This is a genomic window from Micromonospora sp. NPDC023888, assembly GCF_040639415.1.
In the GTDB taxonomy this organism is placed as follows: Bacteria; Actinomycetota; Actinomycetes; order Mycobacteriales; family Micromonosporaceae; genus Micromonospora.
On record NZ_JBEZZW010000002.1, the window covers coordinates 172,127 to 283,830 of the forward strand.

Annotated in this window: 112 protein-coding genes, 1 tRNA gene and 1 other RNA gene (2 of these 114 running past the window's edge); 68 read left to right on the top strand and 46 right to left on the bottom strand. The window is 71.7% G+C overall.

The window, feature by feature from the left end; genetic code table 11:
• Together AB0F61_RS02270 and raiA are read left to right on the top strand one after the other, a co-directional pair.
• Positions 1-541 carry the 3' portion of a ComF family protein gene (locus AB0F61_RS02270; RefSeq protein WP_357802466.1) on the top strand. The gene continues 164 nt to the left of window position 1, outside the view, so the window shows 541 of its 705 coding nt (coding positions 165-705); the start codon falls outside the window, past its left edge; its stop codon occupies positions 539-541.
• Positions 542-786: 245 nt separating this feature from the next.
• Entirely contained in the window at positions 787-1,422 is a 636-nt protein-coding gene (gene raiA, locus AB0F61_RS02275; protein WP_357802468.1) for a ribosome-associated translation inhibitor RaiA, read from the top strand.
• A gap of 79 nt (positions 1,423-1,501) precedes the next feature.
• On the opposite strand, the gene AB0F61_RS02280 is transcribed toward raiA, so the two are convergent.
• Both AB0F61_RS02280 and AB0F61_RS02285 read right to left on the bottom strand, forming a co-directional pair.
• The gene (locus tag AB0F61_RS02280) at positions 1,502-2,614 is read right to left on the bottom strand and encodes a GNAT family N-acetyltransferase (RefSeq protein WP_357802471.1); all 1,113 of its coding nucleotides are present in this window, start codon (positions 2,612-2,614) and stop codon (positions 1,502-1,504) included.
• Entirely contained in the window at positions 2,611-3,762 is a 1,152-nt protein-coding gene (locus AB0F61_RS02285; protein ID WP_357802473.1) for a GNAT family N-acetyltransferase, read from the bottom strand. The genes AB0F61_RS02280 and AB0F61_RS02285 overlap by 4 nt, the downstream gene beginning before the upstream one ends.
• A gap of 168 nt (positions 3,763-3,930) precedes the next feature.
• Here AB0F61_RS02285 and secA point away from each other — a divergent pair, with 168 nt between their 5' ends.
• Positions 3,931-6,858, top strand: coding sequence for a preprotein translocase subunit SecA (gene secA / locus AB0F61_RS02290; protein WP_357802476.1), 2,928 nt, complete (start codon positions 3,931-3,933; stop codon positions 6,856-6,858).
• Between the two features lie 76 nt (positions 6,859-6,934).
• Here the strand turns inward: secA and AB0F61_RS02295 are convergent, their stop codons facing one another.
• Both AB0F61_RS02295 and AB0F61_RS02300 read right to left on the bottom strand, forming a co-directional pair.
• Positions 6,935-7,555: an Rv3235 family protein gene (locus AB0F61_RS02295; protein WP_357802479.1), complete on the bottom strand. Its 621-nt coding sequence runs from the start codon at positions 7,553-7,555 to the stop codon at positions 6,935-6,937.
• Between the two features lie 257 nt (positions 7,556-7,812).
• Positions 7,813-8,040: a helix-turn-helix domain-containing protein gene (locus AB0F61_RS02300; protein ID WP_357802482.1), complete on the bottom strand. Its 228-nt coding sequence runs from the start codon at positions 8,038-8,040 to the stop codon at positions 7,813-7,815.
• A gap of 214 nt (positions 8,041-8,254) precedes the next feature.
• Between AB0F61_RS02300 and AB0F61_RS02305 the strand changes: the two genes are divergently transcribed.
• Positions 8,255-8,764 (top strand): hypothetical protein, encoded by a 510-nt coding sequence (locus tag AB0F61_RS02305; RefSeq protein WP_357802485.1) that lies wholly within the window; start codon positions 8,255-8,257, stop codon positions 8,762-8,764.
• Positions 8,765-8,826: 62 nt separating this feature from the next.
• Here AB0F61_RS02305 and AB0F61_RS02310 read toward each other — a convergent pair whose 3' ends face one another.
• The gene (locus AB0F61_RS02310) at positions 8,827-9,912 is read right to left on the bottom strand and encodes a hypothetical protein (protein WP_357802487.1); all 1,086 of its coding nucleotides are present in this window, start codon (positions 9,910-9,912) and stop codon (positions 8,827-8,829) included.
• Between the two features lie 520 nt (positions 9,913-10,432).
• Between AB0F61_RS02310 and pruA the strand changes: the two genes are divergently transcribed.
• From pruA to AB0F61_RS02360, 10 genes are all read left to right on the top strand, one after another.
• Positions 10,433-12,061, top strand: a complete 1,629-nt coding sequence (gene pruA / locus AB0F61_RS02315) for an L-glutamate gamma-semialdehyde dehydrogenase (protein WP_357802489.1) — start codon at positions 10,433-10,435, stop codon at positions 12,059-12,061.
• Positions 12,062-12,238: 177 nt separating this feature from the next.
• Entirely contained in the window at positions 12,239-12,754 is a 516-nt protein-coding gene (locus tag AB0F61_RS02320) for a PadR family transcriptional regulator (RefSeq protein WP_091393967.1), read from the top strand.
• Positions 12,755-12,875: 121 nt separating this feature from the next.
• The gene (gene prfB, locus AB0F61_RS02325) at positions 12,876-13,997 is read left to right on the top strand and encodes a peptide chain release factor 2 (RefSeq protein WP_357802493.1); all 1,122 of its coding nucleotides are present in this window, start codon (positions 12,876-12,878) and stop codon (positions 13,995-13,997) included.
• Positions 13,998-14,115: 118 nt separating this feature from the next.
• Positions 14,116-14,796 (top strand): cell division ATP-binding protein FtsE, encoded by a 681-nt coding sequence (gene ftsE / locus AB0F61_RS02330; RefSeq protein ID WP_030331491.1) that lies wholly within the window; start codon positions 14,116-14,118, stop codon positions 14,794-14,796.
• A gap of 67 nt (positions 14,797-14,863) precedes the next feature.
• The gene (ftsX, locus tag AB0F61_RS02335; protein WP_357802495.1) at positions 14,864-15,739 is read left to right on the top strand and encodes a permease-like cell division protein FtsX; all 876 of its coding nucleotides are present in this window, start codon (positions 14,864-14,866) and stop codon (positions 15,737-15,739) included.
• Between the two features lie 150 nt (positions 15,740-15,889).
• Positions 15,890-16,369, top strand: coding sequence for an SsrA-binding protein SmpB (smpB, locus tag AB0F61_RS02340; protein WP_355028000.1), 480 nt, complete (start codon positions 15,890-15,892; stop codon positions 16,367-16,369).
• A 105-nt stretch (positions 16,370-16,474) separates the two neighbouring features.
• Positions 16,475-16,850: a transfer-messenger RNA gene (gene ssrA, locus AB0F61_RS02345) on the top strand.
• Positions 16,851-16,926: 76 nt separating this feature from the next.
• On the top strand, positions 16,927-17,607 hold the full coding sequence (locus tag AB0F61_RS02350; RefSeq protein WP_357802498.1) for a hypothetical protein: 681 nt from the start codon (positions 16,927-16,929) through the stop codon (positions 17,605-17,607).
• 140 nt (positions 17,608-17,747) lie between these two features.
• On the top strand, positions 17,748-18,236 hold the full coding sequence (locus tag AB0F61_RS02355) for a hypothetical protein (RefSeq protein WP_357802501.1): 489 nt from the start codon (positions 17,748-17,750) through the stop codon (positions 18,234-18,236).
• Between the two features lie 45 nt (positions 18,237-18,281).
• Positions 18,282-19,235 carry a hypothetical protein gene (locus AB0F61_RS02360; protein ID WP_357802504.1) on the top strand — a complete coding sequence of 318 codons (954 nt, stop codon included), beginning with the start codon at positions 18,282-18,284 and terminating at the stop codon, positions 19,233-19,235.
• 30 nt (positions 19,236-19,265) lie between these two features.
• On the opposite strand, the gene mdlC is transcribed toward AB0F61_RS02360, so the two are convergent.
• Positions 19,266-20,861: a benzoylformate decarboxylase gene (gene mdlC, locus AB0F61_RS02365; protein ID WP_357802506.1), complete on the bottom strand. Its 1,596-nt coding sequence runs from the start codon at positions 20,859-20,861 to the stop codon at positions 19,266-19,268.
• Positions 20,862-21,181: 320 nt separating this feature from the next.
• Between mdlC and AB0F61_RS02370 the strand changes: the two genes are divergently transcribed.
• Both AB0F61_RS02370 and AB0F61_RS02375 read left to right on the top strand, forming a co-directional pair.
• Positions 21,182-21,772, top strand: coding sequence for a YqgE/AlgH family protein (locus AB0F61_RS02370; RefSeq protein ID WP_357098712.1), 591 nt, complete (start codon positions 21,182-21,184; stop codon positions 21,770-21,772).
• Positions 21,773-21,861: 89 nt separating this feature from the next.
• A tRNA-Ala gene (locus AB0F61_RS02375) sits at positions 21,862-21,934 on the top strand.
• An 81-nt stretch (positions 21,935-22,015) separates the two neighbouring features.
• Here AB0F61_RS02375 and AB0F61_RS02380 read toward each other — a convergent pair.
• Positions 22,016-22,276, bottom strand: a complete 261-nt coding sequence (locus AB0F61_RS02380; RefSeq protein ID WP_357802507.1) for a YciI family protein — start codon at positions 22,274-22,276, stop codon at positions 22,016-22,018.
• Positions 22,277-22,477: 201 nt separating this feature from the next.
• The gene (locus AB0F61_RS02385; protein WP_030490864.1) at positions 22,478-22,600 is read right to left on the bottom strand and encodes a 50S ribosomal protein L36; all 123 of its coding nucleotides are present in this window, start codon (positions 22,598-22,600) and stop codon (positions 22,478-22,480) included.
• A 144-nt stretch (positions 22,601-22,744) separates the two neighbouring features.
• Here AB0F61_RS02385 and AB0F61_RS02390 point away from each other — a divergent pair, with 144 nt between their 5' ends.
• Complete coding sequence (locus AB0F61_RS02390) at positions 22,745-23,665, top strand: lytic polysaccharide monooxygenase (RefSeq protein WP_357802508.1); 921 nt, start codon at positions 22,745-22,747, stop codon at positions 23,663-23,665.
• A gap of 19 nt (positions 23,666-23,684) precedes the next feature.
• On the opposite strand, the gene mgrA is transcribed toward AB0F61_RS02390, so the two are convergent.
• On the bottom strand, positions 23,685-24,680 hold the full coding sequence (gene mgrA, locus AB0F61_RS02395) for an L-glyceraldehyde 3-phosphate reductase (protein WP_357802509.1): 996 nt from the start codon (positions 24,678-24,680) through the stop codon (positions 23,685-23,687).
• Between the two features lie 70 nt (positions 24,681-24,750).
• On the opposite strand from mgrA, the gene AB0F61_RS02400 reads away from it, so the two are divergent.
• Genes AB0F61_RS02400 through AB0F61_RS02430 form a run of 7 tightly spaced genes read left to right on the top strand, consistent with a single transcriptional unit; the run spans position 24,751 to position 32,138 of the window.
• Complete coding sequence (locus AB0F61_RS02400) at positions 24,751-25,731, top strand: aldo/keto reductase (RefSeq protein ID WP_357802510.1); 981 nt, start codon at positions 24,751-24,753, stop codon at positions 25,729-25,731.
• Positions 25,728-26,234, top strand: coding sequence for a hemerythrin domain-containing protein (locus AB0F61_RS02405; protein WP_357802511.1), 507 nt, complete (start codon positions 25,728-25,730; stop codon positions 26,232-26,234). Before AB0F61_RS02400 ends, AB0F61_RS02405 begins: the two co-directional genes overlap by 4 nt.
• Before the next feature lie 55 nt (positions 26,235-26,289).
• Positions 26,290-27,534: a histidine kinase gene (locus AB0F61_RS02410; RefSeq protein ID WP_357802513.1), complete on the top strand. Its 1,245-nt coding sequence runs from the start codon at positions 26,290-26,292 to the stop codon at positions 27,532-27,534.
• The gene (locus AB0F61_RS02415) at positions 27,531-28,181 is read left to right on the top strand and encodes a response regulator transcription factor (protein ID WP_357802515.1); all 651 of its coding nucleotides are present in this window, start codon (positions 27,531-27,533) and stop codon (positions 28,179-28,181) included. The genes AB0F61_RS02410 and AB0F61_RS02415 overlap by 4 nt, the downstream gene beginning before the upstream one ends.
• 48 nt (positions 28,182-28,229) lie before the next feature.
• Positions 28,230-29,690, top strand: a complete 1,461-nt coding sequence (locus tag AB0F61_RS02420) for a sigma 54-interacting transcriptional regulator (protein WP_357802517.1) — start codon at positions 28,230-28,232, stop codon at positions 29,688-29,690.
• Between the two features lie 2 nt (positions 29,691-29,692).
• Positions 29,693-31,645 carry a VWA domain-containing protein gene (locus AB0F61_RS02425; RefSeq protein ID WP_357802518.1) on the top strand — a complete coding sequence of 651 codons (1,953 nt, stop codon included), beginning with the start codon at positions 29,693-29,695 and terminating at the stop codon, positions 31,643-31,645.
• A 28-nt stretch (positions 31,646-31,673) separates the two neighbouring features.
• Entirely contained in the window at positions 31,674-32,138 is a 465-nt protein-coding gene (locus AB0F61_RS02430; RefSeq protein WP_357802519.1) for a hypothetical protein, read from the top strand.
• A 108-nt stretch (positions 32,139-32,246) separates the two neighbouring features.
• On the opposite strand, the gene AB0F61_RS02435 is transcribed toward AB0F61_RS02430, so the two are convergent.
• A complete protein-coding gene (locus AB0F61_RS02435; RefSeq protein WP_357802520.1) occupies positions 32,247-33,320 on the bottom strand; it encodes a DJ-1/PfpI family protein in 1,074 nt (357 codons plus the stop codon).
• A 52-nt stretch (positions 33,321-33,372) separates the two neighbouring features.
• Between AB0F61_RS02435 and AB0F61_RS02440 the strand changes: the two genes are divergently transcribed.
• Positions 33,373-34,674, top strand: a complete 1,302-nt coding sequence (locus AB0F61_RS02440) for an MFS transporter (protein WP_357802522.1) — start codon at positions 33,373-33,375, stop codon at positions 34,672-34,674.
• Between the two features lie 19 nt (positions 34,675-34,693).
• Here the strand turns inward: AB0F61_RS02440 and AB0F61_RS02445 are convergent, their stop codons facing one another.
• A complete protein-coding gene (locus AB0F61_RS02445; protein ID WP_357802523.1) occupies positions 34,694-35,386 on the bottom strand; it encodes an RICIN domain-containing protein in 693 nt (230 codons plus the stop codon).
• 75 nt (positions 35,387-35,461) lie between these two features.
• The gene (locus AB0F61_RS02450; RefSeq protein ID WP_357802525.1) at positions 35,462-35,932 is read right to left on the bottom strand and encodes a YbaK/EbsC family protein; all 471 of its coding nucleotides are present in this window, start codon (positions 35,930-35,932) and stop codon (positions 35,462-35,464) included.
• Positions 35,933-36,025: 93 nt separating this feature from the next.
• Between AB0F61_RS02450 and AB0F61_RS02455 the strand changes: the two genes are divergently transcribed.
• From AB0F61_RS02455 to AB0F61_RS02490, 8 genes are all read left to right on the top strand, one after another.
• Complete coding sequence (locus AB0F61_RS02455) at positions 36,026-37,423, top strand: FAD-binding oxidoreductase (protein ID WP_357802526.1); 1,398 nt, start codon at positions 36,026-36,028, stop codon at positions 37,421-37,423.
• The gene (locus AB0F61_RS02460; protein WP_357802528.1) at positions 37,420-38,763 is read left to right on the top strand and encodes a class I SAM-dependent methyltransferase; all 1,344 of its coding nucleotides are present in this window, start codon (positions 37,420-37,422) and stop codon (positions 38,761-38,763) included. Before AB0F61_RS02455 ends, AB0F61_RS02460 begins: the two co-directional genes overlap by 4 nt.
• Before the next feature lie 100 nt (positions 38,764-38,863).
• Positions 38,864-39,421 (top strand): helix-turn-helix domain-containing protein, encoded by a 558-nt coding sequence (locus AB0F61_RS02465; protein ID WP_357802529.1) that lies wholly within the window; start codon positions 38,864-38,866, stop codon positions 39,419-39,421.
• Complete coding sequence (locus tag AB0F61_RS02470; RefSeq protein WP_357802531.1) at positions 39,414-40,283, top strand: SRPBCC family protein; 870 nt, start codon at positions 39,414-39,416, stop codon at positions 40,281-40,283. Before AB0F61_RS02465 ends, AB0F61_RS02470 begins: the two co-directional genes overlap by 8 nt.
• Positions 40,284-40,450: 167 nt before the next feature.
• Positions 40,451-40,684, top strand: a complete 234-nt coding sequence (locus tag AB0F61_RS02475; protein ID WP_357802532.1) for a zinc-ribbon domain-containing protein — start codon at positions 40,451-40,453, stop codon at positions 40,682-40,684.
• 348 nt (positions 40,685-41,032) lie between these two features.
• On the top strand, positions 41,033-43,285 hold the full coding sequence (locus AB0F61_RS02480) for an EAL domain-containing protein (protein ID WP_357802534.1): 2,253 nt from the start codon (positions 41,033-41,035) through the stop codon (positions 43,283-43,285).
• Positions 43,286-43,324: 39 nt separating this feature from the next.
• Entirely contained in the window at positions 43,325-44,083 is a 759-nt protein-coding gene (locus AB0F61_RS02485) for a MerR family transcriptional regulator (RefSeq protein WP_357802536.1), read from the top strand.
• 80 nt (positions 44,084-44,163) lie between these two features.
• Positions 44,164-44,937 carry a hypothetical protein gene (locus AB0F61_RS02490; RefSeq protein WP_357802538.1) on the top strand — a complete coding sequence of 258 codons (774 nt, stop codon included), beginning with the start codon at positions 44,164-44,166 and terminating at the stop codon, positions 44,935-44,937.
• A 7-nt stretch (positions 44,938-44,944) separates the two neighbouring features.
• Here AB0F61_RS02490 and AB0F61_RS02495 read toward each other — a convergent pair whose 3' ends face one another.
• Positions 44,945-46,306 (bottom strand): serine hydrolase, encoded by a 1,362-nt coding sequence (locus AB0F61_RS02495; RefSeq protein ID WP_357802540.1) that lies wholly within the window; start codon positions 46,304-46,306, stop codon positions 44,945-44,947.
• A gap of 156 nt (positions 46,307-46,462) precedes the next feature.
• On the opposite strand from AB0F61_RS02495, the gene AB0F61_RS02500 reads away from it, so the two are divergent.
• Positions 46,463-46,747 carry an antibiotic biosynthesis monooxygenase gene (locus tag AB0F61_RS02500; RefSeq protein ID WP_357802542.1) on the top strand — a complete coding sequence of 95 codons (285 nt, stop codon included), beginning with the start codon at positions 46,463-46,465 and terminating at the stop codon, positions 46,745-46,747.
• An 8-nt stretch (positions 46,748-46,755) separates the two neighbouring features.
• Here AB0F61_RS02500 and AB0F61_RS02505 read toward each other — a convergent pair whose 3' ends face one another.
• Entirely contained in the window at positions 46,756-48,282 is a 1,527-nt protein-coding gene (locus AB0F61_RS02505; protein WP_357802543.1) for an SLC13 family permease, read from the bottom strand.
• Positions 48,283-48,334: 52 nt separating this feature from the next.
• Positions 48,335-49,888 carry a gluconokinase gene (locus tag AB0F61_RS02510; RefSeq protein ID WP_357802545.1) on the bottom strand — a complete coding sequence of 518 codons (1,554 nt, stop codon included), beginning with the start codon at positions 49,886-49,888 and terminating at the stop codon, positions 48,335-48,337.
• Positions 49,889-50,137: 249 nt separating this feature from the next.
• Here AB0F61_RS02510 and AB0F61_RS02515 point away from each other — a divergent pair, with 249 nt between their 5' ends.
• The 9 genes from AB0F61_RS02515 (at position 50,138) to AB0F61_RS02555 (ending at position 56,975) form a co-directional block, all read left to right on the top strand.
• The gene (locus AB0F61_RS02515; protein WP_357802547.1) at positions 50,138-51,280 is read left to right on the top strand and encodes a hypothetical protein; all 1,143 of its coding nucleotides are present in this window, start codon (positions 50,138-50,140) and stop codon (positions 51,278-51,280) included.
• Between the two features lie 45 nt (positions 51,281-51,325).
• Positions 51,326-51,865, top strand: coding sequence for a hypothetical protein (locus tag AB0F61_RS02520; RefSeq protein ID WP_357802549.1), 540 nt, complete (start codon positions 51,326-51,328; stop codon positions 51,863-51,865).
• Between the two features lie 58 nt (positions 51,866-51,923).
• On the top strand, positions 51,924-53,198 hold the full coding sequence (locus tag AB0F61_RS02525) for an RNA polymerase sigma factor (RefSeq protein WP_357802550.1): 1,275 nt from the start codon (positions 51,924-51,926) through the stop codon (positions 53,196-53,198).
• Between the two features lie 108 nt (positions 53,199-53,306).
• On the top strand, positions 53,307-53,981 hold the full coding sequence (locus AB0F61_RS02530; protein WP_357802552.1) for a DUF998 domain-containing protein: 675 nt from the start codon (positions 53,307-53,309) through the stop codon (positions 53,979-53,981).
• A 33-nt stretch (positions 53,982-54,014) separates the two neighbouring features.
• Entirely contained in the window at positions 54,015-54,395 is a 381-nt protein-coding gene (locus AB0F61_RS02535; protein ID WP_357802554.1) for a YciI family protein, read from the top strand.
• 126 nt (positions 54,396-54,521) lie between these two features.
• Complete coding sequence (locus AB0F61_RS02540; protein ID WP_357802743.1) at positions 54,522-54,848, top strand: metalloregulator ArsR/SmtB family transcription factor; 327 nt, start codon at positions 54,522-54,524, stop codon at positions 54,846-54,848.
• A gap of 47 nt (positions 54,849-54,895) precedes the next feature.
• Positions 54,896-55,285: an arsenate reductase ArsC gene (locus AB0F61_RS02545; protein ID WP_357802555.1), complete on the top strand. Its 390-nt coding sequence runs from the start codon at positions 54,896-54,898 to the stop codon at positions 55,283-55,285.
• Entirely contained in the window at positions 55,266-55,658 is a 393-nt protein-coding gene (locus tag AB0F61_RS02550; protein ID WP_357802557.1) for a VOC family protein, read from the top strand. Before AB0F61_RS02545 ends, AB0F61_RS02550 begins: the two co-directional genes overlap by 20 nt.
• A 90-nt stretch (positions 55,659-55,748) precedes the next feature.
• A complete protein-coding gene (locus AB0F61_RS02555) occupies positions 55,749-56,975 on the top strand; it encodes a hypothetical protein (RefSeq protein ID WP_357802559.1) in 1,227 nt (408 codons plus the stop codon).
• A gap of 55 nt (positions 56,976-57,030) precedes the next feature.
• On the opposite strand, the gene AB0F61_RS02560 is transcribed toward AB0F61_RS02555, so the two are convergent.
• Positions 57,031-57,468 (bottom strand): VOC family protein, encoded by a 438-nt coding sequence (locus tag AB0F61_RS02560; RefSeq protein WP_357802560.1) that lies wholly within the window; start codon positions 57,466-57,468, stop codon positions 57,031-57,033.
• 219 nt (positions 57,469-57,687) lie between these two features.
• Here AB0F61_RS02560 and AB0F61_RS02565 point away from each other — a divergent pair, with 219 nt between their 5' ends.
• The 4 genes from AB0F61_RS02565 (at position 57,688) to AB0F61_RS02580 (ending at position 61,952) form a co-directional block, all read left to right on the top strand.
• Entirely contained in the window at positions 57,688-58,800 is a 1,113-nt protein-coding gene (locus tag AB0F61_RS02565; protein WP_357802562.1) for a ricin-type beta-trefoil lectin domain protein, read from the top strand.
• The gene (locus AB0F61_RS02570; protein WP_357802564.1) at positions 58,797-60,035 is read left to right on the top strand and encodes a cellulose binding domain-containing protein; all 1,239 of its coding nucleotides are present in this window, start codon (positions 58,797-58,799) and stop codon (positions 60,033-60,035) included. Before AB0F61_RS02565 ends, AB0F61_RS02570 begins: the two co-directional genes overlap by 4 nt.
• Positions 60,036-60,363: 328 nt before the next feature.
• Positions 60,364-61,137, top strand: a complete 774-nt coding sequence (locus AB0F61_RS02575) for an alpha/beta hydrolase (RefSeq protein WP_357802565.1) — start codon at positions 60,364-60,366, stop codon at positions 61,135-61,137.
• Between the two features lie 71 nt (positions 61,138-61,208).
• Positions 61,209-61,952, top strand: a complete 744-nt coding sequence (locus tag AB0F61_RS02580) for an LPXTG cell wall anchor domain-containing protein (RefSeq protein WP_357802567.1) — start codon at positions 61,209-61,211, stop codon at positions 61,950-61,952.
• Positions 61,953-62,046: 94 nt separating this feature from the next.
• Here AB0F61_RS02580 and AB0F61_RS02585 read toward each other — a convergent pair whose 3' ends face one another.
• The 4 genes from AB0F61_RS02585 to AB0F61_RS02600 form a co-directional block, all read right to left on the bottom strand.
• Entirely contained in the window at positions 62,047-62,235 is a 189-nt protein-coding gene (locus tag AB0F61_RS02585) for a hypothetical protein (RefSeq protein ID WP_357802568.1), read from the bottom strand.
• 4 nt (positions 62,236-62,239) lie between these two features.
• Positions 62,240-62,752: a macro domain-containing protein gene (locus AB0F61_RS02590; protein WP_357802569.1), complete on the bottom strand. Its 513-nt coding sequence runs from the start codon at positions 62,750-62,752 to the stop codon at positions 62,240-62,242.
• 102 nt (positions 62,753-62,854) lie between these two features.
• Positions 62,855-63,373 carry a flavoprotein gene (locus AB0F61_RS02595; protein ID WP_357802571.1) on the bottom strand — a complete coding sequence of 173 codons (519 nt, stop codon included), beginning with the start codon at positions 63,371-63,373 and terminating at the stop codon, positions 62,855-62,857.
• A gap of 289 nt (positions 63,374-63,662) precedes the next feature.
• Complete coding sequence (locus AB0F61_RS02600) at positions 63,663-64,550, bottom strand: cellulose binding domain-containing protein (RefSeq protein WP_357802573.1); 888 nt, start codon at positions 64,548-64,550, stop codon at positions 63,663-63,665.
• A 230-nt stretch (positions 64,551-64,780) separates the two neighbouring features.
• Between AB0F61_RS02600 and AB0F61_RS02605 the strand changes: the two genes are divergently transcribed.
• On the top strand, positions 64,781-65,224 hold the full coding sequence (locus AB0F61_RS02605) for a peptidase inhibitor family I36 protein (protein ID WP_357802575.1): 444 nt from the start codon (positions 64,781-64,783) through the stop codon (positions 65,222-65,224).
• Positions 65,225-65,226: 2 nt separating this feature from the next.
• Here the strand turns inward: AB0F61_RS02605 and AB0F61_RS02610 are convergent, their stop codons facing one another.
• The gene (locus AB0F61_RS02610; RefSeq protein WP_357802577.1) at positions 65,227-67,710 is read right to left on the bottom strand and encodes a hypothetical protein; all 2,484 of its coding nucleotides are present in this window, start codon (positions 67,708-67,710) and stop codon (positions 65,227-65,229) included.
• A 388-nt stretch (positions 67,711-68,098) separates the two neighbouring features.
• Here AB0F61_RS02610 and AB0F61_RS02615 point away from each other — a divergent pair, with 388 nt between their 5' ends.
• Entirely contained in the window at positions 68,099-68,989 is an 891-nt protein-coding gene (locus AB0F61_RS02615) for a hypothetical protein (protein ID WP_357802579.1), read from the top strand.
• A 376-nt stretch (positions 68,990-69,365) separates the two neighbouring features.
• On the opposite strand, the gene AB0F61_RS02620 is transcribed toward AB0F61_RS02615, so the two are convergent.
• Positions 69,366-70,202: a hypothetical protein gene (locus AB0F61_RS02620; protein ID WP_357802580.1), complete on the bottom strand. Its 837-nt coding sequence runs from the start codon at positions 70,200-70,202 to the stop codon at positions 69,366-69,368.
• 192 nt (positions 70,203-70,394) lie between these two features.
• On the opposite strand from AB0F61_RS02620, the gene AB0F61_RS02625 reads away from it, so the two are divergent.
• A complete protein-coding gene (locus tag AB0F61_RS02625) occupies positions 70,395-71,030 on the top strand; it encodes a hypothetical protein (RefSeq protein WP_357802581.1) in 636 nt (211 codons plus the stop codon).
• Between the two features lie 25 nt (positions 71,031-71,055).
• Here AB0F61_RS02625 and AB0F61_RS02630 read toward each other — a convergent pair whose 3' ends face one another.
• Genes AB0F61_RS02630 through AB0F61_RS02650 form a run of 5 tightly spaced genes read right to left on the bottom strand, consistent with a single transcriptional unit; the run spans position 71,056 to position 74,967 of the window.
• Positions 71,056-71,424, bottom strand: a complete 369-nt coding sequence (locus tag AB0F61_RS02630) for a DUF4180 domain-containing protein (RefSeq protein WP_357802583.1) — start codon at positions 71,422-71,424, stop codon at positions 71,056-71,058.
• Positions 71,417-71,863 carry a helix-turn-helix domain-containing protein gene (locus AB0F61_RS02635; protein ID WP_357802584.1) on the bottom strand — a complete coding sequence of 149 codons (447 nt, stop codon included), beginning with the start codon at positions 71,861-71,863 and terminating at the stop codon, positions 71,417-71,419. The genes AB0F61_RS02630 and AB0F61_RS02635 overlap by 8 nt, the downstream gene beginning before the upstream one ends.
• A gap of 44 nt (positions 71,864-71,907) precedes the next feature.
• Positions 71,908-73,707, bottom strand: a complete 1,800-nt coding sequence (locus AB0F61_RS02640) for an FtsX-like permease family protein (protein ID WP_357802586.1) — start codon at positions 73,705-73,707, stop codon at positions 71,908-71,910.
• 1 nt (position 73,708) lies between these two features.
• On the bottom strand, positions 73,709-74,431 hold the full coding sequence (locus AB0F61_RS02645) for an ABC transporter ATP-binding protein (RefSeq protein ID WP_357802587.1): 723 nt from the start codon (positions 74,429-74,431) through the stop codon (positions 73,709-73,711).
• Entirely contained in the window at positions 74,428-74,967 is a 540-nt protein-coding gene (locus AB0F61_RS02650; protein WP_357802589.1) for a PadR family transcriptional regulator, read from the bottom strand. Before AB0F61_RS02650 ends, AB0F61_RS02645 begins: the two co-directional genes overlap by 4 nt.
• A gap of 103 nt (positions 74,968-75,070) precedes the next feature.
• Here AB0F61_RS02650 and AB0F61_RS02655 point away from each other — a divergent pair, with 103 nt between their 5' ends.
• Positions 75,071-78,388 (top strand): AAA family ATPase, encoded by a 3,318-nt coding sequence (locus tag AB0F61_RS02655; RefSeq protein WP_357802591.1) that lies wholly within the window; start codon positions 75,071-75,073, stop codon positions 78,386-78,388.
• Positions 78,389-78,446: 58 nt separating this feature from the next.
• Here the strand turns inward: AB0F61_RS02655 and AB0F61_RS02660 are convergent, their stop codons facing one another.
• The 3 genes from AB0F61_RS02660 to AB0F61_RS02670 are packed head-to-tail and all read right to left on the bottom strand — an operon-like array spanning position 78,447 to position 80,901.
• Positions 78,447-79,304, bottom strand: a complete 858-nt coding sequence (locus tag AB0F61_RS02660) for an ABC transporter permease (protein ID WP_357802593.1) — start codon at positions 79,302-79,304, stop codon at positions 78,447-78,449.
• A complete protein-coding gene (locus AB0F61_RS02665) occupies positions 79,301-80,314 on the bottom strand; it encodes an ATP-binding cassette domain-containing protein (RefSeq protein WP_357802595.1) in 1,014 nt (337 codons plus the stop codon). Before AB0F61_RS02665 ends, AB0F61_RS02660 begins: the two co-directional genes overlap by 4 nt.
• A gap of 29 nt (positions 80,315-80,343) precedes the next feature.
• Positions 80,344-80,901, bottom strand: a complete 558-nt coding sequence (locus AB0F61_RS02670; RefSeq protein ID WP_357802597.1) for an NAD(P)H-dependent oxidoreductase — start codon at positions 80,899-80,901, stop codon at positions 80,344-80,346.
• Positions 80,902-81,033: 132 nt separating this feature from the next.
• On the opposite strand from AB0F61_RS02670, the gene AB0F61_RS02675 reads away from it, so the two are divergent.
• Positions 81,034-81,549 carry a GNAT family N-acetyltransferase gene (locus tag AB0F61_RS02675; protein WP_357802599.1) on the top strand — a complete coding sequence of 172 codons (516 nt, stop codon included), beginning with the start codon at positions 81,034-81,036 and terminating at the stop codon, positions 81,547-81,549.
• A 25-nt stretch (positions 81,550-81,574) separates the two neighbouring features.
• Here the strand turns inward: AB0F61_RS02675 and AB0F61_RS02680 are convergent, their stop codons facing one another.
• Both AB0F61_RS02680 and AB0F61_RS02685 read right to left on the bottom strand, forming a co-directional pair.
• Positions 81,575-82,561 (bottom strand): aldo/keto reductase, encoded by a 987-nt coding sequence (locus AB0F61_RS02680; protein WP_357802601.1) that lies wholly within the window; start codon positions 82,559-82,561, stop codon positions 81,575-81,577.
• Positions 82,562-82,643: 82 nt separating this feature from the next.
• Positions 82,644-83,396: an SDR family oxidoreductase gene (locus AB0F61_RS02685; RefSeq protein ID WP_357802603.1), complete on the bottom strand. Its 753-nt coding sequence runs from the start codon at positions 83,394-83,396 to the stop codon at positions 82,644-82,646.
• A 102-nt stretch (positions 83,397-83,498) separates the two neighbouring features.
• Between AB0F61_RS02685 and AB0F61_RS02690 the strand changes: the two genes are divergently transcribed.
• Positions 83,499-84,341 (top strand): helix-turn-helix transcriptional regulator, encoded by an 843-nt coding sequence (locus AB0F61_RS02690; protein WP_357802605.1) that lies wholly within the window; start codon positions 83,499-83,501, stop codon positions 84,339-84,341.
• A 78-nt stretch (positions 84,342-84,419) separates the two neighbouring features.
• Here AB0F61_RS02690 and AB0F61_RS02695 read toward each other — a convergent pair whose 3' ends face one another.
• From AB0F61_RS02695 to AB0F61_RS02705, 3 genes are all read right to left on the bottom strand, one after another.
• Positions 84,420-85,115, bottom strand: a complete 696-nt coding sequence (locus tag AB0F61_RS02695) for a hypothetical protein (RefSeq protein WP_357802607.1) — start codon at positions 85,113-85,115, stop codon at positions 84,420-84,422.
• Between the two features lie 80 nt (positions 85,116-85,195).
• Positions 85,196-86,047, bottom strand: a complete 852-nt coding sequence (locus tag AB0F61_RS02700; RefSeq protein ID WP_357802609.1) for an aldo/keto reductase — start codon at positions 86,045-86,047, stop codon at positions 85,196-85,198.
• A gap of 99 nt (positions 86,048-86,146) precedes the next feature.
• Entirely contained in the window at positions 86,147-87,112 is a 966-nt protein-coding gene (locus tag AB0F61_RS02705) for a LysR family transcriptional regulator (RefSeq protein WP_357802611.1), read from the bottom strand.
• A gap of 51 nt (positions 87,113-87,163) precedes the next feature.
• Here AB0F61_RS02705 and AB0F61_RS02710 point away from each other — a divergent pair, with 51 nt between their 5' ends.
• A complete protein-coding gene (locus AB0F61_RS02710) occupies positions 87,164-88,078 on the top strand; it encodes a serine hydrolase (RefSeq protein WP_357802613.1) in 915 nt (304 codons plus the stop codon).
• A gap of 153 nt (positions 88,079-88,231) precedes the next feature.
• The gene (locus tag AB0F61_RS02715) at positions 88,232-89,209 is read left to right on the top strand and encodes an MBL fold metallo-hydrolase (protein WP_357802615.1); all 978 of its coding nucleotides are present in this window, start codon (positions 88,232-88,234) and stop codon (positions 89,207-89,209) included.
• A gap of 32 nt (positions 89,210-89,241) precedes the next feature.
• Here AB0F61_RS02715 and AB0F61_RS02720 read toward each other — a convergent pair whose 3' ends face one another.
• From AB0F61_RS02720 to AB0F61_RS02730, 3 genes are read right to left on the bottom strand one after another with little or no spacing between them, the layout of a single operon-like run.
• Complete coding sequence (locus AB0F61_RS02720) at positions 89,242-89,781, bottom strand: DUF1697 domain-containing protein (protein WP_357802617.1); 540 nt, start codon at positions 89,779-89,781, stop codon at positions 89,242-89,244.
• A gap of 29 nt (positions 89,782-89,810) precedes the next feature.
• Positions 89,811-90,479, bottom strand: coding sequence for a response regulator transcription factor (locus tag AB0F61_RS02725; protein ID WP_357802619.1), 669 nt, complete (start codon positions 90,477-90,479; stop codon positions 89,811-89,813).
• Positions 90,476-91,633, bottom strand: coding sequence for a sensor histidine kinase (locus AB0F61_RS02730; RefSeq protein ID WP_357802621.1), 1,158 nt, complete (start codon positions 91,631-91,633; stop codon positions 90,476-90,478). The genes AB0F61_RS02725 and AB0F61_RS02730 overlap by 4 nt, the downstream gene beginning before the upstream one ends.
• 169 nt (positions 91,634-91,802) lie before the next feature.
• Here AB0F61_RS02730 and AB0F61_RS02735 point away from each other — a divergent pair, with 169 nt between their 5' ends.
• The 3 genes from AB0F61_RS02735 to AB0F61_RS02745 are packed head-to-tail and all read left to right on the top strand — an operon-like array spanning position 91,803 to position 96,115.
• On the top strand, positions 91,803-92,552 hold the full coding sequence (locus tag AB0F61_RS02735) for an ABC transporter ATP-binding protein (RefSeq protein WP_357802624.1): 750 nt from the start codon (positions 91,803-91,805) through the stop codon (positions 92,550-92,552).
• The gene (locus AB0F61_RS02740) at positions 92,546-94,975 is read left to right on the top strand and encodes an ABC transporter permease (RefSeq protein ID WP_357802626.1); all 2,430 of its coding nucleotides are present in this window, start codon (positions 92,546-92,548) and stop codon (positions 94,973-94,975) included. The genes AB0F61_RS02735 and AB0F61_RS02740 overlap by 7 nt, the downstream gene beginning before the upstream one ends.
• Positions 94,976-95,023: 48 nt before the next feature.
• A complete protein-coding gene (locus AB0F61_RS02745; RefSeq protein WP_357802628.1) occupies positions 95,024-96,115 on the top strand; it encodes a hypothetical protein in 1,092 nt (363 codons plus the stop codon).
• Between the two features lies 1 nt (position 96,116).
• Here the strand turns inward: AB0F61_RS02745 and AB0F61_RS02750 are convergent, their stop codons facing one another.
• Genes AB0F61_RS02750 through AB0F61_RS02765 form a run of 4 tightly spaced genes read right to left on the bottom strand, consistent with a single transcriptional unit; the run spans position 96,117 to position 99,155 of the window.
• Positions 96,117-96,680: a heme-binding protein gene (locus tag AB0F61_RS02750; protein WP_357802630.1), complete on the bottom strand. Its 564-nt coding sequence runs from the start codon at positions 96,678-96,680 to the stop codon at positions 96,117-96,119.
• A 32-nt stretch (positions 96,681-96,712) separates the two neighbouring features.
• Positions 96,713-97,462 carry a hypothetical protein gene (locus AB0F61_RS02755; protein ID WP_357802632.1) on the bottom strand — a complete coding sequence of 250 codons (750 nt, stop codon included), beginning with the start codon at positions 97,460-97,462 and terminating at the stop codon, positions 96,713-96,715.
• Positions 97,463-97,464: 2 nt separating this feature from the next.
• Positions 97,465-98,262 carry an ABC transporter permease gene (locus tag AB0F61_RS02760; protein WP_357802633.1) on the bottom strand — a complete coding sequence of 266 codons (798 nt, stop codon included), beginning with the start codon at positions 98,260-98,262 and terminating at the stop codon, positions 97,465-97,467.
• Positions 98,259-99,155 carry an ATP-binding cassette domain-containing protein gene (locus AB0F61_RS02765; RefSeq protein ID WP_357802635.1) on the bottom strand — a complete coding sequence of 299 codons (897 nt, stop codon included), beginning with the start codon at positions 99,153-99,155 and terminating at the stop codon, positions 98,259-98,261. Before AB0F61_RS02765 ends, AB0F61_RS02760 begins: the two co-directional genes overlap by 4 nt.
• A 132-nt stretch (positions 99,156-99,287) precedes the next feature.
• Here AB0F61_RS02765 and AB0F61_RS02770 point away from each other — a divergent pair, with 132 nt between their 5' ends.
• The 3 genes from AB0F61_RS02770 to AB0F61_RS02780 all read left to right on the top strand — a co-directional run bounded on the left by AB0F61_RS02770 (position 99,288) and on the right by AB0F61_RS02780 (position 101,946).
• The gene (locus tag AB0F61_RS02770; RefSeq protein WP_357802636.1) at positions 99,288-100,541 is read left to right on the top strand and encodes a histidine kinase; all 1,254 of its coding nucleotides are present in this window, start codon (positions 99,288-99,290) and stop codon (positions 100,539-100,541) included.
• Positions 100,520-101,305 (top strand): response regulator transcription factor, encoded by a 786-nt coding sequence (locus AB0F61_RS02775; protein ID WP_357802745.1) that lies wholly within the window; start codon positions 100,520-100,522, stop codon positions 101,303-101,305. Before AB0F61_RS02770 ends, AB0F61_RS02775 begins: the two co-directional genes overlap by 22 nt.
• A gap of 290 nt (positions 101,306-101,595) precedes the next feature.
• Complete coding sequence (locus AB0F61_RS02780; protein WP_357802638.1) at positions 101,596-101,946, top strand: hypothetical protein; 351 nt, start codon at positions 101,596-101,598, stop codon at positions 101,944-101,946.
• A gap of 92 nt (positions 101,947-102,038) precedes the next feature.
• Here AB0F61_RS02780 and AB0F61_RS02785 read toward each other — a convergent pair whose 3' ends face one another.
• Positions 102,039-102,818, bottom strand: a complete 780-nt coding sequence (locus tag AB0F61_RS02785; protein WP_357802639.1) for a D-Ala-D-Ala carboxypeptidase family metallohydrolase — start codon at positions 102,816-102,818, stop codon at positions 102,039-102,041.
• Positions 102,819-103,132: 314 nt separating this feature from the next.
• Between AB0F61_RS02785 and AB0F61_RS02790 the strand changes: the two genes are divergently transcribed.
• Together AB0F61_RS02790 and AB0F61_RS02795 are read left to right on the top strand one after the other, a co-directional pair.
• Positions 103,133-103,771, top strand: a complete 639-nt coding sequence (locus tag AB0F61_RS02790; RefSeq protein WP_357802641.1) for a hypothetical protein — start codon at positions 103,133-103,135, stop codon at positions 103,769-103,771.
• Positions 103,772-103,813: 42 nt separating this feature from the next.
• A complete protein-coding gene (locus tag AB0F61_RS02795) occupies positions 103,814-104,278 on the top strand; it encodes a PPOX class F420-dependent oxidoreductase (RefSeq protein WP_357802642.1) in 465 nt (154 codons plus the stop codon).
• A gap of 22 nt (positions 104,279-104,300) precedes the next feature.
• Here AB0F61_RS02795 and AB0F61_RS02800 read toward each other — a convergent pair whose 3' ends face one another.
• Positions 104,301-105,533: a serine hydrolase domain-containing protein gene (locus AB0F61_RS02800; RefSeq protein ID WP_357802644.1), complete on the bottom strand. Its 1,233-nt coding sequence runs from the start codon at positions 105,531-105,533 to the stop codon at positions 104,301-104,303.
• 99 nt (positions 105,534-105,632) lie between these two features.
• Between AB0F61_RS02800 and AB0F61_RS02805 the strand changes: the two genes are divergently transcribed.
• The 3 genes from AB0F61_RS02805 (at position 105,633) to AB0F61_RS02815 (ending at position 107,765) form a co-directional block, all read left to right on the top strand.
• Positions 105,633-106,226, top strand: a complete 594-nt coding sequence (locus AB0F61_RS02805; protein ID WP_357802646.1) for a pentapeptide repeat-containing protein — start codon at positions 105,633-105,635, stop codon at positions 106,224-106,226.
• 126 nt (positions 106,227-106,352) lie between these two features.
• Complete coding sequence (locus AB0F61_RS02810) at positions 106,353-107,333, top strand: hypothetical protein (RefSeq protein WP_357802648.1); 981 nt, start codon at positions 106,353-106,355, stop codon at positions 107,331-107,333.
• Between the two features lie 102 nt (positions 107,334-107,435).
• A complete protein-coding gene (locus AB0F61_RS02815; protein ID WP_357802650.1) occupies positions 107,436-107,765 on the top strand; it encodes a hypothetical protein in 330 nt (109 codons plus the stop codon).
• Between the two features lie 49 nt (positions 107,766-107,814).
• Here AB0F61_RS02815 and dacB read toward each other — a convergent pair whose 3' ends face one another.
• On the bottom strand, positions 107,815-109,401 hold the full coding sequence (gene dacB, locus AB0F61_RS02820; protein ID WP_357802652.1) for a D-alanyl-D-alanine carboxypeptidase/D-alanyl-D-alanine-endopeptidase: 1,587 nt from the start codon (positions 109,399-109,401) through the stop codon (positions 107,815-107,817).
• Between the two features lie 66 nt (positions 109,402-109,467).
• On the bottom strand, positions 109,468-110,184 hold the full coding sequence (locus AB0F61_RS02825; protein WP_357802653.1) for an aquaporin: 717 nt from the start codon (positions 110,182-110,184) through the stop codon (positions 109,468-109,470).
• Between the two features lie 108 nt (positions 110,185-110,292).
• On the opposite strand from AB0F61_RS02825, the gene AB0F61_RS02830 reads away from it, so the two are divergent.
• Both AB0F61_RS02830 and AB0F61_RS02835 read left to right on the top strand, forming a co-directional pair.
• Entirely contained in the window at positions 110,293-111,366 is a 1,074-nt protein-coding gene (locus AB0F61_RS02830; RefSeq protein ID WP_357802655.1) for an NAD(P)-binding domain-containing protein, read from the top strand.
• Positions 111,367-111,559: 193 nt separating this feature from the next.
• Positions 111,560-111,704 carry the 5' portion of an adhesin gene (locus AB0F61_RS02835; RefSeq protein ID WP_279517142.1) on the top strand. 137 nt of this gene lie beyond the right edge of the window, so the window shows 145 of its 282 coding nt (coding positions 1-145); its start codon is at positions 111,560-111,562; its stop codon lies beyond the right edge, outside the window.

A 111,704-nucleotide genomic window follows, 5' to 3' on the forward strand; every position in this document is an offset into this window, starting at 1 on the left:
CCTGCCGCCCTGCGTGGCCCTCGGCCCGTACGCAGGGCCGCTGCGTGAGGCTCTGCTGGCGTACAAGGAACACGGCCGGCACGGTCTGGCCCGCCCGCTCGGCGCACTGCTCGCCGAGGTCGTCGCGGCGGCGGTCGGCGGGGCTCGCCCGGTGGCGCTGGTCCCAGTCCCGGACACGGCGGCGGCGGCCCGTGCCCGGTACGGCGACCACCTGGACCGGTTGGCCCGGCACTGCGCGGCCCGGCTCAACCAGGGCGGCTGGGCGGCGCAGGTGCACCGCCCGCTGCGTGCGCTGCCCCGGCCCGACTCGGTGAGCCTGGACCGCGCCGAACGGGCGGCGGCGGCCGCTGCCGCTTTCCGGCCGCGCGCCACGGCGGGTCGGGGTCGTGCTGCCGGCGCGGCACCGGTCGTGGTGCTGCTCGACGACATCGTCACCACCGGCGTGACACTGGCCGCCGCGACCAGGGTGCTGAGTGCGACCGGATGGGTGCCCAGTGTTGCCGCGGTGCTCGCGGCGACCGAGAAAAGACACCTTCCGTAACCGACTGTGTTTCCGTTTCACCCGTTGGTGTATGAGCTGCGAAAAATCCTGGGCAGTCTCGGCAACTTGGGGTGACTGCCGGGCGAACAAGAGTTAGCGTTTCGCTGTCGGGGGTAGGAGGTCGTTCCACCCACCCTCGGCGGTGAGAGGAGGCGTAGCCGTACCAGCCGGTCGACGCCAGCGGGTCCCCCCACGGCGCGCGACCGGGTTGCCGGATCGAAGACCGTCCGAACAAGGGAGGTCACGTGGACATCGTGGTCAAGGGCCGAAACGTCGAAGTGCCGGACCATTACCGGGTACACGTAGCCGAGAAACTCGCAAAGATCGAACGCTACGATCACAAACTGATTCGCGTCGATGTCGAGCTGTTCCACGAGCGCAATCCGCGCCAGGCCGAGCACTGCCAGCGGGTGGAGATCACCTGCATTTCCAGGGGCCCGGTGATGCGGGCCGAGGCCTGCACGAACGACTTCTACAGCGCACTCGACGCGGCCATCGCGAAGCTCGACACCCGGCTGCGCCGCGCGGCCGACCGCCGTCGCGTACACCGGGGTCGGCACGCGCCGATCTCCGTCGCCGAGGCCACCGCTGGCCTGCCGGTCGCCGACCTGGGGACCAGCACGCTGAGCGCGCCGCTCGACGGTGCCCGCGCCGGCACCGCCGTCGCGGAGCGGGTCGAGGAGGAGTACGACGACCAGCCGTGGCACATCGCCCGGGAGAAGGTGCACCCGGCGGAGCCGATGACGATCGACGACGCGCTGTTCGAGATGGAACTGGTCGGCCACGACTTCTACCTGTTCCAGGACAAGGAGTCCGGCCGCCCCAGCGTCGTCTACCGCCGCCACGCGTACGACTACGGCATCATCTCCCTCGCCACCTGACCACCAGCCGACCCACGATCACGGGGTTGTGCTGGGGGAACCCAGCGCACCCCGTGATCCACGGCTGGAGCTGGCGACGTCAGCGCTGTTCGCCCGCGAGCAACGCGAAGGTCAGGTCGTCCAGGCGGGCGCCGGCCAACCCGGGCAGCCTGCCGCGCTGCACAGCCTCGCGCCGGAACCCGACCCGCTCCAACACGCGGTGCGACGCCGTGTTGTCCGGCACCGTGCCGGCGGTCAGCCGGGCGACACCGGCCGGCCCGAACGCCCAGCCCGCAAGCAGTCGGACCGCCCGGGTCGCGTACCCCCGGCCGCGCCAGTCGGGCAGCAACGCGTAGCCGACCGACGCCTCGCCGGCCGCCACGTCGGTGTACGACAGCCCGCAACTACCCACCGGCTCCCCGCTGGACACGTCCGTGATCAGCAGTCGGGCGATGTCTCCGGTCAGCCACCCGCTCTCCGCGAGACGACACCGTCGCTCGATCGCCTCTCGCGTCGGCGGCACGGGCGGCGCCTGGTTCGCCACCACCTCGGGTCGGCTGTGCAGCCGGTACATCAGGTCGGCGTCGTCCGGCGCGAGCCGGCGCAGACTCACCACCTGGTCGGTGAGCACCCCGCCGGGCAGGTCGGGCAGCAGCCGGGCGACCGGTCCGGGCGGGTCGTCGGCGAGGCGTACCCAGGCCAGCAGGTCGTGCCGACCCCCGTCCCGGCCCGAACCGGCCGACCGGCGTGCACCCTCGTAGCGGAAACCGGCGGCCAGCGCGACCCGCTGGCTCGGGCCGTTCTCCGGCTCGGTGAGCAGCTCCAGTCGAGCCGTTCCGGTGGTGAACGCGTGCTCGCTCAGCGCGCGGGTGGCCGCGGCGGCCAGTCCCCGCCCGCGCGCCGCCGGCCGCAGCCAGTAGCCGATCTCGGCCTGCCCGCGCGCGGGCACCGGATTGTTCAGCCCCACCGCGCCGAACAGCCGGTCGGTGGCCGGGTCCGCGACGGCGTACGCCGCGCCGCCGCCGGTCCAGGCCGCCGCGGCGCCGACGTCGATCCACCACCGGGCGTCGGTCCGGGTGTACGGCGTGGGCAGGTTCGAGACGAACCGTTGGGTGAGCGGGTCCGCGCAGCCGTCGACCACGTCCGCGGTGTCCTCGGCCCGAAAGGGCCGCAGCCGCACCCCGTGCGCCTCGATGACCTCTGGCCAGGTCATGCCAGGTCCTCGGCGAGCAGCGCGGCCACCCACGCGTCGACCCGTTCGCCCCGGTGCTGCACGCCGCCCCGGGCCGTCCCCTCGAACGTGAAGCCCGCCTTCTCCGCCACCCGCCGGGAGGCGGTGTTGCCCACGTTCGCCTTCCACTCGATCCGGGCCAGGCCCAGCGTGGCGCAACCCCAGGTGCTCAGCGCGACAAGCGCGGCCGGCATGTACCCCCGGCCGCGAGCCGCCGGGGCGGTCATGAAGCCGACGTCGGCCAGCAGGGCGTCGGTGGGGGAGAGCCGCAGGTCGATCGTGCCCGCGTACCTGTCGTCCGGGTCGGCGACCACGAAGCACGCGGCTTGCCCCCGAGCCCAGGCGTCCTGGCTGTAGACCTGGAATCCCTGCGCGTCGGCCTGCTGGTACGGGTCCGGCACTGTCGTCCAGCGGATGGTCTCCGGGTCCCGGCAGGTCTGCACCACGGCGTCCAGGTCCTGCTCCTCCATCGGCCGCAGCCGCAGCTCACCGGCACCGGCGGTGGCGAACACTGTGGGTTGTGGGCGGCCGAAGACCGCGGCGCGCCGGGCGACGAGGGTGCCGGGACCGGCCGGCCCGGTCGCCCCGGGCTCCGGCACCTCGCCGGGCAGCAGGGAGCCGATCCAGCCGTCCGCGCCGGACCCCGTTGCCGGGTCGGGCCGCCGCAGCCGGCCGTCGATCCGGAAACCGGCCCGGAGGGCGACCAGCCGGGAGGCGTGGTTGCCCACCTCGGCCTGCCAGATCAGCCGGCGCAGCCCGAGGGTGGCGAAGGACCAGCGGGAAAGCGCCCGGGTGGCCCGGACCATGACGCCCCGGCCGCGTGCCCAGGGTGCGGTCCAGTAACCGACCTCGCCGGTGCCGTCCCGGTCGATGGAGATCAGCCCGCACGAGCCGAGCAGTTCACCGGTCGCCGGGTCGCAGACCGCGAACGGCGCCCCGGTGCCCTCCGCCCAGGCCGTCCCGCTCATCTCGGTGACGAAGCCGAGGGCGTGTTCGGGCCGATATGGGCGCGGCACGCTGGTCCAGCGCTGGATGTCCGGGTCCTGGCACGCCCGGTGCACGGCGTCGGCGTCGGTGTCGCGCCATTGCCGCAGCAGCACGCCGTCCTCGATGATCTCCACGGGCTCCACCCGTGCATCGTGCCGCACCGTTCGCCGACGGCGTAACCGGATAACGTTCGAGGGGTGCGCAGGACGCGAGTTATGTCGGGTTCGGCGAGGCCGACCACCGCCACCAGTGACCATCGCGCCGATGAAGCGCCTACGATGGTTCGAGACTGTCTAGGGGAGCGTTGATCCGTGTCGATTCTGGAAAAGGTCCTTAACGCGGGCGAGGGCCGCATGGTGCGCCGGCTCAAGGCCATCGCCGCCGCCGTCACCTCGATCGAGGACGACTACGTCAACCTCACCGACGAGGAGCTGGCCGGCATGACCGAGCAGTTCCGGGAGCGGCTCGCCGATGGGGAGACCCTCGACGACCTGCTGCCGGAGGCGTTCGCGGTGGCCCGCGAGGCGGCCGCCCGGGTGCTCGGCCAGCGCCCGTACGACGTCCAGGTGATGGGCGGCGCGGCACTTCACTTCGGCAACATCGCCGAGATGAAGACCGGTGAGGGCAAGACGCTGACCTCGGTCATGGCCGTCTACCTCAACGCGCTGTCCGGCAAGGGCGTGCACGTGATCACGGTCAACGACTACCTCGCCCAGCGTGACGCGGCGTGGATGGGTCGGGTGCACGAGTTCCTCGGGCTGACCGTCGGCGTGGTGCTGCCCAACCGGCCGGCCACCGAGCACAAGGCCGCCTACGAGTGCGACATCACCTACGGCACCAACAACGAGTTCGGCTTCGACTACCTGCGCGACAACATGGCGTGGTCGAAGGACGAGCTGGTGCAGCGCGGCCACAACTTCGCGGTGGTCGACGAGGTCGACTCCATCCTGATCGACGAGGCCCGCACCCCGCTGATCATCTCCGGTCCGGCGGAGCACTCGGCCCGCTGGTACGGCGAGTTCGCAGGTGTGGTGGCCCGGCTCCAGCCCGGCACCGACGGCGAGGGCGACTACGAGGTCGACCACTCCAAGCGCACCATCGCGGTGACGGAGCGGGGTGTCGCCAAGGTCGAGGACCGGCTCGGCATCGACAACCTGTACGAGTCGGTGAACACTCCGCTGGTCGGCTACCTCAACAACGCCATCAAGGCCAAGGAGCTCTACAAGCGCGACAAGGACTACATCGTCAGCGACGGTGAGGTCCTGATCGTCGACGAGTTCACCGGTCGCATCCTGCACGGCCGCCGCTACAACGAGGGCATGCACCAGGCGATCGAGGCCAAGGAGGGGGTGGAGATCAAGCAGGAGAACCAGACTCTTGCCACCATCACCCTGCAGAACTACTTCCGCCTCTACGAGAAGCTGTCCGGGATGACCGGTACGGCGCAGACCGAGGCGAGCGAGTTCAACAAGGTCTACAAGGTCGGCGTCGTGACGATCCCGACCCACCGCCCGATGGTCCGCGAGGACCGGCCGGACGTCATCTACAAGACGGAGAAGGCCAAGTTCAACGCCGTCATCGAGGACATCGCCGAGCGGCACCAGCTCGGCCAGCCGGTGCTTGTCGGCACCGTCTCGGTGGAAAACTCCGAGATCCTCTCCCAGTTGCTGCGCCGACGGGGCATCCCACACAACGTGCTGAACGCCAAGTTCCACGCGCGGGAGGCCGAGATCGTCGCCCAGGCCGGGCGTAAGGGCGCGGTCACCGTGGCGACCAACATGGCCGGTCGAGGCACCGACATCCTGCTCGGCGGCAACCCCGAGTTCCTCGCCGCGAACGAGCTGCGCCAGCGCGGGCTCGACCCGCTGGAGAACGAGGAGGAGTACGCCAAGGCGATGGAGGAGGTCCTGCCCACGTGGAAGCAGGCCTGCGACGCCGAGGCGGACGAGGTCTCGGCCGCCGGTGGCCTCTACGTGCTGGGCACCGAGCGGCACGAGTCCCGGCGGATCGACAACCAGCTACGCGGTCGCGCCGGCCGGCAGGGTGACCCGGGCGAGTCCCGCTTCTACCTGTCCCTGCAGGACGAGCTGATGCGGCGGTTCCGGGCCGGGGCGGTCGAGGCGGTGATGGAGCGCTTCAACATCCCGGAGGACGTGCCGATCGAGTCGAAGATGGTCACCCGGCAGATCAAGAGCGCCCAGGCTCAGATCGAGGGCCAGAACGCCGAGATCCGCAAGAACGTGCTGAAGTACGACGAGGTGCTCAACAAGCAGCGCCAGGTCGTCTACGCCGAGCGGCTCCGGGTGCTCAACGGTGAGGACCTCTCCGACCAGGTCCGCAACATGATCGACGACACCGTCGAGGCGTACGTGCGGGGGGCCACCTCCGACGGCTACGGCGAGGACTGGGACCTTGAGCAGCTCTGGTCCAGCCTGAAGCAGCTCTACCCGGTCGGCGTGACGATCGAGGAGCTGGAGGAGGAGGCCGGCGGCTCGCGGGCCGGCATGGACGCCGACTTCCTGGTCGCCCGCCTCAAGGAAGACGCCAACGCCGCGTACGACAAGCGTGAGGAGCAGCTCGGCACCGAGGGGGTGCGTCAGCTCGAGCGGATGGTGCTGCTCCAGGTCATCGACCGCAAGTGGCGCGAGCACCTCTACGAGATGGACTACCTCCAGGAGGGCATCAACCTTCGGGCGTACGCCCAGCGCGACCCGGTGGTGGAATACCAGCGCGAGGGCTTCGACATGTTCGCCACCATGATGGACGGCATCAAGGAGGAGACGGTCGGCTTCCTCTACAACGTCGATGTCCAGGTGAGCGAACCGGAGCCGGAGGCGGGGGCCGACGAGGTCACGCTGCTCGACAAGCCGGTGGAGATCCGGGCCAAGGGCCTCAACCAGGCGCCGCGGCGGCAGGGTCTGCAATATTCGGCCCCCACCATCGACGGTGAGGCCAGCCCTGGCGCTCCCGTCATTGAGCAGGCCGCACAGCAGGCACCGGCGCTCGGTGTGGGTCGCCCGGCCCCGGGCGCTCCGGCGGCACCGGGCCAGACCGCCCCGTCCGCTCCGCAGCGTCCGGCCGCCGGGCTACGCGGCCCGGCGGTGCCGTCGGTCGCCTCCCGTCGGCCGGCTGCGAACCAGGCGGAGGCGAGCAACGGCCCGTCCCGTAACGCGCCGTGCCCGTGTGGCTCGGGCCGCAAGTACAAGCGCTGCCACGGTGCCCCCAACGGCGGCAACTGACCGACACGACAGCACCTGACCAGCGGGTCCCGGCCGAGCAGGCCGGGGCCCGTTCGTCGTCCAGCGTCGTCCGCTGTCAGAGGACGTGCAGGGCGGTGCAGAGCCAACGACCCCGGCGATGCTCCAGCCGGAGTGCCATCGCCCAGCTCCGACCGCCGGCACCGGTGAGGACAGCCGCTGCCTCCACCGCTGCCTCCCGGGGCTCGCAGACACGCATGCGGAGCAGCCGGATCAGTGGCCGGCCGGCGCGGCGGCGAGGTGACCCCGACCGCCCGGACCCGCGGACCGACTCGGTCAGCAACTCACCCGCTCGAACCAACTCGGTCAACAGATCACCCGCTCGGGCCGGGTCGAGCAGTGCCCGCACCTGCGCCGGCGAACGGTAGCCGTTGATCACTTCGAGGCAACTGCCGACGAACCGATGGGCGGCTCGGGTGGCTTCCGGGGCGGTCGCCGGCGGCGCTGGCGTGACCGGGTGGGTGGTCGACCGGCTGGGCACGGCGCGGAGGGCGGCCCGACGTTGTGGTGGCCGGGCCGGGTCGGGGCGGGTCGAGGCGAACAGGTCGAGGGCGAGCTGACCGTGGGTCGGTGCCGGCCAGTACGACCCGTCGATCTCGTCGACGTATGGCGGGTCGACGGGCGGGACGGGGCGCAGTCGCACGGCTGGCCGGGAAGGCCCCTGTCGTGCCTCGCTCATCGTGCCCCCCTTGATCTTGCGTTTGCCTTCGTTTGCCTTCGACACCATCGATTCTGGGCGATAGACCGGTCTCGGTCAATGGCTGGCGGCGCAGCGAACCCGTCGCACAGCTCGATCCACTCGGTTCTGCCAACAAGGCGGCGTCCAGGCCGCCGTGACACCCCCGGTTCGGCCATACGGAGTGGATCACGCGAACGAGCGGGCGGGGACCGCCCAGGGCTGTGCAGTGGCGGTTTGGGGTGGAGGCGAAGCCTCAGCTACTCCGGCTCGCGGTCGACAAGCGGGTTGCTCTGCACCCAGTCGGCGGTTTCATGGTATTTACGAGCTATGTACTCTTCCAGGCGCGCGCGTTCGACACGCCACTGGCCGCGTCCGCCGATCTTGATCGCCGGCAGTTCACCGCTGCGCACCATGTGGTAGACCTGCGAGTCCGACACGTTCAGCTCAGTGGCGACGTCGGAGAGCAACAGGAACCTTGGCTCCACAGGAACTCCCGGGGTTGATGTCGTTTGGCTCAGTTTGCCATCGACGGCCCAGGTCGCCCAGCACCTGGCCGGCCGACGGGAGGCCGACCGCACGGGACACACCGGGCGGGAACTTCCGCCGGCCGGAGTCGAGGTGTATGACGGTCACGGCGTGCGGCATGATCTGCGCCCGTGCCGGTGGACGCCGGTGGAGGACGAAGCGGGGAGACGACCGGTGACCGATGATCTTGTCCGGGTGTACGTGCCGGCGACCGTACCGATGTTGGCCCGACTGCGCACGGAAGGGCTGGCCGCCGACCAGGCGCACGCCGTGACCCCGGCGCTGCGCGAGTGGTACGCCGAAGGTGACGAGGAGGAGTTGGAGTACGTCGCGTTCACCCGGGCCGCCCAGGAGGCGCTGCACCTGCTCCGGGCCGACCCGACCGCTCCCCGCCGCCGCGTCGTCGTCTCGGTCGACCTGCCGGCCAACGCGATCGGGCGGGGCGACGGTGAGTTGGGATCCAGCACCGTGACGTTGACCCAGGCCGTGCCGGTGGGTGCTGTCGCGGCCCTCCACGTGGACGGCGCGGACGCCGTCGAGGAGGTCGCCGCGGCGGCCGAGGTGGTGGCCGAGGCGGCCGCCGGCGACCCCGATGCCCAGTTCACCGTCGACAGCGCGGAGGACCACGAACTGGAGTGGTACGACGTGACGGAGCTGGACCTGCTGCTCCACGCGGCGAGCTGAGCCGTCGCGCCGGCAGCGGCCGTCAGCGCTGCCACCATTCGGGCGTCATGTCCCGTCCGGCGTCAGCGGGCCGGATCCGCCTTGGCCGGGTCCGCGTCGAACGCCTCGGCCGGGTCCGGCTCGTCGTCCTCCGGGTCGGCCTGGTCCACGACGGCGTCCGGGGTGTCGGCCGGTTCGTCGTCGTCGGCATGGGCCGGGCCGAGGGTGCGGCCGAACGCGATGAGCGCGGTCAGCGCCCCCACGAAGAGCACCCAGATCCCGTTGTCCACCCGCGAAGTGCCCAACGAGGTCTGCGCCACCGCGTCCGCCTCGCTGAGGGCGCCGGCCAGATCGAGCAGCGAGCGGCCACCGATCCGGATGATCACCTCGGCGAGCAGCAGGAGCAGGCCGGGCCCCGCACCGGCGAGCAGGTACGCCGGCCAGCGCAGCGCCGGAGCGGCAGGATCGCGGCGAACCATCCGGCGTCGCGCCCAGGCCAGGTAGCCGAAGGCGAGCAGCCCGGCGAGCAGCCCCGCGACGAGCGACTCGGTGCGGGACACCCACTTGGCCGCGTCGACCACCGACTGTTGGCTGTCGCCGGCCCCGAACAGGTCGAACAGCGGGTCCCGGGCCTGGCTGAACGCGACCACGAAGATCAGCGTGCCGAGTGCGGCGGTCACCACCGCACCGACCGCCGGGGCGGTCCGCGCGGCGGCCACCGCGCCACCGATGATCGCCGCGGCTGCGGTGGTGCCGGCGATCACGTTCGTGGTCGAGGTGTCGAAGTAGGTGAGGTTGATGGCGAGCGCTGCCACCAGCCCGACAAGCATTCCGCCGCCGATCGCCCCGGCGAAGCGCAGGGTGGCCCAGTCGCCGTACCGGCGGGCCAGCAGGTTGCCGCCGGCCAGCGCGACGGCCGCCCCGCAGACCAGCGCGGCCGAGATCACGCCGGGTAGGGCGAACGCGGAGAGACTGATCGCGGTCACCCCGGCCGCCGCCGAGGTGATGGCCTCCCGGGTGGACCAGAGCATGGCGGCCAGCCAGCCGAGGGCCAGCAGCGCGAGCACCGCCGCGCCGGGCGCGGGCAGCGGCCGGCTGCTGGGGCTCGCCGCGTCGGTCGCCGGCTCGTGCGACTCCGCGGCCGGGACGCGGCCGGGCTGCTTGGTCATCGTCTCCCCTTCGAGGCGGCAGGTCACCGACCATTCAGGGTACGCGGCTCCGCTGGGCGCTCCTCCGCCACGGACGGCCGCGACATCTGCGGCCGAACCGGTCCTGCCGAGGCGCGGGCAGGCGAGGGCCGGAGTGCAGCCGAGCGCGCGGCCTGTCGCGCGGGGCGGTCCGGCGCGGGGCGCGGCACAGGCTGCCCGGGCCAGCCACGGGACGGCGTGCGGTGAGGTGCGGCGACAGAGCGCGGCCCGGCGCGGGCGCGGCCCGGCCCGGCGCGGGGGATGAGGTGGTGCGTGGGAAGCGGGCGGGTCGTCGGATCGAACCCGGTCGGTAAGGGGAGGAGGGGTGGGCCGGTCCTTGGTGGGAGGCGATGGCGGAGGCAGGCTGCGCAGCCCTTCGTGGGAGAATCACGGCAGGTCCCGCCGCTGCTCGGCCCTCCCGTGCGGCGTCCGGTGTCCGGCCGCCCGGTCGGTGCCCGCGGGTCCGGTTTCGCCACTGCTGTCGAGATCGCCAGGAGCCTTGATGGATGCCGTGTTCTCCGTTCCCGAGCCGCGCAACGAGCCGGTTCGCAACTACGAGCCGGGCAGCCCCGACCGGGACCGGCTCCAGCGGCGGCTGACCGAGCTCGCCGCCGAGCGCATCGACCTGCCGATGACCATCGCGGGTGAGCAGCGGATGGCCGCCGGTGAGTCGATCGACGTGGTGCAGCCGCACCGGCACGCGCACGTGCTGGGCGTGACCGCGCACGCCACCCACGACGACGCGCGCTCCGCCATCAAGGCGGCCAAGGATGCCGCTCCGATGTGGCGGGCGCTGCCCTTCGAGGAGCGGGCCGCGATCTTCCTGCGCGCCGCCGAGCTGCTCGCCGGCCCCTGGCGCGACACCCTCAACGCCGCCACCATGCTCGGCCAGTCGAAGACCGCGATCCAGGCGGAGATCGACTCGGCGTGCGAGTTCATCGACTTCCTCCGGTTCAACGTGCACTTCGCCAGGCGTCTGCTGGAGGAGCAGCCGGCGTCCTCGCCCGGCGTCTGGAACCGCTTCGACCACCGCCCGTTGGAGGGTTTCGTCTACGCGGTCACCCCGTTCAACTTCACCGCCATCGCCGGCAACCTGCCGTCGGCGCCGGCCCTGCTGGGCAACACGGTGATCTGGAAGCCGGGCCCGACCCAGCAGTTCGCCGCGCACTTCACGATGCGGTTGTTCGAGGCCGCAGGCCTCCCGCCCGGTGTGATCAACATGGTCACCGGCCGGGGTGAGGAGGTCTCCGACGTGGTGCTCGCCGACCCGGACCTGGCCGGCATCCACTTCACCGGCTCGACAAAGGTCTTCCAGCAGTTGTGGCGGACCGTCGGCGACAACATCGCCCGTTACCGGGGCTACCCGCGTCTGGTCGGCGAGACCGGCGGCAAGGACTTCGTGGTCGCGCACACCAGCGCCGACGTGGACGCCCTGCACACCGCGCTGATCCGCGGCGCGTACGAGTACCAGGGTCAGAAGTGCTCGGCGGCCTCGCGGGCGTACGTGCCGCGCTCGATCTGGGAGGGTGGGCTGCGGGACAGGCTGGCCGCCACCACCGATTCGCTCACCTACGGGGACGTGGCCGACTTCGGCAACTTCGGCGGCGCGGTGATCGACGACAAGGCGTTCGCCCGGCACACCGCAGCGCTGGAGCTGATCGCCGGTGACGACTCCTGCCGGGTGCTGGCCGGTGGCACCGCCGACGACTCGGTCGGCTACTTCGTCCGGCCGACGCTCTTCGAGTGCGGCGATGCCGCGCACGAGACCTTCACCACCGAGTACTTCGGGCCGATCCTGGGCGTGCACGTGTTCGACGACGCCCGGTTCGACGACGTGGTCGCGCAGGCCGAGTCGATCGCCCCGTACGCGCTCACCGGCTCGGTGTTCGCCACCGACCGCCGGGTGGTCGACGCGGTGGCCGAGCGCATGCGGTACGCGGCGGGCAACTTCTACATCAACGACAAGCCGACCGGCGCGGTGGTCGGGCAGCAGCCGTTCGGCGGCGCTCGGGCCAGCGGCACCAACGACAAGGCGGGTTCCTGGCTCAATCTGGTCCGCTGGGTGTCGCCGCGGACGATCAAGGAGACCTTCGTGCCGCCGACCGACCACACGTACCCCCACATGGGCTGACCTGCGGCGACGACCCGCCGGCGGCGCACGGTGCCGCCGGCGGGTCGGCCGAGGGTCGTGATCCATCGATAGTCCTCAACGGACAGTCTGTCGCCGACAGTGCACTTAGGAAGACCTGTTGGGTGGCAAACCGGCAAATCCTGGACGCCGGGTGCGCAAAGTGGCAGCGTAGGGGGCATGGCGGATTCCGGAGTCAACCCTACGGCGGCGGCCCTGCTCGGCCTCCTCCACGAGGGCCCGATGACAGGCGGTCAGTTGATGGCCGCTGCTGAGCGCCGTCTGGCGCCGTACTGGTCGATGACACGCAGTCAGGTCTACCGCGAGTTGCCGGTGCTGGCCGAGCGGGGGTTCGTGCGGCTCGGGAAGCCGGGCCCGCGGATGAGCCAACCGTACGCGTTGACCGCGAGCGGGAAACGGACATTTTCCCGCTGGTTGGCGGAGAACCCGGGGCGGGACACCATCCGCAACCCGATCGCGCTGCGGATGGCCTTCGGCAACCTGCACTCCGCCAGTCAGTTGAAGGGCCTGTACGCCTCGGCCAACGAATACCACACCGAGGCCCTCGCCCAGGTCCGGGAGCAGGTGAAGAACGCCAAACGGGATGGGGAGACGTACGACGCCAGCGCGCTGGAGTTCGCCGTCGCCTATCACCGGGCCGCCCTGTCCTGGTTGAAGTCCGCTCCGGTCGGGTGATCTCCGGCGGGTTCGCCAGACAGGAACGAGCTGCTCAGCGCAGGGTGGCGCAGTGTCGCTTTTGCGCGGGACCGCGGGGCTCGCAAGCTCAATCGTCGCCCGCGCAGTACGCTTACCTGTCGTGACCGCTGCCGATTACGCCGAACAGCTCAAGGAACTCGACGCGACCCTGCGAAACATCGAGGCCGTCCTCAACCTCGACCGACTCCACGAGGACAAGGCCCGCCTTGAGCAGGAGGCCTCCGCCCCCGACCTGTGGGACGACCAGGCCAAGGCTCAGCAGGTGACCTCGCAGCTCTCCTACGTCAACGGCGAGATCAGCAAGCTGGGCAGCCTGCGGTCGGGCCTTGACGACGCCCAGGTGCTGCTGGAGCTGGCCGAGGCCGAGTCCGACCCGGGCGTGCTGACCGAGGTCGAGTCGGAGATCACCGGGTTGACGAAGGCCATCCAGGAGATGGAGGTCCGCACCCTGCTCTCCGGCGAGTACGACTCCCGGGAGGCGCTTGTCGCCATCCGCGCGGGCGCCGGTGGCGTGGACGCGGCGGACTTCGCCGAGATGCTGCTGCGGATGTACCTGCGCTGGGCGGAGCGGCACGGCTACCCGACCGAGGTCTACGAGACCTCCTACGCCGAGGAGGCGGGTCTGAAGTCGGCCACCTTCGCGGTCAAGGTGCCCTACGCGTACGGCACGCTCAGCGTCGAGTCGGGCACCCACCGCCTGGTCCGGATCAGCCCGTTCGACAACCAGGGCCGCCGGCAGACCAGCTTCGCGGGTGTCGAGGTCCTGCCGGTCACCGAGCAGACCGACCACATCGACATCCCGGAGAACGAGGTACGCGTCGACGTCTACCGCTCCTCCGGCCCCGGTGGGCAGAGCGTCAACACCACCGACTCGGCGGTCCGGTTGACCCACATCCCGACCGGCATCGTGGTCACCTGTCAGAACGAGAAGTCCCAGTTGCAGAACAAGGCCTCCGCGCTGCGGGTGCTCCAGGCCCGGCTGCTGGAGCGCAAGCGCCAGGAGGAGCAGGCCAAGCTGGAGGGGCTCAAGGAGAACGCCGCCGGCTCGTGGGGCGACCAGATGCGCTCCTACGTCCTGCACCCGTATCAGATGGTGAAGGATCTCCGAACCGAGCAGGAGACCGGCAATCCGAGCGCGGTGTTCGACGGCGATCTGGACGGTTTCATCGAGGCGGGCATTCGTTGGCGTAAGCAGCGGCAACTCGCCGGCGACGGAGCGTAACGACACGCGGGCGGAACGCGTCGTCGATCTCCAGGTAGAGGCCTGATTCGACGACTCGTGCCGGATCGGCGGGGCGTGGGGCTTGGCTCAGTTGTTACACCGCGTAGACTCACCACCCGTGATTCAGCTTGAGCAAGTGACGAAGACGTACCCGAAGGCGTCCCGGCCTTCGCTCGACAACGTGTCCGTCTCGATCGAGAAGGGCGAGTTCGTCTTCTTCATCGGTCCATCCGGCTCCGGCAAGTCCACAATCATCAAGATGCTGCTGCACGAGGTGGCCCCCAACAAGGGCCGCGTCGTCGTCAACGGCAAGGACGTCACGTCGATGCGTTCCTGGAAGCGACCCCACTTCCGGCGCTCGATCGGCTGTGTCTTCCAGGACTTCCGGCTGCTGCCGAACCGCACCGCGTACGAGAACGTGGCGTTCGCCCTCGAGGTGATCGGCAAGACCAAGGCGGTTGCCCGCCGGGTCGTGCCGGAGGTGCTGGAGCTGGTCGGGCTCGGTGGCAAGGAGCACCGCTACCCGCACGAGCTCTCCGGTGGTGAGCAGCAGCGGGTCGCCGTCGCCCGGGCGTTCGTGAACCGTCCGCTGATCCTGCTGGCGGACGAGCCCACCGGAAACCTGGACCCGGACACCTCGATCGAGATCATGCGCCTGCTGGACCGGATCAACCGCACCGGCACGACCGTCGTGATGGTCACCCACGACTCCAACATCGTCAACCAGATGCGCCGCCGCGTCGTCGAGATCGAGAGCGGTCGGATCGTGCGTGACCAGGCCCGCGGCGTCTACGGGTGAGCCGGCTCTCCACCCCTGCGCAGCCTGACGACGAACACTTCATGCCGGAGACCCGGAGGAAATCCCGATGCGCGTGAAATACGTCCTGTCCGAGGTACTGGTCGGACTGTGGCGCAACGTGACCATGTCCATCGCGATGATCATCACGATGGCGGTCTCGCTGACCATGCTCGGCGCCAGCGGTCTCATGTACCGCCAGGTCGACGACATGAAGGTCACCTACTACAAGAACATCGAAGTCTCGATCTTCTTGAAGCAGGAGGTGAGCGAGCAGGAGCGCACCGACCTTAACGCCAAGCTCGACAGTGACCCCCTGGTCAAGGAGGTCTTCTACGTCAACAAGGACGAGGCGTACAAGAAGTTCAAGGTCATGTACCAGGACGCGCCCGACCTGGTGAACGTGGTCAAGCCAGACCAGTTGCCCGAGTCGTTCCGGCTCAAGCTGAACAACCCGGAGCAGTACAAGGACATCTACGAGCAGTACAAGAACACCGCGGGTGTCGACGAGATCATCGACCAGAGTCGACTGCTCGACAAGATCTTCAACATCCTCACCTCGATCCAGAACATCGCCCTGGCTGCCGCCATCGTGATGGCGATCGCCGCCCTGCTGCTTGTCGCGAACACCATCCAGGTGGCCGCGTACAGCAAGCGGCGTGAGGTGGCGGTCATGAAGCTGGTCGGCGCATCGAACTGGTTCATCCAGGCGCCGTTCGTGCTGGAGGCCGTGGTGGCCGGTCTGATCGGCTCGCTGCTCGGTCTGGTGGCCTTGGTCGCGGCGAAGTACCTGCTCTTCGACCGCTCGCTGAGCGCGTTGCAGGGCCTGCTCTCGCCGATCTCCTGGGGCGACATCCTCGTCGTCTTCCCACTGATGGCCGGCGTCGGTGGTCTGATCAGCGCGGGCACCGCCTGGATCACCCTGCGCTTCTACCTGCGGGTCTAGGCACCGTACGGGTCGTCCCGTCTCCGCAAGGACCCTCCCGCCGCCGGAAATAAACGGCGCGGGAGGGTTCTTGTCATTCAGGTAGCATGATCGGTTGTCCGGCCGAGGTGAGTTCGGTGCGCGGACAGCTCAGGAGAGGGGGTGGCACCGATGCCACGGGAAAAGGGGCGCAAGGTGGTCGCCTCCAACAAGAAGGCACGCCACGACTACGCCATCCTCGACACGTACGAGGCCGGCATGGCACTGACCGGTACCGAGGTCAAGTCGCTGCGGGCCGGGCGAGCGTCGCTTGTCGACGCGTTCGCCCAGGAGCGTGACGGCGAGCTGTTCCTGCACGCCATGCACATTCCGGAGTACACCCAGGGCACCTGGACCAACCACGAGCCCCGGCGTACCCGCAAGCTGCTGCTCAACCGGGGTGAGATCGACAAGCTCGTCGGCAAGACCCGTGAGGGCGGTCTGACGATTGTTCCGTTGCAGGTCTACTTCTCCGACGGCTGGGCCAAGGTCGAGATCGCCCTGGCCAAGGGCAAGAAGTCGTACGACAAGCGTCAGGACCTCGCCAAGCGGGACGCGGACCGGGAGATCGCCCGGGTGTCCGGTCGGCGCGGCAAGGGGATGGACGAGTAGATTGTCCCGTTTGCCCGGGTCGGCGCGCCGGCCCGGGGCCTCGGGATGAAAGCCGTTGCGGCAGGCGTTAGGCTTGTCAGTGCCACCACATCGGTGGCCTGTCGAGGGGGTGACTGGTTTCGACTTCGTACGCAGCGACAGGGGAAGCGAGCCGAGGAAGCCGACGTCGTCTCGAGAATCGGTCGTCGGAACTTTATAAGCGCCAATCACCAACGCGCTGACTTCGCTCTCGCCGCCTGAGGCGAGTAGCTAAGTCTGTCGGTCTGGGAACGCCTTCGTCCCAGTAGCCGGCATCAGCTAGGAGGCTGGCCAACCGGACCCGGTCGCGGGGTCCGTGCGGCGAGATTAATCAGCGACTGGGCCCGTCACACCAACTTGCTCGCGTGAGCGGTGGGGCCGAGTAGAGGCACAGCGAGCTGCGCTCGGAGAAGCCCTGACAAACCGGCGAAGGACCCGGGTTCGATTCCCGGCACCTCCACCACCTCGAGCGAAGCGCCCCGGCCCACCGGCCGGGGCGCTTCGTCGTGTGCGGGCCAGCGGCCCCTACGCTGCCCCCTGTGATGAATCAGGAGCTGCGCCTGTCGGTCGGCGCCTCACCGTCGCAGCGCACCTGGGCGGTGGTGGTGGGCGTCTTCGTCGCGGCCGTCGGAACGGTGTTCGTGGTGCTGCCGCTGGTCGGCGGCGGGCTGCTGACCCGGCTGTCCGGCCCGGGTGACCCGTTCTCCTCCTACGAGGAGGCTCGCGACCTGCCGCCGGGGATGCTGCCACCCGCGCTGCGGGACGCCGACGGTAACGCCGGACAGGCCGGGCTGAGCCCGTTCATCGGGCTCTGCGGCCTGCCGTTCGTCCTGCTCAGCATCTACCTGGTGCTGCGGGTGCTCCGCACTGCCGCCTGGCTGGAGGGCAGCCACGTCCGGGTCCGGGGCGCGTTTCGGACGCGTGGCGTCGACCTCTCCACCGCCCGGATCGACGCCGCGCCGCTGTCGTACCGCGAGGCGGACGACGACCGTTCGGCGGGCGGGCAGCGGGCGCCCGCCATCGTCGCGACCGACCACGCTGACGGACGGCGACTCACCATCGCGTTGCACGGCATGGGGCTGACCAGCCTGCCACCGTCCGAGTTGCGCGCGCTTGCCGACGCCATCACGACGGGCCGACCCGAGGACGGTCGGGACGGCGACGCGCACGCCGTCGCCCGCCAACTGCGCCGCCTGGCGGAAACCCCCCAGCTCGGCTGAGCGGCGCTGTCCGTTCCCACTGGGACCTGCGGGACTGCTGGGACCAATGGGACAGATGAGGACTTCCCGGGGCCTTTACAGGCCGGGTCGGGCGGGCTCACCATCGCGGTATGGGGTAGCAGCGCAGCGCGGGAGGTGCCATGGTCACCGGTCCGGTCCAGCAGTCGTCACTCGTCGCCCGGCCGTCCGCCACACCGCGCCATCCCATCGGGCTGCCCGGTGAGCCACGTCCGGCCGGGCTGGCCGGGGACGTCCACGCGTTCGGCCGGGCCGTCACCGTGCCCCCCACCGAGCCGCGCTGGCGGGAACAGGTCCTGCTCCGGCTGCGCCCGGTGGGGCAGGGGTTCGCCGAGCACGTCCGCGTCACCGAGGGCCCGGCCGGGCTCTACCGGGAGCTGCTCACCCAGTCGCCACGGCTGCACCACGGGGTGCGGTTGCTGACCCGGGAGCACGCGGGGATCATCGCGGCGATCCTCGCCGTGCAGCGGATCGCCGAGCGGCCCGAGGTCGACCCCGACGAGCTGCGGCACCGGGCCGGGCACCTGATGCGGAGGTTGGCCCGGCATCGGCGGCGCGGTGCCGACCTGCTCTGGGAGGCGTACCAGACGGACCTGGGCGGCGAAACCTGAGCGGTCGACGGGAACCGGGGTGTCGACGGCGGCGTCGAACCGTACATGCGTCGACCAGCCCTGCTGCTCGTACTCCCGTTGCTGCTCGTGGCGGGCTGCGCCGCGAACGGCGCAGATCCGGCCGGCGGACCCCGCAGCCCCGCGCACCGCGCGGAGGCGTTCGACAAGCGGGCCGCCGAGGTCGCCGAGGCGTGGCGGCCCAGCCCCGACTGGCGTACCGGGTACGTCCCCCTGGAGGGGCCCACGGTGCTCACCGGTGACCCGCGCTTCACCCCCGACACCGAGGCGGCCTTCCGGGCCGGGTGGTACCGCGCGGAGGTCGCCATACCGCCCACCCGGGTCGGCGGCGAGATCCGCTTCCCGGACGGCCGGCTGACACTGCCGCTGGTCAGCGCCGCCGAGGCCTACCGACAACTGGACCAGGGTGATCCGCTGCCCTGTCCGGGGCGACCGAAGCGGCCCGGCCGGCCGACCCCCGGCGGCCCCTCCGTCGAGCCGGGGCCGGACGGGTGGACCACCAGCGGGGCCCAGACGGCCTGTCTCTCGCTCACCGTCACCGGAGTCACGTTCGGTGCCGTGCCGGTCCGCACGAGCCGGGGCGAGGCGCAGGTCCCGGCCTGGCTGTTCACCATCAGGGAGCTGGCCACGCCGGTGGCCCGGCTCGCCGTCGCGCCGACCGCGGTGACGCGTCCTCCCGAGTCGACCGGGCCGGCCCGTCCGCTGGCGGACGGTCTGGTGGGTGCCCAAAACCTCCAAGCGGTCGACGGTGCCCGGATGACCGTGGGGCTCGGCGTCGGCGCCTGCGACACCGGCATCACGCCGCTGGTGTGGGAACGGCCGGACGTCGTGGTGGTCGGTGGCAGCATCACCCGGGGCACCGGCATCTGTCCCGCCGTGCTCAAGCTGGAACCGGTCGACGTCACCCTCGCGGCGCCGCTCGGCGCCCGGCCGGTCCTGGACGTCGCCACCGGCGCCCCCCTGTCGATCGCCCCACGTTGACGCGGGCGGCACCGGAGCTGACGGATCGGTTCAGAGGATGCTGGGCACGTCGGTGCTGATCGGCACCGGCAGCACGGTCGGCCGGTCGGCACGCAGCCCGGTGGCGAGCGCCGCGCCGAGCTCGTCGGGCGTCTGGACCACCTCGGTGGCGCAGCCGTAGCCGGCCGCGATCGCGACGATGTCCAACCCCGGCAGGTCCAGGCCGGGCACCCCGGGAGTGTGCTTCAGCTCGGCGAACGCCTTGAGGATCGCGTACTGCTTGTTGACCGGGACGACGACCACCAGCGGCAGTGCGAGACGCGCGGCGGTCCACAACGCCTGCACCGAGTAGTGGAACGAGCCGTCGCCGATGACCGCCACCACCGGACGGCCGCGGCCGGTGTCCCGTTCGGCGAGTGCCACCCCGATCGCGGCCGGCAGGCCGTAGCCGAGGCCGCCGCTGGCCATCGTGAAGTACGACGCCGGGCGGCGGATCCGCAACTGCCGGCGCAGTGCGGACAGATTGGACGGTGACTCCTGCACCAGCACGCCGTCCGCCGGCCAGTGCGCGGCCAGCCCGGCGAACAGGGCGTCGGCGCTGAGCGGGGCGGTGATCTCCGGCGGGGTCGGTGCGTCCCGGGGTGCGGGCGGTGGCCGGTCGGCCGGCGGCATCCGGTCCACAAGCGCGGTCAGGGTCAGCCCCGGGTCGCCGAGCAGGCTGTCCCCGACCGGGGCGCGCGCGGCCTCGTCGGGGTCGTCCGTGACGTGCAGCAGCCGGGTGCCGTCCGGTAGGTGCCCGCCCGGCACGTACGGGTAGTAGCGGAACACCGGAGCGCCGACGACAAGCACCGTGTCGTGGCCGCGCAGCGCCTCGGCGAGGGGACCGATCGCGTACGGGAGCACCCCCCGGAAGTGCGGGTGGTCCTCCGGGAACACGGCGCGTTCGGGTGCGGGAGCCGACCAGACCGGTGCGGCCAGCCGCTCGGCCAGCGCGACAGCGGTCGGCCAGCCACCGGAGCGGTCCACCCCCGGCCCGTACACCAGCACCGGGTTGTCGCTGCCGGCCAGGATCCGGACGAACTCGTCGAGCCGCTGCGGGTCCGGCGCGAACCGGGTCGCCACCGTTCGCGGTGCGGGCAGTGGGTCGGCCGGCTGGGCCCAGTCGTCCATCGGCAGGGAGAGGAAGACCGGCCCGGCTGGTGGCTGCACAGCCGTCGCGTACGCCCGCAGCACCGCCGCTGGGATGTCCTGCGCCCGCGCCGGCTCGTAGGCCCACTTGACGTACGGCTGCGGAAGCTCGGTGGGCCGCCGGCTGGTCAGCCGAGGTTCGAGCAGCAGCATCTCCCGGGTCTGCTGGCCGGCCGTGACGACAAGCGGGGTCTTGTTGTGCCAGGCGGTCACCAGGTTGCCCATGCCGTTGCCGGTGCCCGGGGCGGTGTGCAGGTTGACGTGGGCGGCTGTCCCGCGGGCCTGGGCGTAGCCGTCGGCCATCGCGACCGCCGTCGCCTCCTGCAGGGCGTGGACGTAGTGGAAGTCGGCGGGAAAGTCCTTGAGGAACGGTTCCTCCGTCGAGCCGGGGTTGCCGAAGACGGTGGTCATGCCGAGGGTGCGGAGCACGTCGTACGTCGCGTCCCGGACCGTTGCCATCGCCACCCGCCTCCGTGTCGCGGGAGGGACGACAGCAGTCGTCCCTCCCGATCAGCCGAATCTATCGGGATGGGACGGACCTTTCGGGTGTTTCCCGCGGGCTCATCCAGCCGGCCGCGCCCGTACCTGGTCAGGGCATCGGCACGAACAGGGAGCTGTCTTAACTGTCTGATCACCTGCCGGTCAGCCCTTAGCCAGCGCCCGGGTCGCAGGCTATGGTGCCAGGCATGGCGTTGACAGCACGGCTGATCTCGATGCACCGGGCGGATCCGGCAGATGACCGATCCCTGGCGCGGGCTCACGGTTGACGGGTGTGTGGGATGCAGGGAGAGGGTCAGGCGATCGGCGGACGAGCGATGGAGTCGATGACGGGGCGGCTACTGGTCGCGACTCCGGCGCTCAAGGACCCGAACTTCGACCGTACGGTGGTGCTGCTTGTCGCCCACGAGCCGGGCGGTGCGCTCGGCGTGGTGCTGAACCGGGCCACCGAGGTGCCGGTGGCCGAGGTGCTCGGCGACTGGAGCGATCTGGCCCGCTACCCGGCGGTGCTCTTCGAGGGTGGGCCGGTGCAGCCTGACTCGGCCATCTGCCTGGCCCGCATGCGGCACCCGATGCGCCGGCTGAAGGGCTTCCACCAGGTCTCCGGAGCGGTCGGCACGATCGACCTCTCGGTCGACCCGGAGCGGCTGCGGGAGAGCATCGGTGGCATCCGTGTCTTCGCCGGCTACTCGGGCTGGGGCAGCGGTCAACTGGAGCAGGAGATCGCCGACGGCTCCTGGTTCGTGCTGGACGGGCTGCCCGGTGACGCCTTCGTCGACAGGCCCGACGACCTGTGGCCGATGGTGCTGCGCCGCCAGGGCGGAATGATGGCCGCGGTCGCCCACTTCCCGCCGGACGTCGCGCTCAACTGACCCGCCCCGGGCGGGGGACCCCGCGAGATGACCATGCGGGCCGGTCTGTGTATAGTTTCCCAGTGCCCGGGCGACCGGGACGACAGCAAGGGGCCGTGGCGCAGCTGGTAGCGCACCACACTGGCAGTGTGGGGGTCAGGGGTTCGAGTCCCCTCGGCTCCACCTTGCGAACGTAGGGCAGCGGCCCGGTCGGTGATCATCGACCGGGCCGCTTTCTTTCGTCCACACCCGGTCGTGGGCGGCCTAGCGGACGATCGGTGACCACTCCCGCTGGCTGGCGATCGTCACCCCCGGGGTGCGGTAATAAGGGTCCTCGGCGACGATCGCGGCGAACGCCTCGGCGTCCGGGACGTCGAAGATCAGCAGCGCGCCGGAGTCGTCGGCGAACGGCCCGGCCATGGCCAGGCGGCCCTCCTGATGCAGGGCCTGGAGACGTTCCCGGTGCGCGGGCCGAGCGGCAAGCCGGTCGGGTTCGTCGCCGAAGGACAGCTCCAAGATGAACACGGGTTCCTCCTCGTCGGGGCGGTCTTCCGGAGCACCCTAGTCGATGCGCTGTGCCATCCACCGCCGTGCGGGAGGCGTCCGTCGCAGGGGCCACGCGGGCCACGACAGTCGAGGAGACCGCGCGACCGGGAACGAAAGAACGCCCCGACCGGAAGCGACCCGGTCGGGGCGTGTATTGCAATATGTCCGATAAGGGGGTTATCAGCCCTGGCGGCTCTTCCACTGCGGGTTCGCGCGGTTCACCACGACCACCCGGCCACGACGGCGGACCACCACCGAACCCGGCTTCTGCTTCAGTGCACGCAACGAGCTACGTACCTTCATGTCTGCCTCCTCGGTTCCAGCGGTTCCGAGTATCGAAACGCCGCACCCACCCCCGGGATTCCCGCCGCCCTAGAACGGTGACCAGAGGCCGACGTCGAACCTTTGCCGTCCGCCGCCCGTACCAGTGGGCAGGAGGTCAACCTCATGACCGTACGCCGGCTCCTCGCCACGGTGCTCGTCGCTGCCGCGACCGTGCCGTTGGCCGCCACACCCGCCGCCGCGCACGGCGCCCCGACCGACCCGATCAGCCGGGCGGCTGCCTGCGGACCCGAGGGCCGGTACGCGGCCACCGCCGCCTGCCAGGCCGCCGTCGAAGCGGGCGCGGCAGTGCGGGAATGGGACAACGTGCGGGTCGCCGCGATCAACGGGCGGGACCGGGAGCGGATCCCGGACGGTGAGCTGTGCAGCGGCGGGCTGTCCGCGTACCGAGGGCTTGACCTGCCCCGCACCGACTGGCCGGCCACCGCCCTGACGGCGGGCGCGAAGTTCACCTTCCGGTACCGGACCACGATCGAGCACCGGGGCACCTTCCGGCTCTACGTCACCAGGCCCGGGTACGACCCGAAGAAGTCGCTGACCTGGTCGGACCTGGAAACACGCCCGTTCTTGACGCTTACCGACCCGCCGGTGCGGGCCGGGGCATACCAGTTGCCGGGTCGACTGCCGGCCGGCCGTGCGGGCCGCCACCTGATCTACACGATCTGGCAGAACTCCAACACGCCCGACACCTACTACTCCTGCTCGGATGTGGTGTTCCCCGACGCCAAGGCCAAGGCCACCCCGTCGAAGGCCGCCGCGACGAAGGCGGGTGCGGCTGCGCCGCGTACCGCGGCGAGCCGGCCGGCCGCCACCGACACGGCGGTGGCGGCGGCGGCCGACCCGGGCGTGCCGGTGGCGTCGGTGACCGACCTCGGCGGGCGTTGGCCGGTGCTGGCTGGTGCCGCCGTCGTGCTGCTCCTGGTGCTCCTTGTCGGCGCGGGCCGGCGACGCCGCACCGCGGAGGCCCCGGTCGGCCGCCAGTGCGAGGTACGCAACCACCGCGTCGGGCGGCGCCGGATCTGGTGACCGGCGCCGCCCGCGCCGGTCAGCCCAGCAGGCCGTCGATCTCGGTCAGCTCCTCGGCGGTGAAGTCGAGGTTGTCCAGCGCGGCGATGTTCGTCTCCAGTTGCCCGACGCTGCTCGCCCCGATGATCAGGCTGGTCATCCGTGGATCACGCAACGCCCAGGCGAGCGCGAGCTGGGCCAGCGACTGGCCGCGCCGCTCGGCGACCGCGCCCAGCCCCCGGATGGTGGCCATCTTCTCCTCGCCGAGGTCGCTCTCGTTGAGGAAGACACTGGTGCGCACCCGCGAGTCGGCCGGGATGCCACCCAGGTAACGGTCGGTCAGCAGGCCCTGGGCCAGCGGGCTGTACGCGATGCAACCCGCCCCGACCTGCTCCAGCGTGTCGAGCAGGCCGTCGGACTCGGTCCACCGGTTGAGCATCGAGTACGACGGCTGGTTGATCAGCAGCGGTGTGCCCAGGTCGCGCAGGATCGCGGCGGCCCGTGCGGTCTGCTCCGAGTTGTAGTTCGAGATGCCCACGTAGAGCGCCTTGCCGGAGCGGACGATGGCGTCCAGCGCGCCCATCGTCTCCTCCAGCGGGGTGTCCGGGTCGAACCGGTGCGAGTAGAAGATGTCGACGTAGTCGAGCCCCATCCGACCCAGCGACTGGTCCAGCGACGAGATCAGGTTCTTCCGCGAGCCCCACTCGCCGTACGGGCCGGGCCACATCAGGTAGCCGGCCTTGCTGGAGATGACCAGCTCGTCCCGGTACGCCCGCAGGTCGGTGGCGAGCATCCGGCCGAAGTTCTCCTCAGCCGAACCGGGCGGCGGGCCGTAGTTGTTCGCCAGGTCGAAGTGGGTGACGCCCAGGTCGAAGGCGCGCCGGACGATGTCGCGCTGCCTGTCGAACGGGCGGTCCGGGCCGAAGTTGTGCCACAGCCCGAGGGAGACGGCGGGCAGTCGCAGGCCACTGCGTCCGCTGCGCCGGTAGGTCATGGTGTCGTAGCGGTCATCCGCGGCGAGGTAGGTCACGATCATGAGCGTAGCTCCGGCCCGTGGTACCCCGGATCAGGCGTGCGAATCGGGACAGCGGGGTAGTTTCGACGCCATGCGGTTCATCGCCCTCGACACTCCCAAACCGTTGTCCAGGATCGGGTTGGGCACCTGGCAGTTCGGCTCCCGGGAGTGGGGCTACGGCCCGGGCTTCGAGCAGCGGGCGGCGCAGATCGTCCGACGGGCCGTCGAACTGGGCGTGACCGTCTTCGACACCGCGGAGATCTACGGCTTCGGGCGCAGCGAGCGGATCCTCGGCGCGGCGCTCGGCGACGACCGGGCCAAGGTCGTGGTCGCCAGCAAGATCCTCCCGGTCCTGCCGGTGGCGGCGGTGGTGCAGCAACGGGCGGTCGCCTCGGCGGCCCGGCTCGGTGTCACCAGCATCGACCTCTACCAGGTGCACCAACCCAACCCGCTCGTCGCCGACCACACCACCATGCGCGGCATGCGGGTGTTGCAGGACGTCGGGCTGGTCGGCGAGGTCGGGGTGAGCAACTACGGGCTGCGCCGCTGGCAGGTCGCCGAGGCGGCGCTCGGCCGGCGGGTGCTCAGCAACCAGGTCCGCTACAGCATGCTCGACCGCGCCCCCGAGCAGGACCTGCTGCCGTACGCCCGGCAGGCCGGGCGGGTGGTCATCGCGTACAGCCCGCTGGCGCAGGGCTTCCTCGCCGGCCGGTACGACGCGCGGAACCCGCCGAGCGGCGCGGTACGGCGGGCCAACCCGTACTTCCTGCCGGAGAACCTGGAACGTGGCGCGGTCCTGATCGACACGCTGCGCCAGGTGGCCGACGCCCACGACGCCACCCCCGGCCAGATCGCGCTCGCCTACCTGCTGCACCACCCGAACGTGCTCGCCATCCCCGGGGCCTCCGGGGTGGAGCAGATGGAACGCAACGCCGCCGCAGCGGACATCGACCTCGCCGACGACGAGTACGCGGCACTGGCCGAGGCCGCGAAACGCTTCCGACCGGTCACCGGACTCGCCGCGATGCCCCGCATGCTGCGTGCCCGGTTCGCCGGTCCAACGGGAAAGTGAGCACAGTGGACGACATCACCGCACTGATCCTGGACGACCACGCCGCCTTCCGGCGCGGCTTCGCCCGCCTCGACGACGCCCGCGACGAGCAGGAGTTGCTCGCCGTCTGGGACGCCCTCGCCCTGCACCTGGACATCCACGCCGAGGCGGAGGAGGCGATCCTCTACCCGCACCTGGTCAAGCACGGCGACGACGGCGAGGACGAGACCGCCGACGCGATCGGCGACCACAACAAGATCCGCGACGCCATCGCCGAGGCGAAGCTGCACCCGGTCGGCTCGCAGCAGTGGTGGGCGGCGGTCGGCACGGCCCGCCGGGAGAACAGCGAACACCTCGCCGAGGAAGAGGACGAGGCGCTGCCCGACTTCCGCCGGCACGCCAGCACCGAACTCCGCGCCGAGCTGGGCCAGCGCTGGCTCACCTTCTACGGCGAGCACAAGAACGGCCGCAACCTTCCGTTCCGCGACAAGGACCCGCAGCAGTACGTGGCCGACCACCGCTGAGATCTCCCCGGTGCGGGGGATTCGCGGTAACCGATTCCCGCCGCAGAATGACGAGGTGACCCTCCGAACGGTGCTGGCCCCGCTGGTCGCCGGCACCACCTGGCGACGCGGCGTGTTCCTGCTGCTCGGCGGAGTGTTGGCGCTGCCGTACGGGCTGCTCGCGGTGACCTTCGCCCAACTGCTCGGCGACTCGGAGATTCCCCGCTCACTGTCGTACGCGCTGCTGGTGATCGCGGCGCTGATCGCCGTGGTGCCGCTGCTGCTGGACGGCAGCCGGGCCCTGGAGATCGCCGCCGTGCGGGGGTTGCTCGGCGTCGACCTGCCGGAGCCGGCGCTGGGGCATCGCGGCGACCGGGAAACCCGACTGCGCAGCGCGCTCTGGATCGCCACCCATCTCATCGTGGGCGCGCTGGTGATGATCGCGCTCGTCAGCGCCCTGCCGATGGCGCTGGCCTTCATCGCCCAACAGTTCGGCGTCGGCAGCGAGCTGACCAGTCAGGAACGGTTCGGGCCACTGGACGGACGCGACAGCGGTTGGCTGACCGTGACCGGGGTGGCGATGCTCGTCGGCCTCGGGTACGCCGTCGCGGGGCTCGGCGCGCTTGCCGGTTCGATGGCGCCGGTGCTGCTCGGCCCCGCGCAGGCGGAGCGGATCGCGGCCCTGGAGGCGCAGGCCGCCCGGCTCGCCGAACGCAACCGGCTGGCCCGGGAACTGCACGACTCGATCGGTCACGCGCTGACCGTGGCCACCCTCCAGGCCGGGGCGGCCCGCGAGGTCCTCGACACCGACCGGGAGTTCGTCAGGCGGGCGCTCAGCGCCATCGAGGAGACCGGACGAACCGCGATGGACGAGCTGGACCACGTGCTCGGGCTGCTCCGCGAGACCGGAAACGACCGCCGGGTGGTGGCGCCGCAGCGTACCCTCGCCGACCTGGACCGGTTGGTCACCGACGCCCGCGCGGCCGGGCTGGCGGTGCACGCACACCGCGTCGGCGACCCGACGCGGGTGCCCGCGGCGGTCTCCCGGGAGGGCTACCGGATCGTCCAGGAAGGTCTGACGAACGCCGCCCGGTACGGCCACGGGCCGGTGACGCTGCGGCTCGACCTGCACCCGGAAGCGCTGGAGTTGGAGCTGGTGAACGCGGTGGACCGTCCCCGACGGGCCGACCTGGGTCGGCGCGGCCGAGGACTGGACGGAATGCGCGAGCGGGTGCTGCTGCTCGGCGGCCGGATCACCGTGGGCCCCGACGGCGACCGCTGGCTGATCCGGGCCCGTCTGCCGTACGAGGAGGCGACATGACCACAGGCGTGCTGATCGTCGACGACGACGAGTTGATCCGGGTGGGGCTGCGAGCCATCATCGATGCCCAACCCGACCTGCGGGTGCTCGCCGAAGCCGCCGACGGCGCCGAGGTGCCACCGCTTGTCGCCCGGCACCGGCCGGACGTGGTGCTGATGGATGTGCGGATGCCGAGCATCGACGGCATCCAGGCCACCCGGCACCTGCTTGCCACCTCCGCCGACCCGCCCCGGGTGCTCGTGGTCACCACGTTCGCCAACGACGAGTACGTCTACGAGGCGTTGCGCGCCGGAGCTTCGGGTTTCCTGCTCAAACGGGCCAGGCCCGCCGAGGTGGTGGAGGCGGTCCGGGTGGTCGCCGCGGGTGAGTCGCTGCTCTTCCCGGCCGCGATCCGTCAGCTCGTCGGGGCGTACGGGCCGGTGGGGGGCGATCGGCTGCGCGCCGCCCGGCTCACCGAGCGGGAGGCCGAGGTGCTGCGGTTGATGACCACCGGCCGGTCCAACCCGGAGATCGCCGCCCACCTGGTGGTGGGGGTGGAGACCGTCAAGACGCACGTCGGCAACGTGCTGGCCAAGCTGGGCGCCCGGGACCGCACCCAGGCGGTCATCGCCGCCTACGAGTCCGGCTTCGTCACCCCGTCCGGCTGATCGGTCCCTCCCCTGATGCCCGGGGCACCCGCGCGAAGGTGAGCTAGCGTGGGTCGGGTGACTGCGCCTAACCCGGTAAACCCGGTTCCACCGGCCGACCTGCCCGGCACGCTCGGCGCGCTTCGGGCAGCCGGTCACCAGTACCGCACCGTCAAGCAGGAACTCCGTGACAACCTCCTCGCCCGGATGCGCTCGGGCGAGGCCCGTTTCCCCGGCATCGTCGGCTACGACGACAGCGTGTTGCCCGAGGTCGAGCGGGCCCTGCTCGCCGGGCACGACATGGTGCTGCTCGGTGAGCGCGGCCAGGGCAAGACCCGACTGATCCGCGCGCTCGGCGCGCTGCTCGACGAGTGGACCCCGGTCATCGTGGGTTCGGTGCTCAACGAGCACCCCCTGCACCCGCTCACCCCCGCGTCCCGCGCCCAGGTCGCCGAGGCCGGCGACGACCTGCCGATCGGCTGGCTGCACCGCTCGATGCGCTACGGCGAGAAGCTCGCCACCCCGGACACCAGCGTCGGCGACCTGATCGGGGACGTCGACCCGATCCGGATCGCCCAGGGCCGCACCCTCGGCGACCCGGAGACCATTCACTTCGGGCTGGTGCCGCGCACCAACCGGGGCATCTTCGCCGTCAACGAGCTGCCCGACCTGGCCGAACGCATCCAGGTGGCCCTGCTCAACGTCCTGGAGGAGCGGGACATCCAGGTCCGTGGCTACCAGCTCCGGCTGCCGCTGGACCTGCTCCTGGTGGCCAGCGCCAACCCGGACGACTACACGAACCGGGGCCGGATCATCACTCCGCTCAAGGACCGGTTCGGCGCGGAGATCCGTACCCACTACCCGGTCGACCTGGAGTTGGAGCTGGCGTTGATCCGGCAGGAGGCCGAATTGGTCGCCGCCGTACCGGAGCACGTCCTGGAGGTGCTGGCCCGCTTCGCCCGCGCGGTCCGGGAGTCGCCGTCGGTGGACCCGCGCTCGGGTGTCTCCGCCCGGTTCGCGATCGCCGCCGCCGAGACGGTCGCCGGTGCCGCGCTGCGCCGTGCCGGCCTGCTCGCCGCGACCAGCACCGGGCAGGACCGCCCCGAGGCCGCGGTGGCCCGGGTCGGCGACGCGGTGTCGGTGACCAGCACGCTGCGCGGCAAGGTGGAGTTCGAGTCCGGCGAGGAGGGGCGGGAGATCGAGATCCTCGCCCACCTGCTGCGGACCGCGACCGCCGAGACGTTCCGGGCGCACCTGGCCGGGTTGGACCTGTCCGGGTTCACCGCACTTGTCGAGGACGGCGCGGCGATCGAGACCGGTGAGCTGGTCAGCTCCGCCGAGCTGCTGCGCCAGGTCGGCACGGTGCCCGGCCTGGCGAAGGTCCTCGACCGGCTCGACCTGGGCGACGCGCCCACCCCGGAGGAGGCCGCCGCCGCCGTCGAGTTCGTGCTGGAAGGGCTGCATCTGACCCGCCGGCTGGGCAAGGACGTCACCGACTCGGGGCGCACCGTCTACGGCGGCCGGGGCTGACCATGGCCGGCAACCGGTTTCGGTACGGGCAGTGGACCGGCGGGCCCGACCCGCTGGCGCCCCCGTACGACGTACGCGAAGCTGTCGACCAGGTCGGCGCCGAGGTGCTGGCCGGCGGCAGCCTGCGGGAGGCGCTGCGGGACCTGCTGCGTCGTGGTCCGCAGGGGCGGGGCGGGCTGGACGACCTGGCCGCCCGCGCTCGGCGGCTACGCCGGGAGGCGCTCCGCCGAGGTGACCTGGACGGCGCGGTGACCAGGGCACGGGCCCTGCTCGACCAGGCTCTCGCCGCCGAGCGGGACGAGTTGCGTGGCCGCGACGACGACGGTGCGCGGTTCGCCGAGTCGGTGCTCGACAATCTGCCCCGCTCGACCGCGCGGGCGGTGGAGGAGCTGTCCGGCTACCAGTGGGCCAGCGAGGACGCCCGCCGGTCGTACCAGCAGATCCTCGACCAGCTCCGTGACGACGTGCTCGGTCAGCGCTTCGCCGGGTTGCGCGACGCGGTGCGGGCGTCCGCCGACCCGGCCGCCCAGCAGCGGCTGGCCGAGATGATGGGCGACCTGAACGACCTGTTGGCCCGGCACGGCCGCGCGGAGGACACCACCGACGCGTTCGCCGAGTTCATGCGCCGCCACGGCGACTTCTTCCCGGAGCAGCCGGAGACCGTCGACGAGCTGATCGACGTGCTGGCCCGCCGCTCGGCAGCCGGCGAGCGGCTGATGAACTCGCTCTCCGACCGGCAGCGGGCCGAGTTGGCCGGTCTGATGCAGCAGTCGCTCGGCGACCGTCTCGCGGGGGAGTTGACCGCGCTCGACGCCAACCTGCGGGCGCTGCGCCCGGATCTGCGCTGGGGGCGCGGCGAGCGGGTCCGGGGCGAACAGCCGCTTGGCTACGCCGACGCGGCGGGCGCCCTGGGTGAGATCGGCGAGCTGGACGACCTGCTGGACCAGCTCGACCAGGAGCATCCGGGAGCCACGCTTGACGACGTGGACGTCGACGCGGTCGCCCGCACGCTGGGCCGGGAGGCGGCCGACGACGTGCGCCGGCTGCGGGATCTGGAGCGGGAGCTACGCCGGCAGGGCTGGGTGAGCCGGGACGCGGAGGGGCTCACGCTGAGCCCGAAGGCGCTGCGCCGGCTGGGCGGGACCGCGCTGCGACGGGTCTTCGCCGACCTGACGGCGGGGCCGCGCGGGCAGCACGACCTGCGCTCGGCGGGAGCCGCCGGCGAGGTGAGCGGTGCGTCCAGGCCCTGGGAGTACGGCGACGAGCAACCCCTGGACGTGGTCCGGACGCTGACCCGGGCGGTCCGCCGGGCCGGGCCGACGGTTCCGGTGCAGCTCGCGGTGGACGACTTCGAGGTGGTGGAGACCGAGAAGCGCGCCTCGGCGGCGGTGGTGCTCTGCGTCGACCTGTCGTACTCGATGATCTCGCAGGGTCGTTGGGGGCCGATGAAGCAGACCGCGCTGGCGCTGGCGCACCTCATGGAGACGCGTTTCCCGCAGGACGCCCTGCAGATCGTGGGCTTCGGCCGCGAGGCGATGGCACTGACCCAGCAGGAGTTGGCAGCCGTCGAGCCGGACGGTGAGCAGGGCACGAACCTCCAGCACGCGCTGCGGTTGGCCGGTCGGCACCTGCGCCGGCACCCGGACGCCGAGCCGGTGGTCCTGGTGGTCACCGACGGGGAACCCACGGCCCACCTGGACCCGGACGACGGGGAGGCGCTGTTCCACTGGCCGCCGCTGCCGGAGACGATCGAGGCGACGGTCCGTGAGGTGGACCGGCTGAGTCGCTACGGCGCCACGCTCAACCTGTTCATGCTGGGCGACGATCCGGGCCTGCGGCGCTTCGTCGACGCGGTGGCCCGCCGCAGCCGTGGCCGCATGTTCACGCCGGACACCGACGACCTGGGCGAGTACGTGGTCAGCGACTACCTCCGCTCCCGCCAATCCCGCCGCTAACGTCCCGCCGGGCAGGTTGACTGGGGGCATGGAGAGTGGAGGGCTGCGGCGGGCCTACGACGGGGTGTTCGTCGAGCTTGACGAGGGAGAGTTCGGGACGGCTCCGGAGGGGCAGCTCAGCGCCGAGCAGATCGTCGCGCACCTGGTCGCCAACGACGAGCTGATGATCCAGGCCACCGAGGCGCTGCTGGCCGGTTCGCCGTTCGCCTACTACGAGCTGGAGGAGGACATCCACCGTCCACAGCTCGACGCGCTGGCCGCCGAGCAGGGCGGTCTGCGAGGGCTGACGGCTCTGCTGCACGGCACCAGCGACCGGCTGTGCGGGCTCGTCGACCAGCTCGGCCTGGCGGCGGAGACCCCGGTCGAGACCCACCTGCGCGAGGGCTTCGACCTCATCGTCGACGAGCCGCTGCCCTGGTCTCGCACCCTCGACCTGCACACCCGGGTCCACCTCCCCAAACACCAGGCCCAACTGCACGTCCTGCGCTCCTGATCGCGGCCGTCGACGGTGCGCTGGCCGGTCGCGTGACGCAGCATGGGGCGTCCCGGTCTGTTGAGCGTGATGCCTGTGAGTCATCACGATGCCTCACAGTCATCACGCTCAACACGTCGACGCCTGGTCGGGCAACGTCGGGCCCCGTCTCGGGGGCATGACCGCCCCGGTGGGTCGGCCGCTGATCAGCTCGCTTCGCGGGTGGAAGGTGCGGCGGTAGGTCGAGGGCGCCACCCCGACGCGTTGGTGGAGTTGCTGGCGCAGGGCGGCGGTGGTGCCGAAACCCGCGCGGTGCGCGATCTGGTCGACGGTGAGGTCGGTCGTCTCCAGCAGCAGCCGCGCGTGATCGGTGCGCTGTTGCAGCAGCCACTGCGCCGGGCTCAGGCCAGTCTCCGACCGGAAACGCCGGGTGAAGGTGCGCACGCTCATCCTCGCCTGCTCGGCCAGGTCCCGCAGGGCGATCGGCTCGTGCAGCCGCTGCCGCGCCCACTCCCGCGCGCCCGTGGTGCTCGAGTCGGTGACCTTCGGCACCGGCCGCTCGATGTACTGCGCCTGGCCGCCGTCCCGCCACGGCGGCATCACGCAGCGGCGGGCCGCCCGGTTGGCGACCTCGCTGCCGTGGTCGAGGCGGATGACGTGCAGGCAGAGGTCGATGCCGGCGGCGACTCCGGCCGAGGTGAGCACCCGGTCGTCGACGATGAAGAGCACGCCCGGGTCGAGGTCGACCTCGCCGTGCAGGCGACGAAACTGCTCCGTGTACGCCCAGTGGGTGGTCGCCCGACGCCCGTCGAGCAGCCCGGCGGCGGCCAGCACGAACGCCCCGGTGCAGATCGACATGATCCGGGCGCCCCGCTCGTACGCCGCCCGTAACGCCTCGGTCGCCTCCGGCTCGACGGTGCCGGAGGTCAACGCACTGCCGGCGTGGATGCCGGGGACGATCACCGTGTCGGCGGTGTCGAGCAACTCCAGACCGTGGTCGGGGAGCACCTGGAAACCGGCGGTGCTCCGCACCGGCCGGCCGCCCGGTGTGCACACCCGTACGTCGTACAGGTGCGTGTCCTCGGCGGTGCGGGCGGTGCTGAAAACCTGCGACGGGGTGCCGAGGTCCAGGCCGACCACCTGGTCCAGGGCGAGGACGGCGATCCGGTGCGGGCGAACGGTCATGGCCCGATTATTGCGCATGATGGCTTTCCGGCCACTCGTCGCGGTGCGCGGCCCCGCCCAGACTTGTCGCGTGACCAAGAACCGCCTCCATCCCGCCTGGCTGGTCGCCGCCGTCGCCTTCGTGGCGCTGGTCGGCGCGGCCGGCTTCCGCGCCACCCCGTCGGTGCTGTTGCACCCCCTGCACGAGGAGTTCGGCTGGCCCCTGGCCGCCATCTCCGCCGCCGTCTCGGTGAACCTGCTGCTCTACGGGCTCACCGCGCCGTTCGCCGCCGCCCTGATGGACCGGTTCGGCATCCGCCGGGTGGTCTCGGTGGCGCTGCTGCTGGTCGCCGCGGGCAGTGGGTTGACGGTCTTCATGAGCGCCAGCTGGCAACTGCTGCTCTGCTGGGGTGTGCTGGTCGGGCTGGGCACCGGCTCGATGGCGCTGGCGTTCGTGGCCACCATCACCGGGCGCTGGTTCGTGCGCCGAAGGGGTCTCGTCACCGGAGTGCTGACCGCCGGTGGTGCGGCCGGGCAACTGGTGTTCCTGCCACTGATCGCCATCCTGGTACGCGACCACGGCTGGCGTGTCGCCGCACTCGTCGTGGCCGGAGCCGCGCTGGCGGTCGTACCCCTGGTGGTGTGGTTGCTGCGTGAGCACCCGGCGGATCTCGGGCTGCCCGCCTACGGGGCGACCGAGGTCGTCGCGGCGCCGCCGGCGACCGGCGGTGCGGCGGCGCGGGCGCTCGGCGCGCTGACGACCGCGGCCCGGACCCGGCCGTTCTGGTTGCTGGCCGGCGGGTTCGCGATCTGCGGCGCGACCACCAACGGCCTCGTCGGTACGCACTTCGTGCCGGCCGCGCACGACCACGGCATGGCCCAGACCACCGCGGCCGGGCTGCTCGCCCTGGTCGGGCTCTTCGACATCGTCGGGACCATCGCGTCCGGGTGGCTCACCGACCGGGTGGACAGCCGGCTGCTGCTCGGCATGTACTACGCCCTGCGTGGGGCGTCTCTGCTGGTCCTGCCGAGCCTGTTCGCCGGCACCGCCAAGCCGAGCATGCTGGTGTTCATCATCTTCTACGGCCTGGACTGGGTGGCGACCGTGCCGCCGACTGTGGCGCTGTGCCGGGAGTACTTCGGAGCCGCCGGGGCTGTGGTGTTCGGCTGGGTGTTCGCCGCCCACCAGCTCGGCGCGGCGGTCGCCGCTACCGGTGCGGGGCTGGTGCGGGACCAGCTCGGCGACTACGCGATGGCCTGGTACGTGGCCGGTGCCCTGTCGATCGGCGCCGCCGGGCTGTCGTTGCTGCTGCGTCGTCGGCCGGGCCGACCGGTGCCGGAGGCCGTGCTTGCCGCCGCGACCGCGCCGAAGGCGTGGAGTTTCCGGGGCTGACCCGGCGTGCGTCGGCTGGTCAGCCCAGGGTCCACTGTTGGGCTGGCCCGTCGTCGCAGGGCCGCTGCCGGATGTCGTCGCCGGCCTCGGTTCCCTCGTCGTCGGCCTGGGCGCACTTGCCGCTGTGCACCGCGACCAGCAGCACCGGGCCGCCGCCGATGGGGCTCAGCCGCCACTGCTGGTTGGCCCCACCGTGGCAGGGAAACTGCATCAGTGGCGTGCCGTCGTCCTGGCTGCCACCCGCGACGTCGAGACACTGCCCGGACGCGGCGTTGGCCACCGTCGACACCTCCGGGCCGACCGGGGTGATCACCCAATCCTGCTCCGGGCCGCCGGTGCAGGCCGCCAAGTGCGCCTTCGCCTGCTCGCCGTCGCCGTAGAGCCCCAGGCACAGGCCCGAGTCGGCCTTGAACACCCGGGGCCCGGTCAGCGGCTCAACGGTGCTCGGGCTCGGCTCGGCCGCCACGCCGGTGGGCTGCGCGTCGGTGGGCTGCGGGTCGGTGGACGACGCGCCGACCGTCGCCGGCACTGTCGATTCGTCGTCACCGTCCAACAGCCCGATGGCGAAGACCACCCCGAGGAGTGCGCCGACCAGCCCGACCGCCAGCGCCACCCGCAGCAGCGGATCGGCGAGCGGACCGGGTCGTGCTGCCCGTCGGCCGCCGCCGTAGACGGTGCCGGTGGGCTCGGGGCGTTCCTCGGGCGCGGACATAGCCGCCATCCTCACCCACCGCCGTCGGCGACGGCCAGTCGGTGGGTGACCTGACGACCCGGATCGACGGCGCGCTCAGCGGGTGGGTTGCGGGTCGGTGACGTCGGCCACAGTGGCGTCGAGGGCCGCGATCGTGGCGTCGGCGTCGACCGCGACGGCGAGGCCACGCTCCCCGGCGCCCAACGTGATCTCCCGCCCGCGCAGTCGCTCGTCCGCGATCACCGGCCACGCCGTGCTCGCGCCGAACGGGGTGATGGTGCCGCGTTCGTAGCCGGTCGCGGCCAGGGCCCCGGCGGCGTCCGGCATGGAGAGCCGGTGCACCCCGAGCAGGGCGCGCAGCTTGGGCCAGGAGATGACCCGGTCGCCGGGGGTGAGCACGAACAGGTGATGATTTCCACTCTGGCGGACCACGATCGTCTTGACGACGTCGGGGACGGCCACGCCCCGGACTGCTGCGGCCTCCGCGAGACTGTCTACCGCACCATGTCTGACCAGCCGATACGTCAGTCCGGCGGCGTCCAGGGCGGTGATCGCGGGCGATGGCATGCCCGCCACGGTAATCGCCCGGCCCGCCACCGGACGGGAAACCGCCACGGCCCACATCCCACGGTTTTCCAGGTACGAGCGTAAGGTGATCACATGCGCGCTGAGCGTGTGGATCACCCCATTGACCATGATCAAGCGGTGGACACGCTGCGGCGGTCGTACGCCGCGGTGCCCACGGGCGAGCCTGTCCGGCTGGCCAAACGCACCTCCAACCTGTTCCGTCCCCGGTCCGCACCCCGGACTCCGGGGCTCGACGTGAGTGGCCTGAACGGCGTGCTGTCGGTCGATCCGACCGGCCGCACAGCCGACGTGCAGGGCATGTGCACCTACGAGGACCTGGTCGACGCGACGCTGCCGCACGGCCTGATGCCCCTGGTGGTGCCGCAACTGCGCACCATCACCCTGGGTGGGGCGGTGACCGGCCTCGGGATCGAGTCGACCTCGTTCCGCAACGGCCTGCCCCACGAGTCGGTACGCGAGATGGACATCCTCACCGGCTCCGGCGAGATCGTCACCGCCCGGCCGGACGGGGAGCACGCCGACCTGTTCACCGCGTTCCCCAACTCGCTGGGCAGCCTCGGGTACGCCACGCGGCTGCGCATCGAGCTGCAACCGATCGGTCGGTACGTGGCGTTGCGCAACATCCGGTTCACCCAGCTGGAGGCGCTCACCGACGCGATTGCCGAGGTGACCGCCACCCGTTCCTGGGCTGGCGAACCGGTCGACGTGATGGACGGCGTGATGTTCAGCCCCGGTGAGGCGTACCTGATCCTGGGCACCTTCACCGACGCGGCCGGCCCGCCCAGCGACTACACCGGCCAGGCGATCTACTACCGGTCGCTGCGCCGCCGTACCCGGGACGTGCTGACCGCGTACGACTATCTGTGGCGCTGGGACACCGACTGGTTCTGGTGTTCGTCGGCGTTCGGCGCGCAGCACCCGGTCGTGCGCAGGCTCTGGCCGGCGCGTTACCGGCGCAGCGACGTCTATCACCGACTGGTCCGCCTCGAGCACCGGCACCAGGTGGCGGCCCGGATCGACCGGCTGCGCGGCCAGCCGGCCCGCGAGCGGGTCGTGCAGGACGTGGAGATCCCGCTGGACCGCACTGCCGACTTCCTGCGGTGGTTCGCGGGCAGCGTGGGGATGACCCCGGTGTGGCTCTGCCCGTTGCGGTTGCGCGAGCCGGAGGGTCCCGGTTCCGCGCGGTCGTGGCCGCTGTATCCGCTCCACTCGGGGCAGGACTACGTCAACATTGGTTTCTGGGGGAGCGTGCCGATCGCGCCCGGCGCCGCCGACGGCGACGTCAACCGCACGATCGAACGCAGGGTGTCGGAGTTGGGCGGGCACAAGTCGCTCTACTCCGACGCGTACTACGACCGGGACGCCTTCGATCGCCTGTACGGCGGCGACACATGGCGGGCGGTGAAAGACCGCTACGACCCGGACCACCGGCTGACGGGACTGTACGAAAAGGCGGTAGCACGAGCATGAGCCTGACCGACAGAGATCAGGGGGCGGCGAGCGTCCCCGCCACCCCGCCGGCGGGGGGCCGGCACACGGGTCCGACCGTCGCGGATGTCGTCCGCGCGGTCACCGCGGGGCCGTTGCCGGTGCGGATCACCGGGTACGACGGCAGTTCCGTCGGCCCGTCCGACGCCGGTATCACCCTGGCGATCCGTTCCGAGCGGGGTTTGTCCTACCTGCTCACCGCTCCCGGCGACCTGGGCATGGCCCGGGCCTACGTCAGTGGTGACCTGGCGTTGCAGGGGGTGCACCCGGGTGACCCGTACGAGGCGTTGCGGGTGCTCAAGGACGAGCTGCGGCTGCGCCCACCGTCGCTTGCCGACGGGCTGGCGCTGGTCCGGGGGCTGGGCTGGGAGCGGCTGATGCCGCCGCCGGCTCCGCCACAGGAGGCGCAACCGCGGTGGAAGCGGGTGGTGAACGGGCTGCGGCACTCGCGGGTGCGCGACAGCACGGCGATCTCGCACCACTACGACGTCTCCAACGCCTTCTACGAGAAGGTGCTCGGCCCGTCGATGACGTACACCTGTGCGGTTTTCCGTTCTCCGGACGACACGCTGGAGCAGGCCCAGGCGGCGAAGTACGACCTGGTCGCCGGCAAGCTGGCGCTGAAGAAGGGGATGCGGCTGCTGGATGTGGGCTGCGGTTGGGGTGGCATGGTCCGGCACGCCGCCCGCGAGTACGGCGTGAAGGCCCTCGGGGTGACCCTGTCGAAGGCGCAGGCGCAGTGGGCGCAGGCGGCGATCGAGCGGGAGGGCCTGACCGGGTTGGCCGAGGTGCGGCACCTGGACTACCGGGACGCGCCGGCGGAGCAGTTCGACGCCATCTCGTCGATCGGGTTGACCGAGCACATCGGGGTGCGTAACTACCCGACCTATTTCGGGGCGCTGCGGTCCCGGCTGCGGGCGGGGGGTCGGCTCCTCAACCACACCATCACGCGGGCGGACAATCGGGCGCCGCACCGCTCCGGCGCGTTCATCGACAGGTACGTCTTCCCGGACGGGGAGTTGGCCGGCCCGGGTCGGCTGATCAGCGAGGTGCACGACGCCGGGTTGGAGGTGCACCACGAGGAGAACCTGCGCCAGCACTACGCGCTGACGCTGGCCGCCTGGTGCCGCAACCTGGTGGAGCACTGGGACTTCTGCGTCTCTGAGGTGGGTGCGGGCACCGCCCGGGTGTGGGGGCTGTACATGGCCGGGTCCCGGATGGCGTTCGAGCGCAACGGCATCCAGTTGCACCAGGTGCTTGCCACGCACAACGGCCCGGACGGGGTGAACGGTTACCCGTTGCGACCGGACTGGTTGCCCTGATCACCTGCTGAACGCTGCCTGAAGCCGCGTCGAGAAATTCGGCGCGGCTTCTCGCGAACCGATTGACAAACACGTTTTGTACGTACAAACTGATTTTGCCATGAGAGATGTCCTGTACCTGGAGCAGATCGAGCAGGCCGAAGTCCTGCTCAAGCCGCAGCGCGTCGAGGTGCTGCGGCAACTCGCCGAACCGCGCACCTGCACGGAGGTCGCGGCCCGACTCGACCAGACACCGCAGCGCGTCTACTACCACGTCAAGCAGCTCGTCGCGGCCGGCCTCGTCGAGCTGGTGAAGGAACGCAAGGTCCGCGGCATCACCGAGGGGATCTACCAGGCGGCCGCCCGGTCCTACTGGTTGTCCCCCCGGCTCGTCGGCCGGATCGGCCTACGTCGGGCCCGCGACGAGCTGAGCCTCGGCTACCTGCTCGACCTGATGGAAGAGGTCCAGGCCGACATCGCCGGCCTGGACCGGGCGGCGCCCGAGCTGCCCTCGATCGGGGTCTCCGGCGAGATCCGGGTGCCGGCCGAGCAGCGCCAGCAGTTCCTGCACGACCTGCAAACCGCACTTCAGGACCTGTTCAGTCGCTACGGCGGCAGCGAAGGCGACGCCTTCAAGCTGGCCGTCGCCTGCTATCCGAAAGGGAACGACAATGAGTGAACCGATGAAGGTGCAGGCCCGTCTCTCCGCGCCCGTCGGGCGCGTGCGCCAGGCCCTGACCGACCCGGCCGAGCTGCGTCTCTGGCTGGCCGAGCACGCCGAGGTCGAGCTGCCCCAGCGGTACGAGTTCTGGGGCCGTTACACCCCCGAGGGCAACGCCCCGCACCAGCGGCTGCTGCACGCCGACGACGACACGCTTCGCTTCACCTGGCTGCTCGACGGGGTGGAGACCACCACCGAGTTGCAGCTCACCGCCGAGGGCCCGGACAGCACGGTCCTCACGCTGACGCAGAGCCACTTCGACTTCGCCGAGGCGATGAGCGGATCGAGCATTCGAGGCGTGCTCCAGACGTACTGGGCGCTGGCCATCGCCAACCTGGCCGCCCACCTGGAGGGCAAGCCCCTGCTGCCCCGCACCGACTTCACCTCCGCCGACCTGCGCGGTGAGCTGGTCATCGCCGCCCCCGTGGACAAGGTGTGGGAGTCGTTGACGAACTCCGAGCAGGCCAGCGCCTGGTTCGGCTACCCGATCGGCATCGAGCCCTGGGTCGGTGGCCGGTACGCCATGGGCGGCTTCGAGAACGGCTACGCGGCCAAGATCGTCGACCTGGAGCCGGGTCGGCGGATGTCCGTCGACTGGGGACCGACCGGCGTGACGAACTGGGAGCTGGCCGAGTCCGGTGGGCGGACCACGCTGACCTTCGTGCAGAGCGGCTTCGACGAGGCCAACCCCCCGTACGGGGCCTGGAGCGGGTCGGTTGCCGGGCTGTTCGAGCTGCGCCGCTTCCACGAGGTGCCGGACTGGCAGCCGATCTGGGTCTCCGAGGAGATCCCCGGCCTGGAGCCCGCACCGGCCAACTGACCCGTAGCGCCTTGATCGTGCTCGATCAGGGATGTAGTGGCCTCGTTCGCTCCGGAGGCCACCACATCCTGGATCGAGCACGATCTTGTGCATGAGGGGGTGATGATTGTCCCGATCCGTCGGTGAGATCTGGTGACTTTTCGCGGTTGGGTGGGTACTGGCGGGCGATGTTCTTCATCTTTGGTCTGCGTACCAAGGTCGACCGCTCCGGTGTCGTGCAGCAGGTCTGCCGCCACTGCGGCAACCACGCCGCGCAGGTGATCACCCGCCGCTCGACGAAATTCACCCTCTTCTTCATCCCTCTCATTCCGATCCGCACCCGCTACGCGCAGCAGTGCACGTTCTGCGGGGCGCAGTACGAGATCTCCCGGTCCGACGCCGACCGCCTCCCGGTCGGCTGAGCCCGCGATGGATCGCTTCCTGTGCTGGTTGATCGGCCGACCGACGTCATCGGCCGACGTGGCCGTACACACCGTCGCCCGTCCGCCGTGCACCCCCGGCCGGCGCAAACGCCGTCGCGCACGCCGTCCCGTGGCCGGCACCGCGCTGCCCCGTTCACCCTGGAACCGCTCCGGCGGTCGCTGGTGACCTTCGGGGCGGCCGTCGGCTGGGTGCTGCCGCCACACTCGGTCGCTGGAGTGCTGTGGCGGCCTACCTGGGCGCTGGTTAGGCTTTCGGGGTTTGCCGTGGACCGGTCCTCCTGAGGGTGCACGCACGACGAAGCCGGAGCGACCGTGTCCCGTCAGGACGTGAAGCAGGCTGTGGGGAAGCTCAACCCCGCCGGTGCGATCCTCACGGCTGGGGTCATCCTCGTGGAGGCGTTCTGGCTCGTCGCCGCCCTGCCCGGAGCCGCGCTGGTCAGTGACGTCGGCGCACTGGTGGTGGCCGGTTGGGCGACCGTCGCGTGTGCCGGCGTGGCCCGTCGACATCCGGCCCCGCTGCGCAGGTTCTGGGTGCTGCTCGCCGTCACCATGGCGCTCGCCGCGCTGGGCCGGGCCATCTGGACGGTGCAGCGTCTCGTCGGCGGCGACCTGCCACACACACCAGTGGTCGGGGTGGTCTTCACCGCCGGCATCCTCACCGGCACGGCCGCGCTGCTCAGTTCGCCGTCCGCGCCACGGTCCGCGGTGGGGCGGGCCCGCACGTTGCTGGACGGGGTGATCGTCGCCCTGGCCCTGGTGCCGATCGCCTGGGTGCTGGTCTTTCGGGGGGTCGCCGCCGCCGAGTTGGCCGACCCGGCGCGCACGCTGGGGCTGCTCTACCCGATGTTCGACCTGATGCAGCTCACCATCCTGGTCGCGGTGGCCGGGCCGGCCCGGCCGATGTGGCGGCCGATGAGCCTGCTCGCGGCGAGCCTCACCCTGCGCGTCGTCGCCGACGTCGTCTACGTCTCGCTCGTCGCGCGGGCCGACTACACCGCCGGTCACCCGATCGACCTGTGCTGGCCGGTGAGTTACCTGCTGATCGGCCTGGCCACCCGCAGACCGCCGCCGCCGGACTGTGACGGCACCGACGAGGCCGCCGAGTCGCCGTTGCCGCCCTGGTGGCGGGTGGCGTTGCCGTACCTGCCGGTGGGTGGGGCGATCGTCGCGGTGGTGCTGGCCCGCCGACCCACCGGGCAGACCCCGCAGCTGATCTTCGTGACCATGATGGTCCTGCTCGGGGCTCTCGCGGTGCGGCAGGGGTTGGCCGCCAATGAGAACCTGCGACTGGTGGTCCGGCTGCGCCGCCTCGCGTACGGAGACCAGCTCACCGGGCTGCCCAACCGGCTGCTGTTCAACCGGCGGCTGCGGCTGGCCCTGCGCGACGGCCGACCGGCGGCCGTGCTGCTGCTCGACCTGGACGGGTTCAAGCAGGTGAACGACCGTTTCGGGCATGCCACCGGCGACACCCTGCTGACCGGACTGGCGGCCCGGATGCGGGCTGTCGTGGCCGACGACGGCATCATCGCCCGGCTCGGCGGGGACGAGTTCGCGGTGCTTGTCGACGGCGACCGACAGGTCTCACCCGAGCGGCTCGCCGAGCGGCTGTTGGACGCGCTGCGACCCTCCGACGGTGAGGACGACGTCGGGGTGCACCCGTCGGCGAGCATCGGCATCGCCGAGCTCGGCCCGCAGCACGCCTCGCACACCGATCTGCTGCGCGACGCCGACATCGCCATGTACGCGGCGAAGGCGGCGGGGAAGTCCGCGTACCGGACGTGCACTCCGGCGCTGCGCGAGTCGGCCGTCTCGCGTGCCGAGCTGATCGCCGACCTGCGCCGCGCTGTCGACGAGGACCAACTGCGGCTTCAGTTCCAGCCCATCGTCGACCTCTCCACCGGTGCGGTGCGCAGTGCCGAGGCGCTGGTCCGGTGGCGGCACCCGCGGCTGGGGATGCTGCCGCCGGCGAGGTTCCTGCCGTTGGCCGAGGAGACCGGTCTGATCCTGCCGATCGACCGGTGGGTGATCCACGAGGCGTGCCGGGCCGCGGCGACCTGGCGGGACCGGGTGCCGGACGCGACGGTGGCGGTGAACATCGCCGCGGCGCACCTGCGTCGTCCCGACCTGATCGCCACTGTCACCGCTGCCACGAGTGCCGCCGGGCTGGCACCGCGGGCGTTGACCCTGGAGCTGACCGAGTCGGCGCTGATCGAGGGCACCGAAGCGGTGCTGGAGCGGCTGCACCAGCTTCGCGAGCTGGGCATCAAGATCGCCATCGACGACTTCGGCACGGGGTACTCGTCACTGAGCTACCTGCACCGCATCCCGGCGACCGAGCTGAAGATCGACAGGTCGTTCGTGACCCGGCTGGGGTCGGACGACCGCGCGTACGCCACCGTGGAGATGGTCACCCGGCTGGCCGGCGCGTTCGACCTGACCGTCGTCGCCGAGGGGGTGGAGACCGAGCGTCAGCACGAGGCGGTCGCCGCGATCGGCTGCCCACGCGGTCAGGGCTACTTGTACGGGCGGCCGGACGCGCCCGCCATGGTGGGCCAGAATCAGGGCTTGACCCTGACGTAACGGCAGGCGGGAGCCTGGTTTCCGGAAGGGAGGGAAACCATGGCGTACACGGTGGGTCAGGTGGCGAAGCTCGCCGGCGTGACGGTGCGGACGCTGCACCACTACGACGAGATCGGGTTGCTCACGCCCAGCGGGCGGACCTCGGCCGGTTATCGCCGCTACGACGACGCGGACCTGCAACGGCTGCAACTCGTCAGGTACTACCGGGAGCTGGGTTTCCCGCTTGAGGAGATCAGCGCGATCATCGACGACCCGGCGGTCGACCCGGCCGCGCACCTGCGCCGCCAGCACGAGTTGCTGACGGTGCGGATCAAACGGTTGCAGGAGATGGTCACGGCGATTGAGTTCGCGATGGAGGCGAGCAAGGTGAACATCCAACTCACGCCCGAGGAGCGGTTCGAGGTCTTCGGTGACGTCGACCCGGAGGCGTACCAGGCCGAGGCGGAGCAGCGCTGGGGTGGCACCGAGGCGTACCGGGAGTCGAACCGGCGGGTCGCCCGGTACACCAAGGACGACTGGCTGCGGAACAAGGCGGAGAACGAGGACTGGGGTCGGCGGATGGTGGCGGTGCTGGCCTCGGGTGTGCCGGCGGACAGCCCGGAGGCGATGGAGTTGGCCGAGGAGCACCGGCAGCTCATCAGCCGCTGGTTCTACGAGTGCTCGTACGAGGTACAGACCGGGTTGGCCGACATGTACCTGGCCGACGAGCGGTTCACCGCGTACTTCGAGAACATCGCCCCGGGGTTGGCCGCGTACCTGAACGAGGCCATCCACGCCAACGCGATCAGCCGCGCCTGATCGCCCGGCGTCCACCCGGCGCAGCGGCGCGGGCGGTCCGGCTAGTCTGGCCGGACCGCACCGCCCCCGGGGAGATGACCGTGCAGAAGCCGAAACTGATCGTCGCCGGTGCCGTCCTCGCGGTGGCGGTGGCCGCCGGGGTGTGGGCGCTGGCGGCCACCGGCGACGAACCCGACGCGGGTCGCCCGGCGGCGTCGGCGACCTCGACCGACCCGGCCGGGGTGCTGACGGCCGCCGCCGCGCAGGTCGACAAGCAGACCTACAAGCTGACGTTGGGCACCGGCGGGACCGCGGGCGGCGACGCCACTGTGGTGCTCTGGGACCCGACGGCGAAGCGTGGTCTGGAGACCACCTCGCTCAAGGTGCCCACCGGCGAGGTGAAGATCGAACGGCTCACCACCGGGCCGGACGTCTACGTGCGGATCAGCGCTCCGGACCGCCGCGTTCCGGTCTGGGACGGCAAGACCTGGTGGCATGTCGGCGCGCCGGGTTCGCCGCCGGCCCAACAGGGCCTGGACAACACCAAGCTCGCCGGCACGCTCAGCGCGGCGACGTCCGTCCGGCAGACGGGGGTACGGGCGTACGCCGGCACGCTCGACCTGCGCGAGAGCGGCGCGGTGCTGGGCAACGGGGTCGGCGGTGTGCTCGGTGACCGGGCCGGGGCGGTGCCGTTCACCGCGACTCTCGACGAGCAGGGCCGGTTGGTCCGCTACCGCATCGAGTTGGCCAGCGAGCAGTCGGAGACCGCCCAGCTCGACCTGACGTACTCGGATTTCGGGTTGTCGGTGTCGGCCGAGCCGCCGGCGGCCGACCTGGTCGGCGAGGACCCCCCGGCGAACATCCCCGGCGCGTGACGTCCGGTCACTCCTCGACCGCGCCGGCGGTGGGGGTGACCAGGAAGTCGTAGACGGTGCGGGCCATCCGGCGGACCGTCTCGTCGCCGCTGGGCATCGGCCCGGCGGTGAGGAACGCGACGGCGGTCTCGGTGCCGGGGATCAGGTAGTAGCCGACGTCGTGGGAGGCGTCCGGCAGGTCGCCGGTCTTGTGGGCCACCGGCACCCCGGGTGGCAGCGCCGCCGGGATCTTGGTGTTGAGGGTCTGTTCCCGCATGAAGCCGATCATCAGGTCGCGGGAGGCGGGGGTGAGGATCTCGCCGTCCCAGACCGCGCCGAGCAGGGACACCACGTCGTCCGGGCTTGTGTAGTTCTCCTCGCCGCGCTGCGCCGCCGCGCTGTCGAGCATCCGGCGGGCCAGGATGGTGGACCGCTGGTTCATCGAGTCGACAAGCGCGTTGACCGGGGCGAACCCGCCGAGGTACGTGATCAGCACGTTCGCGGCGACGTTGTCGCTGTATTTGATCAGGTACTGGGCGAGTCGATGCAGGGTGACCACCTGCGGGAACGTCTCGAACTGGAGCTGGCCGGTGCCACCGACCACGTCCTGCGGGGTGACCAGCACGCCGTCGTCGAGCGCGACCTGTCCACAGTCGACCCTCCGGAGCAGCTCGACGAGGATCCACAGTTTGATCACGCTGGCGGCCTTGGGGCGCAGCGCGCCGTTGACGGCGATCTGCTGGTCGCCGTACCGGCCGGACAGGTCGCGGACGGTGACTCCGGCCGGGTTGAGGCTCGCGTCGGCGACCACCCGGGCGAGCTGCCCGCTGAGCGGGAACAGCCGGGCTCCCGCGACCGGGTCGGTGGGCGGCTGCGGGCTGGTGACCACCACTCCGGTCAGCTCGACCGGCGGGCGGTGCCGTGGGATCACCTCCAGCGTGCCCTCGCTGCGGCCCGTCAACGGCACCCGGTAGCGGTAGGCCGTGCCCCCGACGACGACCGCGCCGCTTGCCACCCCGGCGGCGACGAGCATGCCCGGGTCGGCGACCCGGCCGGTGTCACCGGCGCAGGCCCGGTAGCGCACGGTGTGCCCGAGCGAGTCCACCGCGAACACGCCACCGGGGAACGACAACCAGGACACCTCGCTTGTCGGTGCCCGCTCCGGCGTCGGCTCGACACCTGGCTCATGGCTCTGCCCGCCGCCCGGCGCGACTCCGTACCCCGGCTCGGCCTGCTGCGCGGGGTCCGCGCCGGGTCCGGGGCCGTCCGCGGTGGCCGGCCCGGTGGTGGCGAGCATGGCGAGCGCGACCGTCGCCGCCAGCCCTCTGCGGGGTACGCGGACAGACCTCGCCAGTCGGGAAGATGAGGGCTTCTTGTCGCTTTTTCTCACGTTTGCACGATATGAAGCGCCAGGGGCCGGTGCGACAAGCGAGACCGGCGTCACCCGTCTGGGCGAGGATGTCCTTGCGGGCATGATGACCCACAGGCATCAAGATGACTCACAGGCATCACCCTCATCAATCACACCGGCCCCTGGAGACCCCCCATGTTGATCATCGCAGGCAGTTTGCAGGTCGAGCCGACCGCACGCGAGGCGTACCTGGCCGGCTGCGAACAGGTCATCACGCAGGCACGCGCCGCCGCCGGTTGCCTCGACTTCCTGCTCGCGGCGGACCCGCTGGAGCCCGGCCGGATCCACGTCTACGAACGCTGGGAGTCCGCAGAGCAGTTGGCGGCCTTCCGCGGCTCCGGGGAGAGTGACGCGCAGGAGGCGGCCATCCTCGACGCCGACGTGCGGCGCTACCTGATCGCCGGCGTCGAGGCACCCTGACCCGGTCGCTACAGCAGCAGGTCGAGCAGGAGCACGCCGAGGAAACCGACCACGGAGATGATCGTCTCCATCAACGACCAGCTCTTGAGGGTCTGCCCCACGGTCAGTCCGAAGTACTCCTTCACCAGCCAGAACCCGGCGTCGTTGACGTGCGACAGGAACAGCGACCCGCAGCCGATCGCCAGCGCCAGCAGGGCCACCTCTGGTTTGTCCAGGCTCGCCGCGAGGGGTGCCACGATGCCCGCCGCGGTGATGGTCGCGACGGTCGCCGAGCCGGTCGCGACGCGGATGCCGACCGCGACGAGCCAGCCCAGCAACAGCGGCGACAGGCTGGCGTCCTTGGCCGCGTCGGCGACCAGGTTGCCCACCCCGGCGTCCACCAGCACCTGCTTGAACCCGCCGCCGGCCGCCACGATCAGCAGGATGCCGGCGATCGGCGGCAGCGAACCGCCGATCACCGAGGAGACCTGGGATCGGCTGAACCCGGCCTGGTAGCCGAGCGTGAACATCGCCAGGATCACCCCGGCGAGCAGCGCCACGATCGGCGTGCCGACGATGTCGAGCGTCTTGCGGCCGGCGGTGCCCTCGTCCAGGGTCAGCTCGCCGATCGCCCGCAGCAGCATCAGCACCACCGGCAGCAGCACGGTGATCACCGCCGGCCAGAACGCCGGGGTCCGCCGGGCGGTCTCCGTGCCGCTGTCGTCCACCGGCTCACCCGGTCGTCCGCCGCCCGGGTTGACCAGGTCGTCGTCGGTGAGCAGGTCACCGTCCACATCGCGCGGTGCCGCCGTCCCGGTGGTCCGGCCCGGGTCCCGGCGGGTCGGCAGCAGCGCGGCGGGCGCCGTCGCCGGCACGTACCGGGCGATGAACGTGCCGAACACCGGCCCGGAGATGATCACCGTGGGGATCGCCACCAGCAGGCCCAGCCCGAGCGTCAGCCCCAGGTCGGCGTTGAGCGAGGAGATCGCCACCAGCGGCCCGGGATGCGGCGGGACGAGGCCGTGCAGCACCGACAGACCGGCAAGCGCCGGAATCCCGATCTTCATCAGCGGCACGTCGGTCCGCATCGAGACGAGCAGCACGATCGGCACCAGCAGCACCACGCCGACCTCGAAGAAGAGCGGCAACCCGATGAGCGCCGCCACCCCGGCCATCGCCCACGGCAACGCCCGGCCGGAGACCCGGCCGACGGTCCGGTTGACGATGCCGTCGGCGCCGCCGGACTCGGCGAGCAGACCACCGATCATCGCGCCGAGGGCGATCAACAGCCCGACACCGCCGGCGGTGGAGCCCACCCCGGCGGTGAACGAGGTGATCATCTTGTCGGGTGCGACGCTGGCGGCCACGCCCAGCACCGCCGCGCCGAGGATCAGCGACAGGAACGGGTGCACCTTCGCCCAGGCGATCAGCAGCACCACGGCGGCGATGCCGAGCAGGGCGGCGATGACGAGCTGGGTGTCACCGGCGGTGGTCACCGGTTCGGCAGGTGCGGCGAGGGCGGTCAGCGGGTCGGCCAGGGCGGGGGATGGTGGCACGGGGATCACGACCTTCGGTGAGGGGTCGGCCCGGGGCGGGCCGGCCGAAGGGTCACATCGGGGGTCCGGTGGCGGGTTCGGTCTCCGCGGGCAGGCCGGGCGCCAGCCGGCGGATCGAGGTGAACGTGGGCGTCAGCGCGTCGTACAGCTCGGCGAAGAGGGGCAGCAGTGCCGCGTACGTGGCGGCAGCGGCCGGGTCGGGGCGGATCGTCTCCTCGATCCGGACGAGGTCGGCGGCGACGTCGATGCTGGGGATCAGGCCGAGCGCCTGCATGCCGAGCAGCGCCGCGCCGAAGCTCGACCCCTCGTGCCCGGCCGGGAAACTCACCGGCAGGCCGAGCACGTCGGCGAGCATCTGCCGCCACAGGCCGCTGCGGGCGAAGCCACCACCGGCACGGATCTCGCGGACCTCGTTGCCGGCCGCCCGTACCGAGCTGAGCACCAGGGCGAGCTGCTGGCAGACCCCCTCCAGCGCGGCACGGATGAGATGCTCGCGGCGGTGGCTGTGGGTCAATCCCACGTACGCGCCGCGCGGCAACGCGCTCCAGTGTGGTGCCCGTTCGCTGTGCAGGTACGGCAGCATGATGAGCCCACCCGAACCGGCCGGTGCGCGGGCGGCCAGGGCGACCAGGTCCTCTTCGGAGTGCTCACCCAGATCCGGGGCGAGCGCCTCGCCGGCCCACTTGAGGACGATGCCACCGTTGTTGATCGCACCGCCGACCGCCCAGCGGTGCTCGGTGAGCGCGTAGCAGAACACCCCGCCGAGCGGGTCCACGCCGGGCCGCTCCACCATCACCCGCATCGCGCCGCTGGTGCCGATCGAGCAGGCCACCATGCCGGGGTGCACCGCCCCCAGGCCCAGGTTGGCGAGTGGCCCGTCACCGGCACCGACCACGACCGGGGTGCGCTCCGGCAGGCCGGTGGTGGCCGCGGCCTGCGGGGTGAGGCCGGGCAGCACGGCGGTGGTGGCCACCAGTTGGGGCAGTTGCTCCTCGGTGATGCCGGCGATGGCCAGCGCCTCGCTGTCCCATTCCAGTCGGTGGATGTCCAGCAGGCCGCTGGCCGAGGCGATCGAGTGGTCGGTGACGAGCGCGTCGCAGAGTCGCAGCAGCACCCAGTCCTTGATGCCCACCCAGTGCGCGACGCGCTCGAAGAGTTTCGGCTCCTGCTCGGCGAACCAGAGCAGCTTGGGCAGCGGCGACATCGGATGCATCGGCGTGCCGGTGCGCCGGTGCAGGGCCAACCCGGACGGGACGGCCCGCAGCCGTTCGGCCTGCTGGGTCGAGCGTGAGTCGGCCCAGGTCACCGATGCGGTGAGCGGGTTGCCGTCGGGGTCGAGCCCGATCAGGCTGTGCATGGCGGAGCTGAACGACAGGCCGGCCACCGGCTGGACCAGCTCGGCCACGACCACGCTCACCGACTTGAGCACCGCGTCGAGGATGAGGTGCGGGTCCTGCTCGGCGTAGCCGGGTTGCGGGTCGTCCAGCGGGTAGCCGACCGAGTGGCTGCCGAGCTGCCGCCCGTCGGTGTCGTACGCGACGGCCTTGGTGCTCGTGGTGCCGATGTCGACGCCGATGACCACGCCGGCCCGGGTGTCCTGCGGCATGACGCTCGCCCCCCTTCCGACGGCGGTGCGGCGGCAACGCCGACCCGGCTGCGGCTGACGTTACCGAGACAGCGACCGCCCCGCACGACACGCGCACAGGAGAACCGTCGGCGCGGCAGTATCGGCTAATCGTGCGGTTTCATCCGCCGATCGGACATTTTGCCCGTTCCGGCGTTTCCGGGTGCCACGCCGCGCCTGTTGAACGAGGAGACACCCAGATTTGGTGGCCTACGCGGCGAAGGAGTCGGCGTGGCAAAGACTGATTCGACGGGTTCGACCTGGCGGTACCGGTGGGCGCACCGGCAGAACGTGCGGCGGGTCAGCACGTACCGGGGCGCCGAGACGGCCTGGCGGCGACGCGACGACGAGTTGCGGCGACTACGCGCCCTCGCCGCCGACTTCCAGGGCTCCGCCGCCGCCGGCGACGGCCTGCCCCTGGAGTTGGCCGCCGACGAGGTGGTGCTCTGGGTGCTGCCCGCCGCGCAACTGGTCGAGGTGCGGCACACTCCGGTGCTGCCCGCCCCGGATCTCACGGTCGCCGTGCCGGCCGGGCCGCTGCGCCCGCGCCGCCCGGACGGCGTACGCGTGACCGACGCCGGCATGGCCGTGATCACCAGCCGCCGCCTGGTGCTGCTCGGCGGACGCGGCCGGCGCGAGTGGGCGTACGGCCGGATGACCGGTCTGGTCCACGACCCCGCGTCGCCGGTCACGCTGATCCAGGTGCTCGACCGGCGGCCGACCGCCGGGTTGCTGCTGCCCACCGACGCGGCGCCGGACTTCCGGTTCAAGCTGACCCTGGCCTTCGCCGACGCGATCGAACAGCGCGCCGCGGTGCTCGCCCAGCTCGACGAGCTGATCGCCGAACACGCCCAGCTCAAGCCGTTCCGGCCGGCTGCGGCCACCCCGGGGCAGGCCCGGCTCACGGCGTTCGTCCCCGGTGGTCGCCGGACCATCGCGGTGGCCGCCGCCCTGGCGTTGCTGGTGCCGGCGGCGCTCATCGAGTCGGATCCGTCCGACCCGACCGGTGGCCCGGAGGTCGCCGCCGCCGCCACCCCCAGCGGCCAGCCCGTGCTGGTCCGCCCGGCGGCCCCGGCCCTCACCCGCGTCACCCCACCACCGGCGAAGCCGACGAGGTCGCCACGCCCGGCGCCCAGCACGACCGGCGACACGCTCTGCGGGGCGCCGGAGAACCCGCTGGGGTACGGCTTCTGCGGCGGCACCCGGATCCGTCGGCCCGCCGCCGAGGTGTGCGACTGGTTCGACTGCGTGCCACAGTTCTGGGCCGGACGGGGTTACCTCGTGCAGTGTCGCGACGGTTCGGTGAGCCTGGCCGGCGGCAGGGCCAACGTCTGCGGCGAGCACCGCGGCGTACGGCGAACGATCACGAAATGACCGATTTGGTCATTAACGTCTGCTTCGATCGGCCACAATTGCCGAGTGGAGATCAGGTCTGACGATGGCGCGCGGGTGCGGATACGCCCCGTCGGCTACCAGCCTGGCATCGACCCGCCCGACGACCCCGACCGGGCCGCACCCGGGTGGCACGACTGGCTGCTCATCGAGGTGGACGCCCGCACCGCAGACGGCCAGACCTGGTCGCACCACTACCCGAGCCTGATGGTCGAGGAGGCCCGCGCGTTCGGCGGCTGGCTGCGCGGGCAGGCCACCTCGGCGCTCGAATCGAACGCGCCACCGGCGATCGTCAGTTTCACCGAACCCAACCTGGCCCTGCGCTCCCGGGTGCTCCGTCGCCGCCGGCTGGAGCTGATCGTGGAGTTCTCCGCCGAGTCGCTGCCGCCGTGGATGCGCCGCCCGTCCGGCGCGATCTACCCGTTGATCCTCACCGTCTCCGCGGACGCCCTCGCCGCCGCCGCCGAACAGTGGGCCGAGCACCTCGGGGCGTACCCGCCGCGGACCCGGTCGAGGTTCCCCGCCGAGGACCCCAGGTCGGTCCACCACCCGCGCCGCGCCGGCTGAAAGGTCCACCGGGCGCGGTCCTTGTGGAGCTCGTGTCGCAGTGCTCTGATGTGCGGTCATGGGGGTCGAGCAGGTCCACCGCACGGTGGAGGCGGTGTGGCGCATCGAATCCGGGCGGGTCGTCGCCGCCCTGGCCGGGCTGGTACGCGACGTCGGCTGGGCTGAGGAGTTGGCCCAGGACGCCCTGGTCGCCGCGCTGGAGCAGTGGCCGCGCGACGGCGTACCGGCCAACCCGGGCGCGTGGCTGACCACCGTCGGCAAACGACGGGCGATCGACGCGCTGCGCCGGCGGAGCCTGCTGGAACGCCGGGTGGCCGACCTCGGGCGCGACCTCGACGACGAGCAGTTCACCCCCGACTTCGATGCCGCGTTCGAGGAACGCATCGACGACGACCTGCTGCGGCTGGTGTTCACCGCCTGTCACCCGCTGCTCTCACCGCAGTCGCGGGCGGCGCTGACCCTGCGGGTGCTGGGCGGGCTCAAGACCGAGGAGATCGCTCGGGCGTTCCTGGTGTCGGAGACCACCGTCGCGCAGCGCATCACCCGGGCCAAGAAGACGCTCGCCGAGGCGAAGGTGCCGTTCGAGGTGCCCGGCGTGGCCGAGCGCGGCGAACGGCTCGCCTCCGTGCTGGAGGTCATCTACCTGATCTTCAACGAGGGCTACTCCGCGACGGCCGGCGACGACTGGATGCGCCCGGCGCTCTGCGCGGACGCGCTGCGACTGGCCCGCCTCGTGCAGGAGCTGATGCCCGAGGAGCCGGAGGTGCACGGGCTGGCCGCGCTGCTGGAGATCCAGGCGTCGCGTACCGCCGCCCGGGTCGACGCCGACGGTGAGCCGATTCTGCTACTCGAACAGGACCGGGGGCGCTGGGACCGGCTGCTGATCCGCCGCGGCCTCACCGCCCTGGGTCGGGCGAGAGCGGCGAACGGCCCGCCCGGCCCGTACACCCTCCAGGCGGAGATCGCGGCCTGCCATGCGCGGGCGCTCACCCCCCAGGAGACCGACTGGGCGCGCATCGCCGCCGGGTACGCGGAGCTGGCCCGGGTCGTACCCTCGCCGGTCGTGCAGCTGAACCGGGCCGTCGCGGTCTCCTTCGCGCACGGCCCGGCCGCCGGTCTGGAACTGGCCCAGGCGCTCGCCGACGAGCCGGCGCTGGCTGGCTACCACCTGCTGCCCAGCGTGCTCGGTGACCTGCTGGCCAAACTGGGCCGCCACGACGAGGCGCGCGCCGAGTTCGAACGGGCCGCCGATCTGACCGGCAACGAACGCGAACGCGCGCTGCTGCGCGCCCGTGCGGCCGACTGCGCCCGTGGGACCACGCCAACCCGCTGAAAAATTCTTGGACTGTCATGTCGTATCCCGCCCCGGCCGCTCGACGCGTCAGCGAAAGCCGGCTCGCACCGGCACGCGGGACCGGCCGGCAGAGACAAGGAGAGCGACATGACGACGACGGCGAACGTGACGAGCGCGGGGTCCGCGGTGGCGGGCGTCGACTCCCGGCGTACGACGACCAGGGCGCTGTTGGCCGGCGGAGCCGCCGCCGGCCCGCTGTTCCTGGTGGTGGCCGCCGCCCAGGTGCTCACCCGCGACGGGTTCGACCTGAGCCGGCAGCCGCTCAGCCTGCTGGCCCTGGGCGACCTGGGGTGGATCCAGATCGCCAACTTCGTGCTGACCGGGCTGCTGGCAGTGGCCGGCGCGGTCGGGCTGCGCCGGACGCTGCGGGGTGAGCCGGGTGGAACGTGGGGGCCGGCGTTGGTCGCCGTGCACGGCCTCGGTCTGGTCATCGGCGGGGTACTGGTCTCCGACCCCAGCATGGGCTGGCCGACCGGTGCACCGCAGGGCGCGCCCGACACGCTGAGCTGGCACGCCATCGGTCACGGTGTCGGCGCGGGACTGGCCTTCGGCTCGCTGCCCATCGCCTGCCTGGTCTTCGCCCGCACCTGGTGGCGGGCCGGGCAGCGCGGTTGGGCCGCCTTCTCGCTGGGCAGTGCCCTGGCCGTCGTCGCGATCCTGGCCTGGCCCGACCAGGGCAGCCTGAGCGTCCGGATGGCGCTCGCCTGCGTCGTCACCTTCGGCTGGCTCACCGCGCTCTGCACGCGACCGTTCATCCGCTGACCCGTACTCAACGATCACGAGAGGACTGCACCGATGCGCTACATGATGATGCACAAGCTCGACGAGAACCTGCCAGGAGTGTTCAACCCGAGCCCGGAGTTCGTGGCCCGGATGGAAGGTTTCATGAAGGAGGTCGCGCAGGCCGGGATCCTGGTCGCCGCCGAGGGGCTCTGCCCGACCGTCACGGACGCCACCCGGATCACCGTGAGCGGCGGCACGACCACCGTCACCGACGGGCCGTTCACCGAGACCAAGGAACTGATCGCCGGGTTCGCGCTTGTGGACGTGCGCTCCCACGAGGAGGCCGTGGAGTGGGGGCGACGGTTCGTCGACGTCTTCACCGAGACGTTCGGTGACGTGGAGGTGGACATCCGCCGGGTCTACGAGGCTCCCGAGTCCGGCCAGCCGGGCTGACCCTCGTCGCGCCGCCGCCCGGATCACCGGGCGGCGGCGAACCGAATGCGCCCGGCACGTCACCGACCTGCCCACGCCCGGCTATCCCTATTGCATCAAATCAGTTTGATGTAATCTGCGGCTGTGATGCATGAGGCAGCCGGCATCGCGCCGCCCGGGTTCGTGACCGCCGTCGGGCACCCGGTGCGGTGGCGGCTGATCAGCGAGCTGGCCCACAGTGACCTCGCCGTGCACGAGCTGACGGCGCTCCTCGGCCAACCTCAGAGCCTCGTCTCGTATCACCTCGGCAAACTGCGCACTGCCGAGTTGGTGACCGCGCGGCGCAGCAGCGCGACGGCCGCGACACCTACTACTCGCTCGCCCTGGCCCACTGCCGCGACCTGCTGTCCGGCACCGGCGCGGCCCTGCACCCCGGGCTCCGGCTCACTGCGCCCACGCCGGCCACCGCGGTGACCGGGCGAGTGCTGTTCCTGTGCACGGGCAACAGTTCACGTTCCCAGATGGCCGAAGCGCTGCTGCGGCAACGCACCGCCGGTGCCGTGGCGGCCTACAGCGCCGGAAGCCGACCCAAGCCGGTCCATCCGCACGCGACAAGCACCATGGCGGCACGCGGCATCGACCTGACCAAGGCGCTGCCCAAACACCTGGACGAGTTCACCGGTCAGCGGTTCGACGTAGTGATCACCTTGTGCGACCGGGTCAAGGAAGTCTGCCCCGAGTTCCTCGACCATCCCCGGCTCGTGCACTGGAGCATCCCGGACCCGGCCGCCGACCCCGACGGGTTGCCCGCCTTCGAGCGGGTCGCCGACGACCTCGCCCACCGCATCAGTTTCCTGCTGCACACGCTCTCCGCTTCCGAGAGAAGGCATCATGACCAGCCCCATCGATGACACCGTCAGCGTGCGCTACCTCGTTGATGACGTCGCCGCCGCGATCGACTTCTACACCACCCACCTCGGGTTCACCTCGATCACCACGTTCCTGCCCGCGTTCGCCGACGTCCGGCGCGGCAACCTGCGGCTGCTGCTGTCCGGCCCGGCCAGCTCCGCGGGCCGGTCCATGCCCGACGGACGCCGTCCACACCCCGGCGGCTGGAACCGCGTCCACCTGATCGTCGCCGACATCGGCGCGGAGGTCGCCCGGCTGCGGGACGCCGGGGTCGACTTCCGCAGCGACGTCGTCACCGGTCCGGGCGGCCAGCAGATCGTCCTGGACGACCCGGCCGGCAACCCCGTCGAACTCTTCCAGCCCGCCCCCGCCTGATCTGTCCGTCAATTCTCTCCTTTCGGGCGCAACGGGATGCATCGATCGTGGTCGCGTTCCCTGTCACGTACGTGAGCGGTTGTACCGCGTGTGACCGTGACCTCTCTGGCCTGCGCCCCCTGGCGGATCGCCTGGGCCGAGCGCGAGAACGAGCGCCGGCAGCGCGCGTACCGCGCCGCCACCGACGCCTGGCTGCGCCGCGACGCCCACCTGGCCCGGCTCCGCATCGAAGCCGCCGGCTTCCTCGGGTGTACGCAGCCCCGCACCGGCCTGCCCGTTGACCTCGACCACGACGAACTCGTCTTCCGCGTCCTCCCCGTCGCCACCCTCGTGGAGGCCGAGGCGCGGCACGCCCCCGGCCTGCCCACCCCGGGTCCCTGCGACTTCGCCGACACCGTTCACGAAGCGCTGCCAGCGGGCCTGCGGGTGCTCGACACCGGGATGGCCGTCGTGACAAGCCGCCGCGTGGCCTTCTCCGGCCGCGAGCACCGGCGCGAGTGGCGGTACGCGGACCTGGTCGGCCCCGCGCACCACCCCGACGTGCCGGTCACCCTGCTGCCCGACCACTGTCGACTCTCCGGGCTGCTGGTCCCGGCCACCGCCGTGGTGAACTTCCGCTTCTATCTGACCCTCGCGGTTGCCGACGATCGTGCCGCCGTCACCGCGCAGGTGGACGCGCTGCTGGCCGCGCACCGGGACGCCCGGCCCGCGCCTCCTCTGCCGGTGGAACCCGACGACGCACCGCTGACGGCGGTACGCCCCGACCGCCGGGCGCTGGGCGCTGCCGCCGTCGCGACAGTGGTCTTCGCGACGCTGGGCCCCGGCGCCGTGGGACCACAGCAGGCCGACCCCCTGCGACGGGCGGAAGCGGCGACCATCGCGACGGTCGAGCCGACCGTGCGGAACACCGCTGTGATCGGCTCGCTGCGGGCACCCTTCGTTCTTGTCGCACCGCCGAGCCCGAGCATGCCCGCCCGTCCGGCCGAGCCGGCACGACCTCCGGCGGCCGGTCCGCCGCAGCTCGCCGCGCCGGTCCCGTCCGCCGTTGTGGCGGCTGCTCCGGTTCCGGTCGTCGAGCCGGTTCCGAACAGCGAGCCGGTACCGTCAAGCGCGCCGGCGCTGTCCGGCGCTCCCGTCCCGTCGGCAAGCGCGACGCCGGCGCCCACTCCGACGCCTGCCGATCCGCCCACGGCGGCCCGTCCGGCCGCACCGTCGCCCTCGCCAACCGCGACGCCCGATCCCGCGCTGTTGACGGCGTGCCTGGACCTCCTGCTGCCGCTCGTGGACCGACTGCTCTGCCCGTCGACCGGGCCGTGATCTCGGGCCGTTGCCGTCCCGGGACTGCGGCTCGGCCTCCGCGGCTGCGGTTGGGTCAGGTCGTGGTGCCGAAGTCGGGGAGGGTGAGGGAGCCGTCCGGGCCGAGCGTGAAGCCGGGGTTCCAGGCGATCTCCCAGACGTGCCCGTCCGGGTCGGCGAAGTAGCCGGCGTAGCCGCCGTAGAACGTCTCCCGCGCCGGCTGGGTCACCTCGGCGCCGGCCTTGCCCGCGGTGGCCATCACCTCGTCGACCTCCGCCCGTGAGCGGACGTTCTGGGCCAGGGTCATTCCGCCGAAGCCGCCGGTGTCCGGGTTGGGTACGCCCGCGTCGGCGGCCAGCTTGTCCCGGCTCCACAGCACCAGGGCCAGGCCGCCGGCCTGGAAGAAGACGGTCTCCTCGACCTCCTGGCCCGGCCAGCCGAGGTGCTCGTAGAAGGCTTTGGCGCGCGCCAGGTCCGAGACGCCGAGAGTGATCAGACTGATCCGCTGCTCCATCCTCGTAACCTAACGCCCGGATCGGTCGAGGGGCGCGGGAGAGGTAGACCAGATCAATCCGAGGAATCTACACTCTTCTCTGTTAACGCTCACACTCGTCCCAGTGCTGAGGCAGTGACGCCATGCCGATGTGACGATCGGCGCCCGCCGGCTGCCCCTGGTGGCCCGACCGGCCGGCCATGCCCTGGGTCAGCTCGACCAACCCCAGGGGAGAAAGCTATGCGAACGAGGGCACGATGGCTCGCGACGCTCGCCGCGCTCGGTGTCGTCATCGCCGGAGTGGTGACACCCACCGGTCCGGCCAACGCGGAATCCAACGGCGGGGTACGGGTGATGCCGCTCGGCGACTCCATCACCGAGGGCACCCAGGTGCCGGGCGGGTACCGCATCGGGCTCTGGCAGCGTCTCGCCACCGCCCGGTACACGGTGGACTTCGTCGGATCGCAGTTCAACGGGCCGGCCAGCCTGGGCGACCACGACCACCAGGGGCATCCCGGCTGGCGTATCGACCAGATCGACGCGAACATCGTCGGCTGGCTGAACACCCAACGACCGCAGACCGTCCTGCTGCACATCGGCACCAACGACATCCTGCAGAACTACAACGTGAGCACCGCGCCCAACCGGCTCTCCACCCTGATCGACAAGATCACCACCACCGTGCCCACCGCCGAGGTGTTCGTGGCGCAGCTCATCCCGCTCTCCAACAGCGGCCAGGAGGCGGCCAACCGCACCTTCAACGCGGCGATCCCCGGCATCGTCCAGAGCAAGGTGAACGCCGGCAAGCGGGTGCACCTGGTCGACATGCACAGCGCTCTCACCACCGCCGACCTGATCGACGGCGTCCACCCCACCGCCGGCGGCTACGACAAGATGGCCGCCCGCTGGTACAGCGCGTTGCAGTCGGTGCCGGGCAGCATCGGCAACCCGGGCAGCGGCGGCGGACAGACCACCACGATCGTGGGCACCCGGTCCGGCAGGTGTATCGACGTCCCCGGCTACTCCACCACCAACAGCACCCAGGTGCAGCTGTGGGACTGCCACGGCGGCACGAACCAGCAGTGGACCTACACGTCGAGCAAGACGCTCACCGTCTACGGCAACAAGTGCCTCGACGCCGCCGGCAACGGCACCTCCGCGGGCACCCAGGTCACCATCTACGACTGCCACGGCGGGACGAACCAGCAGTGGAACGTCAACGCGAACGGCACCATCACCGGAGTGCAGTCCGGCCTCTGCCTGGACCCGTACAACCAGGGCACCGCCAACGGCACGAAGATCGTCCTCTGGACCTGCACCGGCCAGGCCAACCAGCAGTGGAGCCGCAGATGAGGCAGCCAACACGATGGCTGGCGACCGCGCTCGCGGTGGTCCTCGGCCTGGCGGTGGCGACAACGACCCGGGACGCGGCAGTCGCCGACAGCCCGTACCAACGGGGTCCCGATCCGACCCCGGCCAGCGTCGCCGCCACCCGCGGCCCGTTCGCCACGACGCAGGCGACAGTGCCCGCCGGCAACGGCTTCAACGGCGGGTACGTCTACTACCCGACCGACACCAGCCAGGGCACCTGGGGCGCGGTAGCGATCGTTCCCGGCTACTCCGCCCTGTTCGCCAACGAGGAAGCCTGGATGGGCCCCTGGCTGGCGTCCTTCGGGTTCGTGGTGATCGGCATCGAGACCAACAGCCGCACCGACGGCGCCGACGCCCGCGCCACCCAGCTACTCGCCGCACTCGACTACCTCACCCGAACCAGCCCGATCCGCAACCGGGTCGACGCCAACCGGCTGGGCGTGATGGGCCACTCGGCGGGCGGGGCGGGAACCCTCCTCGCCGCCCTCCGGCGGCCGACCCTGAAGGCGGCGGTCGGCCTCGCACCCGGTACGCCCGGCAACAACCTGAACATGTCCACCACCCAGGTCCCCACCATGCTCCTGTCCGGGCAGAACGACGGCACGGTCACGCCCTCCTACGTGCAGGGCATCTACAACACGCTGCCCGCCGGCGTGGAACACGCCTGGGCGGAACTGGCCGGCAACGACCACCTCTCGTTCACCAGGCCGAACGCCACCGAGATGCGACTCCTGATCCCCTGGCTCAAGACGTTCTTGGACAACGACACCCGCTACACCCAGTTCCTCTGCCCACTCGCGGACAGCACAGGCGTTTCGCGGTACAACGCCACCTGCCCCCTGGTGCCGCCGGACGGGCCGACGGCACCACCCACGTCCACGCCGCCAACCACGGGTACGCCAACCACGCCACCACCCTCCGGCGCCCCCTGCACCGCGACCTACCGCACCGTCAACGCCTGGTCCGGCGGCTTCCAGGGTGAGGTGACAGTGACCGCCGGCACCGCCGCCATCAACGGATGGACCGTCAGGTGGGAGCAGAACAACGGGCAGAGCATCAGCCAAGTCTGGAGCGGCACCCTGAGCACCAGTGGCTCCACCGCGACCGTCCGGAACGTCTCCTACAACGGCTCACTCGCCGCCGGGGCAGCGACGAGCTTCGGCTTCCTCAGCTCCGGTACGCCAGCCACCACATCACCGACCTGCGCAAGCCCGTGACCAGCCATAGGTCGTGAACGCCGCGCCGCCCCGTCGTGTCCGTGCGCGGATTTCCGGCCGGACCCGACCCTGCGGTGGCCCGGCCCGGTGTAGGCGCGCGAAGCCGTAGTCGGAGAGGGGGCGGGCACTGCGCGCGGTGCGTTGGCCGTCGGGCTCGGGCGGCGTGTCGCGCCCGAGCGGTCCTGTCGTTGTGAGCGGTATACCCGTGAGTCATATTGATGACTCACAGGTATACCGCCTATTGAGATGACGGCGGTCCGACGACAGGTGAGTCGCGGTCCTGCGGCTCGGAGCGGAGCCACCGGTCGTTGATCTAACGTCTGAGGTCATGCGTAGGTTCTTCACGGTTGGCGGTCGAAGGCTCTCGTACCTGGACTTTGGCGGTTCGGGTGCTCCGCTCCTGGCTCTGCACGGGCACTACAACGAGGCGTCGGCCTTCACGCCGCTGGCCGAGGCGTTGTCGCCGCAGTGGCGGGTGATCGCGCTCGATCAGCGCGGGCATGGAGCATCCGACCGTGCCGAGAGCTATGAGCGGGACGATTATGTTGCCGACGTCGCCGCCTTCCACCGGCATCTGGAAGTCGGCCCTGCGGTGGTGCTGGGGCACTCACTCGGCGGCGTGAACGCCTACCAGTACGCGAGCCGGCACGCGGATCGCGTCACCGCGCTGATTGTCGAGGACATCGGCGCGGTCGTGGACTCCGACTGGTCGTTCACCACCGCCCTTCCTCGCCGCGCGCCATCTCGCGATGCGCTGGCCTCGGCCCTGGGTACGGCGGCTCCCTATCTGGAATGCTCCTTCCGCCAGTCGAAGGACGGCTGGGGCTTCTCGTTCGACATTGATGACACGGTGGCGTCCCAGAAGGCGCTCAACGGTGACCACTGGACGGACTGGACATCGGTGACCTGCCCAACCCTGCTGATCCGCGGGACACGTAGTGACGAACTGGCGGCCACTCACGCTCGCGAGATGATCGTCCGTCGTGCCGGCCAGGCTCATCTTGTCGAGCTGCCAGCAGGTCACGTTGTGCATCACGACGCTCAAGCGCAGTTCGCCGCTGCTGTCAGTGCCTTTCTGTCCGAACCCCACAAGATGCTCTAGATGGCGGCTGCTTCTCTGCCCGCTACCTGTAGCATCTCCATGTTTTGATCTACACGGGGAGGAAGACGCACATGCGATGGAAGATTCCGGCCGGTGCCCTGGTGGCACTGGCCTTCTTGATTCCGGCGGCACCGGCGGTGGCTCAAGCCCAGTCGCCCGGGCTGAACGCGGCCTGCCAGACGGTCGAGCGCAAGGTGTACAAGGATTTCCGCGAGCTTGTCACCATCGACCTGGACACCGCCACGGATCCACAGATGCGCTCGTTGGTCGTCGTTCTCCTGGACGAAGCAATCGAAGAGAAGCTGTCCGTTATGCCGGTCGTCCTTCAGCAGCGGGTGCGGGGGGGCACCCCGGAGGAGCTCCGCGATTACCTCAAGACGCTCGTCGGTCAGGACGGACACGGCGCTCCGGATTTGCAGGAACGCTGGGTGACGGATCTGCGGATCGTGGTGGGCCAGACGATGACGGGCGCTGGTGCCAACGTGAAGGCAGCCGCGCAGAAGGTCCTCGACGAGGAAGCCGTCGAGGCCTACCTGGCTTACCTGAACGACGGCCTGTACGCCGCACGTGCGCTGGACTGCGCGTCTCAGCCGACGGCGACCCCGACGTCTCAGCCCACCACGACGCCGAGCGCCACGCCGACCGCCGTACCGACCCCTGCCTCCTCCACCACCGCGGCCGGCGGCGACGGTGGCGGGCTGCCGGTGACCGGTGCCCAAACCGCGACCATGGTCGGCATTGGCGGTGCGCTGCTGCTCCTCGGCGGCGCGGTCTACGTGATCGGACGCCGACGCCGGGCACGCTTCGTCGCATAGCGCCAACTCGACGCGCCCGGCTCGATGCTTCATCGGGCAGGGCGCGTTCGGCGCTCCTGGTTCAGCGGCTCTCCACGGGTGTGCCGTGGAAGGCTCAAGCGGCGATCGCCCGGGCGGTCGCGTACACATCGGCGGGCAGGGCATGGTGGAGCTGCCACAGGATGCGCATGGGCCGCTCCCCGGTGTGCGAGTCGTACGTCATGGTGCCGGCGTACAGGTAGGGCGGCGCGCCCAGGTCCCGGTCGGCCAGGTGCTCATAGACGCCCCGCTCAAGATCCGTCATTAGGTCACGTAACTCTCTCGGTAGTTGTACTGCCGTTCGCCACGCTGTGGGAGCTGTCGCTCGCACTTCCCGGTGGGAACACCAGCACCCGTACATCCGGGAGGGCAGCGAAGGCCCGTTCTATCAATGGTCGGATCTCGTCCCAGTCGAGACCGCCGTTACCGCAGCCCAGCGCCGGCACTGCTACCGAGGAGATTCCGTGTGCGCGTACAACGCGGACGAGGTCAAGGAGACCGGCCTGCACATCTGCGACCTTCGAGCTGGTACGCCAGTGGCCCTTCGTCGGAAAGTTGATCACGTAGCGGCCTGGTCCTGGGCGAGCCGAATCAAATAGGAACATCTGTCCAAGTTTGATCTCTTTGGCGGCGCATGCTGTCCGGTAGGCGGCGTAGTTCGCTGGGTAGGCGCGCTTGAACTGGAGGGCGATCCCCTTGCCCATTACGCCCACGGTGTTGACAGCGTTGACTAGAGCCTCGGCATCAGCGGTCATCAGGTTGCCGTGCGCGGCGATGATCATGTGTGTGCCTTCCCCTCTGGTAATTCTTAGTACCAGTTGGGCCTGACATTCGCGGCGATGATGCCATCGACATCGACATCGACATCGGCGGGTGGAACGCCCTCAAGATCGTCGAGACGACTTCAGCGCCTCGATGACACCACCCCAACGTTCCGGCCCGTGCGCTGGGTTCAGCGGCTTCCCGTCGGCAACGACAATGCCGGCAGCGCGCAGCACCGCCACGTGACCTTCGTACGACGGATGCGCAGCCAGTTCGGCCTTGACGTGCGGGAAGGCAAAGATCGGTAGGCCCGCACCCAGCGACTCGTTGAGTACGCCGAGTGCCAAGGTGTCGTTGATGCCCAACGCCCACTTCGTCATCGTGTTGAACGTGACCGGCGCGGCCACCACCACGTCGGCTGGTGGGTGCGGCTCGGGGTCGCCGGGCATCCGCCATTCGACGCGTACGAGATAGCCGGTCTTGTCTTGCAGAGCCGCCCGGTCGAGCCACGGCGCGGCGGTCGGGCTGACGATCATGCACACCCGCCATCCGTCGGCGATCAGCAGGTCCACCAGCTCGTCGATGTTTTCGGCCGGACCTGCGGCGCAGACGACCAGATACAGCACCGGGCGTTCCGTCATGATCGCAGTCTGCCGAGTCGCACGGCATGCGGTCCAGTGGATACGAATTGAGCGGTCAACGCACTTTCAGAACCTGACCCGGTGGCGGACGCGTCCGTCACGAGCCACGGTGTGAGGTTGCGCTCGAAGGCGTCAACTGCCGACTGACGTGACCGAACGGCTCAGCGACGGTCGGACGCGGTCCCCGGAAGAGGGTGATGCCTGTGAGTCATCAAGATGACTCACAGGCATCACGGGCGTCAGGACATTGCCGGCTGGACTCCGCTCGCGCCGGTCGTCCGGAGCGGGGTCAGGCGGAGGTGTCGCCGAACTCGCGTACGCCGTCGACGTCAAGCGTGATCCGGGAGTTCTCGGTCCACTGGCCTGTGGCGGCGAGCCAGCTCGGGTCGTCGCGCTCGTCGATGTCGCTCCAACTGTGCCGGTGATGCCGTAGCAGGATCGGCCCGGTCGACTCACCCGGCTCCAGCGTGCCGTCGGTGAAGGTCAGCTCGACCCAGCCGGGGACCGGTGTTCCCGGGATCGGGTAACCCGGCGGCGTTGGCGTCGTCATCCCGCCCGGTGGCCCGCCCGGTGGGATGAAGAACTGCACGGTCTGCCGGATCCGGTCACAGCCCAGGGCGGCCCAGTCGCAAGTGGGCACCAGCGAGGTGTTGGCGCCCTCGAAGCGCAGGTGGTAGCGCACCCGCACGGTGCTCAGGTCGAGCGGCCCGGTGCCGGTGTTGGTGACCTTCAGGGCGTGCTGGATCTGGTTGTTGGTCGGGGACCAGTCGAGGTTGAGGTAGCTGACCGTCGCGCGGCCGTTGGCGGTGCGCACGGTGGTGACGGGCGAGGGGTCGGAGTAGCCGCCGAGCGCGCGGGCGGCAACCGCGATCCGGTACGTCGTGCCGGGTGCCAGGTCGGTGAGCGTGATCGTGGTGTCGATCGACGTGCCGAGCCAGCGGTACGTGTTCGGGCCCAGCGGAACCTGCACCTCGTAGTTGATCAAGTGCTCGGCCGCCGGATCACCGACCCAGGTGGAGGGCGCCCAACTGAGGGTGAGCTGGTGTGGTTGGTTGACCACCACCGTGGGGCTGCCGGGGGTGCTGATCGCCGGGCCGTCGGCGCGGGCGACGTCGACGGCGAGCAGGCTCGCCAGCGCGGCGAGGGCGACGGCGGCGGTCAATCGGCGGGCAGACATGAGCGAATGGTAGCCGCAATGCATGGATATCAATGCGGTGTCTCACTTGTTGACGGCGGGTATGCGCGGCGGTGCCCCAATAGCGCATTGTCAGGATTCTGCACCTGTTCGACCTGGCGATCAATCAAGTTTCCTCAATACGCTGAGCGGGCGGCCCATCCATCGCGAGGTGTCGAATGGTCATTCCACGTCCCGTTGTCGCAACGCTCGCGGCCGTAATCTGTTGGCTTTTGATCGTTTCTCCGACGCCCGGTCCGGCTGCTGCTGCCCCCGCCGGAAGTCAGGAAACGGCCGATTATCTGGCTACCCACCCGGGCGGTAAGGCGATCAACGACAACGAGATCAGTTACGACGGTGGGGCGTTCGTCGTGACCCTGCGGCGGCCGATCGGGACGCTCGCCGTCGCCGACTGTCCGTCAGGCTGGTACTGCTTCTACGAGTGGCCCAACTACGGCTATCCCCGGGGTCGGCTCTCCGACTGCGGGCGGCAGAGCCTCGCCACCTGGTACTGGCAGTTCCGTGTCGAGTCGGCGCACTACAACCTCACGAGCGGGTCGGTCGGGTTCTACTACTACGACACCCGACTCTTCGACGTCGGTGCCGGAAACCGGGTTCGCAGCGACGCGTCCCCCTACCGCAACTGGCCGAACTACGTGCAGCGTCGCTGCGGGTGACGTCAGGCGCAGCCGGGCCCGGTGGTCCGGTCGGTCCGCTCCTTACGCAGGAACAGCACGTAGTCGAGGGTCTGGTTGTCGGTCACCGTGGTCGTCTCGTGACTGAGCAACTCGCCGGTGTGCGGGTCGAACTGCACGGTCTCCCGGCGGTCCTCGGCGTCGGCGCTGAAGGCCAACCCGGGTCGGTCGCCCCAGTCCGGGTACGCGCCCCTTTCCTGAATGCCAGGTGTTGCCGCCAACTCGAACAGCAGCGCCGAGATCTGCCCCGGGGTCAGCAGGTGGTAGCGGAAGAGCCGGCTGACCACGTTTACCATCCCGGCGGCGGTGCGCAGCTCCGGTGGTAGCTCGTTCAGTTGCGCGGCGAGTTGGCGGCGCAGTTCCGACGGGTCCACTGACGGCACCGGCGGCACCTCGGACAGGTCGCCCCGCCCGTAGCGGAACGTAGCGGGCACGCCGGAGCGGCGACCCTTGGTGGTCGTCGTGACGACCCGGCGACCGGACAGCGCGGGAGTCCACCACAGGTGTTCGTCCCGGTAGCTGTCCCGCTTGACCCCGGGCGCCAGGTCCGCCGGGGCCCAGACCCGCAGACAGGACAGGGTGTACGCCCCGTCGGCGGGGCTCGGGGCGATCCCTGCGACGGCCAGCGCGAGGTCGGCGAGGCGTTGCGCCCTGCCGGCGTACACCGGGATGTTGTCAGGCGACGGCACCGCACCCGGCGGCGCCTCGCTCGTCGGCGCGACCCGGGCGTCCCCGCGCCCCCTGAGCGTGCCTGCGCCGACCGCCGCCAGCGACGTCAGCGTCACCCCGCCGCCGAGCAGGATCACCAGGACGGCCCGCAGCCGGGGTGGCAGCCGGCTGATCCGGCCGGAGGCCGGCGGCGGCACCGGGAGGTTCGCTGCCGTGGGGCGGCGGGGTCGCGGAATGGCGTTCGTCCGGGCGGCCACGATGTGCCGGGGGACCGACCGGTTCGTACGTCGGTTCCCGTCCCGGACCGGAGGCCGCCCCGACGCGCTGGCGCTGGCCGCCGTGCCCGTCGCCGCGCCCGGCCGGCCGCCGACGGGCGCGTTGCCGTGCCAGCCACCGGGCACCTGGCGCTGCGGGATCGCCACCGTCGGCCACCGCCAGGTCGGCGCCTCCGGGGTGGACGGACGCCGCGCCTGGTCGAGGTGAGCCCGGTCCAGTGGGGCGCCCCGGTTCTGCTGGCTCGGCTGCGCGCCCACCGCGTCGAACCGGGCCGGCCGGTCGTTGCCCGGGAACGTGGGCTGCGGGTCCGCGCCGACGACCGGCACGGTGGGCAGGCCGGCCGCGGCAGGTGGGACGACATCGGGGCGGAACTCCCGCTGGTAGGCGAGCGCCGCGTGGGCGGCCAACCGGAAGTACCAGGCCCGACCGGCGCGGCCGGCGTCCTCGTAGGTACAGCAGATCAGCGCCTGACTCAGCAGGGAGAGCAGGTACTGCGCCCGCCAGTTCACACCCCAGTTGCCGTCCTTGGCGACCGCCAACCCGACCGCGTAGCTGGCCTTGATCACCTTGGCGGGCAGCGCGGGCAGCCGGTCCGACGGGCGTTCACGCGGATCGACAAGCAGGGTACGCAGCGCGTCGGCCTGCACGCTGCGGGTGCCGGCCGCCAGCTCGGCGTGGACGGCGTCCAACAGCAGGCTGACCAGGTCCCGGGTGAGCGGCGCGTCGACGGCGAACCGGTCGGTGTCCACCAGACAGAACCTCTTGAGGTGCACCGACCACGCACCGGAGGACGGGAAGAGAGCATTGCCCCCGTGCAGATCCCCGTGGGACACGCCGCAGAGCTGGTCGAGCGGATCGCCGTGGAACAGTGAGCTGCCGTCGCCGAACCGGAGCGGGTTGGGGACCACCGTGTTGGTGGCGGGGTCGAGCAGCCAGTCGGCGTCCAGGTCGCGCAGGCCGAGCGCGTCCGCCGCCGTGTACACCTCGGAGGTGGCTCCGGCGTCGGCAAGCTCCCGACGCACGAACTCGACGACGCTGGTCCGACTGCTCCGCCGCCCCGCGCGGTGCCACCCGTTCCACACCGCGTCGAGCAGCGTGCGGTAGGCGTCCTTGAGCTGGTCGTCGCTCACCTTGGCGAGCGGAACGACAAGCTCCGCGCCGTGCGCGATGTCCTGGAACATCAGGTACCGGCCGTCACCGACCGGGTATCGCGGGTACGGCTGGCCGACCAGGTGGCGCTCGGCGAACCCGGCGTCGACGGCGACGGCCGCCGCGTGCCGGGCGGCTTCCTCGATCGCCTGCCCGGCCGGCAGCACCTTGACGTACAACTGCTCGGCGTCGCGGCCATCGCGTCGTTGGACGATGACCGGGATCAGCTCCGCGCCGCTGCGCCCACGGCGTCGGGTGGCATGGCACGGCGGGCGGACGGTGGCATCACGCCCGGCCGCCCACTCCCGCAACGCGACCGAAACCGTCGCATCCTGTATGTACCGTTCGAACTCGTCAACGGGACCGTCGCCCATGTCCGCCGTTGGACCTTCCACGAAGTGGTGAAAGTGGACGCGGACGTTCGGGGGTGGCACGTCCGAGTGAGGGATGCGCGGTAAACGCGAAAGTCAAGCTACCGCAACTTTCGGGCGAACGCGGTATTTATTCGCAGCTTCCCCCCGGACCTACCCAAAGGTAACAAATGATCACCTTCCGCTTTCGCGGCATCGCTTTCGGTAACATCCATCAGGGCGGATCTCTGGGCGTCTCGGCAGGTCGTCAGACCTGATGGTCCGTTACGCGACGTAGTCAATTTGAAGATAACGCCTGGTGGGCCAATTACCTACCGTGAACCCGTCATCACGAACGGCCTCGGCGTCGGCGTCGTCACGCCCGCCCCGGGCCTCAGACGGGAGAAACACTATGCGCACCACCACACAAGCCCGAGCGCTCGTACTCGTGCTCGGTCTCCTCGCGGCCGGGGCGGTGCTCGTCCCGGCGAGCCCGGCGTCCGCCGCGGTCCCCGGCCTGGTCCGGATCGCCGCGACAAGCGTCAGCAACTCGGCCGACTTCCACAGCGCCACGGCCACCTGCCCGGTCGGCAAGGTGCTCACCGGTACGGGTTACGAGCTGAACGGCGTCACCGGTGAGGGCGTCGTCGACGACCTGCGCCCCAACGGCGGTGTCGCCGCCGCGCCGACGTCCGTCACCGTGGGCGCCTACGAGACGGAGGCGTTCGCCGGCAACTGGTCGGTGACGGCGTACGCGATCTGCGCCAACCCGCTGCCCGGCCTGGTGCGGGTCTCCGCGGTAAGCGTCAGCGACTCGGCCGACTTCCACTCCGCCACGGCCACCTGCCCGGTCGGCAAGGTGCTCACCGGTACGGGTTACGAGCTGAACGGCGTCACCGGTGAGGGCGTCGTCGACGACTTCCGCCCCAACGGTGGTGTCGCCACCGCGCCGACGTCCGTCACCGCCGGCGCGTACGAGGCGGACGCCACCGCTCTGACCTGGTCCGTGACCGCGTACGCCATCTGCGCCAACCCGCTGCCCGGTCTGGTGCGCGCGTCGGCAGTGGGTGCCAGCAACTCCCTCGACTTCCGCAGCGTCGTCGCGGGCTGCCCGGTCGGCAAGGTGATGACCGGCGCCGGCTACGAGCTGAACGGTGTCACCGGTGAGGGCATCGTGGACGACTTCCGGCCCAACGGCGGCGTCGCCACCGCGCCGACGACAGTCGACTCGGGTGCCTACGAGGAGGATGCCTTCGCCGGCAACTGGTCCGACACGGCGTACGCCATCTGCGCCACGGCGTAACCAGTCATCCGGTGTTGCCGCCCCACGAACACGGGGCGGCAACACCCTTGACCGGTCACCTCACGATCCGCCCTGGCGTTGGATCCGCCCATCGCCAGAGACCTTGGCTCGACCCAGGTCGCGCTCTGTGCCAGCGGACCCGGTCGCGGTACGGCGGTGACGTTGGTCAGGCGAGTGCTCCACGGGCGAACCCTGGCGGCCCGGAGCGCCGCTGCCCGGATGCCGCCGACCTCGCGCCGACTCGCCGCCGCTGTCGTGTTTGTTCTGCTTGTGGCTACCCATGGATCGCGCGTACCCGGTCACCGTGCGGCTAGTCGTTCTCGGTCCACTGGCTGGCGGCGGTCGGCCCGGTGGACGCTCGCGGGAGCGAGCGGACTCACGGATTCCAGTAGACGAGGACGCTGGCCTGGTCGAAGCGTCGTTCCTTCAGGTCGGCACGCTGTATCACCCAGTGGATGGTCGCGCCGCCCTGTCTGCCGCCGTGAAACTCGGCCAGCAGAACCCAGTCACCATGGTCGGGTGGCCCGTCCTTGCCGGAGTTGCCCGAGCGGTGGGCGCCCAACCAGGCGGGGTTGAAACCGTTGCAGTCAGTGCCGTAGCCGCCCAGCAGCAGCGGCGTCGTGTGGCCTCCGTAGGAGAAGGCGCCGTCCGGCACGTCGCCCAGGACCTCCTGCCACACCTCGGTCATCTCTTCGAACGGAGGATCTCCCGGCAACGGCGGAGACCACGGCGGCCCTGGGATCGTCTTGACGTAGGGCAGGGAGATGTCGACAGTGAGGTGCAGATCGCCCTGCGGGATCTCCGCGTAGACCTCGGCACACTCCTCGTCGTCTGGAGAGAAGCCCGGCGGATACTGCTCTCGCTCATCGACGGCCACGCCCGCCGGCACGTACATCACCTGGCCGTAGCCGTCTTCCTCGGGCCAACCGAACAGCAGCAGGTGGCCGTCGGCCGGTAGCGGAAGGTCGGTCACGTCTGCCGGAAGGGCAGCGCAGTCGATGGTGGCGATCAAGGGGAACCGGGGGTCCTCGGCGTCGGCTGGCAGCAGCACCGGCCCACGGATGACGCCCACGACCGGCCCGTCACCCTGCTGGGTCAGGAGCGCGGACGGGCGGGCGAGCCCCAGCCAACGCTCCACATCGGCGGCTGGGATGTTGCGGCGCAGCGCCTCGGCGCGGACCTGATCGAGAATCTTCTCGTTTCGGGGAAGCACGCGAGCACCGTAGATCAACCGTGCGACGTCCTTCGACCCTGCCGAGATGCGGTGTCGCTGTTGGCTGCCCGGAAGGCAGGTGCCCCGGCAATCGATACCGCGATTTGCCGTCGGCGGGCGGCGGGTGGGAGCGCCCCTCCATAGCGTCCGAACCACTGAGTTGCGCGAGCGCGCGATCTGAGGGAGGCGACCATGCAGGCGGCCGACGGTGTGGTGTTACCGGGGGAGCGGGCTCCGGTCCGGGTCAACATGGACAGGTGGCGCTCCGGGCTGCCGCGAGACGCGTGGCCCGAGGGCCTTCCGGCGACCGGCGAGATCTGGCGGCGCGATGTCTTCGCGGTGGCCGAGGCGTACCGGTCCGGCACCGCGAGCCCACGCCACCTGCTGACCGCCGTGCTGGTCTGGGCCTACGGACCCATCGGGTACGGCCCGTGGCGCGCCACCAGGTCGCTCGACGCCGACCCGAACGGCAAACGCCTCGCGTACGCGCTGGAGGAGGTGTCTGTGCCGACCCCCGACGAGGACGCGCTGCGCACGGCGTGCCGCCGCTTCGGCGACCCCGACCACGCTCGCCTGCCCTGGTTGGGGCCGGGCCTGTTCACGAAGGTCCTCTACTTCGTCGGCTACCGGCGTGGGGTGGGCGGCGTGCAGCCCCTGATCCTCGACCGTGTCGTGGCCGGCCTGCTCCCCGCCGAGGCCGGTGTCGGCCGGCGCAACGGCTGGTCTGCCGAGGAGTGGCTTGCCTACCTGCGGTGGGCGGCCGAGCAGGCCCGGGTGCGGGCAGTCGAGGCGGACGAGGTGCAGATGACTGTTGTCGACGGCGGGTGAGGTGGATCGCGCCGCGTGGAGGTGGCTATCGCGCCGCGCGGAGGCGGTCGTCGAGCGCGTCGAGGTCGGGGACGAACCAGATGTGCCCGCCCTGGTTCGACTCGTGCACCAGGGCGCGCAACGCGGAACTCTCCGCGAGCTGCGCCGAGATGTCGCCGACGATGGCCAGCCGCAGCCGGTAGTTGACGAACTTCTGCATCACGTCACCGGCGAAGCGGGTGCCCAGCGAGAAGAAGCGTTCGTCGAGTCGGTTGGTGGGCACGGCGACCACCTGGGCGCCGAGGAACGCCGCGCCGATCAGGTCCAGTGCGTCCTGCTCGGTGGCGACGGTCGGGCCGGCCGGGTCGCAGACCAGCACCTGCACGCCGGCGCGCTCCTGGATCTCGTCAGGCATCGTGGACCTCCGGGTCGAGTAGGCCGTTGTCGGCGTTGAGGACGGCGTCGAGCAGGTGCAGCAGTTCGGCGGTGTCGACCGGGGCGCCCAAAATGATGATCTTCATGCGGTGGCGTTGCTCGTCGTACACCGTCTGCACCCGCAGCGGGTTGGCCTGGTCGTGCGCGGTGTTGGCGCTGGTCAGCACGAGCGTGCCGAGCCGGTCGGCGGCGGCCCGGTCGACACCGTCGATCTGCACGATGCTCGACACCTCCGCCGGCCCGGTCACGGCGGCCGGTGCCTGCCCGGTGAGGGCGTCGAGATCGCTGGCGGCGATCCGATACTGCTTGCCGATCCGCACCGCGCGCAGCCGGCCCGAGCGGATGTAGCCGCGCACGGTGCGAACGTGCAGGTTGAGCCGGTCGGCCACCTGCTCAACTGAGTACAGTTCTTCCGTCATCGTTCCCTATGATACCCGGATAGGGAAGTGTAGGGAGCGATAGGTCAGGTCTCCGCCGACTGGAGGGTCTTCGCTACCGGGTGGCGTGCGGCGACCAGGGCCGGCACGGCGGTGAGCGTGACGACGGCGAGCAGCACTCCGCACGCCGCGCCGAGCATCCAGGAGGCGGGCGCGTACCGGTTGTCGTCCCCGGCGAAGTAGCTGACCAGTCCCACGAGGATTCCACCGGCGACGCCCGGTATCGCGGGAAGTAGCTGTGCAATCGCCAGACCCATCCCGGCCTGCCCGGGTGTCGCGCCGAGCGCGCGGGCGATCGCCAGCGGATGCCGGGAGTCGAGGACCGCGGTCCAGGTGCTCACGACCGTGTTGAGCAGTGCCAGGACGCATACCACGCCGACCACGAGGAGCATGGCCTGGGTGGTGCGCTCGTCGCGGGTGTCGGGAAGCGCCGAGTAGCCGAGATTCAACGGGTCGCGACGCTGGGCCAAGGCCATCAGCACAACGGCGATCGCGGTCGTGGCGATCAGGGTGTTCACAGTGACAAGCCGGGCGCGGCGCGGTCGGCGCGCGTTGATGCGTACCCCGATCAGGAGAGCGGTGGGCAGCCGGCGCGACAGCCAGATGGCCCACCCACGGCGTCGCGGTGGCGTCGCGGCGTCGGCCAGCGCATGGATGGTGCTGGTGGTGGCGGCGCGGACCACCGATCCCAGGGTCGCCGCGACCGAGATTCCGAGGGCGAGCGCGGTCGCCGCGAGGACGATGCGCAGCGGTGGCGGGTGGACGCCGACCGAGCCGATGAGCCCGACGGCCGGGCGGAACAGCGTGGGCGCCGCGAGCCAACCGGCGGCGAGACCCGTCCCGGCGGCGACAAGCCCGATCACGAGGTACTCGACGAGGTGGCTGATGGCGATCATGGCGGGCCCAGCCCCGACGGCCTTGAGCAGCCCCACCCGACGGCGCTGGCCGATGGCCCGGCCCGCGACGATGCCAGCGACGCCGGTCACCGCGAGGGCGGTCAGCAGCCAACTGCCGATCAGCAGGGCCTGCCGCGCCGGGCCGTTCAACCTGCTGCTGGCCTCGGCGATCTGCCGCTCGGTGCTGAAGCGCCAACCGTGAAACCTCGGATCGTGCTCAGTGTCGCCGAGCGACGGTTCGATCGCGGCGACGCCGCGTCCCGGGTGGGCCAGTGTGAGGTTCAGGGTGTACGACAGTGGCTGCTCACCGGCGAGCGGAGCGATGTCGCCGCGGTCGACCCAGACCAGGCCGCCACCCTCGGTCAGCACGCTGCCCGGGAGGTGCCACCCGGGGCGCGGGTACGCCGGTCTGGCGGCGGTGATCGCGATCCCGGCCACGTGCAGCGGGTGGCCTTCGACGGTGATTGTGTCGCCGGGGCGGATGGCGAGAGCGTCGGCGAAGGTGCGTTCGACCACGACGCCGCCGGGGCGTACCCAGGTGCCGTCGGTCACTGCAGGCCGGTCGACGGCGGCGGGTGCCTCGTCACGGCCCTCGACGATGACCCGGACGGTGGTGTCGCGGGCGGTCAGTGCCAGGAAGGCCAGCGGAAAGGGCCCGCTGTGCTCGGTGACGCCGGGCAGCGTCGCCAGCGGGGCGAGCGCGTCGAGGGCCTCCGGACCGGTGAAGCCCGGCTCCACCACCAGGTCGGGCCCGGCGGTGGCGGCCTGGGTGCGCTCGTACGGGCGGGTGACGAGTTCGTTGAGGGTGAGGCCGAGAGTCAACGTCGCGGTCGCGGCGGTGATGGCGACCAGTAGCAGCACGTTCTCCGTCCGGTGCTGACGCAGCCCTCGGATCAGCAGTCGCCAGATGAGCAGCAGACGGCCAGCCACCTCAGCGCACCTCGCCGTAGACGGTGCCGGTGTCGCTGAGGAGGCTGTCGTCGGCGAAGGCCCCGTCCCGCATGGAGATCACCCGGTCTGCGACCGCCGCGATGCGGGCGTCGTGGGTGACCACGACAAGTGTCTGCCCGGTGTTGCGCAACTCCTCGAACAGTCTCAGCACCTCCAGGGTGGCGGCGCTGTCCAGGTTGCCGGTCGGTTCGTCGGCCAACACGACGTGCGGCTCGTTGCTCAGTGCGCGGGCGATGGCGACGCGTTGGCGCTGGCCGCCGGAGAGTGCCGAGGGGAGGTGCGTGGCGCGGTCGGCCAGCCCGACCTGGTCGAGCAGGTGCAGGGCGCGCCGCCGAGCGCGACCCGGCGACCACCCGGCCAGCAGGGCGGCCATCTCGACGTTCTCCACCGCGGTGAGTTCGTCCATGAGGTGGAAGGACTGGAAGACGAGACCGACGGTGTCGCGCCGCAGCCGGGCGAGGGCGCGCTCGCTCATCGTGTCGATCCGGCGGTCGGCCAGCCACACCTCGCCGGCAGTGGGGCGCTGTAGCCCGCCCAGCAGGTGCAGCAGCGTCGACTTACCGCACCCGCTGGGCCCCATGATCGCCAACGTCTGGCCGGCGGGCACGTCCAGGTCGACCTCGTCGACCGCGCGTACCAGCGCGTTGTCCCAGCCGTACCACCTGGTCAGCCCGCGCGTCCGCACCGCCATCGACCCGGTCATGCCCCCGCCTTCCGTCCAGCTCGATCACGCTCGGACCACATGCGCTCGCACGCTTCCAGCCATTCCAGATCAGCCCGCAGCCGCAACACGACGCCCTCCAACAGCAATCCGGCAACCGGATCCACCGACCGCTCCAACGCCGCCCGTTGCGCGTCACGCAGACGGCGCAGCACCTCACGCCGTTGCGCGTCCACCAACGCGACCGGATCGGCCAACCGGGCAGCCGCAGCCGCCACCAGCTTCAGGTGAAACTCCGTGAGGTCCGGCTTCGGCCAGCTCACCTCGGTCAGCCAGCCGGCCACCCGCTGCTGTCCGGCGGGGGTCAACGCGTAGACCCGTCGGTCGGGCCGGTCCGGCAGGCCCTCGGCCTGTTCGGAGGTCACCAGGCCGGCCTTCGCCAACCGGGCCAGCGTCACGTAGACCTGCCCCGCGTTCATCGCCTCCCCGAGCGGGCCGAGCGCGTTTCGCATCCGGCTGCGCAACTCGTACCCGTGCGCCGGCTCCTTGGCCAGCATGGCCAGCACCACGTCCTGCACCCCGGCACACCCCTCGAATAGACCGCTAATAGATAACCGCTAGCTATGGCACTGTCAAATCTCGACGGCCGGTGTCGGGGGGTTCCAGTACCGTCTGGGAACCATGGACGCGCGGCGCGGCGACGCCATCATCGGGCGGGATCACCCCGCAGGTCTGCTGCGCGCCGAGCTGGACCGGGCCGCCACCAGCCACGGCGGCCTCGCCCTGGTCACCGGCGAGCCGGGCATCGGCAAGACGACCCTTGTCACGTCCGCGGCGCGGGAGGCCCGGCAGCGGGGCGCGCTGGTGCTCGGCGCCGCCTGCTGGGATTCCGACAGCGCCCCCGGCTACTGGCCGTGGGTGCAGGTGCTGCGCGGTCTGCGACGTTCCGCCGACGACTGGGCGGTGGCGCGGCAGGCCGCCGAACCGGCCCTCACGGCCCTGCTCGGCGAGTCCGGCACCAGCAAGGAGCAGGCCGACCGCCTGACCGGTTGGGCCGGCGTCGACACCGGCCCGGACGTCGCCGACCAGGAGGCGTTCGCGCTGTACGACGGGGTGACGGCCGCACTTGTCGCGGTCTCCCAGCGCCGGCCGGTAGTGGTCATCCTCGACGACCTGCACTGGGCCGACCCGGCCTCACTGCGGCTGCTGAGCTTCGCCGCCCAGCACACCTGGTTCGAGCGCCTCCTGCTGATCGGCACCTACCGCGACGCCGAGGTCGAGTCGGGTGAGCACCCGCTCCGACCGTTGCTGATGCCGCTTGTCGCGAAGGCCACCACCGTCACCCTCACCGGCCTCTCCCGGGACGAGGTGGCGGCGCTGATGACCCGGACCGCCGGGCGGGAGCCGGATGCCGGCCTCGTCGACGAGGTGCACCGGCGCACCGGCGGCAACCCGTTCTTCATCGAGCAGACCGCCCGGCTGTGGCACGCCGACGAGGCCGCGGACACGATCGCGCCCGGCGTACGGGAGGCGGTGCGGCGTCGCCTGGCCCTCCTGCCCCCGCCCGTGGTCGAGGCGCTCACCGTCGCCGCCGTGCTGGGTCGCGAGTTCCACCGTCAGGTCCTCGCGGCGTGCGTGACCGCCCCCGTGGCGCAGGTCGACCGGCTGCTCGACCGCGCGCTGACCGCCCGCCTGGTGGTCGCCCGGGGCGGCGGCCGGTTCACCTTCGCCCACGACCTGGTCCGCGAGACGCTCTACGACGGTCTGGCCGACGACGACCGGCAGGCCCGGCACGGCGCTGTGGTCCGGGCGGTCGACTCCCTGCGGGAGCTCACCGACCTGCTGATCCCGGCCGACCTGGCCCGGCACGCCTACCTCGCCGGCCCGGCGCTCGACCGGGCCCGGGTGGCCACGCTGCTTGTCGCCGCCGGCCGGGACGCCTTCGCCAGGCTTGCCACCGACGAGGCCGCAGTGCATTTCCGCCGGGCGCTGGAGGTCGTCGAGGACCGGACGCAACGGGTGCGGATCCTCGTCGAGTTCGGTGAGGCGCAATATCACCACGCCGGCCGGGAGGAGGCCGGGCGACTGCTCAGCGAGGCCGGCACACTGGCCCGCACCCTCGACGACCCGGTCCTGCTGGCCCGGGTAGCGCTCATCGTCAACCGCGCCCGCCAGGTGGAGACCGCCGACTCGATCGAGGCGGCGGAGTTGGTCCGCGAGGCGTACCGGCGGCTGATCGGCGAACCGGGCCCCGCCGCGTCGGTCGGCGCGTTGATCGCCGACCTGATCACCGCCACCGAGTCGATCGCCCGTCGAGGGCGGGACGACGAGGCGCTCACCTTCAGCCTTTGGGCCCGCCACGACACCACCTGGGGGCTGGGCACCGCGGCGACCCGAGCCGCGCTGACCGCCGAGATCCGCGACGTGGCCCGCCGCACGGGAGACCGCGAGACCGAGCACTGGGCCACCTCGCTGCGCTGGGTGGCGCTGCTGGAGTTGGGCGACCCCCGCTTCAACGAGGAGTTCACCACCTTCGTGAGCGTCGACCGGCGGGGCGACCTCGCTCGGCACCGGATGGCGGCAACCGTCGACAGCGCGATCATCGCGGCCTTCCGAGGGGACTTCGCCGAGGCCGACAGGAGGTTCGCCGACATCACCGACCTGAGCCATGCCGAGTTCGGCTTCATGGGTCATCACCTGCGCTGGTCCCGGCTGCTGTTGCAGGGCCGGCACGCCGAGGCCGAAACCCTGCTGGACGGCCTGGCACCGGTCGACTACCCCTACCGGGAGTTGCTGCGGGCGATCACCGCGGCGGAGCGAGGCGACGACGAGACGACGGTCCGGCTGACCACCGGCATCGAGGCGGCCACCATCCGGTACCCGCGCCCGGTGTCGCCGCTCTGGCTACGGTTGCGCGCGCAGGTCGCCGCGGCGTCCGCCGACCCGCGACGCTGCGACGCCGCGCGGGCCGCGCTCGCCCCGCACCGCGGAGAGTGGACGGTGGGGCTGTTCGGCTGCGACATCAGCGGTCCCGTCGACCACTGGCTGGCGCTTGTCGACGCCGCCCAACAGCGCTGGGACGACGCCGTCGCCGGCTTCACTGCCGCGCGTGACTCCGCCGACCGGTTGGGCTCCCGCCCCTGGTCGCTCATCGCCCGCGCCGGCCTGGCGAACGCCCTCGCCGGGCGGGGCCGCCCGGCCGACGCCGCGACGCTTGCCGCGTTGCGCGCCACCACCGTCCGGGAGGCAACAGCTCTCGGCATGACGCAGGTGCTCCACCGGCTCGGCGTGACCTCCACCGCTGCGGCCGGGCCCACCGCCACCGCACACCAGGTCGTCGCGCCGGGACCGACCGCAGCAGCCTGGTCCGGCCAGCCGGCCGCGCCGGACCAGGGCGTCCGGCCAGTCACAATCGGCGCAGGGCAGGCCGCAGCAGACGCGCCGGCCGGCGAGGGGTACGAGTTTCGGCGCGACGGGCCGGTCTGGCGACTCGGGTACGCCGGGTCGGTGGTGCACCTGCCGGACGCCAAGGGCCTGCGCGATCTGCACCTGCTGCTGAGTCGGCCGGGCAGCGACCTGCCGGCGGTGGAGCTGCTCGACCCGGCCGCCGGCCCGGAGTTGGTGGCCGCCCGCCGGATGGGTGCCGATCCCGTCCTCGACGACGAGGCGAAGGCCCGCTACCGGCAACACCTGGCACGTCTCGACGAGGAGATCGACCGGGCCGCGGCACGCGACGACGACCGGAAGGTGGCCGCGCTGGACGTCGAACGGGGTGCGTTGCTCGACGAACTGCGTGCCGCGGCGGGGCTGGCCGGCCGGAGTCGCCGGCTCGGCGACGAGGCCGAGCGGGCCCGCAAGACGGTGACCGCGCGGATCCGGGACACGTTGCGCAAGCTCGACGAGCGGCACCCGGCCCTCGCCGGCCACCTGCGCGAATCCGTCTCGACCGGCACCACCTGCCGCTACCTGCCCCCCGAGCCACTGCCCTGGCGGCTCTGAGAACGACCCACCCCACCCCTGCCGTGGCGAGGGTGGGGTGGGGTGGGGTGGGACAGGGTCAGCGGCGGTTGTACCTGTACATGGTCAGGGTGCCGAAGACGAGCACGAAGCCGGCACTCCACAGCAGCAGCCACATCGTGGCCGTCGGGTCCGACTCGCCGCTCATCGCACCGCGGATCGAGGCCACCAACTGCGTCACCGGGTTGACCTTCACGAACGCCTGGAGCCAGCCGGGCATGGTGCTCGGCTCGACGAAGACGTTGCTCAGGAACGTCAACGGGAACAGCACCATCATGCTGACCCCCATCACCGACTTCTCGCTGCGCAGGATCAGTCCGAAGAACGTCCACACCCAGGAGAACGCGAACGAGAAGACCACCAGCAGCCCGATCCCGACGGCCGCACCGACCACCCCGCCGGCGGGGCGGAACCCGAGCACCAGTCCGAGGCCCAGGATCACCACGGCGGCCAGGATGTAGCGCAGCACGTCGCCGAAGATCATGCCGACCAGGGCGGCGGGACGCCAGACGGGCAGCGTCCGGAACCTGTCGAAGATGCCCTTCTCGATGTCGGTGTTGAGGCCGATACCGGTGTACATGGTGATCATCACGACGCTTGTCACCATGATGCCGGGCAGGAAGAACTGGAGATATTCGCGCGGGCTGCCGGCGAGGGCGCCGCCGAACAGGTACGTGAACATCAGCACCATGATGATCGGGAACGCGGTCACGTCGAAGAGCTGCTCCGGCACGTGCTTGATCTTCAGCATGGCCCGCCAGCCGAAGGTGAGCGACGCGCCCAGCGCGCTCGGTCGAGGCGGTCGGGCACCGGGCGCGAGCACCGTCGCCAGCGCCTCGGCGGACGGGACGTAGACAGCCGGCGCCCGTTCGGTCGTGGTGGTCGTGGCGTTGCTCATCGGGCCGTCTCCAGTTCGTTGTCGTGCTCGTCGGCCGGCACGGCCGGGTGATCGGTCAGGGCCAGGAAGACCTCGTCCAGGCTCGGCTGGCCCAGGGAGAAGTTGTCCACGACGATGCCGGCGCGGGCCAGGTCGCCGAGCGCACGAGAGGCCTGGGCGCTGGCGTCGAGGTCGGTGCCGGCCTCGCCGACCCGGGCGGTCAACGCCACCGGGTCGGCGGCGAGCTGCACCGGCACGTTGAGCGCCTCGCGGAGCACCTGCTCCGCCTGGGGCCGTTGAGCGGGGTCACGCAGTCGCAGGTGGACGGTGCCGGAGCCGACTGACGACTTCAGCTCACCCGGGGTGCCCTCGGCGATCACCCGGCCGTGGTCGACGACCGCGATCCGCCCGGCGAGCTGGTCGGCCTCGTCGAGGTACTGCGTCGTCAGCAGCACCGTCGTGCCGTGCGACACCACCGCCCGGACGATCTCCCACACCTGGTTGCGGCTGCGCGGGTCGAGGCCCGTCGTCGGCTCGTCGAGGAAGAGCAGGTCAGGGGTGTTGAGGATGCTGGCGGCGATGTCGATGCGCCGCCGCATCCCGCCCGAGTACTTCTTCACCTGGCGGTCACCCGCCTCGGTCAGACCGAACGCGGCGAGCAGGGCCGCCGCGCGGTCCCGGGCGGCCGGCTTGCGCAGGCCGAGCAGGCGGCCCAGGAGCACCAGGTTCTCCGTACCGGTCAGGTCCTCGTCGACCGAGGCGTACTGGCCGGTGAGGCTGACCCGGGAGCGGACCTTGTCGGCCTCGGTGACCACGTCGTGCCCGAACACCCGGGCCGAACCACCGTCGGGGCGCAGCAACGTCGCGAGCACCCGGACGGCTGTGGTCTTGCCCGCCCCGTTCGGGCCGAGCAGGCCGTAGACGGTGCCGGCGGGCACCTGGAGGTCGATGCCGGCCAACGCCCGGGTGTCGCCGAACGAGCGGGTCAGTCCCTCGGCCTCGATGGCCAGGCCGGTGGTGCGTCTACTCATGATTCGTACCTTTCGGTGTGGGCGTTTCCTCAGGAGACGTAGGGCCGGGCGGCCCGGCCGTCGCGCAGGGCCAGACCCCACCAGCGGAGCTGGTCGAGCAGGACGCCGACGTCCCGGCGCACCTCGTCGGTGCACTGCGGCGTCGGCTCGCCGGCGAGCAGGTCGATTCCGACGACGTCGCGCACCGTCATGGCGTGCAGCGCGGTGAAGACCGTGCGTAGCTGGTCGACCGCGTGCCGGCCGGTGGACCGACAGCCGTACGACACGAAGCCGACCGGTTTGGCCTGCCACTCGTCGTACGCGTAGTCGATTGCCTGTTTCAAGGGCGCCGGGAAGCTGTGGTTGTACTCGGGGGTGACCACGACGAACGCCTCCGCCCGGCCCACCTCGCGGACGAACGCCCGGATGGACGGGGTCGGCTCGGCGGGGTAGCGGCCCGGGAAGTCGTACTCGGTCAGGTCAACGACAGTCACCGCCAGGTCGTCGTGCCGCACGGCCTGATCGACGAACCAGCCGGCGACCCGGTCACCGGCGCGTCCCTCCCGGGTGCTGCCGATGATCACGGCGACCCGCAACGGTGTCCTCATCGCCACCCCCCTTCCACCAGCACGGCGCGAGACGGCGGCCGGACCCCGCTAGATCCGATCTAGCGGGCGGCGTTTCGCTGTGGAATGTCGGTGGGGATCGGCTTGACTGGGGTCGACGAACAGGGGAGTGGGATGGCTCAGGTACGCATCGACCCGTGGCGCGAGGAGGATCTCGACCTGCTGCGGCGGCTCAACACCCCGGAGACGCGCAAGCACACCGGCGGCCCGGAAACCGACGAGCAGGTGCTGGTCCGGCACGAGCGCTACCTGCACTTCGCCGACGACGGTCAGGGTTGCATGTTCGTCATGGTCCTGCCGGACGGGGCGCGGGTGGGCAGCGTCGCCTACTGGTCCCGGCAGTGGCGGGACCAGCGGGTCTACGAGATGGGCTGGGCGGTGCTGCCCGCGTACCGGGGGCAGGGGCTGGCCACCGCCGCGGTGCGCGCGGTGGTCGACGTGGCCCGCGCCCGGCGGACCCACCGCCACGCTCACGCCTACCCTTCGGTCGACAACCTCGCCTCGAACGCGGTCTGCCGCAAGGCCGGGTTCACACTGCTCGGTGAGACCGGTTTCGAATACCCACCGGGGCAGATGATGCGCGCCAACGACTGGCAGCTCGACCTGACCGCCCCGCCGACCGAGGGTTGAGGTCGACGGGGCGGCCGGTGACAGGTCACCAGGTGGTGTCGAGGCGGTGCCGCTGCTCGGCGGTCAACTCCAGGTCCACCGCTGCCAGGCTCTCCTCCAGTTGCGCCACCGAGGAGGCGCCCACCAGCGGGATGGACGGCAGGTCGCCGCCCAGCAACCAGGCCAGGACCACCTGGTTGACAGTCGCGCCGGTCTGCCCGGCCACCTCCCGCAGCACGGCCAACCGTCGGGGTGCGCTCGGCAGGTCGTACGCGGCGCTGAGCGGCTTGTCCGCCCTGGTGAACGCCCCCTTGAGCAGCGGCGAGTACGCCACCAGGGTCAGCTCCGGCTCGGCCCGCAGGTAGCTGAGCAGGTCACCACCGACACCGCCCGGCTCGCCGTCCGGGTCCAGCTCGCTGACCAGGTCGGTGCGGTTCGGCAGGTAACTGCGGTGGTACTGGAGCACCTCGTACCCCGGCAGGCCGGCGGCGGCGGCCAGGGCGCGGGCCCGCTCCACCCGCCAGGCGCGGTGGTTGCTCGCGCCCAGCAGGCCCACAGTCCCCTCGGCGACCAGCTCGGCGAAGCCCTCCACGGTCTCCGCGAGGGGCACCGTCCGGTCCTCGATGTGCGCGTAGAGCAGGTCCAGCCGGTCCACCCCGAGGCGGTCGCGGCTGCGCTCCGCCGACTCGCGGATCACCTTCGCCGACAGGCCCTCGGCGTTGTCCAGGTAGCTGGTGCCGGGGGCCAGCGGACGGGCACCCAACTTGGTGGCGATGACGATCTCGGTGCCGACGCCCCGGCTGCGCCGCCACCGTCCGAGCAACTCCTCACTTTGGCCGCCCTGCGAGCCGTCGACCCAGAACGCGTAGTTGTCCGAGGTGTCGATGAAGGTGCCGCCCGCCTCGACGTACCGGTCGAGGATCGCGTACGAGGTGGCCTCGTCGGTGGCGCTGCCGAACAGCATCGCGCCGAGGCTGAGCACGCTGACCTCGCGCCGGGTCGCCGGGTCGGTGCCGATCGTGCGGTACCGCATGGGATCTCCTTCCGTGCGCCCTACCGGTGGGCGCCCGAGGATCACCCTGGCGGCTGGAGTGCGCTCCAGGTCAAGCGCTCGTTCACCAGGGCAGTACGCCGTACCCGCCGCCGGCGTCCATCTGGAAACCCCAGAGCAGCCCGCTCGGACCGTCGGCCGGCAACGTCGCCAGGTGCGTACTCACCTCCGCGCCCTGCTCGGCGGTGCGGAAGCCGTGGTGGCCGTTGAGGTCGGTGGCGCAGTAGCCCGGGTTCGCCGCGTTCACCTTGATCGGGGTGTCCCGCAACTCCTTGGCGTACATGGCGGTGAGCATGTTCAGCGCCGCCTTCGACGACGGGTACGGCACGGAGGTCAACTCGAACAACGCGCCGGCCGGGTCGGTCATCACCGCGATCGAGCCGACCTCGCTGGAGACGTTGACGATCCGGGCCGCGGGTGCCCGGCGCAGCAGCGGCAGCAGCGCGTTTGTCACTGTCACCACCCCGAACACGTTCGTCTCGTACAGCCGGCGCAGCGTCGCCACAGTCGTCTCGCTGGGCAGCCCCCGCGTGCCGTCGGCGAGGACGATGCCGGCGTTGTTGACGAGCACGTCCAGCCGGCCGTGTTCCGTCTCCACCCGCTTCGCGGCGGCCGTGACCGACTCGGCGTCGGTGACGTCCAGCGGCACGAACGCCGCGTCCGCGCCGCCGTCGCGCAGCTTGAGTTCCGCTGCCCGGCCACGCTCGGCGTCGCGCGCGCCCACCAGCACTGTCATCCCGAGGGCGCCGAGCTGTCGGGCGGTGGCGAAGCCGATCCCCTTGTTGGCCCCGGTGATCAGGGCGGTCATGTTCGTCATGCCGTCGAGCCTGTCCCCGCCGGCGGCACCGGGGGAGAGACGGAACGAGGCTGGGACCGGCGGTACCACCCTGGCGGGCCCGGGCCGGGGCATGCTGGAGGCATGACGAGCAGCGGCCTGCGGCGGGACGAACTGGCGGCGTTCCTGCGCAACCGTCGCGCCCGGCTGCGCCCCGCCGAGGTCGGCCTCCCCGACGGGGTACGCCGGCGCACCCCCGGCCTGCGCCGGCAGGAGGTCGCCCAGCTCGCCGGGATGTCGATCGACTACTACATCCGGCTGGAGCAGGGCCGGGGGCCGCACCCGTCCCGGCAGGTGCTCGCGGCGATGGCCCGGGCGTTGCTGCTGAGCCGCGACGAGCGGGAGTACCTGTTCCGGATCGCCGGGGAAAATCCGCTCCCGGCCGGCGGGCCGAGCCGGGAGGTGACCCCCGGCATACGGCACCTGCTCGACGCGATGACCGAAACCCCGGCGTACCTCGTCGACGCCGCGTACCACGTGCTGGCCTGGAACCGCCTGGCCACGTACTTCGTGGGGGATCTCGCGGCCGTGCCGGACGCGGACCGCAACATGATCCGCTGGACGTTTCGGCAGCCGGCGACCGGCGCGCACTGGACCGATGCCGAGGTGATCCGATTCGTGCGCAGCACGGTCGCGGACCTGCGGGCCGCCTACGGCCGCTACCCGGCCGACCCGGCGATCCGCGAACTGGTTACCGAGCTGCTCGGCACCTCGCCCCGGTTCGCTCGGCTCTGGGCGGAGCACGACGTCGAGGAACGCCGTCCGGTCGTCAAGCGGGTGCCGCACCCCGACCTGGGGCCGTTGGAGTTCGAGTGCCGCGTCCTGCTGGTGCCGGAGACCGATCAGCGGATGATCGTCTACGTCCCCGAGCCCGGCTCGGCGACCCACGCGGTGTTCCGCCGGATCGCCGAGCGCGTCGGCTCCTGACCTGAGCGGCAGCCGACGGGGTCGCCAGCCGGGGGAGAGGCGGGCGCCACCGCGGTGGTGTCCGCCCCACGGTGGCGTTCAGACGGCCTTCTCGAAGGCGGCCACCGCCAACGGCGCGATCTTCGCGATCAGCGCGGTGCTCGCCGCCAGGTCACCGTCGCTCGCCGAGGCGTCCACCTCCATGACGAAGTTGCCGCGCACCAGGATCAGCGTGCACTGGTGCCGGGTCGCGTTTCCCTTCAGCCGCTCGCAGAAGGTGATCACGTCGGGGCCGTTCGGCACCGGCGGAGGCGACGGCCGCACGATCGTCGATGTGCGCCCGTCGTCGGGCACCTCGTACTCCTTGCACGTCGACAGGACCGACCGCAGCTCGTCGGCGAGCTTGCGGCCGGGCACCTTCAGGTAGCCGACCACGTACTGCCGGATCCGCACGCTCTCGCCGTCCCAGAGCCGCTCCCGCTGGGCGGTGCGTTTGATGTCCGACGGCAGGCTCGCCCGGCACAGGGATATCAGCTTCCACGCATTGGTGTTCTCGTCGGTGTACTGGGCGGTCTCCGGGTGGAACTGCGCGTCCAGGTTCAGCATCGATGCGGTGACCCGGCTGCGGACCTCGGCCGTGGAGGTCGGCGCCGGACGCGGCTTCGGCGGGGTCGGCGAGGCCGACACCGACGGCGCGGACCAGCGGGGAGCCTCGGCGGCCTGGCTCGGTGCGCAGGCCGCCGAGCCGAGCAGGAGCAACGACAGCGGAAGCAGGAGGGTACGGCGGAGCGACATCGCCGGCGGCGGTCCTTTCACGCGAAAAAGGGGGGCCCGACCGGGCCCCCCTTTCAGTGGCGTCGCCGCTGGCCGTCGCGTTACGCCGGCAGGTAGGCGAAGGTGTCCGGGTTCGGGCCCTGCCGCCCGGCCTCGCCCTTGTCCAGCGCGGTGATCCGCTCCATCGCCGCGTCGTCAAGCTCGAAGTCGAAGATCCGGGTGTTCTCCTCGATCCGCTTGGGAGTGGTCGACTTCGGGAAGATGATGTCGCCGCGCTGCACGTGCCAGCGGAGCACCACCTGCGCCGGGGTCCGGCCGACCTGCTCGGCGATGTCGACCACGGTCGGGTCGTCGAGCACCTTGCCCTGGGCGATCGGCGACCACGCCTCGGTGAGGATGTTGTGCTCCCGGCCGTAGGCGCGGACCTCGTCGTTACCGAAGTACGGGTGCGCCTCGATCTGGTTCACCGCCGGCACCACGCTCGCCTCGTCGGCCAGCCGCCGCAGGTGTGCCACCTGAAAGTTCGACACGCCGATCGAGCGGGCGCGGCCGTCGCGCTGGAACTCCTCAAGCACCTTCCAGGTCGAGACGTAGTCACCGTCGTACAGGGTCGGCAGCGGCCAGTGGATCAGGAACAGGTCGATGTAGTCCATCTTCAGCGCCGCGAGCGTCGAGTCGAACGCCCGGCGGGCGTCGTCGGGGCGGTGGAAGGCGTTGTTCAGCTTGCTCGTCACGTAGACCGAGCCCCGGTCGAGGCCGGACACCCGGACCGCCTCGCCGACCTCGGCCTCGTTGCCGTACATCTCAGCGGTGTCGATGTGCCGGTAGCCCGTCTCCAGGGCCGTCGTCACCGCCGCGACGGTGTCCTTCGGCTCGATCTGGAACACGCCGAAGCCGAGCTGCGGAATGGTGGTGCCGTCGTTCAGGCTGATGTCAGGAACGGTGTTTGCCATTGCGGCTCCTTCGCGTCGTCTTCGTTGCCTGTCATCCATACCCGAGCGGACGGCGATCCACCGGCCAACCCGGGGTGACGAGCGCAACGCGGGAACTGTTCACCCGGTCGTGTCGAAGAGCACCGGCCAGGGACGGGCCGCCGGCACCGACGTCGGCGCGGGCGCGGACGCGACGGGCCCCGCGTCGGCCAGCACCTCGGCGGCGAGCTGCCCGAACATCGACGCCGCCGGGTGCGCCGACCGGTCCGGCCAGGCCGCCGAGGTGCGCCGGACCAGCGACACGCCGTCGATCGGGCGCCAGGCGATCCGGGGTTCCCGACGCGCCACCGTCGCCGGTTCCACGGCCACCGCGCCGCCGGCGAGCACCAGCCCGAAGAGGAACTCCGGGTTGCGGGCCGGCCGGACCCGGGCTGGACGCCAACCGTGCTGCCGGCACACCGTCAGCAGGTGGTCGTGCCAACCGGGCGCGGTCGCCCGGGGCGCGGCCACCAGATCCAGACCGGCGAGCGACGCGAGCGCCACCGCACGACCCCGGGCCAGCGGCGAGGTCCGCGGCAGCAACACCCCGAGAGGTACGTCCACCGGGGCGCCGAAACGCAGCCCGTCCGCGGTCACCGGGTGGTGCACGAGCCCCACGTCCAGAGTCCGCTCGCCGAGCATCCGGGCCTGCTCGGCGGTGGTCAGCTCGTGCAGCTCCACGTCCAGGCCGGGCGCCCGGGTGGTGAGCCCGTCCAGCAGCGCGCGCAGCGTCACCGCGGGCGTCTCCGGCGGCACCCCGGCCCGGAGGACGCCCAGCTCACCCGCGCGGATCTGGCCCATCAGACTACGAAGCCGACCCGCACCGGCGAGCAGCTCCTCAGCCTCGCCGAGGAGCAGCTCACCGGCCGTGGTGAGGCGTACCTGGCGGCGGGACCTGTCGAACAACTCGACAGTCAGCTCCCGTTCCAGGCGCTGGATCGACTGGCTCAGGGGCGGCTGGGCCATCCCGAGCAGCTCCGCGGCCCGCCCGAAGTGCAACTCGTGCGCGACCACCACGAAGTGCCGCAGGTGCCGGAGCAGATCCACGGCCGGACCCTACGCCAGCGCCGGCCTCGCGCCGCTGGATACCGTGCCCACGTGGACGTGCAGGAACGTATCGAGGCCATCTTCGCCGCCGCCGGGGTGACGGCCAGCATGCACGCCGTCGACCTGGACGCCGTGGACCTGGCCGCCGACGGCCCGACCGGTGGTGGCCGGGAGGTCGGGGTGCGGACCGACGAGCAGGTGGTGATCGCCTCGATCTTCAAGATCCTGCTGGTGTTGGAGTTCGCCCGGCAGGTCGTCGCCGGCCAACTGGACCCGACCGAGCGGGTCCTGGTCACCGCCGCCGACCGGCTCGGCGGGTGGGGCCTTGCCGGCTGCACCGACGACGCCGAGGTGTCGCTGCGCGACCTGGCCTACTTCGCCATGTCGGTAAGCGACAACACCGCCGCCGACCTGCTGCTGCGCCGGGTCGGCCCGGACCTGCTGCCGATGCTCGCCGCCGAGCTGGGGTTGACCCGTACCCGCGTCCTCGGCGGCCCCCGGGACCTCGTCGAGGCGATGCTCGCCGACGTTGGCGCGCGCACCGACGCGGAGTTCGCCAGGATCTTCCCCACCCTGCCGGCGGAGAGGGTCTGGGCCATGCGGGTCTTCGACCCCGCGCGCACCACGTCCAGCACGGCCCGGGAGATCACCCGGCTGCTCACCCTGATCTGGCGGGACGAGGCCGGGCCGCCCGAAGCGTGCGCGATGGTCCGCACCTGGATGGCCCGGCAGCTCTTCTGGACCCGGCTGGCCGCCGGGTTCCCGCCCGGCGTCCGGGTCTTCGGAAAGACCGGCACCCTGCCCGGGTTGCACCTGGAGGCCGGCGTCGCCGAATACCCCGACGGCGGCCGGTACGCCATCGCCGTCTTCGCCCGCGCCGACCGGCTGGCCCCGCGCCGCATCGACGTGGACCTGGCGATGGGAGAGGCCGCCCGGACGGCTGTCGAGGCGCTCCGCGGCAATTGATTTCACACCCGTCCACGCGTCGGCGCACCGCCACTGAGCAGGTCCGATATGCGGCGGCGTATCGGAGCCGACCGCCGCTGATCTTGGACCCGGGTCGGGTGGCGCTGGTTGGCTCGGGTCGACCGATCACCCGAGCACGGGGAGTAGATCCGTATGCCCAACCTCGACCGCCGCCGCTTCCTGCGCGACGCCGCCGCCACCACCGCCCTCGTCTCCGCGGGCGGCCTCGCCGCCACCTCCGCCGCCCCGGCCCAGGCCGCACCGGCGGCCGCCGCCCCAGCGCCGACCAGCCGCCGCAGCGGCGCGGTCAGCTTCCGCTGGTGGGGTACCGCCGGCTGGCGCATCGACATCTCCGACCGGACGGTGCTTGTCGACCCCTTCCTCAGCCGCATCGACACCGGCCTGTTCGCCGGCGCCTTCAACACGGCCACCCCGTTGACAGTGCGCGCCGACGTGATCGACCCGCGCGTCGACAGGGCCATGACGGTGCTTGTCACGCACACGCACTGGGACCACTTCATGGACGTGCCGTACATCGCCAAGCGCACCGGCGCGCGGGTGTTCGGCACGCTCACCGCGTACCACCTCGGGCTGGCCTACGGGGTGCCGGCGGCGCAGCTCAGCGCCGTCAAGGGTGGCGAGGTGCTCGACTTCGGCGACCACAGCATCGAGGTGGTCAGCTCGTTGCACAGCCGCAACGCGTCGTACGCGGTGGCCTTCCCGGGGGTGCGGGTGACCCAGCCGCCGCTGCCGGCGACCGTCGGCGACCTGCCGGAGGGCGACACCCTGGGCTACCTGCTGCGGGTCGACGGCGGCCCGTCGGTCTACTTCACCGGGGCCAGTGACGTCGCCGAGCGCAACCTCACCGGGCTGGCGCCCGACGTGGCGATGGTGGCCATGCAGAGCGCCACCACCACCGGCGACTACCTGCCCCGGCTGCTGGCCGGCCTGGACTACCCGAAGGTCATCGTGCCGGTGCACTACGACAACTTCGAGACCCCGTTGCAGAACCCGCCTGTCGTCGCACCGACCGACCGCACCCGGCTGAACGAGATGATCGCGGCGATCCGCCGGATCTCGCCGCGCAGCCGGGTGCTGGTGCCCGAGTACGAGACCGCGTACCACTTCTGACCGGTACCGGGCGGGCGCCCGCGCCCGCCCGGTCAGCCGGCGGCCAGCTCCGCCAGGGCGCGTACCGACTTCCAGTTGCGGGTCGTGGCCACCACACCGAGCTTCTTCTCCAGGTACGCGTTCGTGAACTTCGACCGCCCGTACCCGCCGTCGACGAAGTGCAGGAAGACCTCCCGGCCGGTCACCGTGAACGACACGTTCTCCCCACCCGGCACCGCCAGCGCGTCCACTGTGGACTTCGTCGGAGCGGTCGCCAGGAAGGCCACCAGCAGCCGCGTCGGGTCGTCCTCCCGGTCGGCGTACGGGTTGCCGCCGGCCACCGCTGCCAACTCCCGGCCGCTGCGCACCAGCACCGGCACGGTCAACGCCAGCTCGTCGGCGAGCGCCCGTTCGATCCCGGCGGCCAGCTTCCCCGCGTCGCGCACGGTGCTGCCGAAGGCCACGTTGCCGCTCTGCAGGTACGTCTTGACGTCCTCGTGCCCGAGGTCGGTGACGATCCGGCGCAGATCGGCCATCGCCAGCCGGGTGGTGCCGACGTTGACCCCGCGCAGCAGGGCGACGTACCGGGTCATGACTCCTCCTCGGGTGCGGGTCGACCGGCTCAGCGTAGGCCGCCCGGCCCCACCAGACCCGTTTCGTAGGCGACGATCACCAGTTGCGCCCGGTCCCGCACCGCCAGCTTGGTCAACAACCGCCCGACGTGTGTCTTGACCGTCGCCGGGCTGAGGTTGAGCCGCGCGGCCAACTCCGCGTTGGACAGACCACGGGCGATGAGCGTGAGCACCTCCCGTTCCCGCTCGGTCACCCCGTCCAACTGGCGCGGCAACGGCCGGCTCGGCTCCGCCCGCCGGGCGAACTCGTCGATCAGCCGGCGGGTCACCGTCGGCGCGAGCAGCCCCTCACCGGCGGCGACCACCCGGATCCCGGCCAGCAGGTCCGCCGGCGGGGTGTCCTTCAACAGGAACCCGCTGGCCCCGGCGCGCAACGCGCCGTAGACGTACTCGTCCAGGTCGAACGTGGTCAGGATGATGACCCGGGTGCCGGCCGTCGCCGGGTCGGCGCAGATCCGCCGGGTCGCCTCGATGCCGTCCATCTCCGGCATCCGCACGTCCATCAGCACCACGTCCGGACGATGCTGACCGGTCAACGCGACGGCCTGCACGCCGGTGCCCGCCTCGGCAACAGTGGTGCAGTCCCCGGCGAGATCGACAAGCAGCCGGAAGCTGCCGCGCAGCAACGCCTGGTCGTCGGCGATCAGCACCCGGATCACGCGGCCACCCGGTAGGGCAGGCTGGCCGTCACCGCGAAACCGCCGTCGGAGCGGGGCCCGGCCCGGAACTCCCCGCCGTGCAACGCCACCCGTTCCCGCATGCCGGTCAACCCGTGACCCTCCCCGCCGATCAGGACCGGACGCCGGCCGTCATCGGTCACCTCCACCCGCACCTCGTCGGGGGTGACGGTCACCAGGGCCCGGCAGGCGGCCGGTGCCGCGTGCTTCACCACATTCGTCACCGCCTCCTGCACGATCCGGTACACCGCGAGGCCCACCGACTCGGGCACCGCGCCGTCCGCTTCCTCGCGTCGAACATCGAGCCGGACGTCGACGCCGCCGATCGCCGCCTGCCGGGCGAGCGCGGGCAGCTCGTCCAGGCCGGGCGTCGGCGCGTACGGGGCGCCCTCGCGCAGGACGCCGAGCACCCGACGGACGTCGGTGAGCGCGTTGCGGCCGGTCTCCTCGATCACCCGCAGGGCGGCCCCCGCCTCCCGAGGGTCGGCCTCGGCGACGTGGTTGGCGACGGCCGCCTTCACCACGATGAGGCTCAGCGTGTGCGCGACCACGTCGTGCAGCTCGCGCGCCACGCGCAGCCGTTCCTCAGTGGCGGCCTGACGGACCAGGTGGTCACTCTGCCGGGCGGCGAGGGCGCGCCGCTCCCGAAGCAACCAGCCGATCAACCAGGCCGGCGCGATCATGACGACCGCGTAGACGACACCGCCGGTCCGCGACCACAGGTCACCCGCGGTCAGCACCAGGCCGACGCTCACCAGCGTGAGACAACCGGCCGCACACAGCACCGACCGGCGCGTGGCCGTCGACACGGCCACCGTGTAGAAGGACAGGCCGATGGCGAACGCCGGCGCGGCGGCGGCGAAGTTGGGAATCACCCCGGTGACCAACGCCGCGGTGGTGCCGCCGCTGATCACCACGGCGACGGCGATCGGCCACCGTCGCCGGACCGCCAACGGGAGCCCGAGGGCGAGCCCGACGAGCACTGACACCCAGAGCGGTTCGCGTACGCCACCGTGCAGCGGCGACTCCAGCGCCGCGTACGGGCAGAGGAACCCACCGACGGCCAGGGCGAGCACGCCGTCCACGAGGTACAGGTCCCTCGGCCGCAGTCGCCGGGTCAGTAGGAGAGCGGTCACCTGTCCGACGGTATCGGCCGGCCGGATCGGCCGCGTCCACCCGTGGGTGGTCATCATCGAGGAGGACGGGCCGGTGTTTTAGGCCCGCCACCTCCACCCGGGGGTGGGCCGGAAAGTGCCCGCTCCGGCACGACGCGCGACACCCCGCACAAGCGGCACCGTGACGGTCATGACCACACACACGGTGACCCTGACGGGGCTGCGCGCGGTGTACGGCACCGGAACCCGGCGGGTGACGGCGCTCGACGGCGTGAGCACCAGCTTCGCGAGCGGCACGTTCACTGCGGTGATGGGCCCCTCGGGCTCGGGAAAGTCCACCCTGCTGCACTGCGCGGCGGGGCTGGACAGCCCGACCGAGGGGGTCGTCACGATCGACGGCATCCGCCTGAACGATCTCGGCGAGGACGAGCTGACCCGGTTGCGGCGCGACCGGATCGGGTTCGTGTTCCAGGCGTTCAACCTGGTGTCCACGCTGACCGCCGCGCAGAACGTCGAGTTGCCGTTGCGCCTGGCCGGCCGCCGACCACCGGTCCGGGACGTGACCGCAGCGCTCGACGCGGTGGGCCTGGCCGACCGGGCCGGGCACCGTCCGAGTGAGTTGTCCGGCGGCGAACAGCAGCGCGTCGCCGTGGCCCGCGCGTTGATCACCCGCCCCGCGGTCGTCTTCGCCGACGAGCCGACCGGGGCACTGGACAGTGCGGCGTCCCGTCAGGTGCTCCGGCTGCTCCGCGCGCTCGTCGACGACCACAACCAGACCGTCGTGATGGTGACCCACGATCCGGCCGCCGCCGCGTACGCCGACCGGGTCCTGCTGCTGGCCGACGGCCGCGTCGTCGACGAGCTGACCGCCCCGATCACCGCCGCCGCCGTCGCCGCCCGGATCGCCGAGCGGGAAACCGTCGTGGAGTCGTCGTGCTGAGCATCCGGCGCTCGGCCAGCGCGTTCGTGGCCGTCGCCATCGGGGTCGCGCTCGTCGCGGCGGCCACCCTGCTGCTCGCCTCCGGCCGCCCACAGGTGCCCGACCGGCTCGCGCGGGCGGCGGTAGTGGTGCAGAGCCCCGAGGCGGGCGCGTCGGCCGACCTGTTCCTGCCGACCCGCCCCTGGTCCGCGACCGCCACGACGGGACTCGTCGACCGGCTGGCCGCCCTGCCCGGTGTCGCGGCGGCGGTGCCGGACCGGACCTTCTACGCACAGCCGCTCGTCGACGGCCGAGCCTCGGCCGCCCACACCGGGCGGGAGGACGCCCACCAGGGGCACGGCTGGTCCAGCGCCCGACTGGGCGGACTGCGCCTGACGGCCGGCGAACCGCCCAGCCGGCCCGGCGAGGTGGTCGTCGACCGCGCCCTCGGGCTGCGTACCGGCGCGCCGGTCACACTGCTCACCGCGGCCGGCCCGGAGTCGTACACCGTCACCGGTCTGGTCGACGCGCCCGGCGTCCAGGTCGCGGACGAGGTCGCCGCCGCGCTCGCGCCCGGCGTCCGGGCCATCGGGCTGGTGCTCGCGCCGGGGACCGACCCCGAGCGGGTCGCCGCGGCGGCGCGCGGTGTCGTCGGCCCGGACGGACAGGTGCTGACCGGCGACGCGCGTGGCGCGCTGGAGCCGCGCGACGACGCCCGTACCCGCTGGATCGGCATGCAGGTGCTCACCGGCACGGCGGCTCTCGCCGGTTTCGTCACGGTGTTCGTGGTGGCCTCCACCTTCGCGTTCACCGTCGCGCAGCGCCGCCGTGAACTGGGTCTGCTCCGTGCCGTCGGCGCCACCGGACGCCAGGTCCGCCGCATGGTGTACGCCGAGGCGCTCGTCGTCGGCGTTTCGGCGGGCCTTGTCGGTCTGCTGGTGGGCGCGGTGCTCGCCCCACTCCTGGGTCGGCTGCTCGTCGATGTCGGCTTCGAACCATCGACCTTCCAGGTCCGGTACACGCCGTGGCCGGTCGCGCTCTCGCTCGTCGCCGGGCCGGTCATCGCGCTGCTGGCGGTCTGGTCCGCGTCGCGCCGGGCGGCGCGGGTTCGACCGTTGGAAGCGCTGCGCGAGGCGGCGGTGGAGCAACGGCCGATCGGTCGGCTGCGGGTCGGCACCGGTGCGCTGCTCGTCGCGGCCGGGGTCGCCCTCAGCGTCGGGACGGCGACCGCCGACGAGGCCCGCGTGGCGGCGCAGTACGCCCTGTACGCGGTGATGGCCCTGGTGGCCGGTGCCACGGTGCTCTCCCCGGCGGTGGTCGGTCCGGTGGTACGACTGCTGCGGTCCCCGGTGCGCGGCTCCGGTGGCGCGATCGGGATGCTGGTTCGGGGCGGAGCGCTGACCGCGACCCGGCGGACCGCGTCCACGGCCGCCCCGGTGCTGCTGACTGTCGCCTTCGCGGTGCTGGTGTCCGGGATGGTGCGGACCACCACCGCCGCGTACGCGGCAGGTCGGGCGGACAACGTGAACGCCGGCTGGATCGTGGTGCCCGACCGGGCGCCGGGTCTGTCGGACCAGGCGGTTGTCGCCACCGGTGGCACCGCACTCCTGCCGACCACTGTCTTCCGCACCGACCCCGCAACGGTGCCGGCGGACCGGCCACTGACCGCGCTCGGTGTGGACCCGGTCGGCTTCGCCGCCGCCAACCGGGCGCTGACAGTCGTCGCCGGCTCGCTCGACGACCTGCGCGGCGACGACACGGTGGTGGTGACCGCCTCGGCGAACCTGCGGCCGTCCGATCCGTACCCGGTGGTCTTCGCCGACGGGGAACTGGTCTCGCTGCGCGTCGTCGCCGTGGTCACCGACGACTCGCTCCCCGGCGACCTGCTCGTGCCCCGGGCTGTGGTGCGTACGCACGACCCGTCGGCGCTGACGTCCACGGTGTACGTCCGGGACCGGATCGACCCTCCGGTCGGCGCGCGGATCGTCGACGTCGCCACCTGGGCGGCCGAGGCGGACGCTGCCGAGGACCGCCTCGTCTGGCTCTTCACACTGCTGCTGATCGGTGTGTCGGCCGGCTACGGGGCCATCGCGGTGGCGAACACGGTGTTGCTGGCCGCCGCCGGACGGGCCGCCGACCTGCGGCTGATCCGCTTGGCCGGGGCGACCCGGCGGCAGGTCCTCTGGTTGGTCACGGCCGAGTCCGCGCTTGTGGTGCTGATCGGCGCGCTGCTCGGTGGAACTGTTGCCTTCGTCGGTCTGCTCAGCATCCGCGCGGGTCTCGCCGAGCAGGTCGGTGCCCCCGTCGACCTGGTGGTGCCGTGGTCGGTGATCGCCGGTGTGGTGGGGGTGTGCCTGCTGCTCGCGGCCCTGGCGAGCGTGCTGCCGACGTGGCGGTTGCTGCGGCACCGCCCCGCGCGGTCACCGCTCGGCATCGTCGGATGACCGCGTCCCCGCCCCCCGGGGAGGCGGGCGTGCCGCTACCGTCCACGGATGCGATCCGCGCGGCCGGTCGGGCTGCTGCTCTCCGCCGCCGCCGTGGTGCTCTGGGCGTTCGGCGTGACAGTGCTGCAACCGCTCACCGAGCCGATCGGCCCGTGGTCGGAGAGGCTGCCGGGCAACAACGCCTACTGGGCGCGCGACCTGCGGTTCATGGCGATCATGGCGGTGGCGGTCGGGCTGGTGCTGGCCGGCCGGGGGCGGTTGCGCTGGAGCCGACCGGCCGTGCTGCTCGGTGGCTGCTGGGTCGCCGCCGACGTGGCGATCGACCGGGTCGACCCGACCGGCGGCCAGGCGACTGCGCTGCTCGCCGTCGGCGGTTGCGCCGTGCTCGGTGCGCTCGCCGCCGTTCTGCTGTGGCGGGAGCGCGGCTCCTTTCCGGAGCACGGCGCGCCGGAAGCCGCCGAGCGGGGCCGGCCGTCAGCCTCGGGCCGCAGCGCACCGGAGGCCGCCGAGCGGGGCGGGCCGTCAGCCTGGGGCCGTGGCGCGCCGGACGCCGCCGAGCGGAAGGCGCTCACCGGTGCGGCCTGTGTGGCCGGGGTGCTGACGATCGTGGCGGCCGGCGTCGAGTCACCGACGGACCGGGAGCCGGAGTTGAACCAGGGTGCCCTGGTCACCGCGGCGCTGCTTGTCGTCCTGGCCGTCGCTGCCGCGCTGGCGGCGGCCCCGGCGCGGCCCCGGGCCCGCGTCGGGCTGGCCGCCGGGGTCGCCGTGGCGGCGCTGCTCGGCGTGGCACTGGTCCGTGCGGTTCCGCCCGAGACGCGACTCCTGCCGGAGATGGCCCTCGGGGCGGTGCTGCTCACCGGGGTGACCCTGTTGGCCTGGGACTGGCCGGGCGGTCGACCGGTCTGGCGGCACCACGCTCTGGCCGCCCTCGCCGCGCTTGTGGGCCCGGTGGCCTTCCTGCTGGTCACGGCGATCCCCATGCTGGTCGTGCTGCCGATCGGGGCGACGTTCACCGCACTGGCCGGCAACAGCCCGATCCACGCGGCCGACTCCGATCTGCTTGTCTCGTTGTGCGGGCTGCTCTCCGGGCTCGGGATGGCCCTGCTGCTGGCCTGGCCGACCGCCGGCATCCGCCGGTAGCTCACTCGACGACCGGCAGCACCACCTCGTTGCGGCGCAGGAACCACGGCTTCCACGGCAGGTCGAAGCGCGCGTACCGGATCGCGCCTGTCGGTTGCAGCCCGGTTGCGGTGACCGAACGGCCGAGCATGGTGGCGCGTTGGCTGAACGCCTGCTCCGTCCACCGCCCGGAGAACCGCACCGCCGCCGCCAGTTGCGCTGGCACCTCGCGGGTTCGCACCCTCGGGTCGACGGGCTCGGGCAGGGTGGCGGCGGTGAACACGACAGGCATCACGAACTGGATCAGGTACGCGCCCGGCCGCTCACCCTCCACCTGGACCACCGGAACGGTCATCGCGATCTTCTCCGAGCCGCCGGCCGCCGGCATCGCCGGCGCGGCGGAGCCGATCGGGTGCCGGGCCCGGTTGGCGCCACCGAGGTACGCGGCCAGCGGCCGGAACGCCTCGATCGGCGCCCGGGTGAACGACGCCTGGATCTGCATCTCGGCCACCAGGTGGGCGGGGTACCGACGCAGCTCGAAGCCGGGGTGTCGGGACACCACCCGGTACGGCTGCTGTTCGGTCATCGCGCGGCTCCCAGGATCTCCTGGGACAGACGCTACCGCCCGTCCGGCTCCCGCTCGGCCGAAGTCGCCTGCTCCGGCTCCGGGGCGACCGCCCGCGCGGTCAACCGCCAGTACTGTCGCTTGTCCTCGTCGCGCAGCACCACCCCGATCAGGGCCAGCTCCCGGCGTAGCTCCCGGGCGTCGTCGCGGCGGTCCCGCTCGATCGCCCGTTCGCGGGCGCGCAGCAGCGCGTCCGCGCCGGCGGGCAGACCGGGCAGGTCAGGCACCCACAGCCGGTACGCCGACTGGTGCGGATCGTCGTCCGCCCAGCTCCAGCCGTGCGCGCGGAACGCCTCCGCCAGTTTGGCGGCCGGCAGGTCCGTCGACTCCCGGGCCAGTTCCGCGCCGTCGCCGTCGAGCAGCACCAGGTGCTTGTCGGCGAGGAAGACCGCCCGGGTGTCGACCCGCGCGACGGCCCGGTCCTGGTCGGAGCGGCGCAGCCGGACCTGCGCCGCGTCGACGGTGACGATCAGCCGTTCGGCGGTGCCGATCCCGGCGACGACCAGGCCGGCCAGGACGCCCACCGCGACGGTGCCGGCGGTGGCCTGGGGCTCGGGCAGCCGGTCCAGCCACTCGACCAGGTCGCCGAACGGCACCCAGGGCAGCCGGGCGAGCCAGCCGGTCGTCGCCGCGAGCAGCCATCCGGCACCCGCGCCCAACAACGGGAAGCCACCCCACATGACGGCCAGCTCCAGCGGGCCGCCGCTGACCACGGTGCGTGGTCGGTAGCCGGCGACGTCCATGGTCAGGACACCTCGCGGCGCAGCGTCCGGAACAGACCGGCCGCCAGCGGCAGGACCATCCACGCCAGTAGCGACACCACTATCCGCCCCCACTGCTCGCCGGTGAGGGCGTCGCTGCTGAACAGCGGTTCCATGGTCTTGCTGGTGTCCAGCCAGCCGGACGGGCCGCGCAGGGGCTTGACCATCTCGCCGAGCACCCCCCAGAGGGTGGGCAGCAGCAGGTAGCCGACGATGGCCAGCGGCGGATTGAGCAGCAGCAGACCGAAGGCCGCGCCCATCAGCACGCTCGTCACCTGGAGGATCGCCGCGTTGAGCAGCAGCGACCCGTCGAGCTGCCAGGTGCCCGCGCCGCCGGTGGCGGAGGCCACCAGCGTCCCGACGGCGGCGACGGCGAGGCTGGTCAGCACCGAGGCGAGCGCGGTGAGGGACACGGCGATCAGCTTCGCGGCCACCACCCGCTCGCGGCGGGGCACCAGGGCGTACGTGGTGAGGGCGGTCCGCTGCGACCACTCGCTGGTGATCGACAGGATGCCCAGCACCGGCAGCAGCACCGACACCGGCAGCAGCGAGGGGACGAAGAAGTTGAGGAAGGTCTGGTCGGCCTCCTTCGCGTAGATCAGTTGCAGGGTGACGATCGCCGCGGTGGCCAGGCCGATGGTGATCAGCAGCCAGCGACCGGCCCGGGTGTCGACGAGCTTGCGCAGCTCCACACCGGTGAGGCGGAACAGCGACGGTCGGCGTACCGGTGTGTGCTGGCGGGGCGCGACGGCGCCCGTGGCGGGTGCGGTGGTGGTGGTCATCGGACGGCCTCCCTGGTGGATTCGCCGGCGGTCAGGGTGAGGAAGAGTTGTTCGAGGCCACCGCCACTGGCGGGGCGCAGCTCGGCCAGCGCCACGCCGGCATCGGCGGCGGCCTGGCCGACCGCCTCGGCGTCGGCCTGCACGAGCAGCCCTTCCGAGCTGTCGGCGGCGGTCAGGTCGGCCGCGTCGAGCGCCCGGCGCAGCGCCGCGCCGTCGCGGGCGCGGACCACTGTGCCACCACCGGCCAGCAGCTCGTTCTTGTCGCCCTGGGCCACGATCCGGCCACCCCCGATCACCACCAGCCGGTCCGCGACCGCCTCCACCTCGCGCAGCAGGTGGGAGGAGAGCAGCACCGTGCCGCCCCGGTCGGCGAAGTCGCGCAGCAGGCCGCGCATCCAGAAGATCCCCTCCGGGTCCAGGCCGTTTGCCGGCTCGTCGAGGATCAGCACCCGGGGGTCGCCGAGCAGCGCCTGCGCCAGCCCGAGTCGCTGGCGCATGCCCAACGAGTACGCGCGTACCCGACGCTTCGCGGCCACCGCGTTCAACCCGACCAGGTCGAGCTTCGCGGCGACCTCACGCCGGTGCAGACCCATGGTGTACGCGGACAGCGTCAACGTCTCGCGGCCGGTGCGCCCGGCGTGCTGGGCGGAGGCGTCCAGCAGCACCCCGACCTCCCGCCCCGGGTTGGGCAGCTCCCGGTACGGGTGCCCGGAGATGGTGGCGCGGCCGGCGGTCGGTGCGGTGAGGCCGCAGATCATGCGCATGGTGGTGGACTTGCCGGCGCCGTTGGGGCCGAGGAAGCCGGTGACGGTGCCCGGTTCGCACTGGAACGAGACGTCGTCCACGGCCGGGTGTGGCCCGTACCGCTTGGTGAGGTTCTCTACCGTGATCATGCGGTTGAGCGTGCTCGCGCCGCCCGGCCATCCGCTGCGGCCGCAGGTCGATGTCGTAGCGACCTTGGTCGACCGGCGGGTCTCGACTTTGGTAGCTGGTCGTGGTGCCCTTCGGCTGCCTAGCATGGGCGCGTGACCAGCCTCGCCGTACCGGAACATCCCTGGCTGCTGCCAGGGGAGCTGGTCGTGCCGGGCGAACGCGACCGGGCACACCCGCGCCGCACCACCCGCGATTGGGTCGTGGACAGCCTCGCGTTCCTGCTCGGCCTGCTCTGGGTTTTGTTCGCCACAGCCGACGCCCTGTCGCCCGACCCGTCGATGACCACCGCGCTCCCGCACGACTGGATGGTCGGCGCGGACGCGCTGCTCGGGCTGGTCTGCTGCGGGCTGCTCTGGGTGCGCCGCCGATGGCCGCTCGGGCTGGTGGTGGCGACCACACCGCTGACCCTGTTCTCGATGGCCGCCGCCATCCCGCTGCTGATCTTCTACTTCACGGTGGTGGTGCATCGACGGACCGCCGTCGCGATCGCGGTCACCGGTGCCGGCCTGATCACCAACATGGGCTTCAGTTGGCTGCGTCCGGACCCGAGCATGGCCTACTGGGAAACCGCGGCGTGGGGTGTGGTGATCAGCCTCGTCGTGCTGGCCTGGGGGATGTTCGTCCGGGCCCGCCGCCAGTTGATCGTGTCGCTGCGCGACCGGGCCGAGCGCGCCGAGTCCGAGCAGCAGTTGCGGGTCGCCCAGGCCCGCCACCTCGAACGCACCCGGATCGCCCGGGAGATGCACGACGTGCTGGCGCACCGGATCTCGCTGCTCAGCCTGCACGCGGGCGCGCTGGAGTTCCGCCCGGACGCGCCGGCCGACGAGGTGGCCCGCGCCGCCGGGGTGATCCGGGGCAGCGCGCACGCCGCCCTACAGGATCTGCGGGAGGTGATCGGGGTGCTGCGGGCCGAGGACAGCACCGACGGTGACGCCCCTGAGCCGCCGCAGCCCACTCTCGCCGACCTGCCGGCCCTGATCGCCGAGTCCCGGTCGGCCGGGATGCGGGTCGACGTCAGCGACACCGTGGACCGGTCGGGGGAGGTGCCGGCGGCGCTGGGCCGGGCCGCGTACCGGATCGTGCAGGAGGGGCTGACCAACGCCCGTAAGCACGCGGCCGGCGCGGCGGTCCGCGTGGACGTGGCCGGCGGGCCGGGCGCTGGTTTGACAGTGGCGATCGGCAACCGGTGGCCGGTCGGTACGCCGGCCGGTGGCACGCTGCCGGGCGCCGGCACCGGGCTGGTGGGCATCAGCGAGCGCGTCACGCTGGCTGGCGGTCGGCTCGCCTACGGTCGGGACGACGCGGGCGACTTCCGGTTGGCCGCCTGGCTGCCGTGGCCGGCGTGACAGTGCCCTCCGGTGTGCCGGGGCCTGTGGGTGTGCCCGGGCCTTCGGGTGGTGTGCCGGGGTCTGCCGGTGTCGCCGGCCCCGGGTCGGCGGTGCCGTCGGTGCGCGTGTTGATCGTGGACGACGATGCCCTGGTCCGGGCCGGCCTCTCCATGATCCTCGGTGGCCTGCCGGACCTGACGGTGGTCGGCGAGGCGGCCGACGGCAGCGAGGTCCCGGCGGCGGTCGCCGCGTACGCCCCGGACGTGGTGCTGATGGACATCCGGATGCCGCGGGTGGACGGGCTGACCGCCACCGAGGCGCTGCGCGCCCGGCCGCACCCGCCGGAGGTGTTGGTGTTGACCACCTTCGACGCCGACGAGCAGGTGCTGCGGGCACTGCGCGCCGGGGCTGCCGGTTTCCTGCTCAAGGACACCCCGCCGGCGGACATCGTGCACGCCGTGCGCCGGGTGGCAGCCGGTGAGGCGACGCTCTCCCCGACGGTGACCCGCACCCTGATCGCCCACGTGACCGCTGCCACTCCCGGCCCGGTCGGCCCCGACCCGCGCCGGGAGCGGGCGCTGCGGGCGCTCGGCGGGCTCAGTGAACGGGAGCGGCAGGTGGCGGTCGCGCTGGGGCGGGGGCAGACAAACGCGGAGATCGCGGGAGAGCTGTTCATGAGCGTGGCGACGGTGAAGGCGTACGTCTCCCGGCTGCTGACCCGGCTCGACCTGAACAACCGGGTCCAGGTGGCCCTGCTCGTGCACGACGCCGGCCTGGTCTGAGCCGGCGGCCGGTCGCGCCGGGGTCAACCGAGGGTGCGCGTCCGGCCTGATCGACTCGGTTTCACTGATGTCGGGGTCTCCCGTCGCGGGGATACCCCGACATCAATGAATCCGAGTCGATCTGCTTGGCGCGTACCGGAATTGAACTTTCGTCAGGTGCCGGCCGTACCCATGGCCGAGGATGTCGGTGCGGTGAGTCCGCCGTACCGCTGCCGAGCTGCGGGAGGCCTGCCGTGCGAGTTGGTGAGCAGTCGACGGATCCCATCGATCAGGTACTGGGGGAGGTGCCAATGCCGGCACCGCTGACCCCGGAGGACGTTCGGCTCGCGGTCCGGGCGGTGGTCGTGCACACCGCCGAGGAGTGGCCCACCGGGCCGCTGTGCCGCAACGACGGCGCCTCCTACCCCTGCCGCCTGCACCGCTGGGGGCGACGGGTGTTGGAGACACACGGGCTCAACGAGCGGCAGATCGAGGCGGTGATCCGGCACGGTAACCCGTTCGTGCACGTGCCCTTCCCCTTCACGGCGACCGGGCCGTCGCGGCAGCAGGCCGCGCGGGTCGTCCCGCCGGGGGCACGGGCCACCGCTGGCCGGCCGGTGACACCCCCCGTCACCGCGCCGCGCTGGCCCCGGGCGAGCTGAGCACCCCACCCGCCCGACCCGGGGCGACATGACGCCGGCCCGACGCGAAGATCCCCCTCCGCGTCGGGCCGACGTCTCACCGAACGGACGGCTCAGTTGCCGACCCCGCAGTCCGGCGCCGACCAGCTCGTCGTGTTCGAGCTGTCGTCGCTGTTGTTCTCCCGCCGCGAATCGACGTGCACGTGGTCGTCGTGGTCGGGATAACCCGGCCCGTAGATCCCACTGAAGCCGTTGTTGCGGGCACCGCGGGCGACCTGGCACAGCGAGGACGACCGTGGGGTGACGTCGGCCGCGTTGCCGTACAGGTGCTGGCTGTCGGACGCGCCGCCGACCTGGTCGTTGCAGGCGTGGCTGCGGAAGCCGCTGGACACGTCGAGCGGTTTGTCCCCGAGGCTCTTGCGCAGCGCCTCAAGCTTCCACATGGTGCGTAGCGCGTTCTGCCGGGTCTGGGCCGCCGAGAGCGGGCCACCGCTGTAACCGGACCCGCCGCACCCGTTGTCCAGTTCGTTGAAGCTGAAGTGCGTGGGCGTGCAGTCGTTGTCCTGTAGTTGGTACAGCCTGGTGTAGGTCTGCGGGCCGGCGACGCCGTCGGCACGCAGCCCGTACGCCTCTTGGAACCGCTTGACCGCGGCGGCGGTCTTCGGTCCGAAGCGGCCGTCGTTCTCCACGATGTCCCGGTAGCCGGCCCAGCCGGCGATCCGGATCTGCAACTGGCGGACGTCGTCGCCCGAGCGTCCCTGGTACAGGTTGCGGTTCCAGGTGTAACAGCCGTCCGCATGTGCCGCTGGCGCGGCGACCACCGTGGCGATTGCTGCCCCGGGCAGCGCCAGGGCGAATGCGACGGCGGCACGCTTCAAGGTGTTTACGCGCACAGAAGTCCTCCCGATAGGAGAGCGAATGGGGTGGCTCCAGGACATCGACCGAGAAGTCCCGTGATTTCCACCCTGACACTGACCGGGGCCGTTGGAGGTGATTAACGAGAATCGTCCTCACAAATCGTCGTCGCTGGGTATTGCCTGTGAATTAGGCTGATTTACGAAACCCCCATTAACCACCGATCGCCCCTGCCGCGACCAACCACGACCAAGCACACCGAACGTCGCAATCAACCGCACCGAGGGTGATGTTCCGTGGTCGTCGGCGGGCGGTAACGTCAGCCCCGCACGGCGGACTGGCGGAGGTGCACGTGGCACGCGGTGGCGTCTTCTGTGTCGAGGGTCAGTGGCATCGGGATCTCAACGAGCGGGGTTCCGTGTTGCCCACCCTCGAGTTGCTCGAACGACTCGGCAAGATCCGCTTCATCCACAAGGACGCGGCCACGCGCGACGAACTGTTCTACTTCCTGGACCGCTGGCTGCTCAAGCAGTACGCCGACCACCGGGTCGGCTTCTTCGCCATGCACGGCGAGCCGAGCCGGCTCTGCCTCACCGACTGGCAGTCCGTGGAGCTGAACGAGGTGGCCGACCTGATGGCCGGCCGTGCCGAGGGGCGGCGACTCTACTTCGGTAGCTGCTCGGTGCTGCGCGCCTCGGACGCGGTGTTGCGCGAGTTCCTGGAGGTCACCGGGGCGGCGCTGATCTGCGGTTTCAGCCGAGAGGTCGACTGGGTCGAATCGGCTGCCTTCGAAACCGTCCTGCTCGACGTGCTCGCCAACGGTCAGCGGCACAATGCCGCCGAGCTGCGGATGGGCTCCGCCCACTGGGCGCCGCTCGCCTCGTACCTCGGCTTTCGGGTGATCTACGCCAACGGCCGGGCCTGGCGCCCCTCCGGCCGCCCCCGGGTGCCCACCCAGGCGGCGCGCCGCTCCGCGGCCCCGCCCCGCTGACCCGCCGCCGCCACGTCGCCGCCAGCCTGGTAGGAACGGGGAATGGCGCGCAGCATCGCACAGAACACCCGGGTCGACCGGGACAGCCTGCTCGACTTCCTCCGGCCGCGACACCGCGTCGTGCTGATGACCACCCGGGCCGACGGCCGCCCGCAGTCGTCCCCGGTCTCCGCCGGGATCGACGGGCAGGGCCGGCTCGTCGTCTCCACCTACCCCGAGCGGGCCAAGGTGACGAACATCCGCCGCGATCCCCGGGTGTCGGCGTGCGTGCTCAGCGACGACTGGGACGGCCCCTGGGTGCAGATCGACGGCACCGCCGAGGTGCTCGACCTGCCCGAGGCGGTCGAGCCGCTCGTCGAGTACTTCCGCAGCATCGCGGGCGAGCACCCGGACTGGGACGACTACCGGGCGGCGATGGTGCGCCAGGGCAAGTCACTGATCCGGGTCACGATCGACGCCTGGGGCCCGATCGCCACCGGAGGCTTTCCCGCCCGCCTCGCCGACTGACCGCGGCCCGCCGCCGCCCTGCTCAGTCCACCACTGCGGCGTAGACGAGTTGGCGTAGTTGGGAGCGCAGCGGGTAGGTGCTCGACGGCATGAGCTGGGTGAACAGCAGCGCGGTGATCTCCTCGGCCGGGTCCACCCAGAAGGCGGTGCTGGCCACCCCACCCCAGTAGAACTCGCCGACGCTGCTCGGCACCCGGCTGGGAACCGGGTCCTCGACCACAGCGAACCCGAGACCGAAGCCGATCCCGTCCAGGGTCGTCTCGGCGAACCCGCCGGTGGACAGCGTGCCCAGGTCCTGGCCGCCCGGTAGGTGGTTGCGGGTCATGAACCGCACCGTGCGCGGCCCGAGCAGCCGCACCCCGTCCAGCTCCCCACCGCGCAGCAGCAGTTGGGTGAAACGGTGGTAGTCGGCCGCGCTGGAGATCAGGCCACCGCCGCCGGAGAACAGGGTCGGCTTGCGGTACGCGAGCGCGCCGAGGCTGTCGTACCGGACGGCCCGGCCGCTGCGCGGATCCGGCACGTAGAGCGCGGCCAGCCGCCCGGCCTCGTCGCCGTCCATCCACCAGCGGGTGTCGGTCATGCCCAGCGGGCCGAAGATCCGATCGGCGAAGAACGCGTCGAGGCCCTGCCCGGAGATCACCTCGACGAGCCGGCCGAGCACGTCGGTGGCGACGGAGTAGCCCCAGGCGGAGCCGGGCTGGAACAGCAGCGGCAGCTCGCCGAAGGCCGCGCAGGCGCCGGCGAGGTCGACGTCGTCCGGCGGGTACAGGTCGTAACCGGCGGCCCGGTAGAGCCCGTCGACCACCGAGGTCTGCAGGAAGCCGTAGGTCAGCCCGGCGGTGTGGGTGAGCAGGTGCCAGACCCGGATCGGCTCGGCCGCCGGCACGGTGAACGGCTTGAGCGTGGAGCCCTTGGAGTAGACCCGCAGGTCGGCGAACTCCGGCAGCCAGCGGCTGATCTCGTCGGTCAGCTCGAACCGGCCCTCCTCCCACAGCATCATCGCCGCGACCGAGGTGACCGGCTTGGTCATCGAGTAGATCCGCCAGAGCGTGTCGGCCTCGACCGGTGCGCCCGACTCCCGGTCGGCCAGCCCGTACGTCGAGGAGTGCGCCACCTCGCCACGACGGGTGACCACCACCTGCCAACCGGCCAGCCGACCGTCGTCGACGTACCGGCCGAAGTGCTCGTCGATCCGCGCCAACCGCCTCGGGTCGAAACCGATCTGATCCGGGTCCGTGCTTCGCGCCACGCTCACGTCGCCGAACCTACTAGCCGGTACGCCGAGATCGAAAGGGGGCCCGCCGTCGGCGGCACCCACCCGTCCGTTCGCGCTGGTGCCGATTAGCCTGGCCGGATGCCGGAGCTGACCGAGGACGTGACCTTCCGCAACGAGGACTGGTACGGCGAGGAGTTGGTCGACAGGCACTTCGTGGGTTGCGAGTTCTTCGACGTGGACCTGACGGAGGCGGTGAGCCGGGGCGCGGTCTTCACCGGCTGCACGTTCGGCAACGTGCAGTTCAACGCCTCCCGGCACGTCGACTCCGCCTTCACCCGTTGCGTCTTCCGGCGGTGCAACTTCTTCGAGGCCGAGTTCACCGGCTGCAAGCTGATCGGCAGCACCTTCGTCGAGTGCGACCTGCGTCCGATGGCGGTGGACGGCGGGGACTGGTCCTTCGTCGCGCTGCCCGGCGCCGACCTGCGGGGCGTCCGGCTGACCGGGGTGCGGATGCGCGAGGCGGACCTGACCAGGGCCAATCTCACCGGCGCCACAATCACCGGCGTCGATCTGTCCGGCGCGCAACTGCGCAACGTCCGGCTCGGCGGCGCGGACCTGCGCGGCAGCGACCTCACCGCGCTCGACCCGACGGTCGTCGAGCGGGACGGCGCGATCGTCGATGCCGAGCAGGCCATCGTCATCGCGCAGGTGCTCGGTTTCCGAATCGGCTGACGGCAGAGGCGCTGGCGGTCCAGCCGGTACGACGTTCGGGCGGGCCGGGTCGTCCGGCGGCGTCCCGTCGCGGGCTGGACACGTCCGGCGTTCCGGATCTAGCGTGTCGTCCACACCGGTGCAAACGTGAAACGACCCACAGTGGACGGCGCGGCTCGTGACGGTCGACGGCAGCCGGGGGCGGTGGAGGTGGAGGGGTCGGTGGCGGACGACGACCACACGAGGACGCAGACCCGCACCGGGCTGCGCCGGGTCGCCCGTGCCCGGCAGCGGCGGCGTTGGGCGGTGGAGGGGGTCGCCGTACTCGTCTGCCTGGTGCTGTTGGTCTCGTACCTCGTGAGCCGGTCCGACCCGGAGCCCGGCGACGACCAGGCGGGTCGGGCGGGAGAGGTACCGGCCGGCGTCGCGCGATCCGCCGCCCACCCGGCCACCGACGGGCGCACCGGCGAAGCGGGCCCGGCGATGCCGGGCCTGCGTCCGCGCCAACGCCCACCCTCGCCGGACCCGACCCCGGCGACAAGCGCGCCCGTGGCACCGCCAGCACCGCCCGCGCCACCCGGGTCCCCGGTGCTGTCGGTGACCCAGGGGGAGATGCCCGCCGAGGTCGACCTCACCGCCGTGGGCACCCGCGACTGGATGCACTGGGGGCCGCGCGGGGGCAACTCGACGGTCCGCAAGCGCGCCGGCTCCGCAGAGATCATCGATGCGGGTGGCGCCGGCACCCGGGTCGGCTGGGACGGCAACCAGGAGTACGTCCGGTGGTCCGACGGCGCGTCGCAGCGGTCCGCGAACGGCAGCTCCAACGGGGTCTACACCTGCGGTGCCGGCAACGGGTTCACCCTCGCCGTCACCGGCAGCGGTGAGCCGCGCACGGTCCAGGTCTACGGCGGCACCTGGATGGCTCGGGGTCGGCTGGAAGCGCGCCTGTCCACCGGCGGGCCCACCCGCACCGCTGTGCTGGAGGACCCGTACACCAGCCGGAGCGCCCAGTTCACCGTCCGGTTCGCCGCGCCGAAGAACGCCCGACTGCTGCTGACCTGGACCGTCGAGAAGGTCTTCACCCCGCACTGCGGCAACGTCGGCCTCCAGGCCGTCGCGGTGCGCTGACCGGTCGATCGCACGCCGGGACAGTTTGTCCGTCGCGCACGGTCGAGAAGGTCGTAACTTTCTGCTGTCCCCATCCGACTATCCAGTGTGGAGGCAGCGGAGATGAGCAGCAGCACCGCCCACCGCGTCCGTCGCACCGCTACGACCGGTGCCGATGAAGCGTCCGGGGAGGTGCTCCGAGACATTCCCCTGCCGCCGTACGTGACCGGCGAGGACACCCAGTTCGCGGTGCGGGCGGTGGTGGTGCACGCCCCCCAGCGGTGGTCGGGGGGAGTGGTCTGCCGCAACGACGCCAGCCCGCACCCGTGCCGCCTGCACCGCTGGGGCACCCAGGTGCTCGCCCTGCGTGGGCTGCGGGCCGCGGACATCGACGCGCTGATCGAGCGCGGCGACCCGACGGCGGTGGTCCCCCCACCGGACCGTCCGGCCTGAGCGCACGACCGGCCGGCCGGGAGGCGCGGGTACGCCTCCCGGCCGCCGCTCAGCAGGTGATCGGCTTGACCCAGGAGCACTCGACGCCCTCCGGGGTCCGGGGCGTCTCCGGCACCGCCGGCGGTGCCACCCGTGCCGTGGTGGCCGTTGCGTCCTCGCGGTACCCGGCCAACGCCACGGCGATCTGGTCCTCCAACGGCTTGACCGACGCCGTGAGGTAGTTGTTCAGCAGGATGGAGAACGCCAGCAGCCGGCCGTCGGCGCTCGTGACGTAGCCGGACAGCCCGGAGACGCCGGTCAGACTGCCGGTCTTGGCGTGCACGTTGCCCGCTGCCGGAGTGCCGGCCATCCGGCTGCGCAGGGTGCCGCCGACGAACCGTTCGGGTTGCCCCGCGATCGGCAGTGCCGAATACCAGGTGGCGAACCAAGGTTCGGCGCGGACGGCGCTCAGCAGGTCGACGAACTCCGTCGCGGGGATCAGATTGCGCCGGGACAGCCCGGATCCGTCGCGCTGGCGCAGCTTCCCGGTGTCCATACCGGTGTCGGCCACGTACTCGCTGATCGCGGTCAGTCCGGCCGTCCAGGTGCCCGACCCGGAGAGCACCCGCCCGATCTCCTTGGTCAACACCTCGGCGTGGCCGTTGTTGGAGAGCTTGAGGAACGGCGTCATCAACTCACCCAGGCTCATCGACTCGTGCTGCGCCACCGGGTCGGCCGTCTCCGGAGTGGGCTGGCCGAGCAGGGTCCGGCCGAGCACCCGGACGCCGTGCCGGTGCAGCGCCGCCCGGAACACGTCCGCCGCGTAGCCGGCGGGCTCCTCGACGGTCACCCAGTCGCTGACGGGCTCGTCCCCGACGGCGATCTGGCCGGTCACCACCACTGTGTTGTCGCCGTGTTCGCGCTCGATCGAGATCGAGGTCTCGCCGTCGGTGACCGTGCGGGCGCGGTTGTCGACGCGCACGTACGTGGTGGGCGGGGTGGTGCTGATCACCGGTGCGTCGCCGGCCCGGTCGGCCGGGGCGGCATGCACGATCACGGTGCCCGCGTCGTAGTCGGTGTCCGGCGCGACGGTGAGCGCGGAGACCTGCGCGGCGTAGTAGTAAGGCTCGTCGTCCCAGGTCCAGTCGGGGCCGAGTCGGGTGCGGTCGTAGCGGGTGTCGTCGGCCACCAGGTTGCCGGCGACCACGCGGACGCCGTCGGCGGCGACCTGCGCGGCGAGCGCGTCGTAGTCCGTGGCGAGCATCGTCGGATCGCCTCCGCCGCGAAGGTAGAGGTTGCCGGAGAGCAGGCCCGCGCGGCGCTTGCCGGTGGTGCGTACGTCGGTGGTGAAGCGGTGCCCTGGGCTGAGCAACTCAAGGGCAGCCGTCGAGGTCAGCAGCTTGGTGTTCGAGGCCGGGATCAGCCGGCGGTCACCGTTGCGGTCGTAGAGCGTCTGGCCGGTGCTGGTGTCGACCACGACCACCGACGCCTGCGCGCCGGCGAGCCGGGCGTCGGCGAGGATCGTGTCGATCGTGGCGTGCAGTCGGGTCGTCGCGGGGGTGGGCGACTCGGCGGTGGCGCCGGGCGCTCCGGCGAGGGCCGCGGTGGCGACCAGCGTGAGCAGCGCGAGGACGCGGGGAAAGTGACGGCGATGCATGCGCTGATGCTGTCACGAAGGTATTCGCCGGAGAAGAGCCGCGGGTGCAGGTTCTTGCCAACCGGCCTACGTCGGCCGGCCGACCGACTCTTCGTGACCACCCCAGTAGTGCCGCTGCGCACCCATCACTGACGGCGCGACAAGCGCGGCGAGCGCCCCGCCGAGCAGCGGGAAGACGATGAACACCCAGAGCTGCCGCAGGGCCACACCACCCTCGAAGACGGCCGGGCCGAACGCGCGGGCCGGGTTGACCGCGGCGCCGGTCAACGTCACGCCCACCAGTTGGGTCGCGGCGAGAGCCAACCCGATGGCCACACCGGCGGTGCCCGGATTCTCGCTACGACTGGTCACCACCAGGACGACAAGCACGAAGAGGAAGGTCAGCACGACCTCCAGCACGGCAGCGCCGCCCCGGTTGATGTGCGCGCCGTAACCGTTCGTGCCGAGCGCCCCGGTCTGGTCCGCGACGTCGCCCCAGCGGGTCAGCGCCCAGAGCACGAAGGCCGCCACTGTCGCGCCGACGAACTGCGCGATCCAGTACGCCACCGCACCGACCACCGAGATCTTTCCGGAGAGCAGCACACCCAGTGTCACAGCCGGATTGACGTGGCTCCCGGACAGCGGGCCGATCGTGTAGACCAGGGCGACCATCACGAAGCCGAAGGCCAGAGCGACCACCACCACGCCGCCCTGGACCCGTGCGGCGACCGCGCTGCCGACCCCGAAGAAGACAAGCAGCAGGGTGCCGAGGAACTCGGCCGCGTACCGGCGGAAGTCGCTCATTAACTCAGCGTAAGTGCGGGTCAGGCGGCTGATGCCGGAATGGTCGTCTGTGATCGACACGACGGCCGGTGCGGGCACAGCGGTGCTCACCGGGGCGTTGTGCCCGGGGTGGACACCCACTCCGCGGACGTCGTGGTGATCGGCGCCGGTCAGGCTGGCCTGAGCGCCGGCTACCACCTGCGTCGTACCGGCTTCGCCCCGGGCAGCGGCTTCGTCATCCTCGACGGCGACACCGCACCCGGTGGCGCCTGGCAGCACCGGTGGCCGACGCTCGTCTTCGACCGGGTGCACGGCTTCCACGACCTGCCCGGGCTGCCGCTCCCGCCGACCGACCCACAGCGTCCGGCCGCCGAGCAGGTGAGCGCCTACTTCGCCGCGTACGAGCGGGCATTCGACCTACCGGTACGGCGGCCGGTGCGGGTCCGCGCGGTGCGCTCCCGCCCGGACGGGCGGCTGGACGTCCACACCGATACCGACCGGTGGACCGCGCGGGCGCTGATCAACGCGACCGGCACCTGGACCCGGCCGTTCTGGCCGCACTACCCGGGCCGGTCGTCGTTCCGGGGCCGGCAGTTGCACACCGCCGACTACCGTGGCCCGGCCGAGTTCGCCGGCCTGCGGGTGGTGGTCGTCGGTGGTGGCACCTCCGCCGTGCAGCTCCTCGGCGAGGTCTCCACCGTCGCGGCTGCCACCACCTGGGTGACCCGCCGCCCACCGGAGTTCCGGGACGAGACGTTCGGCATGGAGTTGGGCCGTGCGGCGGTGGCCCGGGTGGACGAGGCGGTCCGGGCGGGCCGCCCACCGGGCAGCGTGGTCGGGGTGACCGGACTGCCGGTCACCCCGGAGATACGTCGGCTGCGCGAACGCGGCGTCCTGGACCGGCTACCCGTGTTCGACCGGATCACACCGGACGGGGTGGCCTGGTCGGACGGGCGGTTCGTGCCGGCGGACGTGATCCTCTGGTGCACCGGCTTCCGGGCGGCCATCGACCACCTCGCCCCGCTGGGCCTGCGCGCGCCCGGTGGCGGTATCACGATGGACGGCACCCGGGTGGTCGCCGACGACCGGATTCACCTGGTCGGGTACGGCCCCTCGGCCAGCACGATCGGCGCCAACCGGGCCGGCCGCGCCGCCGTCAACGAGATTCGCGCCTGGCTGGCCCCGGCCCCCGTTCTCGACTGACCTGGCTCTATTTGACGGATGGCCTGGCAGCGGGCACGGTGGGAGTGACGGGGCCGTCAGCCGCCCCGATTCCGTGCGACGGCGACGACCGTTCGCCCTCCTGTCGCCTCCCACGTGCGCTCGTACACGAGCCGACCGTCCGGTCTGCGCACCATTGCGACCGCCAGCCGAGAATCCACGAGGAGTTCCGCCAATGCTCACCATGACCGACAACGCCGTGCTCGTCATCCGTGACCTCGCCAACCAGCAGGACGTCGCCCAGGACGGCGGTGTCCGCATCGCCGCCGACGCCGAGGCTGGCTCGCTGACTGTGGAGTTGGTGCCCGAGCCGGTACAGG

Excerpts from the sequence above, each read along its gene's own strand:
- AB0F61_RS02565 (WP_357802562.1), top strand. The coding sequence starts at position 57,688 with ATGCGAACGAGGGCACGATGGCTCGCGACGCTCGCCGCGCTCGGTGTC.
- AB0F61_RS02280 (WP_357802471.1), bottom strand. The coding sequence starts at position 2,614 with ATGACCTGGCCAGAGGTCATCGAGGCGCACGGGGTGCGGCTGCGGCCC.
- AB0F61_RS02390 (WP_357802508.1), top strand. The coding sequence starts at position 22,745 with ATGACCGTACGCCGGCTCCTCGCCACGGTGCTCGTCGCTGCCGCGACC.
- AB0F61_RS02360 (WP_357802504.1), top strand. The coding sequence starts at position 18,282 with ATGCGTCGACCAGCCCTGCTGCTCGTACTCCCGTTGCTGCTCGTGGCG.
- AB0F61_RS02400 (WP_357802510.1), top strand. The coding sequence starts at position 24,751 with ATGCGGTTCATCGCCCTCGACACTCCCAAACCGTTGTCCAGGATCGGG.
- AB0F61_RS02575 (WP_357802565.1), top strand. The coding sequence starts at position 60,364 with ATGCGTAGGTTCTTCACGGTTGGCGGTCGAAGGCTCTCGTACCTGGAC.
- AB0F61_RS02675 (WP_357802599.1), top strand. The coding sequence starts at position 81,034 with ATGGCTCAGGTACGCATCGACCCGTGGCGCGAGGAGGATCTCGACCTG.
- AB0F61_RS02500 (WP_357802542.1), top strand. The coding sequence starts at position 46,463 with ATGTTGATCATCGCAGGCAGTTTGCAGGTCGAGCCGACCGCACGCGAG.
- AB0F61_RS02745 (WP_357802628.1), top strand. The coding sequence starts at position 95,024 with ATGCGATCCGCGCGGCCGGTCGGGCTGCTGCTCTCCGCCGCCGCCGTG.
- dacB (WP_357802652.1), bottom strand. The coding sequence starts at position 109,401 with ATGCATCGCCGTCACTTTCCCCGCGTCCTCGCGCTGCTCACGCTGGTC.
- AB0F61_RS02310 (WP_357802487.1), bottom strand. The coding sequence starts at position 9,912 with ATGACCAAGCAGCCCGGCCGCGTCCCGGCCGCGGAGTCGCACGAGCCG.
- AB0F61_RS02805 (WP_357802646.1), top strand. The coding sequence starts at position 105,633 with ATGCCGGAGCTGACCGAGGACGTGACCTTCCGCAACGAGGACTGGTAC.
- AB0F61_RS02625 (WP_357802581.1), top strand. The coding sequence starts at position 70,395 with ATGCAGGCGGCCGACGGTGTGGTGTTACCGGGGGAGCGGGCTCCGGTC.
- AB0F61_RS02600 (WP_357802573.1), bottom strand. The coding sequence starts at position 64,550 with ATGTCTGCCCGCCGATTGACCGCCGCCGTCGCCCTCGCCGCGCTGGCG.
- AB0F61_RS02590 (WP_357802569.1), bottom strand. The coding sequence starts at position 62,752 with ATGATCATCGCCGCGCACGGCAACCTGATGACCGCTGATGCCGAGGCT.
- AB0F61_RS02465 (WP_357802529.1), top strand. The coding sequence starts at position 38,864 with ATGAGAGATGTCCTGTACCTGGAGCAGATCGAGCAGGCCGAAGTCCTG.
- AB0F61_RS02295 (WP_357802479.1), bottom strand. The coding sequence starts at position 7,555 with ATGAGCGAGGCACGACAGGGGCCTTCCCGGCCAGCCGTGCGACTGCGC.
- AB0F61_RS02655 (WP_357802591.1), top strand. The coding sequence starts at position 75,071 with ATGGACGCGCGGCGCGGCGACGCCATCATCGGGCGGGATCACCCCGCA.
- AB0F61_RS02550 (WP_357802557.1), top strand. The coding sequence starts at position 55,266 with ATGACCAGCCCCATCGATGACACCGTCAGCGTGCGCTACCTCGTTGAT.
- AB0F61_RS02535 (WP_357802554.1), top strand. The coding sequence starts at position 54,015 with ATGCGCTACATGATGATGCACAAGCTCGACGAGAACCTGCCAGGAGTG.
- AB0F61_RS02450 (WP_357802525.1), bottom strand. The coding sequence starts at position 35,932 with ATGCCATCGCCCGCGATCACCGCCCTGGACGCCGCCGGACTGACGTAT.
- AB0F61_RS02580 (WP_357802567.1), top strand. The coding sequence starts at position 61,209 with ATGCGATGGAAGATTCCGGCCGGTGCCCTGGTGGCACTGGCCTTCTTG.
- AB0F61_RS02470 (WP_357802531.1), top strand. The coding sequence starts at position 39,414 with ATGAGTGAACCGATGAAGGTGCAGGCCCGTCTCTCCGCGCCCGTCGGG.
- AB0F61_RS02715 (WP_357802615.1), top strand. The coding sequence starts at position 88,232 with ATGCCCAACCTCGACCGCCGCCGCTTCCTGCGCGACGCCGCCGCCACC.
- mdlC (WP_357802506.1), bottom strand. The coding sequence starts at position 20,861 with ATGGCAACGGTCCGGGACGCGACGTACGACGTGCTCCGCACCCTCGGC.
- mgrA (WP_357802509.1), bottom strand. The coding sequence starts at position 24,680 with ATGATCGTGACCTACCTCGCCGCGGATGACCGCTACGACACCATGACC.
- AB0F61_RS02425 (WP_357802518.1), top strand. The coding sequence starts at position 29,693 with ATGGCCGGCAACCGGTTTCGGTACGGGCAGTGGACCGGCGGGCCCGAC.
- AB0F61_RS02430 (WP_357802519.1), top strand. The coding sequence starts at position 31,674 with ATGGAGAGTGGAGGGCTGCGGCGGGCCTACGACGGGGTGTTCGTCGAG.
- AB0F61_RS02320 (WP_091393967.1), top strand. The coding sequence starts at position 12,239 with ATGGCGGATTCCGGAGTCAACCCTACGGCGGCGGCCCTGCTCGGCCTC.
- AB0F61_RS02735 (WP_357802624.1), top strand. The coding sequence starts at position 91,803 with ATGACCACACACACGGTGACCCTGACGGGGCTGCGCGCGGTGTACGGC.
- smpB (WP_355028000.1), top strand. The coding sequence starts at position 15,890 with ATGCCACGGGAAAAGGGGCGCAAGGTGGTCGCCTCCAACAAGAAGGCA.
- AB0F61_RS02755 (WP_357802632.1), bottom strand. The coding sequence starts at position 97,462 with ATGGACGTCGCCGGCTACCGACCACGCACCGTGGTCAGCGGCGGCCCG.
- AB0F61_RS02645 (WP_357802587.1), bottom strand. The coding sequence starts at position 74,431 with ATGACCGGGTCGATGGCGGTGCGGACGCGCGGGCTGACCAGGTGGTAC.
- AB0F61_RS02545 (WP_357802555.1), top strand. The coding sequence starts at position 54,896 with ATGGCCGAAGCGCTGCTGCGGCAACGCACCGCCGGTGCCGTGGCGGCC.
- AB0F61_RS02585 (WP_357802568.1), bottom strand. The coding sequence starts at position 62,235 with ATGACGGATCTTGAGCGGGGCGTCTATGAGCACCTGGCCGACCGGGAC.
- AB0F61_RS02815 (WP_357802650.1), top strand. The coding sequence starts at position 107,436 with ATGAGCAGCAGCACCGCCCACCGCGTCCGTCGCACCGCTACGACCGGT.
- AB0F61_RS02540 (WP_357802743.1), top strand. The coding sequence starts at position 54,522 with ATGCATGAGGCAGCCGGCATCGCGCCGCCCGGGTTCGTGACCGCCGTC.
- AB0F61_RS02750 (WP_357802630.1), bottom strand. The coding sequence starts at position 96,680 with ATGACCGAACAGCAGCCGTACCGGGTGGTGTCCCGACACCCCGGCTTC.
- AB0F61_RS02570 (WP_357802564.1), top strand. The coding sequence starts at position 58,797 with ATGAGGCAGCCAACACGATGGCTGGCGACCGCGCTCGCGGTGGTCCTC.
- AB0F61_RS02795 (WP_357802642.1), top strand. The coding sequence starts at position 103,814 with ATGGCGCGCAGCATCGCACAGAACACCCGGGTCGACCGGGACAGCCTG.
- AB0F61_RS02530 (WP_357802552.1), top strand. The coding sequence starts at position 53,307 with ATGACGACGACGGCGAACGTGACGAGCGCGGGGTCCGCGGTGGCGGGC.
- AB0F61_RS02615 (WP_357802579.1), top strand. The coding sequence starts at position 68,099 with ATGCGCACCACCACACAAGCCCGAGCGCTCGTACTCGTGCTCGGTCTC.
- AB0F61_RS02825 (WP_357802653.1), bottom strand. The coding sequence starts at position 110,184 with ATGAGCGACTTCCGCCGGTACGCGGCCGAGTTCCTCGGCACCCTGCTG.
- AB0F61_RS02665 (WP_357802595.1), bottom strand. The coding sequence starts at position 80,314 with ATGAGTAGACGCACCACCGGCCTGGCCATCGAGGCCGAGGGACTGACC.
- AB0F61_RS02445 (WP_357802523.1), bottom strand. The coding sequence starts at position 35,386 with ATGTCCGCGCCCGAGGAACGCCCCGAGCCCACCGGCACCGTCTACGGC.
- AB0F61_RS02670 (WP_357802597.1), bottom strand. The coding sequence starts at position 80,901 with ATGAGGACACCGTTGCGGGTCGCCGTGATCATCGGCAGCACCCGGGAG.
- pruA (WP_357802489.1), top strand. The coding sequence starts at position 10,433 with ATGGATGCCGTGTTCTCCGTTCCCGAGCCGCGCAACGAGCCGGTTCGC.
- AB0F61_RS02695 (WP_357802607.1), bottom strand. The coding sequence starts at position 85,115 with ATGTCGCTCCGCCGTACCCTCCTGCTTCCGCTGTCGTTGCTCCTGCTC.
- AB0F61_RS02595 (WP_357802571.1), bottom strand. The coding sequence starts at position 63,373 with ATGACGGAACGCCCGGTGCTGTATCTGGTCGTCTGCGCCGCAGGTCCG.
- AB0F61_RS02720 (WP_357802617.1), bottom strand. The coding sequence starts at position 89,781 with ATGACCCGGTACGTCGCCCTGCTGCGCGGGGTCAACGTCGGCACCACC.
- ftsX (WP_357802495.1), top strand. The coding sequence starts at position 14,864 with ATGCGCGTGAAATACGTCCTGTCCGAGGTACTGGTCGGACTGTGGCGC.
- AB0F61_RS02485 (WP_357802536.1), top strand. The coding sequence starts at position 43,325 with ATGGCGTACACGGTGGGTCAGGTGGCGAAGCTCGCCGGCGTGACGGTG.
- AB0F61_RS02610 (WP_357802577.1), bottom strand. The coding sequence starts at position 67,710 with ATGGGCGACGGTCCCGTTGACGAGTTCGAACGGTACATACAGGATGCG.
- AB0F61_RS02635 (WP_357802584.1), bottom strand. The coding sequence starts at position 71,863 with ATGACGGAAGAACTGTACTCAGTTGAGCAGGTGGCCGACCGGCTCAAC.
- AB0F61_RS02370 (WP_357098712.1), top strand. The coding sequence starts at position 21,182 with ATGCAGGGAGAGGGTCAGGCGATCGGCGGACGAGCGATGGAGTCGATG.
- AB0F61_RS02765 (WP_357802635.1), bottom strand. The coding sequence starts at position 99,155 with ATGATCACGGTAGAGAACCTCACCAAGCGGTACGGGCCACACCCGGCC.
- AB0F61_RS02435 (WP_357802520.1), bottom strand. The coding sequence starts at position 33,320 with ATGCGCAATAATCGGGCCATGACCGTTCGCCCGCACCGGATCGCCGTC.
- AB0F61_RS02685 (WP_357802603.1), bottom strand. The coding sequence starts at position 83,396 with ATGACGAACATGACCGCCCTGATCACCGGGGCCAACAAGGGGATCGGC.
- AB0F61_RS02700 (WP_357802609.1), bottom strand. The coding sequence starts at position 86,047 with ATGGCAAACACCGTTCCTGACATCAGCCTGAACGACGGCACCACCATT.
- AB0F61_RS02455 (WP_357802526.1), top strand. The coding sequence starts at position 36,026 with ATGCGCGCTGAGCGTGTGGATCACCCCATTGACCATGATCAAGCGGTG.
- AB0F61_RS02680 (WP_357802601.1), bottom strand. The coding sequence starts at position 82,561 with ATGCGGTACCGCACGATCGGCACCGACCCGGCGACCCGGCGCGAGGTC.
- AB0F61_RS02630 (WP_357802583.1), bottom strand. The coding sequence starts at position 71,424 with ATGCCTGACGAGATCCAGGAGCGCGCCGGCGTGCAGGTGCTGGTCTGC.
- AB0F61_RS02415 (WP_357802515.1), top strand. The coding sequence starts at position 27,531 with ATGACCACAGGCGTGCTGATCGTCGACGACGACGAGTTGATCCGGGTG.
- AB0F61_RS02760 (WP_357802633.1), bottom strand. The coding sequence starts at position 98,262 with ATGACCACCACCACCGCACCCGCCACGGGCGCCGTCGCGCCCCGCCAG.
- AB0F61_RS02690 (WP_357802605.1), top strand. The coding sequence starts at position 83,499 with ATGACGAGCAGCGGCCTGCGGCGGGACGAACTGGCGGCGTTCCTGCGC.
- AB0F61_RS02560 (WP_357802560.1), bottom strand. The coding sequence starts at position 57,468 with ATGGAGCAGCGGATCAGTCTGATCACTCTCGGCGTCTCGGACCTGGCG.
- AB0F61_RS02510 (WP_357802545.1), bottom strand. The coding sequence starts at position 49,888 with ATGCCGCAGGACACCCGGGCCGGCGTGGTCATCGGCGTCGACATCGGC.
- AB0F61_RS02385 (WP_030490864.1), bottom strand. The coding sequence starts at position 22,600 with ATGAAGGTACGTAGCTCGTTGCGTGCACTGAAGCAGAAGCCGGGTTCG.
- AB0F61_RS02460 (WP_357802528.1), top strand. The coding sequence starts at position 37,420 with ATGAGCCTGACCGACAGAGATCAGGGGGCGGCGAGCGTCCCCGCCACC.
- AB0F61_RS02780 (WP_357802638.1), top strand. The coding sequence starts at position 101,596 with ATGCCGGCACCGCTGACCCCGGAGGACGTTCGGCTCGCGGTCCGGGCG.
- AB0F61_RS02660 (WP_357802593.1), bottom strand. The coding sequence starts at position 79,304 with ATGAGCAACGCCACGACCACCACGACCGAACGGGCGCCGGCTGTCTAC.
- AB0F61_RS02525 (WP_357802550.1), top strand. The coding sequence starts at position 51,924 with ATGGGGGTCGAGCAGGTCCACCGCACGGTGGAGGCGGTGTGGCGCATC.
- AB0F61_RS02355 (WP_357802501.1), top strand. The coding sequence starts at position 17,748 with ATGGTCACCGGTCCGGTCCAGCAGTCGTCACTCGTCGCCCGGCCGTCC.
- AB0F61_RS02475 (WP_357802532.1), top strand. The coding sequence starts at position 40,451 with ATGTTCTTCATCTTTGGTCTGCGTACCAAGGTCGACCGCTCCGGTGTC.